General features: G+C 69.4%; 113 protein-coding genes and 1 tRNA gene (2 of these 114 running past the window's edge). 44 read left to right on the top strand and 70 right to left on the bottom strand.

Annotated features, from left to right (window positions below; all coding sequences use genetic code 11):
- The 10 genes in view from BM360_RS11650 to arsH are tightly spaced (at most 54 nt apart) and all read left to right on the top strand, a layout consistent with a single transcriptional unit that may run on beyond the window.
- Positions 1-507, top strand: the end of a protein-coding gene (locus BM360_RS11650; protein ID WP_093314813.1) for a TolC family protein. The gene continues 756 nt to the left of window position 1, outside the view; 507 of the gene's 1263 nt are visible here — the last part of the coding sequence; its start codon lies off the left edge, out of view; it ends in the stop codon at positions 505-507.
- On the top strand, positions 504-1667 hold the full coding sequence (locus BM360_RS11645; RefSeq protein ID WP_093314811.1) for an efflux RND transporter periplasmic adaptor subunit: 1164 nt from the start codon (positions 504-506) through the stop codon (positions 1665-1667). The genes BM360_RS11650 and BM360_RS11645 overlap by 4 nt, the downstream gene beginning before the upstream one ends.
- A 4-nt stretch (positions 1668-1671) precedes the next feature.
- The gene (locus BM360_RS11640) at positions 1672-4896 is read left to right on the top strand and encodes an efflux RND transporter permease subunit (RefSeq protein ID WP_093314809.1); all 3225 of its coding nucleotides are present in this window, start codon (positions 1672-1674) and stop codon (positions 4894-4896) included.
- Entirely contained in the window at positions 4893-5813 is a 921-nt protein-coding gene (locus BM360_RS11635; RefSeq protein WP_093314807.1) for a cation diffusion facilitator family transporter, read from the top strand. Before BM360_RS11640 ends, BM360_RS11635 begins: the two co-directional genes overlap by 4 nt.
- 54 nt (positions 5814-5867) lie before the next feature.
- A complete protein-coding gene (locus tag BM360_RS11630) occupies positions 5868-6200 on the top strand; it encodes an ArsR/SmtB family transcription factor (protein WP_093314805.1) in 333 nt (110 codons plus the stop codon).
- Positions 6201-6214: 14 nt separating this feature from the next.
- Entirely contained in the window at positions 6215-6643 is a 429-nt protein-coding gene (arsC, locus tag BM360_RS11625) for an arsenate reductase (glutaredoxin) (protein WP_093314803.1), read from the top strand.
- A complete protein-coding gene (gene arsB, locus BM360_RS11620; RefSeq protein WP_423228906.1) occupies positions 6643-7710 on the top strand; it encodes an ACR3 family arsenite efflux transporter in 1068 nt (355 codons plus the stop codon). Before arsC ends, arsB begins: the two co-directional genes overlap by 1 nt.
- Positions 7710-8036: a YnfA family protein gene (locus BM360_RS11615; protein WP_093314799.1), complete on the top strand. Its 327-nt coding sequence runs from the start codon at positions 7710-7712 to the stop codon at positions 8034-8036. The genes arsB and BM360_RS11615 overlap by 1 nt, the downstream gene beginning before the upstream one ends.
- Positions 8033-8470 carry an arsenic resistance N-acetyltransferase ArsN2 gene (gene arsN2, locus BM360_RS11610; RefSeq protein WP_423228905.1) on the top strand — a complete coding sequence of 146 codons (438 nt, stop codon included), beginning with the start codon at positions 8033-8035 and terminating at the stop codon, positions 8468-8470. The genes BM360_RS11615 and arsN2 overlap by 4 nt, the downstream gene beginning before the upstream one ends.
- Positions 8470-9210, top strand: a complete 741-nt coding sequence (gene arsH / locus BM360_RS11605) for an arsenical resistance protein ArsH (protein WP_093314795.1) — start codon at positions 8470-8472, stop codon at positions 9208-9210. The genes arsN2 and arsH overlap by 1 nt, the downstream gene beginning before the upstream one ends.
- 45 nt (positions 9211-9255) lie before the next feature.
- On the opposite strand, the gene BM360_RS11600 is transcribed toward arsH, so the two are convergent.
- On the bottom strand, positions 9256-10485 hold the full coding sequence (locus BM360_RS11600; RefSeq protein WP_093314793.1) for a tyrosine-type recombinase/integrase: 1230 nt from the start codon (positions 10483-10485) through the stop codon (positions 9256-9258).
- A gap of 333 nt (positions 10486-10818) precedes the next feature.
- Here BM360_RS11600 and BM360_RS11595 point away from each other — a divergent pair, with 333 nt between their 5' ends.
- From BM360_RS11595 to BM360_RS11585, 3 genes are all read left to right on the top strand, one after another.
- Positions 10819-11046: a hypothetical protein gene (locus tag BM360_RS11595; RefSeq protein ID WP_093314791.1), complete on the top strand. Its 228-nt coding sequence runs from the start codon at positions 10819-10821 to the stop codon at positions 11044-11046.
- 133 nt (positions 11047-11179) lie between these two features.
- Positions 11180-12142, top strand: coding sequence for a J domain-containing protein (locus BM360_RS11590; protein ID WP_165611295.1), 963 nt, complete (start codon positions 11180-11182; stop codon positions 12140-12142).
- 68 nt (positions 12143-12210) lie between these two features.
- Positions 12211-13125, top strand: coding sequence for a glycosyltransferase family 2 protein (locus BM360_RS11585; RefSeq protein ID WP_165611294.1), 915 nt, complete (start codon positions 12211-12213; stop codon positions 13123-13125).
- Positions 13126-13128: 3 nt separating this feature from the next.
- On the opposite strand, the gene BM360_RS11580 is transcribed toward BM360_RS11585, so the two are convergent.
- The 31 genes from BM360_RS11580 to BM360_RS11425 form a co-directional block, all read right to left on the bottom strand.
- Positions 13129-14397 carry a nucleotide sugar dehydrogenase gene (locus BM360_RS11580; protein WP_093314785.1) on the bottom strand — a complete coding sequence of 423 codons (1269 nt, stop codon included), beginning with the start codon at positions 14395-14397 and terminating at the stop codon, positions 13129-13131.
- An 8-nt stretch (positions 14398-14405) separates the two neighbouring features.
- Entirely contained in the window at positions 14406-15401 is a 996-nt protein-coding gene (locus BM360_RS11575) for a GDP-mannose 4,6-dehydratase (protein ID WP_093314783.1), read from the bottom strand.
- 35 nt (positions 15402-15436) lie between these two features.
- The gene (locus tag BM360_RS11570; RefSeq protein ID WP_093314781.1) at positions 15437-17035 is read right to left on the bottom strand and encodes a hypothetical protein; all 1599 of its coding nucleotides are present in this window, start codon (positions 17033-17035) and stop codon (positions 15437-15439) included.
- On the bottom strand, positions 17032-18999 hold the full coding sequence (locus BM360_RS11565; RefSeq protein WP_131819259.1) for an acyltransferase family protein: 1968 nt from the start codon (positions 18997-18999) through the stop codon (positions 17032-17034). The genes BM360_RS11570 and BM360_RS11565 overlap by 4 nt, the downstream gene beginning before the upstream one ends.
- On the bottom strand, positions 18996-20930 hold the full coding sequence (locus BM360_RS11560) for an acyltransferase family protein (RefSeq protein WP_165611293.1): 1935 nt from the start codon (positions 20928-20930) through the stop codon (positions 18996-18998). The genes BM360_RS11565 and BM360_RS11560 overlap by 4 nt, the downstream gene beginning before the upstream one ends.
- 52 nt (positions 20931-20982) lie before the next feature.
- Positions 20983-21681: an FkbM family methyltransferase gene (locus tag BM360_RS11555; RefSeq protein ID WP_165611292.1), complete on the bottom strand. Its 699-nt coding sequence runs from the start codon at positions 21679-21681 to the stop codon at positions 20983-20985.
- Positions 21678-22562: a sulfotransferase gene (locus tag BM360_RS11550; protein ID WP_093314773.1), complete on the bottom strand. Its 885-nt coding sequence runs from the start codon at positions 22560-22562 to the stop codon at positions 21678-21680. The genes BM360_RS11555 and BM360_RS11550 overlap by 4 nt, the downstream gene beginning before the upstream one ends.
- A complete protein-coding gene (locus BM360_RS11545; RefSeq protein WP_093314771.1) occupies positions 22559-23704 on the bottom strand; it encodes a glycosyltransferase in 1146 nt (381 codons plus the stop codon). Before BM360_RS11545 ends, BM360_RS11550 begins: the two co-directional genes overlap by 4 nt.
- A gap of 37 nt (positions 23705-23741) precedes the next feature.
- On the bottom strand, positions 23742-24866 hold the full coding sequence (locus BM360_RS11540) for a glycosyltransferase family 4 protein (protein ID WP_207544585.1): 1125 nt from the start codon (positions 24864-24866) through the stop codon (positions 23742-23744).
- Positions 24863-25942: a glycosyltransferase family 4 protein gene (locus tag BM360_RS11535; RefSeq protein ID WP_093314769.1), complete on the bottom strand. Its 1080-nt coding sequence runs from the start codon at positions 25940-25942 to the stop codon at positions 24863-24865. Before BM360_RS11535 ends, BM360_RS11540 begins: the two co-directional genes overlap by 4 nt.
- Positions 25939-26817 (bottom strand): glycosyltransferase family 2 protein, encoded by an 879-nt coding sequence (locus tag BM360_RS11530; RefSeq protein ID WP_093314767.1) that lies wholly within the window; start codon positions 26815-26817, stop codon positions 25939-25941. Before BM360_RS11530 ends, BM360_RS11535 begins: the two co-directional genes overlap by 4 nt.
- Positions 26814-28640, bottom strand: coding sequence for an ABC transporter ATP-binding protein (locus tag BM360_RS11525; protein WP_165611291.1), 1827 nt, complete (start codon positions 28638-28640; stop codon positions 26814-26816). The genes BM360_RS11530 and BM360_RS11525 overlap by 4 nt, the downstream gene beginning before the upstream one ends.
- 35 nt (positions 28641-28675) lie before the next feature.
- Entirely contained in the window at positions 28676-29776 is a 1101-nt protein-coding gene (locus BM360_RS11520; protein ID WP_131819258.1) for an EpsG family protein, read from the bottom strand.
- On the bottom strand, positions 29770-31722 hold the full coding sequence (gene asnB / locus BM360_RS11515; RefSeq protein ID WP_093314761.1) for an asparagine synthase (glutamine-hydrolyzing): 1953 nt from the start codon (positions 31720-31722) through the stop codon (positions 29770-29772). Before asnB ends, BM360_RS11520 begins: the two co-directional genes overlap by 7 nt.
- Positions 31722-32444, bottom strand: coding sequence for an NTP transferase domain-containing protein (locus BM360_RS11510; protein ID WP_093314759.1), 723 nt, complete (start codon positions 32442-32444; stop codon positions 31722-31724). The genes asnB and BM360_RS11510 overlap by 1 nt, the downstream gene beginning before the upstream one ends.
- Positions 32437-33339, bottom strand: a complete 903-nt coding sequence (locus tag BM360_RS11505) for a glycosyltransferase (protein ID WP_165611290.1) — start codon at positions 33337-33339, stop codon at positions 32437-32439. The genes BM360_RS11510 and BM360_RS11505 overlap by 8 nt, the downstream gene beginning before the upstream one ends.
- Positions 33336-33971 (bottom strand): HAD family hydrolase, encoded by a 636-nt coding sequence (locus tag BM360_RS11500; RefSeq protein WP_093314755.1) that lies wholly within the window; start codon positions 33969-33971, stop codon positions 33336-33338. The genes BM360_RS11505 and BM360_RS11500 overlap by 4 nt, the downstream gene beginning before the upstream one ends.
- A complete protein-coding gene (locus BM360_RS11495) occupies positions 33958-35187 on the bottom strand; it encodes a 2-phospho-L-lactate transferase CofD family protein (RefSeq protein WP_093314753.1) in 1230 nt (409 codons plus the stop codon). The genes BM360_RS11500 and BM360_RS11495 overlap by 14 nt, the downstream gene beginning before the upstream one ends.
- Positions 35188-35303: 116 nt before the next feature.
- On the bottom strand, positions 35304-36551 hold the full coding sequence (locus BM360_RS11490; protein WP_131819257.1) for a glycosyltransferase: 1248 nt from the start codon (positions 36549-36551) through the stop codon (positions 35304-35306).
- The gene (locus tag BM360_RS19355; RefSeq protein WP_131819256.1) at positions 36548-37690 is read right to left on the bottom strand and encodes a glycosyltransferase family 4 protein; all 1143 of its coding nucleotides are present in this window, start codon (positions 37688-37690) and stop codon (positions 36548-36550) included. The genes BM360_RS11490 and BM360_RS19355 overlap by 4 nt, the downstream gene beginning before the upstream one ends.
- Positions 37687-38757 carry a glycosyltransferase gene (locus BM360_RS11475; protein ID WP_093314750.1) on the bottom strand — a complete coding sequence of 357 codons (1071 nt, stop codon included), beginning with the start codon at positions 38755-38757 and terminating at the stop codon, positions 37687-37689. The genes BM360_RS19355 and BM360_RS11475 overlap by 4 nt, the downstream gene beginning before the upstream one ends.
- Before the next feature lie 23 nt (positions 38758-38780).
- Positions 38781-39383 (bottom strand): acyltransferase, encoded by a 603-nt coding sequence (locus BM360_RS11470; protein WP_165611289.1) that lies wholly within the window; start codon positions 39381-39383, stop codon positions 38781-38783.
- Positions 39384-39393: 10 nt separating this feature from the next.
- Positions 39394-40719: an oligosaccharide flippase family protein gene (locus BM360_RS11465; RefSeq protein ID WP_093314746.1), complete on the bottom strand. Its 1326-nt coding sequence runs from the start codon at positions 40717-40719 to the stop codon at positions 39394-39396.
- Positions 40720-40747: 28 nt separating this feature from the next.
- Positions 40748-41974 carry a tetratricopeptide repeat protein gene (locus tag BM360_RS11460; RefSeq protein ID WP_093314744.1) on the bottom strand — a complete coding sequence of 409 codons (1227 nt, stop codon included), beginning with the start codon at positions 41972-41974 and terminating at the stop codon, positions 40748-40750.
- Positions 41974-44235, bottom strand: a complete 2262-nt coding sequence (locus BM360_RS11455) for a GumC family protein (protein WP_093314742.1) — start codon at positions 44233-44235, stop codon at positions 41974-41976. The genes BM360_RS11460 and BM360_RS11455 overlap by 1 nt, the downstream gene beginning before the upstream one ends.
- A gap of 118 nt (positions 44236-44353) precedes the next feature.
- On the bottom strand, positions 44354-45760 hold the full coding sequence (locus BM360_RS11450) for an O-antigen ligase family protein (RefSeq protein WP_093314740.1): 1407 nt from the start codon (positions 45758-45760) through the stop codon (positions 44354-44356).
- Positions 45761-45884: 124 nt separating this feature from the next.
- Complete coding sequence (locus BM360_RS11445) at positions 45885-46136, bottom strand: hypothetical protein (protein WP_131819255.1); 252 nt, start codon at positions 46134-46136, stop codon at positions 45885-45887.
- Positions 46137-46303: 167 nt separating this feature from the next.
- Positions 46304-46999, bottom strand: a complete 696-nt coding sequence (locus tag BM360_RS11440) for a polysaccharide biosynthesis/export family protein (protein WP_165611288.1) — start codon at positions 46997-46999, stop codon at positions 46304-46306.
- Between the two features lie 98 nt (positions 47000-47097).
- Entirely contained in the window at positions 47098-47865 is a 768-nt protein-coding gene (locus BM360_RS11435) for a metallophosphoesterase (RefSeq protein WP_242653455.1), read from the bottom strand.
- A gap of 23 nt (positions 47866-47888) precedes the next feature.
- Positions 47889-49157, bottom strand: a complete 1269-nt coding sequence (locus BM360_RS11430; RefSeq protein WP_165611287.1) for a sugar transferase — start codon at positions 49155-49157, stop codon at positions 47889-47891.
- Between the two features lie 220 nt (positions 49158-49377).
- Complete coding sequence (locus BM360_RS11425; RefSeq protein WP_093314732.1) at positions 49378-50154, bottom strand: metallophosphoesterase family protein; 777 nt, start codon at positions 50152-50154, stop codon at positions 49378-49380.
- A 177-nt stretch (positions 50155-50331) separates the two neighbouring features.
- Between BM360_RS11425 and BM360_RS11420 the strand changes: the two genes are divergently transcribed.
- On the top strand, positions 50332-51306 hold the full coding sequence (locus BM360_RS11420; protein ID WP_093314730.1) for a UDP-glucuronic acid decarboxylase family protein: 975 nt from the start codon (positions 50332-50334) through the stop codon (positions 51304-51306).
- Between the two features lie 52 nt (positions 51307-51358).
- Positions 51359-51889 carry a superoxide dismutase family protein gene (locus tag BM360_RS11415; RefSeq protein WP_093314728.1) on the top strand — a complete coding sequence of 177 codons (531 nt, stop codon included), beginning with the start codon at positions 51359-51361 and terminating at the stop codon, positions 51887-51889.
- A 10-nt stretch (positions 51890-51899) separates the two neighbouring features.
- Here BM360_RS11415 and thpR read toward each other — a convergent pair whose 3' ends face one another.
- Positions 51900-52433, bottom strand: coding sequence for an RNA 2',3'-cyclic phosphodiesterase (gene thpR / locus BM360_RS11410; RefSeq protein ID WP_093314726.1), 534 nt, complete (start codon positions 52431-52433; stop codon positions 51900-51902).
- Between the two features lie 126 nt (positions 52434-52559).
- Between thpR and BM360_RS11405 the strand changes: the two genes are divergently transcribed.
- On the top strand, positions 52560-53282 hold the full coding sequence (locus BM360_RS11405) for a Bax inhibitor-1/YccA family protein (RefSeq protein WP_093316004.1): 723 nt from the start codon (positions 52560-52562) through the stop codon (positions 53280-53282).
- 92 nt (positions 53283-53374) lie between these two features.
- Here BM360_RS11405 and BM360_RS11400 read toward each other — a convergent pair whose 3' ends face one another.
- Positions 53375-54184, bottom strand: a complete 810-nt coding sequence (locus BM360_RS11400; protein ID WP_093314724.1) for a TrmH family RNA methyltransferase — start codon at positions 54182-54184, stop codon at positions 53375-53377.
- A gap of 84 nt (positions 54185-54268) precedes the next feature.
- On the opposite strand from BM360_RS11400, the gene BM360_RS11395 reads away from it, so the two are divergent.
- Positions 54269-54649 (top strand): YbaN family protein, encoded by a 381-nt coding sequence (locus BM360_RS11395; RefSeq protein ID WP_093314722.1) that lies wholly within the window; start codon positions 54269-54271, stop codon positions 54647-54649.
- Between the two features lie 3 nt (positions 54650-54652).
- Here BM360_RS11395 and BM360_RS11390 read toward each other — a convergent pair whose 3' ends face one another.
- Genes BM360_RS11390 through BM360_RS11365 form a run of 6 tightly spaced genes read right to left on the bottom strand, consistent with a single transcriptional unit; the run spans position 54653 to position 59003 of the window.
- Positions 54653-54931 (bottom strand): HPr family phosphocarrier protein, encoded by a 279-nt coding sequence (locus BM360_RS11390; protein ID WP_093314720.1) that lies wholly within the window; start codon positions 54929-54931, stop codon positions 54653-54655.
- Entirely contained in the window at positions 54928-55335 is a 408-nt protein-coding gene (locus BM360_RS11385; protein WP_093314718.1) for a PTS sugar transporter subunit IIA, read from the bottom strand. The genes BM360_RS11390 and BM360_RS11385 overlap by 4 nt, the downstream gene beginning before the upstream one ends.
- 19 nt (positions 55336-55354) lie before the next feature.
- Positions 55355-56278 (bottom strand): RNase adapter RapZ, encoded by a 924-nt coding sequence (gene rapZ, locus BM360_RS11380; RefSeq protein ID WP_093314716.1) that lies wholly within the window; start codon positions 56276-56278, stop codon positions 55355-55357.
- Entirely contained in the window at positions 56275-56712 is a 438-nt protein-coding gene (locus BM360_RS11375) for an HPr kinase/phosphorylase (protein WP_093314714.1), read from the bottom strand. Before BM360_RS11375 ends, rapZ begins: the two co-directional genes overlap by 4 nt.
- A complete protein-coding gene (locus tag BM360_RS11370) occupies positions 56709-58295 on the bottom strand; it encodes a sensor histidine kinase (protein ID WP_423228904.1) in 1587 nt (528 codons plus the stop codon). Before BM360_RS11370 ends, BM360_RS11375 begins: the two co-directional genes overlap by 4 nt.
- The gene (locus BM360_RS11365) at positions 58296-59003 is read right to left on the bottom strand and encodes a response regulator transcription factor (protein WP_093314710.1); all 708 of its coding nucleotides are present in this window, start codon (positions 59001-59003) and stop codon (positions 58296-58298) included.
- A gap of 176 nt (positions 59004-59179) precedes the next feature.
- Between BM360_RS11365 and BM360_RS11360 the strand changes: the two genes are divergently transcribed.
- Positions 59180-60787, top strand: a complete 1608-nt coding sequence (locus tag BM360_RS11360; RefSeq protein WP_093314708.1) for a phosphoenolpyruvate carboxykinase — start codon at positions 59180-59182, stop codon at positions 60785-60787.
- A gap of 3 nt (positions 60788-60790) precedes the next feature.
- Positions 60791-61192 (top strand): DUF4440 domain-containing protein, encoded by a 402-nt coding sequence (locus tag BM360_RS11355; RefSeq protein ID WP_093314706.1) that lies wholly within the window; start codon positions 60791-60793, stop codon positions 61190-61192.
- A gap of 63 nt (positions 61193-61255) precedes the next feature.
- Here the strand turns inward: BM360_RS11355 and BM360_RS11350 are convergent, their stop codons facing one another.
- Genes BM360_RS11350 through BM360_RS11340 form a run of 3 tightly spaced genes read right to left on the bottom strand, consistent with a single transcriptional unit; the run spans position 61256 to position 63005 of the window.
- The gene (locus BM360_RS11350; protein ID WP_093314704.1) at positions 61256-61585 is read right to left on the bottom strand and encodes a cupin domain-containing protein; all 330 of its coding nucleotides are present in this window, start codon (positions 61583-61585) and stop codon (positions 61256-61258) included.
- Positions 61582-62028 (bottom strand): NfeD family protein, encoded by a 447-nt coding sequence (locus BM360_RS11345; protein WP_093314702.1) that lies wholly within the window; start codon positions 62026-62028, stop codon positions 61582-61584. The genes BM360_RS11350 and BM360_RS11345 overlap by 4 nt, the downstream gene beginning before the upstream one ends.
- Positions 62025-63005, bottom strand: a complete 981-nt coding sequence (locus BM360_RS11340; RefSeq protein WP_093314700.1) for an SPFH domain-containing protein — start codon at positions 63003-63005, stop codon at positions 62025-62027. Before BM360_RS11340 ends, BM360_RS11345 begins: the two co-directional genes overlap by 4 nt.
- A 98-nt stretch (positions 63006-63103) precedes the next feature.
- Between BM360_RS11340 and guaB the strand changes: the two genes are divergently transcribed.
- The 3 genes from guaB to BM360_RS11325 all read left to right on the top strand — a co-directional run bounded on the left by guaB (position 63104) and on the right by BM360_RS11325 (position 66381).
- The gene (gene guaB, locus BM360_RS11335) at positions 63104-64564 is read left to right on the top strand and encodes an IMP dehydrogenase (protein WP_093314698.1); all 1461 of its coding nucleotides are present in this window, start codon (positions 63104-63106) and stop codon (positions 64562-64564) included.
- 81 nt (positions 64565-64645) lie between these two features.
- The gene (locus BM360_RS11330; protein ID WP_093314696.1) at positions 64646-65818 is read left to right on the top strand and encodes an RsmB/NOP family class I SAM-dependent RNA methyltransferase; all 1173 of its coding nucleotides are present in this window, start codon (positions 64646-64648) and stop codon (positions 65816-65818) included.
- Positions 65819-65850: 32 nt separating this feature from the next.
- Positions 65851-66381, top strand: a complete 531-nt coding sequence (locus tag BM360_RS11325) for a tetratricopeptide repeat protein (RefSeq protein ID WP_093316003.1) — start codon at positions 65851-65853, stop codon at positions 66379-66381.
- A gap of 36 nt (positions 66382-66417) precedes the next feature.
- On the opposite strand, the gene rsmA is transcribed toward BM360_RS11325, so the two are convergent.
- The 4 genes from rsmA to BM360_RS11305 form a co-directional block, all read right to left on the bottom strand.
- Entirely contained in the window at positions 66418-67239 is an 822-nt protein-coding gene (gene rsmA, locus BM360_RS11320) for a 16S rRNA (adenine(1518)-N(6)/adenine(1519)-N(6))-dimethyltransferase RsmA (RefSeq protein WP_093314694.1), read from the bottom strand.
- A 40-nt stretch (positions 67240-67279) separates the two neighbouring features.
- Positions 67280-68263, bottom strand: coding sequence for a 4-hydroxythreonine-4-phosphate dehydrogenase PdxA (pdxA, locus tag BM360_RS11315; RefSeq protein WP_165611266.1), 984 nt, complete (start codon positions 68261-68263; stop codon positions 67280-67282).
- Positions 68264-68294: 31 nt separating this feature from the next.
- The gene (locus tag BM360_RS11310) at positions 68295-69641 is read right to left on the bottom strand and encodes a peptidylprolyl isomerase (protein ID WP_093316001.1); all 1347 of its coding nucleotides are present in this window, start codon (positions 69639-69641) and stop codon (positions 68295-68297) included.
- Between the two features lie 128 nt (positions 69642-69769).
- On the bottom strand, positions 69770-72019 hold the full coding sequence (locus BM360_RS11305; RefSeq protein WP_242653454.1) for an LPS-assembly protein LptD: 2250 nt from the start codon (positions 72017-72019) through the stop codon (positions 69770-69772).
- A gap of 136 nt (positions 72020-72155) precedes the next feature.
- On the opposite strand from BM360_RS11305, the gene BM360_RS11300 reads away from it, so the two are divergent.
- From BM360_RS11300 to BM360_RS11285, 4 genes are all read left to right on the top strand, one after another.
- The gene (locus BM360_RS11300) at positions 72156-73634 is read left to right on the top strand and encodes a leucyl aminopeptidase (RefSeq protein ID WP_423228903.1); all 1479 of its coding nucleotides are present in this window, start codon (positions 72156-72158) and stop codon (positions 73632-73634) included.
- A 19-nt stretch (positions 73635-73653) separates the two neighbouring features.
- Positions 73654-74094 (top strand): DNA polymerase III subunit chi, encoded by a 441-nt coding sequence (locus BM360_RS11295; RefSeq protein ID WP_093314690.1) that lies wholly within the window; start codon positions 73654-73656, stop codon positions 74092-74094.
- Between the two features lie 103 nt (positions 74095-74197).
- Entirely contained in the window at positions 74198-74620 is a 423-nt protein-coding gene (ndk, locus tag BM360_RS11290) for a nucleoside-diphosphate kinase (protein ID WP_093314688.1), read from the top strand.
- Positions 74621-74624: 4 nt separating this feature from the next.
- A complete protein-coding gene (locus tag BM360_RS11285) occupies positions 74625-75128 on the top strand; it encodes a GNAT family N-acetyltransferase (protein WP_341350590.1) in 504 nt (167 codons plus the stop codon).
- A 41-nt stretch (positions 75129-75169) separates the two neighbouring features.
- On the opposite strand, the gene BM360_RS11280 is transcribed toward BM360_RS11285, so the two are convergent.
- Genes BM360_RS11280 through purM form a run of 4 tightly spaced genes read right to left on the bottom strand, consistent with a single transcriptional unit; the run spans position 75170 to position 77841 of the window.
- Positions 75170-75802, bottom strand: a complete 633-nt coding sequence (locus BM360_RS11280) for a hypothetical protein (RefSeq protein WP_093314684.1) — start codon at positions 75800-75802, stop codon at positions 75170-75172.
- The gene (locus BM360_RS20080; RefSeq protein ID WP_093314682.1) at positions 75799-76176 is read right to left on the bottom strand and encodes an MmcQ/YjbR family DNA-binding protein; all 378 of its coding nucleotides are present in this window, start codon (positions 76174-76176) and stop codon (positions 75799-75801) included. Before BM360_RS20080 ends, BM360_RS11280 begins: the two co-directional genes overlap by 4 nt.
- A complete protein-coding gene (gene purN / locus BM360_RS20075) occupies positions 76173-76754 on the bottom strand; it encodes a phosphoribosylglycinamide formyltransferase (protein WP_093314680.1) in 582 nt (193 codons plus the stop codon). The genes BM360_RS20080 and purN overlap by 4 nt, the downstream gene beginning before the upstream one ends.
- The gene (purM, locus tag BM360_RS11265; protein ID WP_093314678.1) at positions 76747-77841 is read right to left on the bottom strand and encodes a phosphoribosylformylglycinamidine cyclo-ligase; all 1095 of its coding nucleotides are present in this window, start codon (positions 77839-77841) and stop codon (positions 76747-76749) included. The genes purN and purM overlap by 8 nt, the downstream gene beginning before the upstream one ends.
- Positions 77842-77905: 64 nt before the next feature.
- On the opposite strand from purM, the gene BM360_RS11260 reads away from it, so the two are divergent.
- Positions 77906-79144 carry a hypothetical protein gene (locus tag BM360_RS11260; protein ID WP_093315999.1) on the top strand — a complete coding sequence of 413 codons (1239 nt, stop codon included), beginning with the start codon at positions 77906-77908 and terminating at the stop codon, positions 79142-79144.
- Complete coding sequence (locus BM360_RS11255; RefSeq protein ID WP_093314676.1) at positions 79141-79731, top strand: P-loop NTPase family protein; 591 nt, start codon at positions 79141-79143, stop codon at positions 79729-79731. The genes BM360_RS11260 and BM360_RS11255 overlap by 4 nt, the downstream gene beginning before the upstream one ends.
- Here the strand turns inward: BM360_RS11255 and BM360_RS11250 are convergent.
- Positions 79728-80417 carry an aspartate/glutamate racemase family protein gene (locus BM360_RS11250; protein WP_093314674.1) on the bottom strand — a complete coding sequence of 230 codons (690 nt, stop codon included), beginning with the start codon at positions 80415-80417 and terminating at the stop codon, positions 79728-79730. The genes BM360_RS11255 and BM360_RS11250 overlap by 4 nt on opposite strands.
- A 102-nt stretch (positions 80418-80519) precedes the next feature.
- On the opposite strand from BM360_RS11250, the gene BM360_RS11245 reads away from it, so the two are divergent.
- A complete protein-coding gene (locus BM360_RS11245) occupies positions 80520-81392 on the top strand; it encodes a hypothetical protein (RefSeq protein ID WP_131819252.1) in 873 nt (290 codons plus the stop codon).
- A gap of 12 nt (positions 81393-81404) precedes the next feature.
- Here BM360_RS11245 and BM360_RS11240 read toward each other — a convergent pair whose 3' ends face one another.
- Positions 81405-82241 carry an AIM24 family protein gene (locus BM360_RS11240; RefSeq protein WP_093314670.1) on the bottom strand — a complete coding sequence of 279 codons (837 nt, stop codon included), beginning with the start codon at positions 82239-82241 and terminating at the stop codon, positions 81405-81407.
- Between the two features lie 72 nt (positions 82242-82313).
- On the opposite strand from BM360_RS11240, the gene BM360_RS11235 reads away from it, so the two are divergent.
- On the top strand, positions 82314-84494 hold the full coding sequence (locus BM360_RS11235; RefSeq protein ID WP_093314668.1) for an RNA degradosome polyphosphate kinase: 2181 nt from the start codon (positions 82314-82316) through the stop codon (positions 84492-84494).
- A gap of 87 nt (positions 84495-84581) precedes the next feature.
- Positions 84582-86078 carry a Ppx/GppA family phosphatase gene (locus BM360_RS11230; protein WP_093314666.1) on the top strand — a complete coding sequence of 499 codons (1497 nt, stop codon included), beginning with the start codon at positions 84582-84584 and terminating at the stop codon, positions 86076-86078.
- Positions 86079-86107: 29 nt separating this feature from the next.
- On the opposite strand, the gene BM360_RS11225 is transcribed toward BM360_RS11230, so the two are convergent.
- The 5 genes from BM360_RS11225 to rnd are packed head-to-tail and all read right to left on the bottom strand — an operon-like array spanning position 86108 to position 88824.
- Complete coding sequence (locus tag BM360_RS11225; RefSeq protein WP_093314664.1) at positions 86108-86434, bottom strand: hypothetical protein; 327 nt, start codon at positions 86432-86434, stop codon at positions 86108-86110.
- Between the two features lie 5 nt (positions 86435-86439).
- A complete protein-coding gene (locus BM360_RS11220) occupies positions 86440-87090 on the bottom strand; it encodes a hypothetical protein (protein WP_093314662.1) in 651 nt (216 codons plus the stop codon).
- A 21-nt stretch (positions 87091-87111) separates the two neighbouring features.
- Positions 87112-87285: a hypothetical protein gene (locus tag BM360_RS19590; RefSeq protein ID WP_165611286.1), complete on the bottom strand. Its 174-nt coding sequence runs from the start codon at positions 87283-87285 to the stop codon at positions 87112-87114.
- The gene (locus BM360_RS19895) at positions 87276-87485 is read right to left on the bottom strand and encodes an I78 family peptidase inhibitor (protein ID WP_242653453.1); all 210 of its coding nucleotides are present in this window, start codon (positions 87483-87485) and stop codon (positions 87276-87278) included. The genes BM360_RS19590 and BM360_RS19895 overlap by 10 nt, the downstream gene beginning before the upstream one ends.
- Positions 87463-88824, bottom strand: a complete 1362-nt coding sequence (rnd, locus tag BM360_RS11210) for a ribonuclease D (RefSeq protein WP_242653452.1) — start codon at positions 88822-88824, stop codon at positions 87463-87465. Before rnd ends, BM360_RS19895 begins: the two co-directional genes overlap by 23 nt.
- Before the next feature lie 168 nt (positions 88825-88992).
- On the opposite strand from rnd, the gene aspS reads away from it, so the two are divergent.
- Positions 88993-90771: an aspartate--tRNA ligase gene (gene aspS / locus BM360_RS11205; RefSeq protein ID WP_093314658.1), complete on the top strand. Its 1779-nt coding sequence runs from the start codon at positions 88993-88995 to the stop codon at positions 90769-90771.
- A 115-nt stretch (positions 90772-90886) separates the two neighbouring features.
- Positions 90887-91663 (top strand): polyphosphate kinase 2 family protein, encoded by a 777-nt coding sequence (locus BM360_RS11200; protein WP_093314656.1) that lies wholly within the window; start codon positions 90887-90889, stop codon positions 91661-91663.
- 131 nt (positions 91664-91794) lie between these two features.
- On the opposite strand, the gene BM360_RS11195 is transcribed toward BM360_RS11200, so the two are convergent.
- Entirely contained in the window at positions 91795-92409 is a 615-nt protein-coding gene (locus tag BM360_RS11195; RefSeq protein WP_093314654.1) for a glutathione S-transferase family protein, read from the bottom strand.
- Between the two features lie 62 nt (positions 92410-92471).
- Positions 92472-95060 (bottom strand): aminopeptidase N, encoded by a 2589-nt coding sequence (pepN, locus tag BM360_RS11190; protein WP_093314652.1) that lies wholly within the window; start codon positions 95058-95060, stop codon positions 92472-92474.
- A gap of 114 nt (positions 95061-95174) precedes the next feature.
- On the opposite strand from pepN, the gene BM360_RS11185 reads away from it, so the two are divergent.
- Positions 95175-95948 (top strand): Rossmann-fold NAD(P)-binding domain-containing protein, encoded by a 774-nt coding sequence (locus BM360_RS11185; RefSeq protein WP_093314650.1) that lies wholly within the window; start codon positions 95175-95177, stop codon positions 95946-95948.
- A gap of 1 nt (position 95949) precedes the next feature.
- Here BM360_RS11185 and BM360_RS11180 read toward each other — a convergent pair whose 3' ends face one another.
- Both BM360_RS11180 and BM360_RS11175 read right to left on the bottom strand, forming a co-directional pair.
- Positions 95950-96870 (bottom strand): DMT family transporter, encoded by a 921-nt coding sequence (locus BM360_RS11180; protein WP_093314648.1) that lies wholly within the window; start codon positions 96868-96870, stop codon positions 95950-95952.
- A 7-nt stretch (positions 96871-96877) separates the two neighbouring features.
- Positions 96878-97879 carry a threonine aldolase family protein gene (locus BM360_RS11175; RefSeq protein ID WP_093315998.1) on the bottom strand — a complete coding sequence of 334 codons (1002 nt, stop codon included), beginning with the start codon at positions 97877-97879 and terminating at the stop codon, positions 96878-96880.
- A 90-nt stretch (positions 97880-97969) separates the two neighbouring features.
- Here BM360_RS11175 and nusB point away from each other — a divergent pair, with 90 nt between their 5' ends.
- The 5 genes from nusB (at position 97970) to BM360_RS11155 (ending at position 102214) form a co-directional block, all read left to right on the top strand.
- Positions 97970-98431 (top strand): transcription antitermination factor NusB, encoded by a 462-nt coding sequence (gene nusB / locus BM360_RS11170; protein ID WP_242653451.1) that lies wholly within the window; start codon positions 97970-97972, stop codon positions 98429-98431.
- Positions 98428-98805, top strand: a complete 378-nt coding sequence (locus BM360_RS11165) for a hypothetical protein (RefSeq protein WP_093314646.1) — start codon at positions 98428-98430, stop codon at positions 98803-98805. The genes nusB and BM360_RS11165 overlap by 4 nt, the downstream gene beginning before the upstream one ends.
- 2 nt (positions 98806-98807) lie before the next feature.
- Complete coding sequence (locus BM360_RS19585; RefSeq protein ID WP_165611285.1) at positions 98808-98945, top strand: hypothetical protein; 138 nt, start codon at positions 98808-98810, stop codon at positions 98943-98945.
- Positions 98946-98952: 7 nt separating this feature from the next.
- On the top strand, positions 98953-99840 hold the full coding sequence (thiL, locus tag BM360_RS11160; RefSeq protein WP_093314644.1) for a thiamine-phosphate kinase: 888 nt from the start codon (positions 98953-98955) through the stop codon (positions 99838-99840).
- Between the two features lie 202 nt (positions 99841-100042).
- A complete protein-coding gene (locus BM360_RS11155; RefSeq protein WP_093314642.1) occupies positions 100043-102214 on the top strand; it encodes a sodium-translocating pyrophosphatase in 2172 nt (723 codons plus the stop codon).
- A 42-nt stretch (positions 102215-102256) separates the two neighbouring features.
- Here the strand turns inward: BM360_RS11155 and BM360_RS11150 are convergent.
- Positions 102257-102332: transfer RNA gene (locus BM360_RS11150), tRNA-Lys, on the bottom strand.
- A gap of 50 nt (positions 102333-102382) precedes the next feature.
- Entirely contained in the window at positions 102383-102871 is a 489-nt protein-coding gene (folK, locus tag BM360_RS11145; RefSeq protein ID WP_093314640.1) for a 2-amino-4-hydroxy-6-hydroxymethyldihydropteridine diphosphokinase, read from the bottom strand.
- Between the two features lie 46 nt (positions 102872-102917).
- On the opposite strand from folK, the gene BM360_RS11140 reads away from it, so the two are divergent.
- Both BM360_RS11140 and BM360_RS19580 read left to right on the top strand, forming a co-directional pair.
- Positions 102918-103559 carry a uracil-DNA glycosylase gene (locus tag BM360_RS11140; RefSeq protein WP_093315996.1) on the top strand — a complete coding sequence of 214 codons (642 nt, stop codon included), beginning with the start codon at positions 102918-102920 and terminating at the stop codon, positions 103557-103559.
- Entirely contained in the window at positions 103559-103711 is a 153-nt protein-coding gene (locus BM360_RS19580) for a hypothetical protein (protein WP_165611284.1), read from the top strand. The genes BM360_RS11140 and BM360_RS19580 overlap by 1 nt, the downstream gene beginning before the upstream one ends.
- 18 nt (positions 103712-103729) lie before the next feature.
- Here BM360_RS19580 and aguB read toward each other — a convergent pair whose 3' ends face one another.
- Positions 103730-104578, bottom strand: coding sequence for an N-carbamoylputrescine amidase (gene aguB, locus BM360_RS11135; RefSeq protein WP_093314638.1), 849 nt, complete (start codon positions 104576-104578; stop codon positions 103730-103732).
- A 39-nt stretch (positions 104579-104617) separates the two neighbouring features.
- Complete coding sequence (locus BM360_RS11130) at positions 104618-105598, bottom strand: agmatine deiminase family protein (protein ID WP_093314636.1); 981 nt, start codon at positions 105596-105598, stop codon at positions 104618-104620.
- 163 nt (positions 105599-105761) lie between these two features.
- Between BM360_RS11130 and BM360_RS11125 the strand changes: the two genes are divergently transcribed.
- Positions 105762-106619, top strand: coding sequence for a hypothetical protein (locus BM360_RS11125; protein WP_131819251.1), 858 nt, complete (start codon positions 105762-105764; stop codon positions 106617-106619).
- A 140-nt stretch (positions 106620-106759) separates the two neighbouring features.
- A complete protein-coding gene (locus BM360_RS11120; RefSeq protein ID WP_165611283.1) occupies positions 106760-108742 on the top strand; it encodes an alpha/beta hydrolase family protein in 1983 nt (660 codons plus the stop codon).
- A 115-nt stretch (positions 108743-108857) separates the two neighbouring features.
- Here BM360_RS11120 and rpsD read toward each other — a convergent pair whose 3' ends face one another.
- Together rpsD and BM360_RS11110 are read right to left on the bottom strand one after the other, a co-directional pair.
- The gene (gene rpsD / locus BM360_RS11115; protein ID WP_093315994.1) at positions 108858-109472 is read right to left on the bottom strand and encodes a 30S ribosomal protein S4; all 615 of its coding nucleotides are present in this window, start codon (positions 109470-109472) and stop codon (positions 108858-108860) included.
- Between the two features lie 164 nt (positions 109473-109636).
- Positions 109637-109867, bottom strand: a complete 231-nt coding sequence (locus tag BM360_RS11110) for a hypothetical protein (protein ID WP_093314632.1) — start codon at positions 109865-109867, stop codon at positions 109637-109639.
- Positions 109868-109980: 113 nt separating this feature from the next.
- Between BM360_RS11110 and BM360_RS11105 the strand changes: the two genes are divergently transcribed.
- Positions 109981-110289, top strand: a complete 309-nt coding sequence (locus tag BM360_RS11105; RefSeq protein WP_093314630.1) for a chorismate mutase — start codon at positions 109981-109983, stop codon at positions 110287-110289.
- A gap of 7 nt (positions 110290-110296) precedes the next feature.
- Here BM360_RS11105 and BM360_RS11100 read toward each other — a convergent pair whose 3' ends face one another.
- Both BM360_RS11100 and nrdR read right to left on the bottom strand, forming a co-directional pair.
- Positions 110297-111010 carry an RNA methyltransferase gene (locus tag BM360_RS11100; RefSeq protein WP_093314628.1) on the bottom strand — a complete coding sequence of 238 codons (714 nt, stop codon included), beginning with the start codon at positions 111008-111010 and terminating at the stop codon, positions 110297-110299.
- Positions 111011-111089: 79 nt separating this feature from the next.
- Positions 111090-111103, bottom strand: partial view of a transcriptional regulator NrdR gene (gene nrdR / locus BM360_RS11095; protein ID WP_093314626.1) — the 3' portion only. Its footprint extends 439 nt past the window's final position; the window shows 14 of its 453 coding nt (coding positions 440-453); its start codon lies off the right edge, out of view; the stop codon is at positions 111090-111092.

Raw genomic sequence — 111103 nt, 5'->3', positions numbered from 1 at the left:
CTCACCACGGCGACAGCGCAGGTGCGGCTTGCCCGAAGCCAGCGGGTGCCGGATGTGACCGTCAGCGCCTCGGCCCGTCGGCTGGAAGCGACCAACGACATGGCGGCGGTATTCGGCGTTTCCGTACCGCTGCCCTTGTTCAACAATGGCCGTGCAGCCGTTGATCTTGCCTCGGCGCAGCGCAGCCAGGCGGACGCGCAGCGCCGCGTCGCGCTGCTGGATGCCGAACAGGCCGTCGCGTCGGCCGAAGCCGATGTCGCCAATGCCGCGACCACGGCCCGCAACGCGACCGGGCCGACGCTTGCCGCGGCGCAGGAAGCTGCCCGCATCGCCCGCATCGGCTATCGCGAGGGCAAGTTCGGGCAGTTGGATCTTCTCGAGGCGGAGCGCACGCTCGCCGACACCCGTGCGGCCGCGATCGACGCGCTGGCCGCCTACCATGACGCACAGGCCCGGCTGGAACGGCTCGCCGCCCCGGCGCCTACCGACGCGAAGGACGCACGATGAACACCAAGCACGCGCGGACGCTGCTGTCCGCTCTCCTTCCGCTCGCCCTCGTCGCGTGCGGCGAGGCTCAGAAGAAGACCGACGACATGGCCGGTATGGAGGGCATGGAGAAGGGAGAAGGCGCGGAAAAGAAGGCCGACAAGGACGCGGTGACGCTGTCGGCGAGGCAGATTTCCGATGCCGGCATCGAGGTCTCCCGTCCGGCGGTCGGGGGCATCGCTGGCGCGGTCGAGCTACCCGCTCTCGTGCAGGGCGATCCGCAAGGCGTCCAGGTCGTCTCCGCGACCATCGGCGGTCGTCTGGTCGCGCTGACCCGTAACCTCGGCCAATCGGTGCGGCGGGGTGATCCGATCGCGGTGATCGAAAGCCGCGAAGCGGCGTCGCTGAAAGCCGAAGTCGAGGCCGCTCGTGCGCGTGCGGGTTTGGCGCAGTCCAATCTTCGCCGCGAACAGCGGCTGTTCGCCGAACGCGTCTCCCCCGAACAGGACCTGGTTGCGGCGCGCACCGCAGCGGCAGAGGCGAACATCGCACTGCGTCTCGCGCAGCAGCAGCTTGGGGCCACGGGAGGCGGGGGCGGTGCCCTCAACCGCATCGCCATGCGCTCGCCGATCTCGGGCCAGGTGATCGCTCGACCGGCGGTTCTCGGCCAGACGGTCGATGCGAATGCCGAACTCTACCGGGTGGTGAACCTCTCTCGGGTTACGATTGCTGCCTCGGTATCGCCTGCCGACGCGGGCCGCATCCGTCCGGGCACGCGGGTCGAAGTAACGGCCGCAGGGCGCCGGCAGGAAGGCCACGTGTCGTTCGTGTCGCCCGCGCTCGACGAGAGCACGCGTCTGGTTCAGGTCATCGCCACGCTCGACAATGCCGGCAACACCTGGCGCGTCGGCGAGCCAGTCACGGCGAGCTTCCTGCTGCCTGCCAGCGGAGATCGCAGCGTCTCGGTACCATCGACAGCGGTGCAAAGCGTCGAGAACCGCACGGTCGTCTTCGTGCGCACTCCTACCGGCTTCCGCGCGGTGCCGGTTACGACGGGTCGCCGCAACGGCGATCAGGTCATCATCAGCTCGGGCCTGACCGGCCAGGAGCGCATCGCCACCACGAACTCGTTCACCCTGAAAGCCGAACTCGGCAAGGGTGGCGAGATGGACATGGACTGAGCCCATGATCTCCCGCCTCGTCACCTTCTCGGTCGAGCGGCGCTGGCTTGTCCTGCTGCTCACCCTCGTCGCCGCGCTTGGCGGTATCTTCGCCCTCCAGCGCCTTCCCATCGATGCCGTACCCGACATCACCAACAACCAGGTCCAGGTGAATGTCCTGGCGCCGTCGCTGTCGCCCGATCAGATCGAGCGACAGGTCTCCTTCACCATCGAAACCTCGCTCAAGGGCATTCCTGGGCTGGCTTATACCCGGTCGCTCAATCGCAACGGGTTCGCCCAGATCACGGCGGTCTTCACCGATGCGACCGACATCTATTTCGCCCGCCAACAGGTGGCGGAGCGGATGCGCATGGCCGAGGAGCGGCTACCGCAAGGCGTGATGCCGGAAATGGGTCCGATCGCCACCGGCCTCGGCGACATCTTCATGTGGACCGTCGAGTACCAGGAACTCAATCGGGTCAAACACCGCGACGGTGAACCGGGCCTCCAACGTGATGGCAGCTACATCACGCCCGAAGGCGAGCATCTTGTCAGCGAACGCGACAAGGCGACCTACCTTCACACGGTCCAGGAGTGGATGGTGGCGCCGCAGCTCCGCGGTACGGAGGGAGTCGCCGGCGTGGACTCGCTCGGCGGCTTCGACCGCGAATATCTGGTCATCCCGGATCTCCAGCGGCTCGCCTCGATGCGGCTCACCGTCCAGGATCTCGCCACCGCGCTCGAGCGCAGCAACACCAGCATCGGTGCGGGCACCGTCGATCGCAACGGTGAGGGCCTGTTCGTCCGCTCGGACGCCCGCGTTCGCACCGCCGACGAGCTGTCTCGCACCGTCGTTGCCACACGGGAGGGCGTGCCTGTCGTTCTCAGTCAGGTGGCGACCGTCAAGGCAGGGCAGGGCCTCCGCACCGGCTCCGCCTCCGAGAACGGCCATGAGGTCGTGGTCGGCACGGCGGTCATGCGGATCGGCGAAAACAGCCGCACCGTCGCGACCGATGTCGGCGAGCGCCTCAAAGCCATTAGCGGGTCGCTGCCGGCCGACGTCGTGGTCAAGCCGGTCCTCGACCGGACCGCGCTCGTGAACTCCACGATCGCCACGGTGGCCCGCAATCTCGCGGAAGGGGCGGTGCTGGTCATCGTCGTGCTGTTCGCTCTGCTCGGCAACTTCCGGGCGGCGCTGATCGCGGCTTTGGTCATCCCGATCACCATGCTGCTCACGGCCACGGGGATGCTTAAGGCCGGGGTGTCAGCCAACCTGATGAGCCTCGGCGCGCTCGACTTCGGTCTGATTGTCGATGGCGCGGTCATCATCGTCGAGAACGCGCTGCGTCACCTCGGCGCTCGCCAGCACGAGACCGGGGGCATCCTGCCGCTGAAGGAACGCTTGGCGATCGTGGCGGCCTCGGCGCGGGAGATGATCCGGCCCTCGGTCTACGGACAGGCCATTATCATTCTCGTCTACGCGCCGCTGCTGACCTTCGCGGGCGTGGAGGGCAAGATGTTCGAGCCGATGGCGCTCACCGTCATCATCGCGCTCATCTTCGCCTTTGTGCTGTCGCTGACCTTCGTGCCGGCTGCCATCGCCGCCTTCCTGGCCGGCAAGGTCGAGGAGAAGGAGAGCCGGATCGTTGCGTGGCTCAAGCGGCGCTACGAACCGGGTCTCGACGCGGCCATGCGGCGTCCGAGCATCACCATAAGCGGCGCGCTGGCCAGTGTGGTGCTGGCGGCGCTCGCCTTCACGACGCTGGGACAGGAGTTCCTGCCGCAACTCGATGAGGGTGACATTCTCGTCCAGGCCTGGCGCCCGCCCGGCACCTCGGTCGAGCAGAGCCAGCGCATGCAGTTCGCGGTGGAGAAGACGATCAGTCGCGAGCCCGAGGTGCAATATGCCTTCTCACGGACCGGCACCTCGGAGATCGCCAGCGATCCCATGCCGCCCAACGCAACCGATACGTTCGTGATGCTGAAGCCGCGCAAGGAATGGCCGGACCCAAGCTTGCCCAAGGAAGAGCTGGTCGAGCGCATCGAAAAGAAGGTCTCGACCATTCCGGGGAACGGCTACGAGATTACGCAGCCGATTCAGATGCGCTTCAACGAGCTGATCGCCGGCGTGCGCGGCGACATCGCGGTGAAGGTATTCGGCGACGACTTCGCGACCATGAACGCAACCGCGATGCAGATCGCCGACGTCATGCGGAAGGTGCCTGGGGCGGCGGATGTCCGGGTCGAACAGACTGAAGGGCTGCCGCTTCTCGACATCCGTCCCAACCGAGACGCGATGGCGCGGGTCGGCGTCTCGGCCGGCGACGTCCAGGACGTGGTTGCCGCGACCGTGGGCGGCAAACAGGCCGGCGTGATCTTCGAGGGCGATGCCCGCTTCCCGGTCGTGATCCGTCTCGGCGAGACGGCGCGCGCCGATCTGCAAACCTTGGGGCAGATCCCGGTGCCAACCGCGAGCGGATCGTTCGTGCCGCTGGCGAGTGTAGCGGACATCGGGCTCGGCGACGGCCCCAACCAGATCAGCCGCGAGAACGGCAAGCGCCGCGTCGTCGTCCAGGCCAATGTGCGTGGGAGAGACGTCGCCGGCGTCGTCGAGGAGGCACAGGCGAAGATAGCGCAGCAGGTCGCCTTGCCGGCCGGCACCTATCTCACCTGGGGTGGCCAGTTCGAGAATCTGGCGAGCGCTCGCGCCCGCCTGACGATCGTGGTGCCGGTGTGTTTCGCCGTCATCATGCTGCTGCTCTATGGTGCGCTCGGGTCGGTACGCGATGCGGCGTTGGTCTTCACCGGCGTACCGCTGGCCTTGGTTGGCGGCATCCTGGCGCTGCTGCTTCGCGGGCTACCCTTTTCGATCTCGGCCGCGGTGGGCTTCATCGCCCTGTCCGGCGTGGCAGTGCTCAACGGGCTCGTGATGGTATCTTCCATCCATGACCTGATGCGCGAGGGGATGGAGCGAGCGCGCGCCGCACGGGAAGGGGCACTGCTTCGGCTGCGCCCTGTCGCGATGACCGCGTTGGTGGCCAGCCTCGGCTTCGTGCCGATGGCCTTGGGTCATGGGGCCGGTGCCGAGGTCCAGAAGCCGCTCGCGACTGTCGTGATCGGCGGTCTGATCTCGGCGACGCTTTTGACGCTGTTCGTTCTGCCGACGCTTTACGCCCGCTTCGGCGGGTGGCGTCCGGCAGCGGATGATCCTGACGAAGCGGGCACCGTGCCGGCGGAGGTACACGCATGAGCCACGATCACGATCATGGGGGGCATGGCCATAGCCATGCCCCGACCTCCTTCGGGCGCGCCTTCGCCATCGGCACCGCGCTCAACATCGGGTTCGTCATCGTCGAGGCGGTTTACGGTATCTTGGCCGGCTCGATGGCGCTGCTTGCTGACGCGGGCCACAACCTGTCCGACGTGCTCGGGCTGGTGATTGCCTGGGGCGCGGCGTCGCTGGCGAAGCGGTCTCCCACTGCCCGCTACACCTATGGGCTGCGTAGCTCGTCCATTCTGGCGGCGTTTCTCAACGCGCTGCTGCTGCTCGTCGCGATCGCGGTGATCGCGGTTGAGGCGATCCGCCGCTTCAGCGAACCCGCGCCCGTCGCCGGCACGACCGTCATGGTCGTCGCCGGAATCGGTATCGTGGTCAACGGCGTCACGGCTTGGCTGTTTGCCAGCGGGCGCAAAGGCGACCTCAACGTGCGGGGTGCCTTCCTCCATATGGCGGCTGACGCCGCGGTATCGGCCGGCGTAGTGGTGGCGGGCTTCATCATCTCGCGGACCGGCTGGACCTGGCTGGACCCGGTGACGAGCCTCGTCATCGTCGCCGTGATCGCGTTCGGCACCTGGGGGTTGCTCCGGGACTCGGTCAACATGTCGCTGCAGGCGACCCCGCCCGGGCTTGACAGGGACGAAGTGGCCGACTTCCTCCGACAATGGCCCGGCGTGTCGGCCATCCACGACCTGCACGTTTGGCCGCTGAGCACGACCGAAACCGCGCTGACCGTTCACCTGCTAATCCCGGCGGGCTACCCCGGCGATGCCTACACGACCGACCTTGCGTCAGCCCTGCACGACCGGTTTGGGATCGATCATGCGACCGTGCAGATCGAAACGGACAAGGACACACCATGCAGGCTTGAGCCCGACATTGTCGTTTGACGCCGAGGCAGCATTCAGGCTGGCACCCTCCTATATATCTGCTAAGCTGGATATATGGAAAACGAGTCGGCGATCACAGCCTTGGGCGCCTTGGCGCAGGGGACGCGTCTCGACGGGTTCCGGCTGCTGGTCCGGCATGAACCGGACGGCCTCGCCGCTGGCGAGATAGCTCGTCAACTGGAGGTGCCGCAGAACACCATGTCGGCGCACCTCGGCATTCTCGCCCGCGCCGGCCTAGTCCGCGCGGAGCGGCATAGCCGCTCGATCATCTACCGCGCCGATCTCGACGGGTTGCGCGCCGTGATGCTGTTCCTGGTCAAGGACTGCTGCGAGGGGTCGGCTGAGCTGTGCGCGCCGCTCGTCGCCGAACTCGCTCCCTGCTGCTGAAAGGAAGCCGCGCCATGGCCGTCGACATAATCATCTACCACAACCCCGAGTGCGGCACGTCGCGCAACGTGCTGGGGCTGATCCGCAACGCCGGGATCGAGCCTCATGTGGTCGAGTATCTGCAAACCCCGCCCTCGCGCGCGCTGCTGGTCGAGTTGATCGACCGTGCCGGAACCACGCCGCGCGATCTGCTGCGGGAGAAGGGGACGCCCTATGCCGAGCTGGGGCTCGGCGAGACGTCGCTTTCCGACGACGCGCTGGTGGACGCGATGATGGCGCATCCGGTCCTCATCAACCGGCCGCTGGTCGTGTCGCCGCTCGGCGTGAAGCTCTGCCGGCCCTCGGAAGCGGTGCTCAATCTGCTGCCCGAAGCACAACGCGGCGCGTTCGCGAAGGAGGATGGTGAGCTGGTCGTGAATGCCTCGGGCGCGCGGGTCGCCTGATGGCGACGCTCGCCTCCGAACAGGTCCGCCCCGGTATGGGGGCGTTCGAGCGTTACCTGACGCTGTGGGTGGCGCTCTGCATCGTCACCGGCATCGCTCTCGGCTATGCCCTGCCGGGCCTGTTCGCCTCGATCGCCGCGGCCGAGGTCGCCCGCGTCAACCTGATCGTTGCCGTGCTGATCTGGCTGATGATCGTCCCCATGCTGCTCAAGATCGACTTTCGGGCGCTCGGGTCGGTGCGCCAGCACTGGAAAGGGGTGGGCGTCACCCTGTTCATCAATTGGGCGGTCAAGCCATTCTCGATGGCGGCGTTGGGAAGCATCTTCATCGGCGGGCTGTTCGCCCCGCTGCTGCCGGCCGGAGAAGGGCCGTCCTACATCGCCGGACTGATCCTGCTTGCCGCCGCGCCCTGCACGGCGATGGTGTTCGTCTGGTCGAACCTCTGCGATGGCGAGCCGACCTATACGCTCTCCCAAGTCGCCCTGAACGACGTGCTAATGGTGTTCCTGTTCGCGCCACTCGTTGCGCTGCTGCTCGGCGTTGCCTCGGTTACTGTGCCGTGGAACACCCTGTTGCTCTCGGTCGCGCTCTACATCGTCGTGCCGGTAATCGTCGCGCAAGCGATCCGGCGCGGGCTGTTGGCGGGTGGCGGACAACCCGCGCTGGATCGGCTGCTCGCCCGGCTCAGCCCGATGTCGCTGATGGCGCTGCTGGCGACGCTGGTGCTGCTGTTCGGCTTCCAGGGCGAACAGATCCTTTCGCAGCCGCTGGTCATCGCGCTGTTGGCTGTCCCCATTCTCATTCAGGTCTACCTCAACGCCGGCCTCGCCTACTGGCTGTCTCGCCGCTTCGGAGTGGCGTGGTGCGTCGCCGCGCCTGCCGCGCTGATCGGCGCGTCCAACTTCTTCGAGTTGGCGGTAGCAGCCGCCATATCGCTGTTTGGCCTAAACTCCGGCGCAGCGCTCGCGACGGTGGTGGGCGTGCTGGTCGAGGTTCCCGTGATGCTCTCGGTCGTCTCGATCGTGAAGCGCTCGCGCGGCTGGTATGAGCGAGGAGCCGTCGCCTGATGCTGACGGCGCTGGTTTATGCGGGAGCCGCGCTCGCCGAGATAGCCGGCTGCTTCGCCTTCTGGGCGTGGCTGCGGGTCGGCAAGTCGCCCGCTTGGCTGATGCCGGGCGTGTTGTCGCTGGTCCTTTTCGCCTGGCTGCTCACCCGCGTCGATGCCGCTGCGGCCGGACGCGCCTACGCCGCCTATGGCGGTATCTATATCTGTGCGTCGCTTTGCTGGCTGTGGGCGGTTGAGGGGGTGAGGCCCGATCGCTGGGATTTGGGCGGCGCGGCGCTCTGCCTTCTCGGCACCTGCGTCATCCTGCTCGGGCCGCGAGCTGCGTGACGGGATTGCGCGTACACCGGCTCGATGTCGGCGACTTCGGCGCGCTGCGCGACGCGCTCGCCGCCGCGGACCTACCCGTCGCCGATCTGGCCGAACCGGGCCGCGCATTCTTCCGGTTTGATGATGACGCGGGCTTGGTCGGCTATGGCGGTCTCGAAGGCGACAGGGCCAATCGGCTGCTCCGCTCGCTCCTGATCGTCGCCGATCGGCGCGGCGACGGGCTCGGTCGCGCCGTCCTCGCCCTGCTAGAGAACGTCGCGCGCGTCATGCGCGTCCAGCGGCTCCACCTCCTCACCACCACGGCAGCGCCGTTCTTCCGCGCCAACGGCTACGCCGACGCCGATCGCGTCGCGGCTCCTGCGGCGATCGCCGGCTCGCGCGAGTTCACCGCGCTTTGCCCGGCCTCGGCCGCCTATCTCGTGAAAGCCCTTTGATGCCGCTGCGCCAGCTTCCCGATCCCGACAGCCTGCCCGCGCTCGATCGCGACTATGTGCGCGAGCGGCCCGCGCTGGGGCTGGGCGCGGCCGATCCCGCACCGCGCATCCTGCTCCTCTATGGATCGTTGCGCGAACGGTCGTTCTCGCGCCTCGCCGTCGAGGAAGCCGCCCGCCTGCTGCGCCTATTCGGCGCGGAGACCCGGATTTTCGATCCGTCCACCCTGCCGCTGCCCGATCAGGTCCAAGGCGACGATCACCCGGCCGTGCGCGAGCTCCGCGAGCTGTCGATGTGGTCGGAAGGGCATGTATGGTGCTCGCCCGAACGCCACGGTCAGATTACCGGGCTGATGAAGGCTCAAATAGACCATCTGCCGCTGGAGATGGGCGGAATGCGGCCCACGCAGGGACGCACGCTCGCCGTCATGCAGGTGTCGGGCGGCTCGCAGTCGTTCAACGCGGTCAACACGCTACGCCTGCTCGGCCGATGGATGCGGATGTTCACGATCCCCAATCAAAGCTCGGTCGCGATGGCGTGGAAGGAGTTCGACGACGCCGGCCGCATGAAGCCGTCGAGCTGCTACGATCGCATCGTTGACGTGATGGAGGAGCTGGTGCGGTTCACAGTGCTAATGCGGCCGCATGCAGTTCAACTCGTCGACCGCTACTCAGAGCGTAGGGCGGATGGCTTGCCAGTCGTATCGGCTACCGATCTGGCGAGCCTGGCAACAGGCAATTAGTCCCAAAGCCTGTCGGCGCAGCCTTCAACGTTCAAAATGCAACAGTCACGTCGGTCCAATCACGCCCACAATCCGTTCGACCTCGGTGCTCCAGCTCTCCAGGGCCTCTCGTTTCTCCCGCTGGTAATCGTAGCGTTGGTAGACGCCGGCGATACCTGATCGGGAGCCGCTGATGTGGTTCAGCACGGCTTCGGTAACGGGCATAGGTACTCCGAGGCGCTGCATGCCTGTTGCGACCGTGCGTCGCAGATCATGCAGGATGAAGTGATCCACCGCGTCTACCTTCATGATCTTGGCCATCTCCCGGAGGAGGCGCGGATGCCCCTTGCTGAAGCCGTTGACCGAAGCGTCGGGATTACCTGCGACGGGAAAGAGCTTGCTCGAGCCATCCATCACCGGAAGGTCTTCGATCAATGCCTTGGCGGCTTTCGTAAGCGGCACGATGTGAGCTTTGCCGTTCTTTGCTCGAGCGGCTGGGATGACCCAGGTGTCGCCGTCAAACTCGGAACGGGCTGCGTCGAACACCTCTCCGCGACGTTGACCGGTTAAGAGGAGCAGCTTGAAGCCAGGGCCGAACGGCCAGCCCATGGCGTTGCACGCCTGCCAGAAAACGCGGATCTCAGCATCCGAAAGGAAGCGGTCCCGAGCCTTGGGGAGGGGAGGGCGTCCCGCATCACGACAGGGATTGGCTGGTAGCTTTTCCAGCTTCGGCATGGCCCAAGTGAAAAACGAGCTCAGCTGTTGATGCACTCCCAGCCCCGCTCTTGGCGTGGGGTTGTTCGTATCTCGGTAGGTGATGTCCTCTACCAGTGCGGTCACTTCCGACCGGGTGATCGTGTCGGCTAGCCGATCGCCGAAGCGTGGGAGGATGAACTTCTTGCCAATGCGCTCGATCTCGGAGGCGCTCTTCTTTTTGCCGCGTACAGCACGCTCGAGATACTGCCCCCAAAGCACGGAGAACGTGAGGCGTCCGACAGCACCACCGGTGCTACTGGCCGGCTGGGGCAACCCCTTCCCGGACTCGAGGTCGATCAGCAACGATCGAGCCTTCTTGCGGGCGTCGGCGAGTGTGAACGCATCCGAGAAGCGTCCGAGGGTAACGTTCCGAACAGAGCCTCCCACGCGCTTACGTAGGATGAAGGTCTTGCCGCCGGATGCGCCAACGCGGACGCGGAGCCCGCCAACGAGTTGATCGAGTAGTTCCACTTGGCCGGATGAAGGCGGGTTTAGGCCTCGGATCTTGGCATCCGTGAGACCTACAGCTTTGCTGCGCATAGCTATGATCCTGGTCTGTTCCGGCCGCCATGCTGTTACCTTAGGTAACAAATGGGCGCTGATACCCTAGAACATAAAGGGAACGTGCGGAACATGCAAGTTGTTGTTTTCGCGCCAGAAAGAGACATTCTGGGACGTTGCTGGAAGGCGCTTTATCGCCCTACGAATCTGAGGGTCGGACGTTCGAATCGTTCCGGGCGCGCCATTTTCTCCCGAGACGTTGTCGTAGCCGCTTTCGCCTCTTTGGCGGAGCCGTTGACAGCGATCTTGTCACGCGGCGGTCTGGCACGGACGAGCACTCGCCTTAGGCAGGGGAGACGCACGGCGAGATTGATGTCCGCGGGCGTGCAGGCGCTGGTGGTCCTTATCGGCGCCATGACTGATTGCAGCGACGGCAGCACCTTTCACATCACTAGGTTACTGGATCGGGGCCGACGCCGGCGGCCGGCGGACAGCAACGACGTGATCGCGCGGCTTGGCTGGCGTCCACTGGCCGAGCCCGTGCCGGTCCGCCTGTGCCCGATGCGGGTTGCGACAGAGACGCCGTCCGATCGTTCCTGACGCAAACACGCCCTGCACTTTCTGCGGGCATTGAACCGAAATGGTGGAGTCGCACGCCCCGCGCAGCTATGGCGACAGATGGCGAAGGCCCTGTTGATGCGTGCTGTACCGGGGATCGAGGGCGCGAGCACGAGTGCGGACCAGTTATTACGACGTGCTTGGCGTCGCTCCCTCGGCCGATGAGGACGCGATCAAGGCGCGCTATCTTCTCCTGATCCGTCGCTATCATCCGGATCGCAACAGCTCGCCGCTCGCCCATGCGCGCACGGCCGAGATCAACGCGGCGTTCCGCTGCCTGTCCGACCCCGCCGCGCGGTCGCTGCACGACGCCGATCTGGCCGAGCAGCGGCGGGCGGCGGTGTCCGCCCGCGCGCTCAGTCTGTCGCGGGGAGGCAGCACCGCGCTCGTCGTCCGCCGGCGCCGGCGCTCGCCGTTCAGACGCTATGCCGCACGCTTTGCGGTGCTGGCACTGTTGCTCGGCACCGCTGTCGCAGGGTGGCAGATCCAGCAGCGGATGCTGTCCGGCGGTGGCGCGGTGACGCATGTGGCCAGCGAGGATGATGGCGACAGCGAGGCGCGCGTCACTGTCGCCGAGCTGAACGCCGCCACCGCTCGCGAGGCACGGGCGATGCCGCCCGTGTCGCGCGCGGTGGTCGCCGATGGGGCGGGCTCGTTCCACCGGCTGGTCGCGGACGGGCAGGCCGCCCAGGCGCGCGCGTTCAGCGAGCGGTGCCACCGGACGGCGGCAGACGCGGGCACATGGAACGCGCTCGATTTCTGCGTCGCCTTCGATCAGGCCGCCTTTGTCGGCCGGCAGGCGGCGGAGGCGGCGGCCAATGCCGGCTATTTCGTCGACCGGCACGATCGCGCCGCCCACCTCTACGTCTCGCGCCTGTCGAGCATGGACACGATCGCGCTGCGACTGGATCAGATCCGCAGCCAGATCAGGCCGCCCAAGCCCGAGCGGAGCCCGACCGAGCGATTGCTTCATGGCCTGGCAAAACGCGGCTGGAAGCTGGCCGATGCGGTGGGCGACGCGCTCAGCCCGGGCAAGCTGGCGGAGACGGGCAGCGCGGGCAAGGCCGGCGATTTCTGAGCACCCACCGGGCGGCCGGCTTGGGCCCGGCGCCGCGCTCGGCTAACGCGGTCGCGAGAGGGGCGCGCATGCCGGTCGTCAGTGTCGTCATTCCAACCGCCCGCCGGCCCGCAGCGGTCTGCCGTGCGGTCGCCACGGTGCTGGCGCAGACGATGGCGGATCTCGAGGTGATCGTCGTCGTCGACGGGGACGATCCGGCGACCGACGAGGCGCTCGGCGCCGTTCCGGACCAGCGGCTGCGCGTGATCCACAATGGCAGGCGGCGCGGCGCGGGCGAGGCGCGCAACATCGGCGCGGATGCGGCGCGCGGGGCGTGGGTCGCCTTCCTCGACGATGATGACGAATGGCTGCCGACCAAGCTCGCCGCGCAGCTTGCCGCGGCGCCGGCGGAGCCCGCCATCGTCATGACGCAATATCAGGTGGTCGGCGCGGCGGGCACGTTCATCCGCCCGACGCAGGTCTATGACGAGGCGGTGCCGTTCGACGAATGGCTGTTCGACCGGCAAAGCTGGACCAGGTCCGGTGAGGGCTTCATCCAGAGCTCGTCGCTGATGGTGCCGAAGGCGCTGTTCAGCCGCCTGCGCTTCACCACCAAGCAGCATGAGGATTGGGAGTTCGTGCTGCGCGCGGTGAAGCAGCATGGCCACCGGCTGGTCACCGTGGCCGAGCCGCTGGTCGTCTATTATGCGCCGGATACGCTCGCCTCGCTCAGCGGCACGCATACGTGGCAACGCTCCATTGCGTGGGGCTGGCGGCTGCGACGGTTGATGAGCCCGCGCGGCTTCAGCGGCTATTGCCTGACGGTGGCGGCGCAGATGGCGGCGACGCGGGGCACGCGGCGGGCCTTCGGGCCGCTGCTGAAGACGGCGTTCGCGCACGGCGCGCCGACGGCCAAGCAGCTGTTCGCCTTCGTCTATTTCTGGCTGTCGCCGGTCCGCTTCCGGCACCGGCTGCGCGCCTGGATGCAGGCTGAGCGGGGCTGAGCCTCACAGCCCCCAGTAGTTGACGCCGTCTGGCAACGTCTGTCCGGCGAACAGGCCCTTCAGGTCCGCCAGCGTGCCGCCGGGCCGCAGGTGATGCGCCGCACCGGCCGCGCCGCGTGCGCGATATTCCGCGTGCGGCACCGCGACCAGCACCGCATCATAGGCCGCGGCGGCAGGCTCGGCGATCAGCGTCAGGCCATATTCGTGCGACGCCTCATCGGCACTCGCGCGCGGATCGGCGACATCGACGCGGTGCCCCCGCGCCTTCAGCCGGGCGATCACGTCCGCCACCTTGCTGTTGCGCAGGTCCGGCACGTCTTCCTTGAAGGTCAGGCCGAGCACCAGCACGTCGGACCCCGGCTCCAGCCGCGCCGCCAGCTGATCGGCCACCCAGTCACCCATGCCGTCGTTGATCGCGCGGCCCGACAGGATCACCGCCGGATCATGGCCCAGCGCGGTGGCGCAGTGGGCGAGATAATAAGGATCGACGCCGATGCAGTGGCCGCCGACCAGCCCTGGCTGGAAGGGCAGGAAGTTCCACTTCGTCCCCGCGGCCTTCAGCACGTCCCACACGGACACGCCCATGAGCGAGAAGATGCGGGCGATCTCGTTCATGAAGGCGATGTTGATGTCGCGCTGCGCATTCTCGATGACCTTTGCCGCCTCCGCCACGCGGATCGATGCCGCCTTGTAGGTGCCGCCGCTCGTCACCGCGCCGTAAAGTGCTGCCAGCCGGTCCGTCACGTCGGGGTTCTCACCGGCGACGACCTTGGTGATGCGGTCGATCGTATGTTCGCGGTCGCCCGGATTGATCCGCTCGGGCGAGTAGCCGAGGAAGAAATCCTCGCCGCGGACGAGCCCCGAAACTTCCGCCAGGATTGGCCCGCACACATCCTCGGTGACGCCGGGATAGACGGTGCTTTCGAAGCAGATGATCGGCTTGCGCCCGCCATCGAGCATCCCCGCGACCATGCGCGACGCGCTCTCGACGATGGACAGGTCGGGCTGGTTGTTCGCGTCCACCGGCGTCGGCACCGTGACGATGTAGACGTCGGCCGGGGCCACTGCCGCGGCATCGCCCGACAACGTCAGCGTCGATTGCGCCAGCCGTTCCGCGTCGATCTCGCCGGTGCGGTCATGGTGGCGGCGCAACTCCGCGATGCGCGAGGGATCGATGTCGAGGCCCGTCGTCTCGAACCGCGTCGCGAGGGCAACGGCCAGCGGCAGCCCGACATAGCCGAGCCCGACGACGACGATCCGCGGCTGGTCCATCGTCCGGGTCAGAGCTTGTGGTAGGCGCGGTACCAGTCGACGAAGGCGGGCACGCCCTTGTCGATCGGCGTCGTCGGCGCGAAACCGAGATCGCGCTGGATCGCCGAGATGTCGGCATAGGTGGCGCGCACGTCCCCCGGCTGCATCGGCAGATAGGTCTTCACCGCCTCGCGCCCGCACGCCTGCTCGATCAGGCCGATCATGCGGCTCAGCTGCTCGCTGTTGTTGTTGCCGATATTGTAGAGACGGTGGGGCGAGTGGCTGCCGCCCGCTTTCTCCTCGCCGTCGTCAGGCGGCGGATTGTCATGGCTGGCGACGACGCCCGTGACGATGTCGTCGATATAAGTGAAGTCCCGCTCCATCTGGCCCTCGCCATAGACGGGCAGCGTCTCGCCCGCGAGGATCGCCTTGGTGAAGATCCACATCGCCATGTCGGGCCGGCCCCACGGGCCGTAGACGGTGAAGAAGCGCAAGCCCGTCTGCGGCAGGCGGTAAAGGTGCGAATAGGTCTCGCTCATCAGCTCGTCCGCCTTCTTGGTGGCGGCATAGAGCGAGAGCGGATGATCGACGCGATCCTCGACCCGGAAGGGCAGGGTGGTGTTGCCGCCATAAACGGACGAGCTGGACGCGTAGACGAGGTGCTCGACCCGGCGGTGACGCGCCACCTCCAGCATGTTGAGATGCCCGACCAGGTTCGACTGGACGTAGGCGTGCGGATTCTCGATCGAGTAGCGCACGCCCGCCTGCGCCCCCAGGTGGATGATGCGCTCGAACGCGTGCGGCTTCAGCGCCTCGTCGAGCGCGGCCATGTCGGCGAAATCGACGCGCAGCAGGGTGAAGCGATCCCCGTGCCGCTGGAGGTGCGCGATGCGATCCTCCTTCAGCTGGGGCGAGTAATAATCGTTGACGACGTCGATGCCGATCACGGTGTCGCCGCGCGCCAGCATCCGCTCGGCGGTCTGCATGCCGATGAAGCCGGCAACCCCGGTGATAAGCGTCGTCATGGCTGTTGTGTCATCCGCTTTGCCCCGACGGCCGGTTAACCGGCCGGTGGGGGTGAGGGAAGCGCTTTCGCGCCCGGAACAGTCCCGGCTGGAGGCATCAGCCGGATGAGGAAGCCGTTCGCCCGTCCCGAGCGGCGGCCGAGCTGCGGCAGAAACGCGACGGTGCGCGGCGGGGCGAAGGATTGCACCACCACCTGATGGCCACGTGGCAGGCGCGGGCTGCGGCGCATCAAAGCGGCAATCTCCTCCACCTTGTCTCGCCGCAGCATGTGGACGGACCAGAGCAGCACCGGGCAGGCGCTCGCCCCATGGATGGCGAGCGCGCGGGCGGCGATCGTCTCCACCGGCGCGCGGCGGGAAAGCGGCACGAGCCGGTCGGTGCCCGGACTGTAATAGCCGTAGAACAAGGCGGCCTCGCTGCCGCGGACATAAGGCTGCTCCAGCCCGCCGACCGCGATCGGCGCGCTCGCGCAGGCCGGAATGGCGCGGATCGCCTGCGCACTCTCGCGGAACGGCTCGACCGCCTGCTGCCCCGCATCCACGACACGCAGCGCGCCGAGCAAGGCCGCCGCGAGCAAGGCGGCGGTGGCGAGCGGACGGGGCCGCGCCAGCGCGATCCGGAACACCTCCGCCGCCAGCAGCCAGAAGAAGGGGGCGAGCACGAGAAACAGCCGCCGGCTGAGGATCGGCAGGACGATCACCGAATAGGCGGCGGCGCCCGCGACGGTGAGCGCGATCGCGCAGCAGGCCAGCCCGGCCGGCGTGGCGAGTGCCGCACGCGGTATCGCGGCCTGCGCCGCCACCGCCCGCCACGGCACGCACAGTGCGGCGAGCAGCAGCACCACGAGGCCGAGCGGCGACAGCAGCGAGAGGATCAGCCCCTGCGCAACATAATCGGCAAGCGCCAGCGGCGAGGCGCTGAACCAGACGCCGTTCACGTCCACCACGACGTGCGGTGCCTGCCAGCGCGCCACCAGCTGCGCCGCCATGACGACCAGCAGCGCCACCACGCCCCAGCCGATCCGGCTACGCCATGTCGGCGCGATCACCGCCAGATAGAAAGCGAGCGCGAGCCCGAGCAGCGCAAGATAGCTGTGCACCAACCCACCGACGATCAGCAGCACCGCCAGCGGTGCGTGCGGGCGGGCGCGCCGTTTGAGCAAAGGCAGGATCAAAGCGATGTCGATCGTCACCAGCAAGGCGGCGAGCGCATAGGCGCGCGCCTCGGTGACGACCGACAGGAAGGGGCCGGACAGCGCCGCCGTCGCCAGCGTGGCGAGGAGCGCGAGCCCGCGCACCCGTCGCCGCACCGCATAGGCCAGCACGCCGAGCGTGGCGGCCGAGCAGGCGAGGGCGAGGCCCCGCGCCACGCTCGCCGCATCGCCGCCGGTCAGCAGGCGGAGCAGGCGGACCAGCATGGCATAGGTCGGCGGATGCACGTCCTCCGCGGCGCGCAGCAGCGCGGTGGTCCAGCTTCCGCGCGGATCGCTGAAATAGGCGGTGAACAGCTCGTCCGCCCACAGGCCGTTCGCGTGCAGGCGCAGCGCCGGGACGATCAGCGCCGCCGCGATGGCGAGGATGAGCAGCGGCGTCGCCACGCGCGTCACCAAGCTCGCGCCTCGGACATCGTTCATCGCCTGGCCTCCCGCGCCTGCCTGGCCGCAGCGAAAAGCGTCGCATAGATCGGTTCGATCGCCGCCACGCCCGCGGCAGTCAGGTGGTGCGTGTCCGAGTAGAGCGGACGGCCCGCCAGCGCGAAGCGGCAGCGCGCATCGGGGCAGAGCAGGGGTGTCGGATCAATGACGCGGATGCGCGGGTCGCGTGCCGCCCAGTCCGCCATCGCCGCAGTCACGTCCTGCGTGCGGCGCACATGTTCGGCCGTCGGATAGCGGCTGCGCTCGCCCCACGCGCCGGGCTGCGACAGATAGTGATCGGGCGCGAGGCGATCGGCGTGCGGGGTCGGTCGTTCAAGCGTCACCTGCGCACCGGTGGTCAGCAGGCGCACCACTGCGGCATCGAAGGCGGCGCGATCGAACGGCTCCGGCCACAATGCGATTGCCACGACATGCGCGATGCGGTGCCGGCGGATATCGCGTGCAACGCTTTTCCACACCGGCCAGCGGCAGTTCCGATCCACGCCGTAATCGACGATGCGGCAATTCTGCTTGGTGATGTAGACGGGCACGCCCGCCTGCCGGCCGAGCCGGGCGAGCGCGGCTTTCTGCATCTCGACATGCGAATCGCCGATGAACAGGATGCCACCCGGTCCGGTGACGTCGTTGACGAGGCAGGTCTGTCCGCGCCACTCACGCAGCCGGGAAGCGAAGGTGCAGCGCCCGTCCGGCCGGTCCATCTGCGCACGGAGCAGCGGCTGGACGTCGGCCGGGTAGCGCTGGAGCAACCCCTGGCTTGCCACGAGCGCAGAGCCGGCAAGGCCCGAGAAGAGCAGGAAGCCGAGCAGTAGCAGGGCCGCCCGCCGCCGGCGCGCAAGCCACGCCGCGTGCGATGCGCCGCGCTCGAACAGCCGCCACGACAACAGGCCAAGGCCGTAACCGAGCAGCGTCAGCGCCACCGCTTCCCACCCTGCCGCCGGCCGGCCGAACAGCAGGAAGGCGAAGGCGAGCGGCGGCCAGTGCCACAGATACCAGCTGTAGGAGATGCGTCCGAAATGCTGCGCCCCCGCATTGGTGAAGCAGGCCCGCACCGCGTCGGCCATTCGCTCCTGCACGAGGCACAAGATCGCGGTCGCAGTGACGGCGAGCAGGCCCTGCGTCAGGATGCTGGCAGTGTCGTCATCGAACAGCAGGGCGGCCGCGAACAGGCCGACGATCGCCAGCACGCCCCCGAGGCTCGCCACCGCTGCCGGCATCCGGGCTGCGACACCGCGGGTGTAGAGCTGTGCCACGGCGATCCCGGCGAGGAACTCCCACGTGCGGAACGGCAGCCAGTAGAAGCTGGTCTTGGGGCTGATCCGCTCGACATAGGCGCCAAGCCCAAGCGCCAGCAACCCGACGAGGATGCAGGCGAGCGCCGCCAGTCGCGGCCAACGCCGCAGCGCGATCACCAGCAGCGGGAAGCATAGGTAGAATTGCTCCTCCACGCCCAGCGACCAGGTGTGCAGCAGCGGCTTGCGGAGCGCAGCGTCGAAATAATCGCCCTGCACCCAGAAGACGATGTTCTGCGCATAGAGCGCCTGGCCGAGCAGGCTGGCGCCGTAATTGACCAGATCGCGCGGCGCCATCACCCATGCGGCGACCAGCGTGGCAGCCACCAGCATGGCGAAATAAGCCGGCACCAGCCGGCGGATGCGCCGCGCGAAGAAGGTGGCGAAGCCGATCTCCCCCGCCACCATCGGCTGGAGATAGCGGAGCGCGATGACGAAGCCGGAAATCACGAAGAAGACGTCGACGCCGATATAGCCACCGCGCACGATCCCCGGAAAGCCGTGGAACAGCACGACTGCGATCACCGCAAAGGCGCGCAGCCCGTCGATCACGGGCAGCCGCCGCGCCGCGCCCTCCATGCCCTTGTGCCCCCTCGAGCAGGCCCATCCGCCGGTCTGAGGCGCCTTGACCGCTCCCGCCGCCGCCTCGCTCAACGCGCCCGCTCCCACACCTGCCGGCCGAGATCGTTCGCGCGGCCTGCGAAGATCGAGCCCGGCACCGTCAGATGGCCGGCATCGCGATAGAGCGGGCGACCATCCAGCGTGCCGACGCAGGCGCCGCCGGGGCACATGCCACGTTCCAGGAACACGACCGGTGTGCCGGCGCGCTCGACCTGCGCCAGCATCGCGTTGGTGGGCGCTTCCAGCGGCGCGCGCAGGTCGGGGCGCAGGCGGCAATCCGCAAAGGGGCCAAGTGTCGGCTTGTTCTGGTGCCGCCGCTCCCAGCAGAGGCCCTGGTCGAAGCGCGACGTCGGCGGCGCGGCGATGACGATCACGCGCTTGCCGAGCGCGCGAAGCCGGGTGGCGGTGGTGAGGATCGCATCACGAACGGCGCTCGCCCGGCCATCCGCCGGCACGTCGAGCGCGCCCTTGGGAGACACGAGCGCCGCCTCCGGGTTGAGGAAGCGATCCCAGCGGGAGGCGAGCACCACCACCTGCACGCTCGGCCGCTGGCCGATCGCGGTCAGCGCCGCGTTGTTCCAGGTCAGGCAGCTGCGCGCCTTGCCGCGCTCCGCCAGGCCGCCCCGCTCGGTCACACCCGCCAGCGGCCCGCACATCGCGCGCGTCTGCTGCTCGATCGGGCGCGTCGTCGTCGCATCCAGCCCGGGGATGATGTGGCCGCCATAGGAATCGCCCCACACCAGGATTTCGGGCGCGGGAGACTGGGCGCAACCGGTGGCGAGGCCCGATCCGCGGCGCAGCAGGCACCCCTTGAACCCCTCCGTCTCGACCAGCAGCCGCGCATCGGCATTGCCGCGCACCGCGACAAGGCCGACCGGCACCGCCACCAGCACCGCCGCTGCCACGACAAGCCCGCCGGCCAGCCGCGGCGCGGCCGCGCGGGGCAGGGCGCGAAGCGGCGTCTCCACCAGCCGGAACAGCGCATAGCCGAGCCCGAGGGACGCCGCGACTGCCAGCGCGATCACGGGCGTCGGCAGCTCCCGCTCCATGAACATGATGCGGGCGAAGGCGAAGATCGGCCAATGGACGAGGTAGAGCGAGTAGGAGAAGTCGCCCACCTGAACCAACGGCTGCAGCAGCGGCGTGCGGTTCAGCGCGGCGGAATCGGCGAGGATGATGGCGAGCGTGGCGAGGCAGACGGCCAGCGCGGCGGGCCCCGGATGCGGCAGGCCCGAGCGGATGAGCGGCACCACCAGCAATGTCGCCAGCGCGGGCCACAGCAGCAGGCCCGCAAGCCGGCGCGCCTGCGGATGGCCCGCCGCGAACGCGCCGAGCGAGCCGATGCCCAGCTCCCACGCGCGGGTCGGCAGCAGGAAGAAGGTGGCGGCCGGATTGCGTTGCACCAGCAGCGCGCACAGCGCGAGCGATCCGAGTGTTGCCAGCGCGATGCCGATGATCCGCACGCGCCCGCGCAGCAGCGTCACGGCAAGCGGCAGCAGCAGATAATATTGCTCCTCGATCGCCAGCGACCAGAGGTGCAGCAGCGGCGTCTGCCACGCCTCGCGCGCGAAGTAGCCGGTCTGCTGCCACAGCGTCACGTTGGCGACGAACAGCACCGATCCGATCACCTGATCGCGGAACTCGACGAGCTGGCCGGTGGTGAGCAGGAAGGCCGCTGCGACGACGGTGAGCAGCAGCGTGGCGTAGGCGGCGGGCAGGATGCGCCGCGCACGGTGGAACCAGAAGCCGCGAAAGGTGAAGCGCCCGGCATCCACATCCCGGGCGACGATGCGGGTGATCAGGAAGCCCGAGACGACGAAGAACATGTCGACGCCGAGATAACCCTGCGGCGCCCAGCCCAGGCCGGTATGATAAAGAAGGACGAGCAGCACCGCGACGCCGCGCAGCGCCTGGATGTCCGCCCTGAACGCCGGTGTGGCCGCAGCCCCCGCAGCCATCGCCATCGTGCCTTCCCCCCGCCGGCAAAGCCTAGGATCGGCACGCCGCATCATCAACTCAGCGGGCCGCCGGCCGCGCGAACAGCTCGGGGCTGACGAACAGCGGATTGGCGCGGCGCAGATGCGGCTGGCGCGTCGGCCATTCGCTGGCCTGATCGTAGAAGCCGAACAGGCGATAGCCATGGCCCTCGAGATAGGCCTTCAGCGCCTCGAACGGCACGTGCAGCTTGTTCTCGGGGTTCATGCCCGCTTCCACCTGCACCGCGGCGATGCGGTGCGCGGCGAGCATCCCGGCCGCGCCCTTCAGCACCTCGAGATCATGGCCTTCCGTGTCGATCTTGACGAAATCGATCCGCTGGATGGATCGCGTGGCGCAGAAGGCATCGATCGTGTCGACGGCCACCGCCTCGTCGCCGCCGTCCGCGATGCGGAAAGTGGCCGGATCGGCGCCGAGCGTCAGCGTGGCGGTGCCCGCCTCGCTGCCCAGCGCCAGCGCGTGGACCTCGACCCCGCGCAGCTTCCGCTCGCGGATGCGCTGGGCGCTCGCCGCGGAGGGCTCGAAGCAGTGGATCGCGGCGGATGGAAAGCGGCGCGCGAACTTCTGTGAGGACTGGCCGATATTCGCGCCGACATCGAAGATCATCGCCGGCTTCACCAACCGCGACAGATCGACCAGCACGTCGTCGCCGCGCCGCGGCTCGGTCAACTTGCGCCAGCGCTTGCGCAGGGCATGGGCCAGCCGTTTGCGCGTGATCATCGCTCCACCTGTCCGGCGTGCCGCGCGCGCCATGCCGCCCCGTGCGCGCCGAACAGGTCGGCGCAGCGATCGAGCTCGTCGGCGAACCAGCCTGCGACCGCGCGCCGCACCTCGGGGGCGACGGTGAGGGGTGCTGCGTCCCGCTTGCGATTGTGCCCGGGGTCGAGGCCCGGCAGTCGCTTGCACCAGTCGGCCCCGATCTCCGCGACGATCCGGCGCAGCGATCCGGCGGGATCGGCGACGATGTCGTCGAAGAACAGGATGCCCAGCCGCTCGGCGCCGATGCCTTCGCGCCAGCGCGCGGTGATGTCGCTCAGCAGATGCTGGCGGCGGCGCGCCGGCTCATCGAAGAAGCTGCGCGCGACGGCGAGCGAGCCGTAATCCACCGCACCGAAGCTGCGCTTGCGCGCGTGCATCGCCAGTTCGGACCAGAAACGCTGCACCGGATCGCGCGCCAGCAGGAGCACGCGTGCCTGCGCCAGCACGGGGGCGGCGCGCTCGATCTCGGCCACCGTCATCGAGGCGTACATGGGCGAGATGTCGCCCGACAGGCGGCGACCGGCGGGCGCGAACAGCGCGGCATAGCCCTGCGCGTCGAAGCCCGGCGCCTCGACCAGTGCGCGGGCGGTGCGCAGGAAGGCGCGGTCGGCGCCTATGCCCGGCCCCTTGTTGCGGATGACGCGCTTGGCGATCTCCCACGGCGTCCACCGCATCGCCAGATACGCCTTGCCGCGGTGCTGCGCGAAGCCGCCGTCGAGGTAGCCGAGCTCCTGGATCGGCGGCAGCCAGATGTCGCGGTGCAGCTTCAGCTGGTCGGCCAGCCACGTCGTCGCCGAGCGTTTCGGGCCGATGCAGACGAAATCGGGGCCGAGCGCGCTCATGCTTCGACCCGCTCGCGCCCGGTCAGGCCGAGCAGGGCGAAGTGGCGCTCGATCACCGTGTCCTCGGCGAACCGGCGAACGCCCTCCTCCAGCAGCGCAGGATCGGTCGGGTGATCGAGCTGCGCCCCGATTGCATCGGCGATTGCCGGCACGTCGCCCACCGGCACCACCCGTCCATAGCGGCCGTGGCCCAGCGCCTCGGACGATCCGCTCGGGCAATCGGTGGCGACGAGGCTGCACCCGCACATCATCGCCTCGATCAGGACGTTGGGCAGCCCCTCGAAATGCGATGTCAGCGCGAACACATCGGCACGCGCGAAATAACGCAGCGGATTGGCCACCTTGCCGGGCATGGAGACGCGATCCCCGATGCCGAGCGCGGCGACCTGCGCCTCCAGCTCGGTGCGCGACGGGCCCTCGCCGAAGATGACGAGGCGGATGTCGCGCTTTTGCTCCACCAGCCGGGCGAAGGCGGCGATCAGGTCGCCATGTCCCTTGCGCGGCGACAGCGTGCCGGCGGTGACGACGATCGGCCGGTCCTTGGCGGTGAACCACGGATGCTCGACCGGCTCGCCGATCCGCGCGCGCGACGGTGCGTCGTCGATCAGATTGTGGACGGTGACGTGCGGCGGATCGCGGAAGAAGACGCGATATTCGTCGATCATCGCGGTCGACACGCAGGTCAGCGCGTCCGCCCGCCACATCACCGCGCGCATCGCCTGCCGGAACAGCCACTTCCGGGTGAACGGCCGGTTCGAATAGGTGTAGAAGGGGTTCACCCGGCAGGAGCCGCTGATCTTCGCCCTGGAGCGCGTCAGGATCGCGGCGAGCAGCATCGCGCCGTTCAGATGATCCTGCGAGGAGAAGACCACATCCGGCTGCGCCCGGCGCAGATAGGCGCACAGCGGCCCCACCATCTGCCGCACCGAAGCGCAGCCGAGGATCACCAGGCGGGCGCCGCCCATGTCGGGCAATCCGCTCTGCGGTGCCTCCCCGAACAGCAGCTCCACGTCGTGGCCGCGCGCCGCCAGCGCCCGGGCGAGACGGATCTGCGCCAGCGGCACGCCCGTGAACGAGAAGCGCGCGACCGCAACGCAGATCTTCAGCGGCGCGCTGCGATCTTCAGGATCGGGGGCTGTCATGGCAGGGCCGGGACCGTTACGGCCGCATCCGGCATTGTCAAGGATGCTGCCGGTTCACCGCCCGGGCCACCCGGTCGAGATAGATGTCGATCACGCGCTGCTCGGCATAGTCCCGCTCGGCCCGTGCGCGTGCGCGCCGGCCCATGGCGGTGCGCTCCGCCGCCGTCATGGCGATCATGCGGCGCATCGCTGCGGCCAGCCCGGCGGCATCCTTGGCCGGCACCAGCAGCCCCTCGACCCCGTCCGCCACCACGTCGCGGCACCCGGGCACGTCGGTGGTGATCATCGGCCGGGCGAGCGCGGAGGCCTCCAGCAGCACGCGCGACGTGCCCTCGCGGTACGATGGCAGCACGATCACGTCGGCCGCCGCCATCGGCGCGCGCACATCGTCGACCGGCGGATGATGTTCCACCACGCCCTCGCGCACCCAGGCGGCCACCGTCTCGGCAGGGATGGCGGTGCGGTTCTCCGCGCCGATGCCGCCGAGCAGCCCGAAGCGGACCTCCGGGTGATCCGCCTTCACCATGCGTGCGGCCTCGACATATTCGCCGACGCCCTTGTCCCACAGCATCCGCGCGACCAGCAGGAAGCGCAGCGGCGCGGCGGGATCGTTGGGCGGCGCGGCGGCGAAGCGGTCGAGATCGATGCCCGAGCCCGGCAGCAGCACCGTCCGCTCCGCCCGCACCAGCTTCAGCGCGGCGAACTGCGCGCGATCATCCTCGTTCTGGAAGAATACCGTGTGCGCACCGGCCAGCCCGACACGGTAGAGCCCGCGCACCACGCGGTTGAGCAGGCCCGGCCGCATGAAGCCGGTGCCGAGGCCTGAAATGTTGTTGAGCGTCGGAATGCCGAGCGCGCGCGCGGCAAGTGAGCCATAGACGTTCGGCTTGATCGTGTAGCCGAGCATCGCCGCCGGCCGCTCTCGCGCCAGAATGCGCATGTAGCCGGCAAGCAGCGCGAGATCGCGGCGCGGCGACACGCCCGCACTGTCCATCGCCAGCGGCACCAGCCGGATGCCGGCCCCCTCCAGGATCGCGCGGGAGGCGGTGTCCTCGGGCGTGATCGCCACGACTTCATAGCCGGCGTCGAGCAGTGCGCGCAGCACGCCCATGCGGAAGTTGACGAGGTTCCACGCCGCATTGACGGTGGCGACGATCTTCACGGTCGGGGCGACCCGAGCGCGCGCGCCAGCTCACCGCAGGCGGCGAGGAACTCGTCACGGTAAAGCGGGCGATCCGTCCACGTCCGCGCCGCCGCATCGCTGACCGCGCGGAACGCCGCCGGATCGGTCAGCAGCGCGTCGACCCGCGTGCAGGTGTCCGCCGGTGTGCTGAACCAGATGCCGTTCGCGCCATCCTCGACATAGCGGCCGATCTCGCCGACCGGCGTCACGATCGGCACGAGGCCGAATTGCATCGCCTCGATCACCGCCATGCCCATGCCTTCGGCCCGGCTGGTCTGGATGAAGAAGGCGGATCGCGCCGCATGGTCGGTGATCGCGCCCAGATCGGCCGGGCCGAGGAAGCGGACCGCGTCCTGCAGGTTCAAGGCCGCCACACGGCCTTCCAGCATGGCCTGCTCGCCCCGGTCGGGACCGATGATGTCGAAGCGCGCCTGCGGGTGGCGTGCGTGGATGCAGGCGAAGAACTCGATGGCGAGCTCGATCCGCTTGCGCGGGTGCAGGCGCCCCCAGGTGATGAAGGTCGGCGCTGGGGCGGGCTCCGCCACCCGCTCGATCCGCGTGGTGAGGAAGGAGATCGGGCGGGCACGGCCCTTGAAGGCCTCGCCGAGGCGCAGCGACGCGGTGGACGCGGAATCGGCCCAGATAGCCGCCGCCCGTCTCGCCGTCATCCGGGTCAGCGCGGCATCGATCCAATTGGAATTGTGGATGTTGTGCAGGAACAGCACCAGCCGCGTGCGCGGGCGAAGCACCTTCACGACGAGCCCGACGATGCAGGCACGCCACAGCGACAGGACCAGCACGTCCGGCCGCAGCCGCAGCAGGTGCCGGATCGTGCGCGCGAAGGCGATCGGATTGTTCTCCGGCCCGATGCCCGGCTCCCAGACATAGGCGCGCGGCGGGGCAGGGTGCTTGCTCGCCACATAGGCCTTGCGGAAGGTGAAACCGGCATGGGGTCCGGCAGACACGGTGGCGGCGGCGGTCTCCACGCCGCCGATCCCATCATAGGGAATGACGTGGACGATGCAGGGCGTCGTTTCTTCCGCTTTGTCGGTCATCGCCGGGCCGCCAGCAGGCGGTGGAGCGGCGTGGCGATGCCGAGCGTGCCCGCCAGCAGCAGCAGCAAGCTGCCCCACCGCTCACGCGCACTCGGCCGCTGTGCGAGCAAAGCGGCGCGGAAGCGGCGCGCGGCCGCCAGATCGTGCAGGCGCAGGCTGGTGCGCAGCCGGCCGAGCAGGAAGCGGCGGCGGTTCGCATCGGCGCGCAAGAGATCGCGCGCGAAGGCAAGGCTCGCCTCCACGTTGGAGCGCGCGCTCATCCGCGTGTCGCCGCCGGTCGAGATGACGACGCCGGGCACCGGATCGAAGCCGATCCGCTCGCCATTGCGCTGCGCGGCGAGCACGAAGCCCCAGTCCTGATGCTTGGCCAGTGTCTGGTCGAACGTCGTGCCCCGCAGCTTGTGAGGCGCGACGGACAGGGCGGAGGAGCGTGCATCGCCGCCCTGCGCGAAGATATAATCCTCGATCTCGCCACCGTCATAGCCTGCGATCGGCGGATCCCAGGTGCGGGCGCCGTCGTCCAGCCGGAACCGCCCGATCACCACGCTCGCGCCCGTCTCCGCGTGGAGCCTGCGGCGGCGGGCGGCGTGGCCGGAAAGGTGGTGATCGTCCGAATCGAGGAACAGGACGATCTCGCCGCGCGCCTCGGCAAGGCCGATGGCGCGGGAATGGGCGGCATTGGTGCGCGCCGGCTTCAGGATCAGCCGCGCGCGCGGATCGGCCGCGACGATCGCCGCGAGCGCCGCGGCATCGTCCGAGCGGTCGTCGACGATCAGCAGTTCCGCGTGCGGATCGTCAATCGAGGCAAGCGCGCGCGCGAGCGTCGCTTCGCTATTCCATGTCGGGATGACGACGCTGACGGCGGGCACGGTCATGCCATAGCTACCTGCGCACCGCCGGCAGTGTCGCCGATCACCGCTTCGTACGATCCCGTCGCGACGATCTGGCCGCCATCGAGGCGGATGATGGTGGAGCAGTGGCGCAGCGTGCTCAGCCGGTGCGCGACGATGATCACGGTGAGGTCGGCATCGAGCTGGCGGATCGACTCCATCACCGCCGCCTCCGTATCCGCATCCAGCGCGCTGGTCGCCTCGTCGAGCACCAGCACCGGGCGGCGGGCGTAGAGCGCGCGGGCGAGGCCGATGCGCTGCCGCTGGCCGCCCGACAGGCGCATGCCCTGTTCGCCGACGGTGCTGGCATAGCCATCGGGCAACGCCTCGATGAACTCGGCGGCATGCGCCGCCGCCGCCGCGGCGCGCACCCGCGTCATGTCGATCGCGGCCGCGTCATGCCCGATGGCGATGTTGGCGGCGAGCGTGTCGTCGGACAGGAACACCGCCTGCGGCACGTGATTGATGTTCGCCTGCCAGCGAAACCGGTCCTGCGCGGTGGCGAGCGGCGCGCCATCGACGAGCACGGCGCCCTGCTGCGGCTCGAGCAGGCCCATCAGCAGGTCGAGCACCGTGCTCTTGCCGCTGCCGGTACGGCCGACCAGCCCGACGCGCGCGCCCTTCGGGATGGTCAGCGAAACATCGCTCAGCACCGGCCCTGCCGCACCATAAGCGAAGGACACGCCGGACAGCCCGACCTCCTTGGCGAAGGGGAGCGGCGCCGCGGCACGATCCGGCCGCTCGACCGGCTGGTCGAGCACGTCGAGCACGTTGGTCAGGTTCACATAGTTGGTCATCATCTGCGACCAGCCGAAATAGACCTGCTGGAGGAGCGGCATCAGCCGCTGCGCCCCGACCGCCAGTGCGCCGAGCGCCGGCAGCGCCGCGACGAGCCCGCCCGGCTGGCGCGACATGAAGATGGCCAGCACCGCGATGAGCACGAGGCCCATGCCCTCGACGAGGTAGCGCGGTGCGTTGGCGAGCAGGGTGGTCAGCGACTGCGCGTCGCGAAACTGCCGGTCCAGCCGCGCGAACTTGGCGAGATAGAGCGGCTGTGCGCGTTCGATCAGCACGTCGCGAATGCCGCCCATGCCCTCCTGCACGGCCTGGATGCGCGTCGTTAGCAGCGACGAGAGCCGCCCGCTGTTGCGCTGGAGCACGCGCTTGATGGTCAGCGAGATGACCACGTACACGCCGCCGAACCCGCCCACCGCCAGCGCCGCCAGCAGCGGGTCCACCCAGGCGAGGGTGGCGACGATGAAGATCATCACGGTGAACGAGATCACGCCCTGCATCAGCGGCTGCAGGAACAGGTTGGTGATCGTGTTCACCTTCTGGATGCCGGCCTGCACCTCCGCGCTGTTGTGCAGCGTGTGGTAGATGTAGCTCTGGTGCAGCAGGTGATCGTAGAGCTGCACGCCGAGATCGTGGCCGACGCCGAACACGAATTTCTGCGTGCTGCGCAGCAGCAGCAGGCGGATGACGGTGCAGGCGATCGCAGCGACGACGAACAGCGCGGTGATCGCCGGCAGCAAGGTCGCCTCGGTCAGGCCGACCGCGCGGGTGATGCGCGTGAACAGGTCGAACCGCCGCATCTGCTCGGGTGCGGCGAGCAGGGTCAGCAGCGGCAGCGTCGCGCCGATGCTGACCATCTCGGCGAACGCGCCCAGCAGCATGAACAGCGACAGGCGCGTCGCCTGCCGCCGCCGGCGGTCGCTCAGGCGGGCGAACAGGCGCCGCACCGCCGCCATCATGTCGTTCGTGCTGGCGTCGTTGGGGTGAACCTTGGCGACGGGCGTCAGGGTCACCGGAGCCGCTTGCGGGGGTGGCATCGCACGCATCGTCAATAGGTCCGGTCGGAGCCGCTGCATTCGAGGCAGATCCCGTCCTCGAACAGGTAGAACCGGTAAGGAAACCACGAATAAGCGTGGTCGCCGTAGTTGATGAACGTGAAGAACACGACGAGGTAGAGAAGGATGCTGCCGACCGCGTAGAGCTGCCGCTGCTGCTGCGTCTTGGCAAAGGCGTCCGGCAGTCGCGCATAGACGAAGCATTGCACCGGCAGCAGATATAGGCCGAGCCGGTCCACCACGGTTGACGACTGGAACAGCAGCACCGCCGGGACGGCGGCGACCGCCGCCGCGCTCAACGCGGTCCAGGCGATCCGGTCGCTGCCCTGCAGGGCGAATTGCCTGCGGAAGATCAGATACAGTGCGCCGGGAACCGCACCCATGAACGCGCGGATCAGAGCGCCCGAGGATTCGGCCTCTGCCTCGACATAGGCGCTGACGAGCGTGTCCGTGCGGTCGGCGATCAGCGTGCGGAAGGCGAGGATGGTGACGCCTGCCACGATCGCCGCGACCACCAGCCGGTTTCGCCGGCTGGCGATGCCGCCGAGCGGGATCAGCGCCAGCGCCGTCGCGTGGAACAGCGCCCCGATGGCAACCCAGATCGTATAGCGCCCCACCTTCTCGCGGCTGAGCGCGAGCATCCCGATCATGATGAACGAGATGGCGATGCCCTGGCGGATATAGCCCATGCCGCAGACGACGACGAGGTAGGGGAAGGCCACCGTCATGCACAGCCACGGCCGCGGTTGCGACAGGCTGAACAGCATCAGCGCCACCGCCATGACGATGCCGCTGAACATGGTGATAACGACGATGCCGGTCGGGAACTGCGCGGCGAAAAGCGACAGCAGCGTATAGCCGATGTCCTTCGTCCCGCTGCTCGCCTGACCCACCGTCAGCCAGTAGAACGGCTGGAGGTTGGTGTAATAATTGCCCCAGTCGCCGCCGGTCTTCCAGCGGCCGCCGATGAACAGCGCCAGCGCGATGGTGAAGACGATCCAGAGGAAATTAATGCGCTGGTTGGCCTTCTCGTTGCCCTGTTCCAGCAGGGCCATCAGCGCCGCAAAGCCGAGGAAGATCCAGTAGATCAGCACCGGCCCTGCCACCCCATCAGCATCAGCACGGACCAGAGCGCGCCCGTCCAGTCGTGCGTGCCGCGCTGATGCTGTTCCCACCGGGTCCGCACCGCACGCGCGTCCAGCCCCTCGACCTGCGCGAGCGCGGCCGGCGCCAGCAGCGCTTCGGCCCAGGGCCGAAGAGGCCCGCGCAGCCAGCGGCCGAGCGGCACGCCGAAGCCCGCCTTGGGCCGCTCGATCAACGCGCGCGGTACATGGCGATAGAGCAACTGCCGCATCAGCCACTTGCTCTGCCCGTCGCGGATCTTGAGCGACAGCGGCGTCGCCCAGGCGCAGGCGATCACGTCGCGGTCGAGCATCGGCGCGCGCACTTCCAGGCTCACCGCCATCGATGCGCGATCCACCTTGGTCATGATGTCGTCCGGCAGGTAGGAGAGGATGTCCCAGTACATCATCTGCTCCTCCCGGCTCAGCCCATCGATCGGCTCTGCCGCCGGCAGCGCCAGCCGTGCAGGGTGCGCGATCGGCACGCCGGCGTGCCATTCCTCCGTGAACGCCGCGTAAATTTCGGCAAGCTCCCCGCCCGAGCGCATCGCACGCGCCACCTTGTGCACCTTGTTGCCGAGCATGGGCAATGCGGGCACGAAGGGCAGACCGCCCAGCCGGTCGAGCATATCGGCGGACACCGCGCCGAGCAACCGGCCGAGCCCGCGCCGCCCGCTTGCCGGCACCAGCGACAGGCGATCGAAGATCCGGCTCGTCATGGTGTAGCGGTTGTAGCCGCCGAACAGCTCGTCCCCGCCATCGCCGGACAGCGCGACGGTGACGTGGCGCCGCGTCACCCGGCTGAGGATGTGCGTCGCGATCTGCGAGGAATCGGCGAACGGCTCGTCATAGATGGACGGCATCGCCGCGATCACGTCGACGGACTCGTCGGCGGTTACGTAATGCTGGTGATGCTCGGTGCCGAGATGCCGGGCGATGGCGGCGGCGTGCGGCGCCTCGTCATGCTCGGGCTCGGCGAAGCCGATGGTGAAGGTGCGCACGCGCGAGCCGATGGCGCGCTGCATCAAGGCGACGATCAGCGACGAATCGACGCCGCCCGACAGGAAGGCGCCGATCGGCACGTCCGCCATGGTCTGCTGCGCGACGGCGGTGGAGAGCGTCCGCTCCAGCTCGGCCAGCGCGCGGTCGGGATCATGCTCGGGCGCGCGCTTCCCCGCGCGCACTACCTCGGCCAGCGACCAGTAGCGGCTGCACGCCAGCCCCGGCGCACGCGACGGAACGGCCGGGGGTAGTACCGGCGGTGCAGCGATGGTGCGCGCGTCCAGCGTCACGATCGTGCCCGGCATCACCTTGTAGATGCCGCGGTGGATGCTGAACGGCGCGGGCACGTAGTTGAACCGCAGGTAAAGCGCGGTGATGTCGGGATCGCTCTCCGCGACGAAGCCCGGCACCGCCCGGATCGACGCCAGGCTGGAGGCGAACAGCAATTTGTCGCCAGTCCAGCCGTAGAAGAGCGGCTTCTCGCCCACCCGATCGCGGGCGAGACTGAGCTGCCGCGTTTCGCGATCCCACAGGCCCAGCGCGAACATGCCGCTGCACCGCTGCAGGGCACCCTCAAGGCCCCAGCGCGCAATCGCCTCGATCAGCGTCTCCGTGTCCGAATGGCCGCGCCACTCGATCGCCTCCAGCGCCTCCAGCTCGCGGCGGAGCAGCGCGTGATTGTAGATCTCGCCGTTGAACGTCAGGACGTAGCGGCCGCAGCGCGAGTGAAAGGGCTGCTGCCCCGCCTCCGACAGATCGACGATCGACAGGCGGCGATGGCCGAAACCGATGCCGGCCGCCTCGTCGCGCCACACGCCGGAGCCGTCGGGTCCGCGGTGCGCCAGCGCGTCCGCCATGGCGCGGACGGTGGCTTCCTCGACGCGGCCCGTGGTCAGCAATCCCGCAATGCCGCACATCAGGCGTCGCCTTCCAGATCGGCCAGTGCGTTGAGCGAGATCAGTTCGCGAGGTGTCGCGATCGGCAGCGCCTCGATCCTGTGCCCGTCCTCCGCAAGGCGGCAGACGATCTGGAGGAAGCCATGCTCGCCCTGGGCGCGGTCATGCGCCGCGGCGGAGGCGCGCAGGGCCGCCAGCACGGGGGCCGCCTCGAACACGAACAGACCGATGTCGCGCTCGCCCGCGCCCGGTTCGACGCCGCGCCCGCGCGTCTCGTCCAGCGCCACGACCCGGCCGTCCGCATCGCGCGACACGACGGTATAGGCCCTGTCGACCCGAGCGGACGGAAAGGTCAGTGCGGCGCCGCTTTGCCGGTGGTGCGCCAGCGTCGCCGCGATCGTCTCCGCCGAGAGATAGGGGATGTCGCCCCACGCCAGCAGCACCGTCCGTGCACCTGCCGCTGCCGGCGAATCTTCGAAGCGCAGCACCGCATCGCCCATGCCCGTCGGCACCGCCTGCTCGACCAGCTGCCCGCTCATGCCCGCGCCGTTAAGGAAGGCGGCGATCGGATCGCGCCCGGCCGGCGAGACGATGATCGTCGGCGCAGGATCATAAGGTCCGAGCACGTCGAGCAACCGCCCGAGGATCGGGCGGCCTTCGGCGGGGTGGAGGGTCTTCGGATAGGGCAGGCCGGCGCGGGTGCCGGCACCGGCGGCGGCAATCAGCACACGCAGGTCAGCCATCAAAATCCGGCCCCACCTGCCCGCGCAGACCCCGCATCACCGCCAGCGGCACCAGCCGCCGCTGCCGCCCGAGGAGCACGCCCGCCAGCGTCCCCCAGCCGTTGCGCGTGCCATAGCGCGCCAGCCCAACGCCGAGCGTCAGCACGTTGCGCAGCGCAACCTTGTCGAAATAGCGCCGGTTCAGCACCAGCGTGTTCTTGAGGTAATAATAGAGCTTCGCCGGGGTCAGCCCGCGCTGCGCCACGTCCGGATGATAGTGCCGGGCGGCAAGCACGGAGCGGACCTCGCCCGCGCGGCGCAGGCGGAAGAAATAATCCACCTCGTCGCCGAACATGAAGAAGCGGGTATCCACCGTTCCCGCCGCCTCAATCGCGGCGCGGCTGACGAGCGCGCCGTTGAACAGGTGTGCGAACGGATAGCTGCCCTGCGGCGCCGCCTGCTCCAGCTCGGAGAGGGTCGGCAGCTTGCGCGGGCGTCCGGCGACGACCGGCAGGCCTGCACGGTCGAGCAGGGGAAAGGGGAAGACGAAGTGGCTCGGCTGGTCCTCGCGCAGCACGACGGACGACGCGCAGGCGATGCCCGGCCCGATCGCCGCCTCCAGCGCCGCGAGCGCGCGCGCGTCGGGATAGCCGTCATCGTCCATCAGCCACACCGCGTCGAACCCGCCGTCGCGGCACGCGGCGATGGCGCGGTTCCACCCGCCGGCCGAGCCGAGATTGGCCTGGTCGATATGCGCGACGCCGCGGGCGTCGAGCATCTCCACCGTGCCGTCGGTGCTGGCATTGTTGATGACGACGATGTCGTCCGGCACGCGCGTCTGCGCCCGGACGTGATCGACACAGCGCGCCAGGAGGTCGCGCCGATTGTGCGTCACGATCGCGGCGAGGATCTTCACGCGGCGACGCCCGCCAGTGCGGCGGAGAGCTGGCCCCATCCGGCATGCCCCGCACCGATGCGGATGGCGTCGATCCCCGCGGCCTGCGCGGCGGCGAGGCCGGCGGCGCTGTCCTCGAACACCAGCGCATCGCGCGCAGCGACGCCGGTCCGCGCCAAAGCGGCGAGGAAGCCGTCCGGCGCCGGCTTGGCGCGCGTCACGTCGTCGGCGGTGATGACGCACTCGAACCGGTCCGCCAGCCCGATCGAGGCCAGCGTCCGCTCCACCGTCTCGCGTGCGCCCGAGGTGCACAGCGCCAGCCGGTGCCCCGCCGCGGCCGCATGCGCGACGAACGCGCCTGCCCCCGCCACTTCGCGCACCGCCGCCAGCCCGTTTCGCGCCGCTGCGCGCTTGGCGGCGACCAGCGCCGCGACCGTCGCCGCCTCTGCCGGGCGCCCCGCGCCTGCCAGCAAGGTGCGCACCGCGGCATCGGTGGCAAAGCCCTCGATCGTCGCATAGTCCACCGCAATCCCATGCGGCGCGAAGGCGGCGGAGAAAGCGGCGGCGTGGATCGGCGACGTATCCGCCAGCGTGCCGTCGAGATCGAAGATGAACAGCCGGCGCCGCGCCAGCAACGCCTCAGGCGTGGCCATAGCGGCGCGCCCCAGGCAGACGCTCGAGCTGGGCGAGGATCAGCCGCACGATCGCCTCGCCGTCATGCTTGCCCGGCTCGGCCCGCGATTCGAGATCGGCGACGAGCCGCTCGATCGGCAAATCGGCAAATTGCTCGGCATCGTCGTCGACATAGGTCTCGTCGGGCTTGATGCGGCTGGAATTGATCAGCGCGACGTGGATCAGATCCTCCGTCGCCACGCGCCGCTCCTCGCCCATCCGCAGGAAGCGGAGCGCACCGACGACGAAGTCCGACGTGCGATAACGCGGCGTCTCGTAATCCGCGCCGATATTGGTCACGAACACCTTCAGCGCGCGCACATTGCCCGCAATCGCGCCCGCCAGCCCACGTGACATGTAGGTCGGGTAGAGCGAGCTGTGCTGCGTGCCGGCCGAATAGATGATCGCATCCGCCTGCTCGATCGCCAGCCGCGCCCCCGGCGACAGCCGCACCGGCGTGTGCCGCTGTGCGAGGAAGCGCGCGCGATCCGCCGGCTGCAGCCGCCCCAGCGCCGCCGGATCGACGGCATGTTCGAGCAGGAAGAGCCGGGCGATGCGATCGTTGGAGCGCAGCTCGACGATCTCCGCCTCGGTGCCGAGGATCGAACCGTCCTCGCGCTCCGCCGCCAGCCAGCGATCGTCGCAGCTGTTCGGCAGCACCAGCCCGCGCAGGCGGAACAGCCGGTCCACCGCCGCCACCGTCTCCTCCATGTCCCGCGCATGGGCGAGGAAGGCGCCGGCATAGAGGATGTTCATCAGCGCGCAGTCGTCAAAGGCGAAGGGCCGCCCCATCACCGCCTCCGCCAGCGGCAGCGCATCGAGGAACAGGTGGGTCCAGCCGCGCAGCACCTCGGCGATGCGCGGGGGCAGGGGGCCGATCCCCGCCAGATGCTCGTCCCCGTCGCGAAAGCGCGTCAGCGTGGCCAGCGCCTCGTCGCGGCCGGTCTGCGCGGGGAAGCGATGGTCGAATAGCGCGCGCGTCGCCGGCAGCGCCTCATCCTCGGGCAGCATCAGCGACTGCACCTTGCGCAGGTCGGATGGGCCCAGCATGCCGAAAAAGCGCCTGATTTCGCCGGTCGATTTGCCGTCGTCATACGCATTGACGATGGAGGTCAGCCGCAGGCCCGGCACGCCGAGCAATGCCGGCACCAGCGTCGCCGCACCGCGCCCGCCATTGAGAACGACGACATTCAGCATCGCCGCCCCCGCGCGCGCTTGATCCGAAGCATCTCGGCCCCTCCGAGTACCTCCTAAATGGAGGTAAGCTGCCTTACGTCGAAAACCGGCCTTAGAGCCAGCATTCCTTGTGCTATTTACGCAGTTTTCATGTCGGTCGGTGACGAAGCGGAAACCATGGGGCCACGATTTGGCAGCACGCCCAACGCGTTATATGCGGCGGCATAGGCGTCCACCCCAGGCTCAAGCTGGAAGCAGGCGGCAGCGTTCCGGATGGCATCGCGCGGCAAACGCGCGGTCAGCACTGTCTCCAGCGCGGCGCGCATCGTCGCAGGCGCGAAATCGGGGAGGGTCAGCGATCCGTTGATCTCCGGTGCGAGCAGACGATCCAGATCGCCGACGCCGCCATTGGCGATCACCGGCACGCCGCACGCCAGCATTTCGCCGATCTTGATGGGCGAGCAGCCGAGGTTCGACAGGTCCGCGCGCTTGAACGCGACGGCGACATCCGCCGCACCGATCAAGCCCGGCACCTCGTCCCGCGCGGCATGGACGATGCGCAGCGCCTCCCGCGGGATGCCGGCCGCGTCCGCCGCCGCTTCGATCTCCTCGACGCCGTTGTTGCAGACGAGCAGGAACACCGCGCCCGGTCGCAACCGCCGCAACTCGGCGAACAGGGCCATCATCTGCGGCACCAGATAGACCGCGCCGATGCTGCCGAGATACAGCATCACCGTCGCATCCGCCGCGATGCCCAGTTGCGCGCGGGCAGGCGTGCCGTCGACAGGACGGAAATGCGCGAAGTCGGCGCAGCACGGGATCACCGAATAGCGCGACTCGCCGCTCCCGTCGGGATTCGGATAGGTGGCGGCGAGATAATCCGCCGCCGCCTGCGTCAGCGTCACCATACGGTCGGACTGCTGCACCATCCCCCGCTCACGCCGCTTGATCCAGCGGAACAGCGGCTTGAACCGGCCGTGCGCAAGCCCCGAATCGGCCCAGAAATCACGGAAGTCGAACAGCACGCGCGCGCCCGTCAGCCGCTTCAGCAGCAACGCGACCGGCATGGGCGGGTGGCTGCGGCTATGCACCGCGACGATCTTCTCGCGCCGCGCGATCCTCCAGGCGGTCCACGTCATAACGATCAGGTCGAGCAGCTGGCCGAGCACCGGCGGCCGGTTGTGATAGCGGATCGTGGTCCAGCGCACGCCCGCCGCATCGAACCGCGCGCGATAATCGGCAGCGAGCGCCGAGCGATCGGCCTTCTCCGCCGTGAGCAGGTGGATGCGATAGCCTTGCGCCGCGAGACCGAGGACGTAGGGCGCGATCTGCGATTCGCCGATATGCTCGGTGATGCCGTTCTGGCTGAGATAGAGGATCGTCACGCCACCAGCTCCGCGATCAGCCCGTTCCACCGCGCGCCGACCGCCTCGGGGGTGTGCGCGGCGGCGAGCTGCCGTGCAGCCGCACCCATCCGCTCCAACCGGGCCCGATCGGTGAGCAGATCGTCGAGCGCGCCGGCCCAGACCCCGCAGCGCGCATCGTCGCGTGGGATCGGCAGGAGCAGGCCGGCGGGCACGGCCTCCCCCGCCATCCGCTCGGGATCGTGCGGCGTTCGTGCGCCGAGCGCGTGATGCACGCCCCCGCCGCCGGCATCTGCGGCGACCACCGGCGTCCCCAGCGCCAGCGCTTCCAGCAGCACCATCGGCAGGCCCTCGCTGTGCGACGGCAAGGCCAGAGCCGCCGCCTGCGCGATCAGCGGCAGCGGATCGGCGAGCATGCCATGGAAGCGGATGGCGCCCGGCTGAGCGGCGGCCGCGCGCTCGGCCGCGGCCCGGTCCGGCCCGTCACCGACCACGTCGAGCGAAATGGCGCGTCCGGCCGCGGCGAGCCGGGCAACGATGCCGACCAAAGCGGGCAGCGATTTCTCCGGCACCATCCGTCCGCACCAGACCAGTCGTCCCGCCTGCTTCGGCGCATAGGCGAGACCCGGCGGCACGCTGACGAAATTGGGGATGGCGCTCACCCGCTCGGGCCGGAGCCGGTAGAGCCGGGCCAGCTCCGCCGCCAGCGCCGCGCTGACGCCGACTACGCGGTCCAGCCGGCGATAGGCCGCAGCGACGATCGGTCGCAGGCGCAGCATCAGCCGGTTGGTCGGATTGCCGACGACATTGATGTGCGCCAGCGCGACACGCCGCACGTCACGCCCGGCCAACGCGCTGATCAGGTCCGCACGCCAAAGGTTGCTGATCGTCACATCGATGCGCAACCGCCGCTCGATCGCGCGCAGCCGCCGCACCTGGCCGGCATAGGTCAGGGCACGCAGCGGCAGCGGCCGGGCCGCGCCGCCGCCCAGCGCATGATAGGGCACCGACAGCGGCACGCCGGGCACCGTGCCGGGCGCGTCGAAGCTCGCGACATGCACCTCGTGCGTCACCGCCAGCAGGCGCGACAGGCCGGCCACCAGCCGCTCGACGCCACCGATGCCGTGCAGTTCCGGCGCGAGCAGGAGGATGCGGCTCATGCCGCCCCCAGCAGCAGCGCGCGATAGTCCGCGGCGATCCGCTCCGGCGCGAAGCGGGCGGCGCGCGCGCGCGCGGCGTCCGGCGCATCGGGCGAGGCGAGGGCCGCGCCCATCGCCGCGGCGAGCGCACCGGCATCCCCGACCGGCACCAGCCGGCCGTCGGCACCGAGGATTTCGGCGGGGCCGCTCGGGCAATCGGTCGAGACCGCAGTCAGGCCATGGCCCAGCGCTTCGATCAGCACGGTCGGCAGCCCCTCATAATCGGAGGAGAGGACGAACAGGTCGGCCGAGGCATACCAGCGGCCCGGATCGGGCGCGTTGCCCGGCAGCAGCACTTGCGCGGCAATGCCGAGCGCCGCGGCATGTCGCTCCAGCGCGCCACGCTCCTCGCCCTCTCCGACGATGGCGAGGCGATCCTCCGGCTGCGCCATCCGCGCAAAGGCGTCGAGCAGCAGGCGCTGGTTCTTCTGCGGCTTGAGCGTGCCCACCGTCAGGATCCGTCGCCCGCTGCCGCCCCAGTCCGGCGTGTCGTCGCGCGGTGCGGCGCTCGGCAAAGGGATCGGATTGCCGATCGCCTGCACCTGATCCTCCGGCAGGCCGCACAGGCGGGCCAGATCGGTGGCAGCGCCCTGCGACACGGCGATGCGGGCGGCCGCGCGGCGATGGCTCCAGCGCAGTGTCGGTCCCAGCAGCGCACGGGGAATGCTCCCCCACGTGCGGGCATAAGCCGACATGTTGTTGTGCTCGACGACGACCACGCGCGTGCTGCTCCGCCGCGCCGCCCAGACGGCGATGCTGCTGAGCGGCCACATCGCGGCAAGCAGCGCCGCCGGTCGCTCTTGTGCCAGATAGGCGGCCAGTGGCCGCGCGGCGGCGCGCAGCCGCGGCGCATCCAGCACGATCAGCCGCGCCCCCGCGGGCACGGCATCCAGCAAGCCGCCCTCGCGGCGCAGCAGCACGATGTCGACCCGGTCGCCCAGCTTCAGCAACTCGGCGGCGAGCGTGAGCGTGACGCGCTCGGCGCCGCCCACCACCAGGTTCGGCAGCAGCAAGGCGATGTGCGCCATCTAGGGACGGTCCTGCGTGCGGCTCACGACTGCGCGCGCCGGATCGGCCGCGCGGGAATGCCGACCGCGATCATGCCTTCGGGGATTTCGCCGGAGACGACCGCATTGGCACCGATCACCGCGCCATCGCCCAGCGTCGCGCCCTTCAGCACCGTCACCTTCGTTGCCAGCCACACGTTGCGGCCAATCCGCACCGGCGCCGTGACGAAGCCCTGCAGCCGGTAAGCGCGAGCGGGATCGGCCGTGGCATGATCGTGATCGCGGATCGCGACGTTGTCGGCGATCATCGTGTCGGCGCCGATGTCGATGCTCGCCTTGGCGTGGATGGTGCTCCCTGCCCCGACGAAGCAATCGCGCCCCAGTCGGATCGCACCGCCATCGCTGACGATGGTGGTGCGCGCGCCGATCTCGCAGCCTGCGCCGATCTCGATCGTGCCGCCGTCATGCGCCGCCAGCTTGGCGCTCGGATCGATGGAGACGCCGGGGCCGCAGCTTATCCCCGGATAGGACAACAGGATGACGCGCCGGCGCAGCCCCGCGCGCGCACGCCACCAGGCGAAGCGCGTCCGCCGCAGCCCTGCCGCGATCAGCCCCCGTGCGCTGCGCTTGTCCGCTTTGTCCCCCACCGGCACGCTTCTAGCGGGATTTATGATCGGCCCCAAGCAGCACCCCCGCGCCCAGCACGGATGGCTTGATGCCGAGCAGGGAGCGCGCACGCCGGTTCAGCATCAGGCCGCGCACAGCGGTCGCGACGAGGGTCGAGGCGGCGGCCCCCAGCGCGCCGAAAGCCGGCGTCAGCACCAGCGCCGCGGCGATCGCCGCCATGACCGACAGTGCGAAAGCGCGCGCCACCGCTCGCTCATGCCCGGTCATGCTGAGCAGCATCGCCCCCGGTCCGGTCGCGGCCGCCAGCAGCTGGTTGGCACTGAGCAGCAGCAACGGCCAGTAAGCGCCGGCAAAATCCGAGCCGAAGGCGAGCGGCAGCAGCCATCCGCCGAGCGCTGCCAGCGCCAGCGTCACCGCCGCCACCGATGTGGTCATGAACAGCGTCGATCCCGCGACGATGCGCGCCAGCTGCCGCCTGTCGCCCGCCTCGTGCGCGGCGGCCAGGAACGGGCCGACAACGATGTTCTGGATCGAGACCGGCAGCACCGCCACCACCACGCTCGCCAGCGCGACGCGCAGGATTCCCGCATCGGCGATGCTCGCGATGGCGCTGGTGACGAGCACCGCATAGGTTCCCTCCAGCGTCCGCATCGCCTCCATGAAGGTCATCGGCAGCGACGCGCCGATCCACGCGCGCACCCGCATGCGGTCGGTCGGAGCAGGGGAGGGCAGGCGGCGGAAGAACAGCACAAGGCCGACCAGCGCCGTCATCCCCGCTGCGATGCTCTGTGCGCCGATCGCGGAAGGGGCGTAGAGCGGAGCAGGCAGCGCGAGCAGCAGGGCGACGAACGCCAGTGGCCGGATCAGCACGTCGATCGTCTGGCTCGCGACGACCCGCCCGCGCCCGCGGAGCAGCCCCGCGACGAGCGCCGATAGCGTCAAAGCCGGCAGCAGCCCCGCCGAGGCGGCGAGTGCGGGGCGGAGCGTGGGCGAGACGGCGCGTGCGGCAAGCCACAGCAGCAACGAGAGGAGCAGCGACGCTACCAGCACCGCCGCGGTGAACCAGCGGCCGAGCGCCGCCACCTCATCCTGCCGCCCCCGCGCCGCCGCCGCGGAGACCTCCCGCGTCGCCAGCAGGGGCAGGCCAAGCTGCCCCGGCACGGCCAGCAAGGTCACCACGGCGACGGCGGTGCCATAAAGGCCGTAACCTGCCGGCCCCAGCCCGCGCGCCAGCACCAGCCCCACGGCAAAGGTGGCAAGCGTGCCCGCGACCCACACGGCACCGCTCGACAGCGTCGCCACCGCCAGTCGGCGGCCGAGCCCTGTCGCGGCAAGGCGATGCAGGCGCGTCAGCATCGCGCGGACGCCGGCCTGCCCGCGCGCGTCAGTTGGCGCGCACCAGCGCGACGCCCGTAACCTGCGCCTCGACTTCGCTGAACAGGTCGCCCGGCGTGCCGATCAGGCGCAGGCGGGCCATGTCGCAACCGGCCGGCACCGTCACCGGCAGGGTCAGCGTGCGCAGTTGCGGATCGAGCGGCTCGATCGGCAAGGTGGCGATCACGTCGCCGTTGACGCAGCGCAGTTCCATGCTCAGCCGCCCGCCTGTGGCGCCGGTCGTGCGGCGCCGTGCCGAGAGCTGGAGCTGGTAGGCGCCGGGCCGCACGGAGACATATTGCTCGGCCAGCGTCCCGCCGGTCGATCCGAAATAGCGCACGTCCAGCGCGGTGGATTGCGGCAGATCGGCGGCGCGCACCATGCGGGCCGTGCCGATGCTGCCGTCGCCCAGCGTCCAGTTGAACGGCTGCGCGCCCGGCCAGCCGCCGAAGCTGCCGTCATAGACGCCGTCGATCCGGTCCCGATATGCCGCGGGCAGCAGCCCACGCCACGTCGCATAGGCGCGCGCGCCCGCGCCGCTGTTGATCAGCGCGAAATAGACGGCGCGCTGTTCCTCGCCGGCATCGCGGCTCGCATCGGTCGGCAGGGCGGAGAGCAGCGCCAGCATCGTCTCCGGCTGCGTGTTGGTGCTCGCGGTCTTGAAGAAGCCGGCGCGCCAGAAGGGGTGCGTCGCCAGCTTCCGCGCCAGCGCGGTGCGCCCCTCCGGCGTATTGGCGATAAGCGACAGCACCGTCAGCAGCGCGGTGGAGGCGTCGGGCTGAAGCCGGATGGCGGGGCCGACCTCCGCCAGCGCGCGGGCATAATCGCTGCGGCGGACATAATGATCGAACAGGAAGAAGCGGGGCAGGGGGGCGCGCGGATCGCGGTTGCGGGCCGCCACCATCAGCCGCTCGGCCCGCGCGGGATCGCCCTTGGCGGCATCCAGCGCGGCGAGCGCCAGCGGATCGGACAGCAGCGGCTCGCGCGCCAGAGCCGCACGGAACAGCGCGCGCGACGGCTCGTCCACCTCGCCGCTCGCCAGCGCCACCCGCTGCCGCGCCTGCGCCGCAAGGCTGGGCCCGTCCGCCGGCCAGAATTGCGCCGCCAGCTGCGGCGCCGCGCCGCCGATGCCGTTCTGCGCCGCCGAGCGGATCGAGATCCAGCCGAGGATCGCCGCGCCGGCGAGCAGCGCGATCCGCACGCCCGACGACGGGATGTAGCGCCCGTTGTCGATCATCACGCCACCCGGTCGATGTCGAGCTGCCGCACCTCGGCATCTTCGCCGTAACGCTGCGGCCGGCGCATGCCGTAGCCATAGCCATAGCCATAGCCCGAACCATAGCCATAGCCGTAGCCGTAGCCGCCGTTCTTCGGGTTATACTTGGTCAGGATCGCGCCGGCGACATTCGCCTTGGCGGCAAGCAGGCGGCGCAGCGAGCTGAGCACCGCCGGGCGGCGCACCGACCCCGCCTCGACGACGAGGATCGTCGCTTCGCACAGCGCCGACAGCACGGGCACGTCGGCGAGGCCCAGCACCGGCGGCGAGTCGATCAGCACGATATCGAAATGGCTGCTCAGCTCGTTCAGGATGGCGCTGATCCGGTTGGTCGCCAGCAGCTCGGCCGGGTTGGGCGGGATCGGGCCGCTCGGCAGCAGCGACAGGTTGGGGATCGACGTGGAGGCGACATGCTCCATCGCGCTCCCGTTCGTCACCAGCAGGGTCGCGAGGCCGATCTCCTCCGGCTGGCTCGTCTTGAACGAGGGCTTGCGCATGTCGGCGTCGACGAGGACGATGTTGGCGCCCATGCGGGCGAGGTTCTGCGCCAGCGCCAGCGAACTGGAGGACTTGCCCTCGCTCGGCCGCGTGCTCGTCACCAGTGCGGTGCGCGGGAAGCTGCTGTTGGAGACGAACTGCACCGAGCTCATGATCGTGTAATAAGCTTCGCTGATCTCGGATCGCTGATCCTTCAGCTCGTCGACGAAGGACGTTCCCTTGACGCTCTTGGGCACCACGCCGAGCACGGGCACGCGCAGCTTGTTGGTGACGTCCTCGGGCGTCTTGATCGTGTCGTCGATGAACTCGATCGCGAAGGCGGCGCCCAGCCCCAGGATCAGGCCGATCAGCAGCCCGAACGCCAGATTCTTGTAGACGTTGGGCGTGAACGGCGCGTTCGGCACGGCACCGTTGTCGACGATCGAGGCCTGGCTCTCGCCGACGCCGCCGGCCGTGCCGATCTCCTTGTAGCGCTGCAGCAGCGCGTCGTAGATCGTGCGGTTGGTGTCGAGATCGCGTTGCAGGATGTTGTACTGGATGCCGCGATTGCGCAGGTCGAGCACGTTGGTGCGGTAATTGTTCACCTGCGCCAGCAGCTGCTGCTCGCGGCCGCGGGCGGCGGCATAGGCGGCGCGGAGCCCTTCGCGCTGCGACGTGCTGATGTTGCGCGTCTCGCTGGCGATGCTCTTGGAGATCGCATCCATCCGCTGCCGCAGCGCCACCATCTCGGGGAAGTCGGGACGATAGGTGCCGAGCTTCTGCTGGTAATCCGCCTGCAGCCCGGCCAGCTGGCTGCGCAGCTGCAGGATGGCGCCGTTGCTCTCGGCCGAGGCATCGGAGGAGAGCGGCGCCTGGCGATAGGCCTGTTCGGCGGCGATCCGGTCGCGCGTCGCGGCGGCCAGCGCCTCGTTATAGGAGACGAGCGACTGCGCCGAGAGCGAGTCCTGCGCCGAGCTGGACGCGCCGCCGGCATTGCCCGCCGTCACGCTGCCCGCGCCCAGCGACAGGATGTTCTGCGACCGCGCATAGGCGACCAGCGCCCGCTCGCTCGCCTCCAGCTTGGCGCGCGTCGCGTCCAGCCGGCTCTGGAGGAACTGCCGCGCGAAGGCGGTGGCGTTGTAGCGGCGCTCCAGCGTGGAATCGATGAAGCCCTGCGCATAGGCATTGATGATCCGCGCCGAGCGGGCGGGATCCGGATCGCGATAGCCGATGATGATGAGGTTGCTGCCACGCAGCGGCGTCACCTCGAAATTGGCGAGCAGCTTGCCCACCGCAGCCCCCTCGCGGTCGCGGCGGTTGCTGTAGCCTTTCACGAACGCCTCGTCGTCGGCCAGGCCGACTGCGCGCATCACCCGCTCGGCCAGCGTGCGGCTGCTCAACAGGCCGATCTGCGTCGCGAGGAACTGCGCCTCGTTGCGCGCGACGGGCGTCAGGTCGGTCTGCTGCTGCATGACCTGCATCGGCTGGGTGTTGATCTCCAGCGTCGCGGTGGAGCGATAGACCGGCGTCGTCGAGATGGTGATGATGATCGACACGGCGACGGCCGCGATCAGCATGCCGACGATCAGCCAGCGCCACTTCATCAGGACGCGCCACACCTCGTTGACGTCGAGGTGGCTGGGCGCCTTCTCCGTCGCGATCGCCTCGGACAGCGCGGGGCTGCCGCGCGTCACCAGCTGGCCGCGGGGCGCTTCCGGCGGAAGGGTGGGGGTGATGTCGCTCATGATCTTGCGTCCGTCCGGCAGAAAGGCGCGCGGCCGGCCGGCCCTTCGCCGCGCGCATAAGGCGTGACGGCGGAGCCGCCCGCTGCAGTATATGGAGGCCGGGCGCCGCGCTCAGCCATCAGTCGGCCAGCGCGATCTCGATGGTGCGTGCGCTGCTGCCCGACCGCCGCTTGCGCTTGCGGGCGGACTGCCAGCTCGGCATCTCGGCGGTCTCGGGGGCGACCATCAACGCCGCGCCCAGCGCCGCCACCGCAGCGATGGCAGCGGTGCGCAGCGGATAATCGACCAGGCTGTGCGCGATGACCAGCCCGACGGCGACGAAGCTCGCCCAAGCCAGCGCATCGCCTTCGCCCTTGCGCCACAGCCGGCGACCCTGCGAGACCCAGAAGGCGATCGCCAGCACGATCAGCGCCATGCCCGGCAGGCCATGTTCCAGCGCCACCTCGACATAGTCGTTATGCGCATGGTTGAGATATTCCAGCGAGGCCGCCTCGACGTCCTCATAGTTCGGGAACACCAGCTGGAAGGTGCCGCCCCCCGAGCCGAACGGCAGATAGTCGAGCGACGCACGCGCGGTCGTGCGGATCGACTGGTTGCGCATGTGCGGGTCGATGCCGCTCAGCCGATCGCCGAGATCATTCACCTTCAGTGGCGCGACCACCGCCGCGATCAGGCAGACCACGCCGACGACAACGCCCACCTGCCACAACGCGCGCGGCACTGCGCCCTTCTCGCCACGGACGTACACCGCGGCAGCGGCGAACAGCGCGGCCGGCAGCAGCATCCAGCCGGCGGCGGACTTCACGATGATGAGGCCGACCGTCAGCAGCAACGCCAGACAACCGGTGATCATCAGCCGCCCGACCTTGGAGTCGACCTGCATCTTGTTGCGCTTCGGGCTGATCGCCAGCGCGCCGACGAAGGGCAGCGCAGTCAGCAGCAAGGTGGCAAGGTGGTTGCGGTTGGCGAACATGCCGACGACGCCGCCGCGATTGGTGATCTCGTAGATGTAGTAGGGCGAGTCCGGCCCCTGCATGCGCTGGAAGACGCCGAGGAAGATGGAGCCGCCGGCCACTGCAACGAGGACGTACACCGCATAGAGCCGGCCGTACCCGGATGAGGCGAAGACCAGCAGCACCATCGCGAGCGGCGGCACGAGTGTGGCGAGAATCGCGATCGTGCCATCGGGCGAAAGCGAGATGGGCAGCCAGGGCGTGGCCATGTCCAGCAGCGCATAGCCATCCGCAGCCACGCCGCGGCCGGGCAGCAGCGACCAGAGTGCCGGCGGCAGGGGGATCAGCTCGAACAGCAGCAGCAGCGCGAGCAAGCCGAACAGGGCGAGCAGGCGACGCGCGTGGCGCGGCAGGTCAGGCAGCGAACCTGACAGCACCACGATGAGAATGCAGATCAGCCCGAGGAGCTGAAGCAGGCCGTTGGCGATATATCCTGCCGCGCTGGCGCCACCCAGCAGCAGGCAGAGCAGCAGATACGTCGGGGCGAGATAGCGGCTGATGACGCGCGACAACTACTAGGCCCCGAAAAGATGCTGGTCCGTCATCGCCGCCAAAACATGCGCACGCAAGCCCGATCTTGGCGGGTTCCGTCACGTATCGGCACAGCTTCCCGCCAGCGTGGCTGGCGGCAGGGGCTTAGGGGCTGACGGGCTGCCCGCCGTTGCCGTTCCCGTTGCCGCGGCCCTTCACCGCGGCGATGAAGCCGAGGATGAAAGTGGTAAGCGCGGCGAGCGAGATCGCAATCAGGCGCGGGTCGCTCAGCGGCAGGCCGCGGGCGACGGGATCGCCCTGACGCGACTCGATCCGCTGGGACACAGGGGCGTTCTGAGCCGGCTGGGCAACCGCCACACCCGCCTGCGCGCTGAACAGCGCAAGCGCTGCCATCATCGTCGCGATCCTGCGCATTTTCACGACCCCTTGATAGCGGCGAGCATCGCCCCATGAATTACGTATCTCCCGTGTAACATCCCGTTAGGAGAGTCGCAACCCTGATGCGCAGCGCGCACGCGCGTCTTCGCGCGCCGCAACGCGCGTCGCCAATCAAGCGGAAAAGGTCAGTAAACCCGGGCGAAAAGGCCGATAACGGGAACTGCCTGGAGCAGCGCCATCCATGTGGCGTTCGTCTCACGCCCGTCCACGACGACGACGTCGTTCGCGTAAATTACGGGATCCGGATCGATGCCGTCACGGATCGTGGTCAGGTCGAAGGCGGCCGCATTGCGCTGGCCGTTGATCTGGCGGAACACGACGACCTTCTTCGGATTGGCGCCCTGCGACGTGCCCCGCGCCATGGCGATCGTCTTCAGCAGCGTCGTCTTGTCGGGCACCGGATACAGGCCGGGCGCGCCGACCGAGCCATCCACCGTCACCGTCCGGGCGACCGCAGTCTTAATCGTGACGGTGACCTGCGGCTGCTGCAGATACCGGGCGCCCAGCCGGCTCGCGAGCTCGGTGCCAAGTTCCTGCGTCGACTTGCCCGCCGCCGGCACCGCGCCGATCAGCGGCATGGTCAGATTGCCCGCCGGATCGACCGCGCGATCGCCAGAGAGCGAATCGACACCGAACACCGACACGGTGACAACGTCGCCGGGACCAACCCGGTAAGTCGCCAGCATGTCCTGCACCGGCAATTCGTCCGGCGCGCTGAAGTTGGTCGGATTGTAGGACATGCGCTTGTCACGCACCGAGCCGCAGCCCGAAAGCAACGTGGCGACGGCCGCCACTCCGAACAGCATCTGGCGAAAGCGCAACCCAACCTCCATCGCGCAGACGGCCGGCCCGAAACACGGCCCGATCCACGCGCCTTACATGCCCCACGCCCGCGGGCGCGACAAGGCCGCGGGCGTGGTCAGCCCGCGGTTGCGAGATACCAGCGGGCGGTGCCCTCCAGCCCGATCGCGGTCAGGATGCCGCTGCGATAGGCGCCGGTGTCGATGCCGATGCGGTTGTCCTGCTCGTCCACCCCGTCGGTGATCGTGTGGCCATGCACGATCACCGCGCCGTGCCCCTCGCGGCTGTGGAGGAACTCGCGGCGGATCCAGCGCAGGTCGCTGCCCGCCTGCTCAGCGATCGGCACGCCGGGGCGGATGCCGGCATGGACGAACAGATAGTCGCCGAGCGCGATCTTGTCCTCGCCCGCATCGAGGAAGGAAACGATGTCGCGCGGGATGCGCGCCTTCAGCAGTGCGGCCAGATCGCCATAGTCGCCACGCTCCACCTCCGCCTGCTCCAGCCCGAAACTAGCCAGCGTGGCGGCGCCGCCATTGACCATCAGCGCACGCACCGACGCCCGGTCGCCCCGCGCGGCCTTGACGAACAGCTCCTCGTGATTGCCCTTGAGCAGCCGGCCGGTGCCCGATGCGACCAGCGCGCGCGCCTGCTCGATCGCGCCCGCCGCGTCCGGCCCGCGGTTCATCAGGTCGCCCAGCAGAATGATCGTCAACGTGGCGGGCCCGCGCGCCTCATGGTCGGCAGCGATCATGTCGAGCAGGCGGCGCAGCTCCTCGGCGCAGCCATGGACGTCGCCAATCGCATAGATGCGCGTGCCCGGCGGCACGGCCGGAGCCGGCCGCTCGGCCGCAGCGCGCTTGGCGGACGAGAAGAAGGGCAGTCGCACGATCGCTCCCGATGCCGCTGCCGTCAGCGCGCGCCGAAGCCGTTGGATATGGTGCGCACCGTCTTGAGCGCGATCAGAACGTCCAGCCACGCCGAGAAGTTCTTGATGTAGTAGAAATCGTAATTGAGCTTGGCCGTCACCGCGGCGATGTCCGTCACGTGGCCCTGGTTCACCTGCGCCCAGCCCGAAATGCCCGGGCGAACGATGTGGCGATAGAGATAGAAGGGAATCTCCCCTTCATACCAGCGCGACAGCGGGATCGCTTCCGGCCGCGGGCCGATCCAGCTCATCTCTCCGCGCAGCACGTTCCAGATCTGCGGCAGCTCGTCCATCCGGCTGCGGCGCAGCACATGGCCGATGCGGGTGATGCGCGGGTCGCGGCTGCGCGTCATCGCCTCGATGCGGGCGGCCTCGGTGGCGGCATCGTCGCGGACATACATGGTGCGGAACTTGACCATGCGGAACGGGATGCCGCGATAGCCCATCCGCTCCTGCACGAAGAAGACGGGGCCGGGAGAGCTCAGCTTCACCATCAGCGCGATCGCCAGCAGCGCCGGCAGCAGCAGCGGCGCCAGCGCGATCACGCCGATCACGTCCAGCATCCGCTTGGCATGGACATAAGCAAGGTTCGGCACCAGCGAGCCGAAGCTGTTCTCCGACAGATGATCCATCGCCACCCGGCCGGTGAGCGACTCCATCAGCACCTTGGTATGATAGACTTCGTGTCCCCGCACCGCGGCGACCGCCAGCATGCGCGCCCATGCATCGTCATGATCATGCTGCAGATCGGCGACGATCACCGCCTTGGGGTCCTGCGGCACGGTCGGCTCGGTCAGCACGATCCATTCGACGCTCGCGGCCTCGCGCAGCCGCTCGGTCCGGCCGAACGGCACGACGTAGAAGCGCTGGCGGCCGTTGCGCGTGACGTGCAGCGCGATGGCCAGCGCGATCATCAGCGACAGCGCGAACGAGACCGACAGGAACAGCCGATTATAGTCGAGCCGCGCGAGGAACAGCCCCGCCAGGATCAGCGAATAGGCGCTGGCGTAGGACGGCACGATATAGGTGAAGGCGCGCGTGCCGGGGAAGGACGACACGCGCCGGGCGACCAGGGTGGCGACGATGATCGCGGCGGTCGCGCCGACGATGCTGTAGGTGACGCCGCGACCGGCCCGGCTTTCCTCGCCCCAATAAGGAATGAGCAGGAGCGAGGGCAGCAGCACGCCGCACAGCAGCGTGAGCGCGAGCTGCACCCGCAGCCGCTCCACCACGGTCCCCATGTGGCGGGACACTTGGTCACGCATCATCAGCACGGGAAATTACCGCTCACTCATGTCCCCCGGCTCACCCGAAACCCGGCCGGCGACTCCGGCCGTGGAAAGGTCCGATTGGGACCATACCGCATTTTGCGAATTATCGGGCGACAATCCTTTGCTGTCTACCGCACAAAGCCGGCACGAAAGCCCGCCCTCCGTGCCGCAGCGGGGCAGGGGGCCGCCGGACGCGCCCCGCTCAGTCCGGATCGGTGACGAGGAAGCGGCGCCGATCGTCCTCGATCACCAGCGCGGTCAGCCGGCCCGAGCGGAAGGCGCCCGTGTCGATGGCGATGCGGTTGGCATGCTCCTCCGCGGCATCGACGATGGTATGGCCATGCACCACCATCATGCCGTGCGCGTGGCGAGCGCTCAGGAAAGGCTCACGGATCCACAGCAGGTCCGCCGGGATCTGCGCGTCCAGCCGGATGCCCGGGCGGATGCCGGCGTGGACGAACAGATAGTCGCCGAACACCCAGCGATCCCGCAAATTCCGCAGGAAACGGTGATGCGCCTCCGGGATCGCCTCGCCCAGCATGCGCGCGCCGACCAGCTCGCCCGCCGCCACCAGCCGGTCCTCGTCCACGCCATAGCTGCGCGCGCAGGCATCGCCGCCGAAGCGCAGCCAGTTGCGCAGCATGCCGGGCGCGCCCTGCAGCACCTGCAACAACGCATCCTCATGATTGCCGGCGAGGAACAGCGCCTCGGCATCCGCCGGCACGTACTTTGCCAGGCGGTCGATCACGCCGGCTGAGTGCGGGCCCCGATCGATATAGTCGCCGAGAAAGGCGATCAGCGTGCGGCGTTCGGGCTGCTCGGCACGGTCCCGGTCGATCATCGCCAGCAGCGCGTCCAGCCGGTCGAGCCGCCCGTGAACGTCCCCGACGACATAGGCGCGCGCGTCGGGCGGCCCCGCGGGCGTCCAGGGGGCCGGCTCCGTGCGCTTGGCGCCGATGATCTTCTTCCAGAACCCCATGCCGTCGCCGTCCGCACCTCACACCACTTGCCCGCGCCGCCATTCCGCCGGCCGCACCCATGCAGCAAGCACGATCGGCCTGAACGCGCCGTGACGCACGGCATAACGCGGCACTTGCGCCGCCGGTCCGCCGCCCACATGAGCAGGATCAACAACATGTACCGATGCGGAGGCGAGATGGCGGTCAGGAACGGGCAGGGGAAGCGGATCCTCGTGACGGGCGGCGCGGGGTTCGTCGGATCGCATCTGATCGACCGGCTGCTGGAGCGTGGCCACGACGTGCTCTGCGCCGACAACCTGTTCACCGGCGACAAGCGCAACATCGAGCACCATTTCGGCAATCCGCGGTTCGAGTTCGTGCGCCACGACGTCTGCTTCCCGCTCTATGTGGAGGTGGACGAGATCTACAATCTCGCCTGCCCGGCCTCGCCGATCCACTATCAGCACGATCCGGTGCAGACGACCAAGACGTCCGTCCTCGGCGCGATCAACATGCTCGGCCTCGCCAAGCGCCTGCGCGCGCGCATCCTCCAGGCCTCGACCAGCGAGGTCTATGGCGATCCGGAGGTGCATCCACAGCAGGAAGGCTATTGGGGCAACGTCAACCCGATCGGCCTGCGCTCCTGCTATGACGAGGGCAAGCGCTGCGCCGAGACCTTGTTCTTCGATTATCACCGCCAGCACGGGCTCGACATCAAGGTCGCGCGCATCTTCAACACCTATGGGCCGCGCATGCACCCGGCGGACGGGCGGGTGGTTTCCAACTTCATCGTCCAGGCGCTCGCCGGCAAGCCGATCACCATGTACGGCGATGGCACGCAGACGCGCTCCTTCTGCTATGTCGACGATCTGGTCGAAGGGCTGATCCGGCTGATGGAAAGCCCGTCGGACGTGACCGGGCCGGTCAATCTCGGCAACCCGGCCGAATTCACCATGCGCCAGCTGGCCGAGAAGGTGATCCGCCTGACCGGCTCCGCTTCCGGCATCGCCTTCGCGCCGCTGCCATCGGACGATCCCAAGCAGCGCCGCCCACATACCGAGCGGGCCGAGGCGCTGCTCGATTGGCGCGCCGCGGTGCCGCTGGAGGAAGGGCTGCCGCCCACCATCGCGCATTTCGCCCGCCTCCAGGCCGCCGCCGAGACGCAACCCTGAGCGCGGAGCGGCGTTCCGTCGCCGTATCGATCCGCACCCGGGAGCTTCAAACATGCGCGCACTCGCCCTTCTTCTGCTTGCCGGCGGCCTCGCCGGCTGCGCCGCGAACGGCGGGTCGTCCGCAGGGGCGTCGACGGCCGAGCGGCCGGTCGCGATGGCGGACCTTGCGGATGCAAGCGGGGCGGCACGCGGCACCGCGCGCCTGTTCCAGGCAGATGGCGGCCTGCGCCTCGTTTATGACGGCACCGGTCTGCCGGCCAGCGTCCACGGCATCCACATCCACACCACCGGTCGCTGCGACGCGCCCGATTTCACCACCGCGGGCGGCCACTGGAATCCGACCCAGCGCAAGCACGGCACCGAATCGCCCGAGGGTCCGCATGGCGGCGACATGCCGAACCTGACCGCGGCGGCGGACGGCACCACCAGCTTCACGTCGATGCTGACCGGCGCGACCGTTCCCGGGATGCTCGATGCCGATGGCGCGGCGCTGCTCGTCCACGCGACGGCGGACGATTATCGCACCGATCCCTCGGGCAATAGCGGCGCGCGCATCGCCTGCGGGGTCATCCGGGCAAGCTGAGCCACGCCGCTCAGCCGAGCGGATAGGTCTCGACGATCTCATAGGCCGCGCCCGTGCTGGCGAGTCGGCTTTCGTAGAGGTGGAAGCGCACATAGTGCTCGGCCGGCGCCGTCAGCCCGGCATGGCGGCTGAGGAACGGCTCGATCGGCCCGGCGCCGCGCGGCAGCCGGGCGAGCGTGATGTGCGGCAGGAAGGCGCGGCCCTCCGGGGCCAGTCCCACCCGGACGAGCGCCTGATCCACCTTGCGGTGGAGCGCCGCCACTTCGTCGCGCGGGCTGATCCCGGCCCACAGCGCATCCGCCCGGCCGCGCTTCTCGAACCGGCCGACGCCGACCGGCGCGATGTCGAGGGCAGGGTGGCGCACGCCGCCCAGCGCCGCCGCTATGTCATCGGCGACATGTCCGTCCACCTCGCCGATGAAGCGCAAAGTCAGGTGCAGCTGGTCGTCATCCTGCCAGCGCGCGCCCGGCACGCCTTCCATCAGGTCGAGCAGCCCTTCGCGCGTGGCGCGTGGCGGGCGAAGTGCGACGAACAGGCGATGCATGGCGGCCCTTTCGCTGGTATGTGTCGAAGCATTGCTAGCAGGCGCGCGGCTTGAACCCGCACGGGGGAGCAACGATATTGCATGGCGGACGGTTGAGCTTTCCCGTCCGAGAGGAGCTTGTTCAAGATGGCAAACTGGTCTGACCCCCGCGCTTCAGCCGTCCCCAGGACGGCCGGCGCCGCCGCGGCCGCCCGCGACGCGGGGCTGCGGTCCTACATGCTTTCGGTCTATAACTACATGGCCTCGGGCGTGCTGCTGAGCGGCATCGTCGCGCTTGGTTTCTCCATGTCGCCCTGGGCCGTGCCCGTGCTGACGTCGCCGCTGCGCTGGGTGTTCGCGCTCGCGCCGCTCGGCTTCGTGTTCGCGCTGAGCTTCGGCGTGCAGAAGATGCAGACCTCGACGGTGCGTGCGCTCTACTGGGCGTTCACGGTCGCGATGGGCCTGTCCATGTCGTCGATCTTCCTAGTCTATACCGGCCCGTCGATCGCGACGACCTTCTTCGCCACGGCGGCGGCGTTCGTCTCGCTCAGCCTGTGGGGCTACACCACGAAGAAGGATCTGTCGGGCTTCGGCACGTTCCTGATCATGGGCGTGGTCGGCCTGCTGGTGGCGATGCTGCTCAACCTGTTCTTCCAGTCGCCGGCCATGGCCTTCGCGATCTCGGCGATCGGCGTGCTGCTGTTCGCGGGCCTGACCGCCTACGACACGCAGAAGATCAAGAGCATGTATTTCCACGTCGCGGGCACCGACTTCGCGGGCAAGTCGGTCGTGATGAGCGCGCTGACGCTCTACCTCGACTTCGTCAACATGTTCACCTTCCTGCTCTCGTTCCTGGGCGACCGCCGCTAAGGCGTTCGCAACGGACGACCCGGGAGGCCCGGCGGAGCGATCCGCCGGGCCTTTTCGTATGTTCTTGGTGCGACCTTCGTGACCTTTGGGGGTCAGGCCGCGCCGGGGTTCAGCTGCCCGAGCACCTCGTAGGCCATCACGGCCGTTGCTACCGCGGCGTTGAGGCTGTCCGCCTTGCCCAGCATCGGAATGCGGACGCGCACATCACACGCCGCGGCATATGCCGGCGGCAGCCCCTGCGCCTCGTTGCCGACGAGGATGAAGGTCGGCGCGGTGAAGCGCGGCGCCCGGAAATCCTCCGATCCGTCGAGCGCGAGGCCCGCAAGCAGGCCGGGCCCGGCGCGCAGCCACGGCAGGAACTCCTCCCACCGCGCCTGCGCCAGCCTCTGCGTGAACAGCGCGCCCATGCTCGCGCGCACCGCCTCCACCCCGAACGGGTCGGCGCAATCGTCGATAAGGATCAGCCCGCCGGCGCCCACCGCGTCACCCGTCCGGAGGATGGTGCCGAGATTGCCCGGATCGCGCAGCCGCTCCGCCACCAGCCAGATCGGCGCGGCGCTGCGGTCGATCGCCTCGAGCGCGGTGTCGAACTCGGCAAACACGCCGACCACCGCCTGCGGATTGTCCTTGCCCGACAGCTTGTGGAGGATGTCGCGATCCGTCTCGATCGCCTCGCCGCCGGCCGCCTCCACCGCATCGACCAGCGTGGTGACGAGCGGGTGGGCGGCGCTGTCGGCCGCGAAGAAGATCGTCTCGGGCAGCCGTCCCGCCTCGCGTGCCTCGGTCAGGATGCGCAGGCCCTCCGCGAGGAAGCGGCGCTCCAGCCGGCGCCCCTTCTTCTCGCGCAGCGAACGCGCGGATTTGACCAGCGGGTTGGAGAAAGCGGTGATCCTGCGCGGCATGGGTCCGCTGTAGAAGCGCCGCCCGCATAGGGAAAGCGGCGCCGAGGGGGAGCCTTCGCCCGCGTCGCGGCTTATGGCGGGTTCATGGACGGCGAACGCGCGATCACCGGATGGAGGCGGCGGCTGTGGCACGCAGGCGGCCTGCTCGCCTTCACGCTCGGCACGATCGGCATCTTCCTGCCGCTCATGCCGACGGTCGTCTTCTACATCATCGCCGCCTGGTGCTTCGGCCGGAGCAATCCCGAGTGGGAGGCACGGCTGGTGCGCCACCCCCGCTTCGGCCCGCACATCATTGCCTGGCGCGAACGCGGCGCGATCGCGCGGCTGGGCAAGTGGGCGGCGACGGTGGCATTGACGGTGAGCGGGGCGCTGGGCCTGTGGCTGCTGGCCGAACCATGGCGCTATGCGCCGGCCGGCATCGGCTTGCTGGTCGTGCTGTGGATCTGGTCGCGCCCGGACGCCTGAGGCTCAATCCTCGCCGAACTTCGCCTCGACCAGCCCGCACAAGGCCGAGAGCGTCTCCGCGGCGCCCGCGCCCGAGCAGCGGATGGTGACATGGTCGCCCATCGCCGCGCCCAGCATCATCAGCCCCATGATCGACGTGCCCGCCACGGCCGAGCCGTCCTTCTCCACCTCGATCTTCGCCGGCTGCGAGGAGGCGAGGGTGACGAACTTGGCGGAGGCGCGCGCATGCAGCCCCCGCTTGTTGGAGATCAGCACCGTCCGTTGCAGCACGTCGTCGCTCACGCGGCCTGCTCTCCCAACACTTCGGAGGCGACGGAGATATATTTCCGCCCCGCATCGCGCGCCGCGGCGACGGCTGCCGTCACCTTCATCATCCGCCGTGCGCCTTCCAGGCGAATCAGCATCGGCAGGTTGACGCCGGCAATCACCTCGTAGCGGCCCGGTTCCATCAGCGAGATGGCCAGGTTGGAGGGCGTGCCCCCGAACAGATCCGTCAGCAGGATCACGCCGTTGCCCCGGTCCGCCCGCGCGATGGCGCTGCGGATGTCGGCGCGGCGCACCTCCATATCGTCGTCAGGGCCGATGCAGATCGCCTCCACCGCTTCCTGCCGTCCCACGACATGCTCCATCGCGACGACAAACTCCGCCGCGAGCCGTCCATGGGTTACCAACACCAATCCGATCATCGGCCTACCGTCTTTCGGTTCACCGCCCTTCGGTCCTCTCCCGCGCCGGCCCTGGTGGCTGGCCCTCGAACGAGTCGTGGGTGGCCGCGGCGAGGTCGCGATGGAAGACCGTGGGCGAAAATCCAGTGCTGCGCAACCGCGCTGCCACCCGTTCGGCTATATGCACGGAGCGATGTCTGCCGCCTGTACAGCCGAAGGCGAGCGTGATGTACGACTTTCCCTCGACGGCGTAGCGCGGCAGCAACAGCTCGATCAGCGATTCGATGCGCTCGACCGCCTCGTAGGCGGGGTCCGCCGCGACATAGTCCGCCACCGCCTGATCCAGTCCCGTTTTGGGACGGAGGATGCGATCCCAATGCGGATTGCGCAGGAAGCGCATGTCGAAGACGAGATCGGCCGAACGCGGCAGGCCGCGAGAATAGCCGAACGACATGACCGTCAGCGTCGGCGCGCCCTCCGCTTCGCCGAAGCGGGTGCGCAGCTCCGCTTGAAGCGCGTTGGTCGACAGGTCGGTCGTGTCGATCAGGTGGGTCGCGGCGCGGCGCATGGGGCCGAGCAGCTCGCGCTCGCGTGCAATGCCGTCGGCGGCCGGCCGGTCGAGCGCCAGCGGATGCCGCCGCCGCGTGCCCGAGAAACGCCGCACCAGCTCCGCGCCCGAGCAATCGAGAAACAGGGTCGCCGCATCGGTGCCCGTCTCGCGCAGCCGGCCGAGCCGCTCCAGCAGCGCATCCGGATCGAAGCCACGCGTGCGGGCGTCGATACCGAGAGCCAATGGCCGTTCCCCCTCGCTGGCGGGGGCGGGGGCGGTGGCCAGCAGCCGGTCGAGCAGGGCGAGGGGCAGATTGTCGACCGTCTCCCAGCCGAGATCCTCCAGTGTCTTCAACGCGGTCGTCTTGCCCGCGCCCGACAGGCCGGTGACGAGTAGCAGGCGCGGCAGCGTCATGCGGGCAGGCCGAAGCGGGCAAGGGCGAGCTCGACCTTGATCGGCGCGGACGCCTCGAGCGGCGCCAGCGCCACTGCCGGCAGGTCGACGCCGGCGAACTGGCGCACCGCCCGCTCGGGCATCCGGACGACAGGCTCGTCAAGCAGCACGATCAGCCGCACCTCCGCCTCGGCGAGATGAGGCATGTCGACAATGCCCAGGCCCCTGACTTCGATCCGCCCGGCGATGGTCGCCGGCGCGCTGCCGACCAGCCGGCCGCCGACGCGCCGCAACAGCGTATAATCGTCGCTGACCAGCTGCGCCCCCCGGTCGATCAATCGCAGCGCCAGATCGGACTTGCCTGCGCCGGAGCGGCCGGCGAGCAGCACGGCGCCCCCCGCCAGAGCGACGCAGGACGCATGGATCGTCTCCGACGAGAGCGTCGGCTTCCTCATGCCAGGTCCGCGGCGGGCAGGCGGATGACGAAGCGCGCGCCCGTCGGCGCATTGTCTCGCTCGACCACGCGGATATTGCCCTGATGCGCCTCGACGATCGCCTTGGCGATGGCGAGGCCGAGGCCGCTATGCCGCCCGAACGCCTCGCCCTCAGGCCGGATCGAGTGGAAGCGGCGAAAGATGTCCTCGCGCACCTCGGGCGGCACGCCGGGGCCCTCGTCGTCGACGATCACCACCACCTCGTCCTCGTCGCGTGTCGCCGCGATCTCCACCAGCCCGCCGGGCGGCGAGAAGGACACCGCATTGTCGACGAGGTTCTCGACCACGCGCGCCAGCCGCGATCCGTCGCCCAGCACCACCGCGCTGGCCTTGCGCGGGCGGGCGAAGGCGACGCGAACGCCGCTGTTGCGCCCGCGCGCCTCGCGCTCGGCAACGAGGCCCTCGATCAGCAGCCCGAGGTCGATCGCCTCGAAGCGCGCGCGCGCCAGCTCCGCATCGACGCGGCTCGCCTCGGAGATGTCGGTGATCAGCCGATCGAGCCGGCGCACGTCGTCGCTGACCACCTCGATCAGCTGCGCCTGCAATTCGGGATCGCTCACCCGCCCCATCGCCTCGACGGCGGAGCGGAGCGAGGCGAGCGGGTTCTTGAGCTCATGCGTCACGTCGGCGGCGAAGGCTTCGGTCGCGTCGATCCGCTGGCGCAGCGCATGGCTCATGTCCGACAGCGCGCGCGCCAGCGTGCCGATCTCGTCCCGCCGCGAGGGGAGCCGCGGCACCTGAACCTCGCGCGATCGGCCGAGGCGGACGCGGTGCGCCGCAATGGCCAGGCGCCGCAGCGGCCGCACGATGGTGCGCGCGAGAAACAGGGACAGCAGCACGGAGATCAGCACGACGCCCGCCAGCACGATGCCGAGGCGCAGCCGCTCGGCCCGCACGATCCGCGTGATGTCGCGCGCATTGGCGGTGGTCAGCAGCACGCCGCGGCCCGGTTGCACCGTCGGCACCGCGGCGGAGATCATCATCGTCCGGTCGGGCGCGGTGCGCAGCCGCGTGACCACGCCGTCCCGCCGCAGCGCCTCGCGCGCTTCCGGCCACGCGGCCAGCCGGTCGGCGGCGGGCTCGACGAACCGATCGGGCCGGAATGCGCCCACGATCCGGTCGGTCACCCGGTCGAGGAAGCGCGCGACGTGGCGGCGCCATGGCTCATCCGCCGGATCGCGCAGCGTGTAGGCGGGCGGCCCTGCGGCGAAGCTGTCGAGCAGCCGCTCGCCCCCGGGCGCATAAAGCCGGATCCGCTGGCGGGTCGAGGCGCCGAGCCGGTGGGCGATGCGATCGCGATTGGCCGGCGGCGCCGCGTCGATGGCTTCGGCGATCAGCTGCGCTCGGATCGCCGCCTCGTTCAGCCGCTGGTCGACCAGCCGGTCACGATACGTGTCGAGATAGAAGAAGCCGCCCGCCAGCAGCGCCAGCGCGATGATGTTGACCGCGAGGATGCGGTTGCCGAGCGACCAGTGCGCCGTCCAACCGAGCCGCAGCGACTGCTCGTCCGATGGCAATGTGGGGGCGGGCGCAGCCGATCCCACCTATTCCTCCGCAAACCGGTAACCGACACCGTAGAGCGTCTCGATCGCCTTGAACTCCGGGTCCACCGCGCGGAACTTGCGGCGCAGGCGCTTGATGTGGCTGTCGATCGTGCGATCGTCGACATAGACGTCGTCCTGATAGGCCGTGTCCATCAGCTGATCGCGCGTCTTCACGAAGCCGGGCCGCTGCGCCAGCACCTCCAGCAGCAGGAATTCGGTGACGGTCAGCACCACATCCTGCCCATTCCAGCTCACCCGGTGACGGGCGGGATCCATCGACAGGCGGCCGCGGACGATCGGCTCGGCCGCGGGCTGCGCCTCGTCGGGCGCCTCGGGCTCCGCGCGGGCCTCGGTCCGGCGCAGGATGGCGCGGATGCGCGCGATCAGCAGCCGCTGGCTGAACGGCTTGGTGATGTAATCGTCCGCTCCCATGGCCAGGCCGAGCGCCTCGTCCAGTTCATCGTCCTTGGAGGTGAGGAAGATCACCGGCACCGCCGTGCGTTCGCGCAGGCGGCGCAGCAGCTCCATCCCATCCATGCGCGGCATCTTGATGTCGAGCACCGCCAGATCCGGCGGGTTCTCCGCCAGCGCCTTTAGCGCGGTTTCCCCATCCGAATAGACGCGAACGGTGAACCCCTCGGACTTGAGGGCGATCGAGACCGACGTCAGGATGTTGCGGTCGTCGTCGACGAGCGCGATCGAAGCCATGGCGACCCGGGGCTGAACTGGCGGGTTGCCGGGTTAGCGAAACCCGCCGGGCCGTGCAACAAAGCGTGCAGTCCGGATGCACCTGTCTCCGGCACACGCTTTGACCTTTCACGCTGTCGTCATTATACCCGCGGGTAAGTCGGCGGACGCCGGCACCTGTTTCCGGGAGACCTAGATTGTCCGACCGCACGCCTGCCCACGGCCTTGCCCAGATGGGGATCGAATCGGGGGCTGCGCTCCACTGGAATCTCGGTACCGCGCCGCTGGTCGAGCAGGCCGTGCGGCGGCATGAGGGCGTGCTGGCCAAGGATGGCCCGCTGGTCGTCAAGACGGGCAAGCACACCGGCCGCTCCGCGCAGGACAAGTTCATCGTCCGCGATGCCGAGACGGAAGAGACGGTGTGGTGGGGCAAGACGAACAAGGGCATGACGCCCGAGCAGTTCGCCGTGCTCAAGGCGGATTTCCTCGCCCATCTCGCCACCAAGGACACGCTGTTCGTCCAGGACCTGTTCGGCGGATCTCAGCCCGAGCACCGCGTGAACGTGCGCGTCGTCAACGAATATGCCTGGCACAGCCTGTTCATCCGCACGCTGCTGGTGCGCCCGGACGCGGCGGACCTGCCCGGCTTCGTGCCCGAATTCACGATCATCGACCTGCCGAGCTTCCGTGCCGATCCGTCCAAGCACGGCACGCGTTCGGAAACGGTGATCGCGGTCAACTTCACCGAGAAGCTGATCCTGATTGGTGGCACCGAATATGCCGGCGAGATGAAGAAGAGCGTCTTCGGCATCCTCAACTACCGCCTGCCGACGTCGCGCGTGATGCCGATGCACTGCTCGGCCAACATGGCGCATGACGGCAGTAACACCGCCGTCTTCTTCGGCCTGTCGGGCACGGGCAAGACGACGCTGTCGGCCGATGCCAGCCGCACGCTGATCGGCGATGACGAGCATGGCTGGTCCGATACCGCCATCTTCAACTTCGAGGGCGGCTGCTACGCCAAGATGATCCGCCTCTCGGCCGAGGCCGAGCCGGAGATCTACGCCGTCACCAAGCGCTTCGGCACGGTGCTGGAAAACGTCGTCATCGATCCCGACACGCGCGAGATCGACCTCGACGACAATTCGCTGGCCGAGAACAGCCGCGGTTCCTACCCGATCGACTTCATCCCGAACACGTCGGAGAAGAATCTCGGGCCCGTGCCGAACAACATCATCTTCCTGACCGCGGACGCCTACGGCGTGCTGCCGCCGATCGCGAAGCTGACGCCGGACCAGGCCATGTATCACTTCCTCTCGGGCTACACCGCGCGCGTCGCGGGCACCGAGATCGGCGTGACCGAGCCGGAGGCGACCTTTTCCACCTGCTTCGGCGCCCCGTTCATGCCGCGCCATCCATCGGTCTACGGCAACCTGCTGAAGGAGCGGATCGCCAAGGGCGGCGTCGATTGCTGGCTGGTCAACACCGGCTGGTCGGGCGGCATGGCGACGATGGACGGCATCAAGCGCATGCCGATCAAGGCGACGCGCGCGCTGCTCAACGCCGCGCTCGACGGCAGCTTGAACGATGCCGAGTTCCGCACCGATCCCAACTTCGGCTTCAAGGTGCCGGTGGCGGTGCCGGGTGTCGATGCCAAGCTGCTCGATCCGCGCGGCGCGTGGGCGGATGGCGCTGCTTATGACGAGACGGCGCGCAAGCTCGTCGGCCTGTTCATCGAGAACTTTGCCCAGTTCGAGGAGCATGTCGACACGGGCGTGCGCGAGGCCGCGCCGAAGGCCGCCTGAGCCTTGCCGGCGGGTGACGCAGCGGGCGCGATCTGCCTGCTGCGCGCCCGCCACAATGCCGCGCTGACCGCGCGTGACCTGGCCGGCGCGGTGGCGCTGACCGTACCCGATTCGGTGCTGGTCACGGGCGACGGCAGTCTCGTCCGTGGCGCCAAGGCGATCCGCGCAGCCTGGGCCGCCAGTTTCGCGCAGCCCGGCTATGCCGGCTATCGCCGCTCGCCCGACCTGATCCAGACTAGTGAAGACGGCACCCGCGCTGCCGAGAGCGGCCGGTGGGAGGGCCTGCTCGGCCCGGTGCGCAGCGCCGGCACCTATCTCGCCCACTGGGAAGCGCGGGCGGAGGGCTGGCGGGTCGTCGCCGAACTCTATGTCACGCTGGAGGAGGCGCCGCGCGCACCGGCATAAGCAGCTCGACCGATCGCTTGGCAGCAACCTTCCCCCGGTGCGGCCTCGCTCACCAAGCGAGACCTATGGAGCGGGGCGGCGCGGTCCGTAGTATATCACCCAGGCGGCAAAGCCCGGATCGAAATGGTCGAAGCGGTGGGCGACGTGCGCCGGCACCTGCAGCATGTCGCCCGGTCCAACCTCGCGAGTCTCGTCGCCGCAGGTGAAGCGGCCACGGCCCGCGGCGATCAGGTAGAATTCGTCGCGGTCATGCGTACCCTGGCCGTCATAGCCGCGCGGCTGGAACAGCTCGACGGTGGCGTCGCCGCCATCCTCGAACAGGGTGACCTGCCGTCGCTCGGGGGCGAGCTGGGCGAGTGCTGCGTCCAGCGTCAGATGCACGCCGCCGCTCATGCGCGCACCGGCTCGACCGAGAGGCAGGTGCCGACTGCGCCGACGATCCGCACCTCGGCACCGACCGCCGCATCCGGGCCGCGCGCCGTCCACTCACTATCGCCCACACGCACGCGCCCCTCGCCGCGATCGATCGCGGCAACGACGGTGACGGTGCGGCCGAGCAACCTGCTCGCCCGGTCGTTCAGCAATGGATCCTCCGTTTCGATCGGGTGCCGCGTCACCCAACGCCGCCCCGCATAGACAGCCGCGATCGCCGCCACGGCAAAGATGGCGAACTGCACCGCCACGCCGAAGCCGAGCGCCAGCGTCAGCAGCCCGACCAGCGCCGCCGCCATACCCAGCCAGATCAGAAACACGCCCGGCACCAGGATCTCGGCGATGGCGAGCAGCGCCGCGGCGATCAGCCACAGCCAGTAATCGGGCAGGCCGTCCAGGCTCATGGCTGCACCCCCTCGGCCGGCGGCGCGGCGCGGCGGGCGCGCGGGACAGGCGGGGCGGCAGCGGGTATGCCGTCCGTGCCCAGCGCTTCCTTGGCCAGCGCGCCGATGCCGCCCAGCGTGCCGATCAGCTGCGTCGCCTCGACCGGGAACAGGATCGTCTTGCTGTTCGGCGAGGTAGCGAAGCGCGACACCGCCTCAACATATTTCTGCGCGACGAAATAGTTGATCGCCTGCGCGCTGCCGCTCTCGATCGCCTCCGAGACGAGCTGCGTTGCCTTGGCTTCCGCCTCGGCCGCCCGCTCGCGCGCCTCGGCATCACGGAACGCGGCCTCGCGCCGCCCCTCGGCCTCCAGGATCTTGCTCTGCTTCTGCCCTTCGGCGCGGAGGATCTCGGAGGCGCGCGTGCCCTCCGCTTCAAGGATCTGCGCGCGCTTCTCGCGCTCCGCCTTCATCTGTCGTCCCATCGCGTTGACGATGTCGGCAGGCGGGCGCACGTCCTTAACCTCGACGCGCGTGATCTTCACGCCCCACGCCTCGGTCGCCTGATCGACGACCGCGAGCAGGCGGGCGTTGATCTCGTCGCGCTTCGACAGCGTCTCGTCGAGGTCCATCGATCCCATAACGGTGCGCAGGTTGGTCGTCGTCAGCTGCATGATCGCCACGTAGATCTCGCTCACCTCATAGGCGGCGCGCGCGGCGTCGAGCACCTGGAAGAAGACCACGCCATCGACCGACACCATGGCATTGTCCTTGGTGATGATCTCCTGCCCGGGAATGTCGAGCACCTGCTCCATCATGTTGATCTTGCGACCGACGCGATCGACGATCGGCATGATCAGCGTCAGGCCGGGCTTGGCGACATAGGTGAAGCGGCCGAACCGCTCGATCGTATATCGATAGCCCTGCCGCACCACCGTCACACCGGTGACGACATAGGCGACGGCCAGCGCGGCGAGCACGATGAAGAAGATTGCCATGTCGCGCTCCCCCGGAACCGGGCGGGAACATGCCGTCCCTCGTGCGCTCGGGCAAGCGCGACGCTGGACTTTCATCGTCGTGCTGCATAACGACGGCCATGGAAATCGCCCTCGGCCTCACCTTCGACGACGTCCTGCTCCGCCCTGCCGAGTCGGACGTCCTGCCCAGCCTCGCGGATACCCGCACCCGCGTGACGCGCGAGATCGCGCTCAACATCCCGATCCTGTCCGCCGCCATGGATACGGTGACCGAAGCCGACATGGCGATCGTCATGGCGCAGCTCGGCGGCATCGGCGTGCTCCACCGCAACCTTTCGCTGGAGGAGCAGGCGGACGCCGTGCGCGCGGTGAAGCGGTTCGAAAGCGGCATGGTGGTCAATCCCATCACCATCGCGCCCGATGCGACACTCGCGGACGCACAGAGCCTGATGCGCCGCCACCGCATCAGCGGCATCCCAGTGGTCGAGGCGTCGGGCAAGCTCGTCGGCATCCTCACCAACCGCGACGTGCGCTTCGCCGAAAACCCCGGTCAGCCGGTGGCCGAGCTGATGACGCACCAGAATCTCGCCACGGTCCGCACCGGCGTCAGCTCGGACGAGGCGCGGCGCCTGCTGCACCAGCGCCGGATCGAGAAGTTGCTGGTGGTGGACGACGATTATCGCTGCGTCGGCCTGATCACGGTCAAGGATATCGAGAAAGCCGTCACCTACCCGGATGCCACCAAGGACGCCTCGGGCCGCCTGCGCGTGGCCGCGGCGACGACGGTCGGCGACAAGGGCTATGCGCGGACCGAGGCGCTGATCGACGCAGAGTGCGACCTGATCGTCATCGACACCGCGCACGGCCACAATCGCGACGTCGCGCGCGCGGTGGAACGGGTGCGCAAGCTTTCCAACCGCGTCCAGATCGTCGCCGGCAACGTCGCGACGGCGGAGGCAACGCGCGCGCTGATCGACGCGGGCGCGGATGCGGTGAAGGTGGGCATCGGCCCCGGCTCTATCTGCACCACGCGTGTCGTCGCCGGCGTCGGCGTGCCGCAGCTGACCGCGGTGATGGAGAGCGCGGAGGAGGCCGCCAAGTCCGACGTGCCGGTGATCGCCGACGGGGGCCTGCGCACCTCTGGCGATGTCGCCAAGGCGCTGGCGGCGGGCGCGTCCTGCGTCATGGTCGGCTCGCTGCTCGCGGGCACTGAGGAAGCGCCGGGCGAGACGTTCCTCTACCAGGGGCGCGCCTACAAGTCGTATCGCGGCATGGGCTCGGTCGGCGCGATGGGGCGTGGCTCGGCCGATCGCTACTTCCAGGGCGACATCAAGGACCAGATGAAGCTCGTGCCCGAGGGGATCGAGGGGCAGGTGGCGTTCAAGGGCCCGGCCAAGGACGTGATCCACCAGCTCGTCGGCGGGGTGAAGGCGGCGATGGGCTACACCGGCAGCGCCACGATCCGCGATCTGAAGGACCGCGCTCGCTTCGTCCGCATCACCAATGCGGGGCTGCGCGAAAGCCACGTCCACGATGTGACGATCACGCGTGAGGCGCCCAATTATCCGACGCGGGGGTGATCGGATGAAGCCATCGCCCCAGCGAAGGCTGGGGCCTCGCACGGCGAAGCGCCCGGCGCGGCCTCCACAGGAGTCTGGCGCATGACCCCGCAGGCGCGCGTTCAGGCGGCGATCGACATCCTCGACGCGGTGATCGCCGCCGCCACGCGCGGCGGCGCGGCGGCGGACACGCTGATCGCCGGCTACTTCAAGGCGCGGCGCTACGCCGGATCGAAGGACCGTCGTGCGGTGCGCGATCTCGCTTACCGCGCCATCCGCCGCGCGGGCGAGCGGCCGGTGAGCGGGCGGGCGGCGATGATCGGGCTGGCGGCCGACGATCCTGCGCTCGCCGCCTTGTTCGACGGCGCGCCCCATGGCCCCGCGCCCATCGCGGAGGGAGAGCCGGTCGCCCGAGCCGGCATCGTCCCCACATGGATCGCCGCGCGTTTGTCGCTGCCTCCTGACGAGCTGCCGGGCCTGCTCACCCGCGCCACGCTCGACGTGCGGCTGCGCGCGCGCGATCCGCTGGAACGCCTGCTCGCCGAGGTGCCGGGGGCGGAGCCGCTGCCTTTCGGCCTGCACGGCGCGCGCCTACCCGCCGACACGCAGGTCGAGCAACTACGGCTGTGGCAAGCGGGTGCGTTCGAGGTTCAGGATGCGGGCAGCCAGCTCGTCACGCGTGCCTGCGGGGCGGCGCCGGGGATGACGGTTGTCGATCTGTGTGCGGGCGCCGGCGGCAAGACGCTGGCGCTGGCCGACACAATGGCGGGCGAGGGGAGGCTGATCGCCTGCGACGTCGATCGGCCACGCCTGTCGCGCCTGCCTCCGCGTGCCGCCCGCGCGGGCGTGGAGGCGGAGATCCGCCTGCTCGACGGCAATCGCGAGGCCGATGCGCTGACCGATTTGCGCGGCGCCGTCGACCTTGTCGTGATCGATGCACCCTGCTCCGGCACGGGCACGTGGCGCCGTAATCCCGAGGCGCGCTGGCGGCTGACGCCCGAGCGGCTGGCGCGGCTCGTCGAGACGCAAGGGCGCCTGCTCGATCTCGCCGCGCCGCTGGTGCGCCCGGGCGGGGCGATCGGCTACATCGTCTGCTCGCTGCTGGATGAGGAGGGCAGGGCGCAGGTCAATGCCTTTCTCGCCCGCACGCCCGGCTGGGCCGCCGCCACGCCGCCGCTGCCGGCGGGCCGGGCACACGGTGCAGGCGTGCGCCTCACCCCGGCAAGCGACGGAACCGACGGGTTTTTCGTCGCCCGGCTCAAACGCGCATGTTAGACGTTGCCCAAGAGTCTGTTTCGGAGATGCTGATGCGCCTGTCCCCGCTTGCCGCCGCCTTGTCGCTGGCGCTGGCCGCCACCTCGTCGGCGGGGCTGTCGCAGAAACCGGACGATCAGATCAATCCGCGCTCCGTCGCCATGGTCCAGGCGGGCGAGGCGGCGCGCCGTGCCGGCAATCTCGACGCGGCCAACGACGCGCTGGAAACCGCGCTGGCGATCGATGCGCGCAATCGCGGCGCCTATGTCGCGCTCGCCCGCGTGGCGCAGGCGCAGGGCCTGCCTGGCAAGGCGATCCGCTTCTACCGCGAGGCGCTGTCGATCGAGCCGAACGATCCGGCGGCACTCGGCGGGCAGGGCGAGGCGATGGTGCAGAAGGGCGCCGTCGAGCGGGCCAAGGCCAATCTCGCCAAGGTCCGCACGCTTTGCAAGACGGAGTGCGCGCCCGCGACGCAGCTCGCCGCCGCCATCGCCAAGGGTCCGCCGCCCGCCGTTCAGACCGCGCAGGCGGCGACCAAGGTGCCGCCCAAGGGCCAGGAGACGAGCACGGTCAAGCCGCAGTAAGGCGATCGTCCGGTTCGGCGCGCGCGGAGGCGACGCTTAGTCGGACAATGCCCGCGCCAGCGCGACGAAATCGTCGACCGTCAGCGTCTCCGCGCGCCGCGCCGGATCGATCCCGAGCGCGGCCAGCGCCTCCACTGCGCCGGGCACTGCCTTCAGGCTCTGTCGCAGCATCTTGCGGCGCTGCCCGAAGGCGGCGGCGGTCAGCCGCTCCAGCATTGCCGGGGAGACGCCCGCCGGCGCCTCGCGCGGCACGATGTGGACGACCGCACTCATCACCTTGGGCGGCGGCACAAAGGCCGAGCGATGGACGCCCATCGCGATCCGCGCGGCGCCGCGCCACTGCGCCAGCACCGCCAGCCGGCCGTAGGCGTCCGTATCGGGCGCAGCGACGATCCGCTCCGCCACCTCCTTCTGGAACATGAGCGTGAGCGAGCGCCACCACGGCGGCCACGCCTCCAGCCCCAGCCAGCGCACCAGCAAAGCGGTCCCGACATTGTAGGGCAGGTTGGCGACGACGTGCGCCGCCCCCGTCGCCGCCTCGTCGATCTCCAGCGCATCCCCCTCGATCACCGTCAGCCGACCGCCGGAGGCCGCATCCAGCTCCGCCAGCGCGGGCAGGCAGCGGCGATCGCGCTCCACCGCGACGACGGTGGCGCCGGCGCGCAGCAGCGCGCGCGTCAGCCCGCCGGGGCCGGGGCCGACCTCATACACCGTCTCGCCGGCAAGCGGGCCGGGCACGCGCGCGATCCGGTCGAGCAGCTGCTCGTCCAGCAGGAAATTCTGCCCCAACGCCTTCGACGCGGCGAGGCCGTGCGTCGCGATCACCTCGCGCAAGGGGGGGAGGGGGGGGAGGGTCATGCCAGCGTGGATGCCGGAACATGCCCGGCCTGACGAGAGGTTAAGTGGCGAGCGCTGATGCCGCGCGGTGGCCCGCACACTCCGCCGCCAGCGCGATGGCGGCGATCATCGCGCCCGGGTTGGCCATGCCCTTGCCCGCAATGTCGAAGGCGGTGCCGTGGTCGGGCGCAGTGCGGACGATCGGCAGGCCGAGCGTTGTATTCACGCCCTCGTCGAAATGCAGCGTCTTGAGCGGGATCAGCGCCTGATCGTGATAGAGGCAGATGGCCGCATCATAGCCGGCCCGCGCGCGCGCATGGAACATCGTGTCGGCGGCCAGCGGCCCCTGCACCTCGATCCCGTCGGCACGCAGTTGCTCGACAGCGGGCAGGATCAGCTCGATCTCCTCCCGGCCCAGGGCGCCATTCTCGCCGGCATGCGGGTTCAGCCCGGCGACCACGATCCGCGGCCGGGCGATGCCGAAATTGCGCACCAGCCCGCGCTCGGTGGCGCGCACCTTGGCGACGATCAGGTCGACCGACAGGCGCTGCGCCACGTCCTTCAGCGCGACATGGGTGGTGATCGGCACGGTGCGAAGCGTCGGCCCCGCCAGCATCATCACCGCATTCTCGGCCGCGATGCCGCAGCGCTCGGCGATGAATTCGGTCTGCCCCGGATGGCTGAAGCCGATGGCGTAGAGTTGCGCCTTGCTGACAGGGCCCGTCACCAGTGCATCCGCCGCGCCGGAGCGGACGATGCCGACCGCCAGCTCCAGCGCATCAAGCGAGCAGCGCGCGCCCGGCATGTTCGGCTGGCCCGGCACGATCTCGCCGGCATCCTCGACGGAGAGCAGCGGCAGGCCCTCGGCAAAGGCCGCGCGCGCCTCGTCCGGGGAGGCGATGCGCCGCACCGGGCCGCCCCACACGGCCGTGATCGAGCGCTGATCGCCCACCGCGAAGAAGGGCGGCAGCCCCGCCTCGTTCCGCCTGTCCCACGCGCGTGCGACGATCTCCGGCCCGATCCCGGCCGGATCGCCGAGCGACACCGCGAGCGTTCCCGCGGCCGGGGCGGCTGCGCTAGCGATAGTCGACCACCGCGTCGCGCCGCAGATCGCGCAGGTAACGCTGCGCGCGGCGGTTGACCTTCTCTTCCTCCAGCTGGGAGTAGACCTGATCGAACGTGGGGCCGCTCGCCTGCTGCGCCTCGTCCTTGCCGCACAGGACAAGGCCGCGCACGCCTTCCTGGAGCGAGCCGAAGGCGGGCGAGGCCTGGCCGATCTGCAGCCGCAGCATGACCTCCTGGAGCTGCGGCGGCAGATCGCGGATGCGCACCTGATCATTGTCGATCACGTCGGCGCCGACCGATTTCGCAACCTGATCCGCGGTGCCGCAGCCGCTGATCTTCTGCAGCGCGGCGCCGAACGCGGCGACCTTCGGCTCGGCCTGCTTCTGCGTCAGGCCGGGCGGGAAGCTGATCGTCAGCTGCTTCAGGCTCAGCACCGCATCGCGCGGATCGGCGGTGAGGATCTGGCGCTTGTCGACCAGCGCGACGATCGAATAGCCGCCGGGCAGCTGGATCGGCGCGCTGACGGCACCCGCCGGCATCTGCCGTACGGTGGCGGCCAGCGGTTCGGGCAACAGCTCGGCCCGCACCCAGCCGAGATCGCCGCCGACCGCCGCGGTCGATGCCTCGGAGAATTGCCGGGCATAAGCGACAAAGGAGGCGCCGCCGCGCACCTGCTCGACGATGCGATCGGCATTGGCGCGCACCTGCGCGTCATTCTCCGGCGTGGCGGCCAGGAAGATTTCGCCCACGCGATATTCCTGCGTGCCCTTGGCGGCTTCCAGCCGGTTCAGGATGGCGCGCACCTCGTCCTCGCCGACGGCGACGAACGGCTCCACCCGGCGGCCGAGCAGCCGGCGCCACGCCAGCTCGCCCTCGATCTGCCGCTTGATCGAGTTCTCCGACGATCCCACCGTCTTCAGATAAGCGGCGAACTCGGCCGGCTGGCGCTTGAAGTTGGTCGAAACGCGCGCATAGGCCTGCTCGATCTCACCCGAGGTGATCTCGATCTTGTTGGCCTTGGCTTCCTGGATCTGCAGCGTCTCGTCGATCAGGTTGCGCAGCACCTGCAGGCGCACGCGCTCCCGCTCCTCGTCGGAAATCTTGTTGCCGTTGGCGAGCAGGATGAGCGCCAGCCGCTGATCGACGTCCGTGTCGGTGATGATCGTGCCGTTGACGATCGCGGTGGCCTTGCGCACCAGCGGATCGACCTTGCCGAACACCTGCAGCTCGGCGGGCAGGTTGAGCCCCGCGGCGCTGTTGGTCGGACCATCATCGACGGTCTGCGCGGCCACCGCCGCTCCCAGCGCGACCGCGCTCAGCAGCGCCACCGCACGCGCCGGCCCCCGCCGACCAAACATCACCATCCCGAAATCGCTCCAAACCGCACGTCCGCGCCCCGCCTCTGCGCCGGACAAACTGAACCGCTGCTTAGCGCGGGCCGCGCGCGGTTGGAAGGGGAGGCCTGATGTGGCTGCCGGGCGGCGGATCAGCGGCCCAGATTCTTGAACGCCAGCTGGAACAGGAAGCTGTTGCCCCGCCGCGCATCGCCGATCCGCGCATAATCGCGCCGCCACGTGACCCCAAGCTCGAGGCACTCGTCGTCGTAGAGCACGCCCAGACGGTGGCGCACCGGCTCGTAGCCGTCCGCGATCGACAGCGGATCTTCCGCCGCGGAGGTCAGATCCAGCGTGGTCGAGCCGAAGGCGGACAGCGTGCGCGTGATCTGCACCCGGCCGCCCAGCCGCACCTCCTCACGGTCGCGCAGATCCTCGATCGCCGTATCGATGTCGCGGTTGAGGCGGAGATAGCCGACCATGACGTAGGTGCGGCGCCCGCCCAGCGTCACGTCCAGCTCGTTGCGGCGCAGCTGCCAGCCATCCTTGTCTGCGCGGAAGCGGTGGGTGAGGCTGACGAAATCGCCATAACGCAGCGTCGTCCGCCCGACGACGTCGGAGAAGCGCGAGCCGAGACCCGTGCCGTCCGGCAGGATCGTCTCGCGCCGCGTCAGGCGGTAGCTCTGCCCGACGATGCTGCGCACCGAGAAGCGCGGCCGGTCATATTGCCATTCCAGGCCGTAGGTGACGCGGCTGCCATCCTCCCACCGGTCATAGCCGGGGAAGCGGTTGAGCGCGAACAGGTTGCTGTCCTCCAGCTCGATCGCGCGGGCATCCTCGTTCGGGATCGCCAGGTTGCGCGTGTGCGGGCTGGCGACGAACTGCACGCGCGGCGCCACGATCTGCGTGCCCCCGGCCAGCGCACCCGCAAACGGCCAGCGCACGTCGGCGGCCAATGCGCCGATCGCCCGCGGCGTCCAGCCCGGATCGCCGCGATAGCTGGCGGTCAGCGTGCTGGAGACGTTGGCGGTGTGGTAGATGTCGCCGCGGCCATAGGCCGTCAGCGTCACTTCCTGCCCCATCGTCGTGTAGCGGCGCAGATCCCAGCGCAGCCCGGCAAAGGCGCGCTGCGTGTCCTGTCCGCTGGTTCGCGTGATGAACAGGCTGTTGACCTGCGCCTCGACCACGCCGCCGGCGAAATCGAGGCGGCGGCGATAATCGATCGCGGGCAGGGCGATCGGCTGGTTGCGCTGGCTGACCGTGGGGCGGAGGTTCTGCACCGCATAGCCGCCGATGACGAGATAGCTGTCCGCATCGATCCGCTCGGCGGTGGCGATGGTGCGCAGCCGATCGTCCCGCGAGATGTCGTAGCGCCGCAGGAAGGTCTTGTCGGTCGCCAGCCGGGTCGATCCGGTCAGCGTCCAGTAGGGCCCCAGCTGGAACCGCCCGCTCGCATCGAGATAGCCGCGCACATTGCTCTTGCCATCGGCGCTGGGATCGATGCTCAGCTCGGCCGGCAGGCGCGAGCCGTAGGTGATCATGCCGCCGACCTGATAGGCACCTGTCGAGCTGAGCGAGCGCCACTGGGCCTCCAGCGCGGGCGCCACATCCGAATAAACGTGCGGCGTGATCGTCAGGTCGCGGTTCGGCCCGAACGGCATGTAATAGGGCGTCGCCACCTCGACGCCGTTGGTGCGGCTGATGCGGAAGGTCGGCACCAGCAGGCCGCTGCCGCCCTCGCCCGACCCGTCCGGATGCGACAGCGCCGGCAGCCACAGGATCGGCAGCCCGAACAGCGACAGCCGCGCATCGCGGTAGGAGATGCGGTGCTTCTTCGGATCGTGCACCACGCGCACCGCGGTGATCTGCCACGACGGCGTCTTGGGGCAGCCGGCATCGTCCGTCACGCGGCAGGGCGTGTAGGCGGCGTGTTCCAGCGTGGAGACATTGTCCACCCTGGTCCCCCGCTGCGCCGCCAGGCGGCCGCCATCCTCCAGCACCAGCAGCAGGTTGTCGATCACGCCGTCGCGCAGCGTGTCCTTCAGCTGCACCGAATCGCCATAAGCGATGTCGCCCTGCGGATTGGCGACGGCGACGCTGCCCTCGGCGATCACGTCGCCGGTCTTGCGGTCCCACGTCACCTTGTCCGCGCGCAGGCGATTGCCCGCGCGGATCATGCGCACCTCGCCCGTGGCGACGACCCGCTCGGTCTGATCGTCATAGTCCAGCTGGTCGGCGCTGAAGGTCACTTCCTCGTCGTTCGCCGGCACCGGCACGTCGGGCGTTGCCAGGGGGGGCGGGGTCGGCGGGGTCTGCAGATCCTGCGCGCGCGCGGGCCACGCCGCGGCGAGCGCGAGGGTGGAGAGGCCGAAAGATAGATGACGATGCAGAACGGCCCCCAACGAAGCGACGCCATCTTCACAACGGCTTTTCCGCTGAGCCTATCGCACCGCCATGGCGTGCGGGCAATCGCTTGGCGAAGCCGGGGCGGCGTGCCTACATGGGGAGGACACTTCCGGTCCCGAGGAAAACCTGACCTTGCTCACCATCCGCTTTGCCGATCAGGCCCCGTCCGCTGCCGAAGCGGTCGCCTATCCGATCCTGGGCGGCCAGCTGCCGGGCCGGCTGCTGGCGCTCGACGGCACGCAGGCGCTGCGCCACGCGGCCGAGGCGCAGCGATTCGATGCCGAGGCGGCGGCCATCGTCGAGGCGTTCGTGGCCGACGGCGGCAGCGTGCGGCGGCTGTTCGCGGTCGGCCTCGGCACCGGCGGCGCGGGTGAGGGTGCGGCGGCGGAGAAGGTCGGTGCGGCGCTGGTCGCGCGGCTGGAGACATCCGGCCTGAAGCGACTGACGGTCGATCTGACCGACGCGGGCCTGAGCGATCCGGCCGAGGCGGCGGCCCGCATCGCCTTCGGCGCCACGCTGCGCGCCTGGCGCTACGACGTCCACCGCACCAAGCAGGCATCGACGCAGAAGCCGACCCTGGCCGAGCTGGTGATCGTCGGCGGCGGCGCCGGGGCGGACACCGCATGGGCGCGCCACAGCGCGGTCGCCGAGGGCATGGCGCTGACCCGCGAGCTGGTGACCGAACCCGCCAACATCATCTACCCCGAAAGCTTCGTCGAGCGCGTGCGCGCCGCCATGCCCGAGGGTGTCGTGGTCGAGGTGCTGGACGATGCGGCGATGCGCGAACTCGGCATGGGCGCGCTGCTCGGCGTGTCGCAGGGCTCGGCGCGCGAGGCGCGGCTGCTGGCGCTCCGCTGGAACGGCGGCGCAGAGGGCGAGGCGCCGGTCGCTTTCGTCGGCAAGGGCGTGACGTTCGATACGGGCGGCATCTCGATCAAGCCCGCCGGCGGCATGGAGGACATGAAGTGGGACATGGGCGGCGCCGGCGCGGTCGCCGGGGCCATGCTCACGCTCGCCAGGCGCGGGGCCAGGGCGAACATCATCGGCGTCTGCGGCCTCGTCGAGAACATGCCCGACGGCCTTGCCCAGCGCCCCGGTGACGTGGTCACCAGCATGTCCGGCCAGACAATCGAGGTGATCAACACCGACGCCGAAGGCCGCCTCGTGCTCTGCGACGCGATCACCTGGGTGCAGCGGACGCACAAGCCGAAAACCATCGTCGATCTCGCCACGCTGACCGGCGCGATGATCATCACGCTCGGCCATGAATATGGCGGCATCTTCGCCAATGACGATGCGCTGGCCGACGGACTGCTCGCCGCCGCGCGCGACGCGGGGGAGCCGCTGTGGCGGCTGCCGATGGGCGATCCCTACGACAAGCTGATCGACAGCGCGATCGCCGACATGAAGAATGTCGGCCCGCGCGAGGCCGGCTCGATCTCGGCGGCGCAGTTCATCAAGCGCTTCGTCGACGAGGGCGTCGCCTGGGCGCATCTCGACATCGCCGGCATGGTCTGGTCGAGCAAGGGCAGCTCGCTGATGGCCAAGGGTGCCACCGGCTTCGGCGTGCGCCTGATCGACCGCTACGTGGCGGATACGCTGGAGGCCTGAAGCTCGGGCGGAAGGGCGGATGCAGGTCGATTTCTACCATGTCGGCGCGGGCGGCGTTGAGGCGGTGCTGCCCCGCATTGCCGAGCGGGTGCTGGATGGCGGCGGCCGCCTGCTCGTCGTGGCGGAGGACGAGGCGCTCGCCGCGCGGCTGGACGAGCGGCTGTGGGACTGGTCGCCCGAAAGCTTCCTCGCCCACGGCCGCGCGGGCCAGGGCGATGAGGCGCGCCAGCCGATCCTGATCGCCGAGGCGTGCGAGCCCGCCAACGGTGCCCGCGCCGTCGCGCTGGCGGACGGCGTGTGGCGGGACGCCGCGCTCGCGTTCGACCGCGCCTTCCTGCTGTTCGGCGACGACCGGCTGGAGGCGAGCCGCGCCGCGTGGCGGACGCTGGCCGCGCAGGACAGTGTCGAGCGGCGCTTCTGGAAGCAGGACGAGCGGGGCCGCTGGACGCAGGCAGGCTGATCGGCCACGCGGGCGTAGGCCCTCCTGTTGCACCCCGCCGCCCGCCCCGCTAGAGGGCCGCCACCTTCCAGACACCAGAACCAACAGGAGCTTGGCTTCCGCCATGGCGACGACCCGCACCTTTTCGATCATCAAGCCCGACGCCACCCGCCGCAACCTCACCGGCGCGGTCACCGCGAAGCTGGAGGAAGCGGGCCTGCGCGTCGTCGCGTCCAAGCGCATCCGCATGACCAAGGAGCAGGCCGAGGGCTTCTACGCCGTCCATAAGGAGCGGCCCTTCTTCAACGATCTGGTCAGCTTCATGATCTCCGGCCCGGTGGTCGTGCAGGTGCTGGAAGGCGAGGACGCCGTCGCCGCCAACCGCAAGATCATGGGCGCGACCAACCCGGCGCAGGCCGATGAGGGCACGATCCGCAAGGCGTTCGCCGAATCGATCGAGGCGAATTCGGTCCACGGCTCGGACAGCGCTGAGAATGCCGAGATCGAGATCGCCTACTTCTTCAAGCCGGAAGAAATTGTCGGCTGATCCGGTGATCCGGCGCGCGGGCGTGGAGGACGCGCCCGCGCTCGCGCTGGTCGGCGCGGCGACCTTCCTCGAAGGGTTCGCCACGCTGATCCCCGGCGCGGACATCGTCGCGCACACCGCGCGCAATCACTCGGCCGACGCCTATCGCGCCTATCTGGCGCAGCCCGTCGGCCGCGCCTGGCTGGCCGAGACGGAGACGGGCGCGCCCGTTGGCTACGCCCTGATGTGCGAGCCCGAACTGCCGCAGGCAGAGCCGGGCGACATCGAGATGAAGCGTTTCTACCTCTTCTCTCGCTGGCACGGTTCAGGTGCGGCGCGCAGCATGTCGAATGCGATGCTGGCGGAAGCGCGCGCGCTCGGCCGCCGCCGCCTGCTGATCGGCACCCATCACGACAATATGCGCGCCATCGGCTTTTACCGGAAGATCGGTGCCGAGCGGATCGGCGGCCGACGCTTCGAGGTCGGCGGCAGCGTGTTCGACGATCACGTCTACGCGATCACGCTCTGACGCGCGTCGCGAACCGCCGCGTCAGATGATCCGGTAAGCCCCTAGCGCCGCGCCGCCCACAATTTGTCGAGCCGCTCCGGGTCCGCCTTCTCGGGTGCCGCGCCGATCAGCGACAGGCCCTTCAGCCGCAGCTTGCGCCCGCCCAGCAGGCCGCCTTCCTCCAGCGTGTAGCCGAGATCGTAATAGGCCCGCGCCGTCCGCACCGCGCCGTCGGACCAGTAGCGCGTGACGATCAGCAGCGGCAGGCGCGCATCGCCGCGATCCTTCTCGCCCGTGGTCGCATCGCGCAACGCGTCCTGGATCCAATCCGCCTCGATACGCGGATCGCCCGTCGTCTCGACCGCGGCGACCTTGAGCGCAGGCGGGAACAGGATCGTCTGCCCCTGCACATTCTGGTCGGCGCGGAGCGACGCGAGCTTCAGGCGCCGTCCCTCATCCTCGCCCGCCGCGCCCAGCACGATGGTGGCGGCGGCGCTCTCCGCCTTCTTCTCGGCGCGGACTTCCTTGGCCTGCTCGTCCGACCGTTGCTGCCAGCTGTTCCACAGCGTCAGGCCGGAGATCAGCGCAGCCACCACCGCCAGCACTTCGCCCAGCGTCAGCCAGCGGCGACGCACGCGCGCCTTTTCCGCCTTCTCGGCGGGCGTCTCGGCCCGTGTCTCGGGAGCTCCGCTCATCGTCCGCCCGCCTCCAGCAGGCGGCGCGGCGCGACGAGCTCCCAGCTCATCGCCACGCGGTCGGCGATATAATCCCAGTCGGTGTCGGGCAGGTCGACCCGGATGGCGATCCACTGGTCGGCCCGGAAATAAGCCGGGCGGTGGAAACGCTCGGGCTCGCGCTCGACCAGCATCTCATGCTCGTCGAGGCCGGAGACCTTGACGATCACCGCGGTCACGCCGTTGCCGTGATGATCGTGGCTGAACCACGCATAGGTCTTGCCCTTGTCGATGTAGAAGACGGGGGCACCGTGGCTGACCTTCTCTGCCGCCTCGGGCAGCGCCATCGCAATCTCGCGCAGGCGGGCGAGGTCCGCTTCCGGATCGGGGCTCATCGCGTCACCAGCTCCGTCAACGCCTTCGGATAGAGGCGATGTTCCTCCACCAGCACGCGCGCGGCAAGCGTCTCGGGCGTGTCGCCGGGCAGCACGGGCACGCGCGCCTGTGCGATCACCGGCCCGTCGTCCAGCTCCGCCGTGACGATATGGACCGAGCAGCCTGCCTCCACGTCGCCCGCTTCGATCGCGCGGGCATGCGTGTCCAGCCCCTTGTGCAGCGGCAGCAGAGACGGGTGAATGTTGACGATCCGCCCCGCCCACGCGCTGACGAAACCGGGCGAGAGCAGCCGCATATAGCCCGCAAGCGCGATCCACTCCGCACCCGCGGCGCGCACCGCCGCATCCACCAGCGCATCATAGTCGGCGCGGTTAAGCCCCTTGTGGCTGTGCGCCCAGGTCGGCACCCCCGCCGCGCGCGCGGTCTCCAGCCCCGCCGCGTCCGGGTCGTTCGCGCCCACCAGAACCACCCGCCACGGGCAATCGGGCGCCTCCGCCGCGCGGAGCAGCGCCGCCATGTTGGATCCGCGGCCGGAGATCAGGATGGCGACGGGCGCGCGTCCGCCCGCCTCAGCCATTATGCGTCGCGCTCCAGGCTGCGCGAGCGGACCAGGCGTCGGCGCTGCCCGCGACGGTGCAGCCCTTTGCGCCCGCCTCGATCCGGCCGATGCGGTGGACGGTCTCGCCCGCTGCTTCCAGCGCGCGCGCCACTGCATCCACCTCCGTCTCGGCGACGACCACCGCCATGCCGATGCCGCAGTTGAACGTTCGCGCCATCTCCGCCGGCTCGATCGCGCCCTGCGCCTGGAGGAAGGCCATCAGCCGCGGCTGCGGCCACAGATCCGCATCGACATGCGCGTGCAGGCCGTCGGGCAGCACGCGCGGAATATTCTCCAGCAGCCCGCCGCCGGTGATGTGCGCCAGTGCGCGGATCTGCCCGCCGCGCACCAGCGGCAGCAGCGAGCGGACATAGATTCGCGTCGGCGCCAGCAGCGCGTCGATCAGCAGCACGTCCGCATCGAACAGGGCCGGGCGATTAAGCTTCCAGCCCCGGTCCGCCGCCAGCCGGCGGACGAGCGAATAGCCGTTGGAATGAACGCCCGACGAGGCGAGACCGAGGATCGCGTCTCCCGCCGCCACCTTGTCGCCGGTCAGCGCCTGTCCACGCTCCACCGCGCCGACGCAGAAGCCGGCAAGGTCATAGTCGCCCGGCGCATACATGCCGGGCATCTCCGCCGTCTCACCGCCGATCAGCGCGCAGCCGGCGATGCGGCAACCCTCCGCAATCGACGCGACAACCGCTTCGGCGACGCCGGTATCCAGCTTGCCGGTCGCGAAATAGTCGAGGAAGAACAAGGGCTCGGCGCCCTGCACGACCAGATCGTTGGCGCACATGGCGACCAGGTCGATGCCGACGCCCTCGTGCCGCCCCGCCTCGATCGCCAGCTTCAGCTTGGTGCCGACGCCGTCGTTGGCCGCCACCAGCAGCGGATCGGTGTAGCCCGCCGCCTTCAGATCGAAGAAGCCACCGAAGCCGCCGAGTTCCGCGCCGGCGCCGGGCCTTGCGGTGGCGCGGGCGAGCGGCGCGATCGCCTTCACCAGCGCGTTGCCCGCCGCGATCGAAACGCCGGCATCAGCGTAGGTATAGGGTGTCGGATCCGTCATGATCGTGCGCCTACCGACATCGCGCTTGGTTTTCCACGACCAACTCGCCAAAAGGCGCGCCATCGTGCGCGTTCGCCCCCTGATCCTCTCCAGCCTCGGGCTCGGCTGTGCGCTTGCCGCAGGGGCGCTGCTCGCCCAGATCGAACCGGGCGATCGCGGCATCGCGCCCGTGAACAGCGCTTCCTCCTACGAGGTGACCGGCATTACCGTCGATGTCGCCGCCAGGGATGCCGATGCCGCGCGCACCGCCGGCTGGCGTGAGGCGCAGCGCAAGGGCTGGAAGGCGCTCTACGGCCGGCTGCACGGCGTTCCCGCGAGTGCGGCACCCGGTTTGCCCGATTCGACGCTGGACAGCCTGGTCGGCGGCATCGTCATCGAGAATGAGCAGATCGGCCCGCAACGCTACATCGCGCGGCTGGGCGTGCTGTTCGATCGCGCCCGCGCCGGCTCCTTCCTCGGCGTGCGGGGCGGCCAGGCGGTGCGGTCCGCGCCCATGCTGGTCATCCCCGTCCTCTGGTCCGGCGGCGCGCTCACCGCGCTGGAGCTGCGCAATCCGTGGCAGGCGGCGTGGGCGCGATTCCGCACCGGCAGCAGCGCGATCGATTATGTCCGCCCGCGCGGCACCGGCGCCGATCCGCTACTGCTCAACGCCGCGCAGACACGCCGGCCGGGCCGGCGCTGGTGGCGGATGCTGGTGGAGCAATATGGCGCCGCCGACGTGGTCGTGCCCGAGGCCTCGCTCCACCGCCTCTACCCCGGTGGTCCGGTGATCGGCACCTTCACCGCACGGCACGGCCCGGATGGCGAGCTGCTCGGCCAGGTGCAGCTGCGCGCCGCCGATGCAGCGGGGCTGCCGGCCATGCTGGACGAGGGTGTGCGCCGGCTAGACGAGATCTACACGCAGGCGCTGCGGCAGGGCGGCCTTTCCCCTGATCCGACCCTGGTCGAGGCGGAGGTCGCACCCGATCCGGCGGAAGAAGCGCCGGCGGAGGGCGAAGGCGAGATCGCCGAGGGCGCGGCCGCGGTGGCGCAGGTGCTGACCATCCAGGTCGACACGCCCGACGTGGCTGCCGTCGGCGGTGCCGAGTCGGCGCTGCGCGGCGTGCCCGGCGTCCGCTCCGCTACGGTGCAGAGCCTGGCGGTCGGCGGCGTCTCGATCATGCGGGTCGTGTTCGACGGGGACAGCGATGCGCTCCGCCTCGCGCTCGCCGCGCGTGGTTGGGCGGCGGAAGGCGGCGCCGGTTCGCTCCGCGTCCGCCGTGCGGGTGCGGCCCCGGCAGGCGCGCCGCCGCCTACGCCATGAGCCAGATCGCGCTCCCGCTCGATTGGCCGCCGGCCGACGAGGAGCGCGACTTCGTTCTGGGGGAGCCCAACCGCCTCGCCGTCCGCCAGCTCGAGCATCGCGGATTGTGGCCGGTCTGCGCCTGCCTGCTGGTCGGCCCGCGCAAGTCGGGCCGCAGCCTGCTCGGCCGCCTGTTCGCCGCGCGCGCTTCCGCCACTCTGATCGACGATGCCGAAGGCCGTCCGGAGGAGGCGCTGTTCCACGCCTGGAATCGCGCGCAGGCACAGCGGCGTCCGCTGCTGCTGATCGCCGATGCGCCGCCGCCGCTCTGGCCGGTGGCGCTGCCGGATCTCCGCTCGCGCCTCGCCGCCACGCCCGTCGCGCGGATCGAGCCGCCGGACGAGCCGCTCGCCGCCGAGCTGATCGAGCGGCTGATGGCGCGGCGCGGCCTGCCCGTGCCGCCCACCGTCGCGCTCTATCTCGCCCGCCGGATCGAGCGGAGCTATGTCGCCATCCACCGTGCGGTCGACGCGCTCGACGCCGCCGCGCACCGCCGCCGCCGCATGCCGACGATCGGCACCGCGCGCGAGGCGCTGGAAAGCCTCTAGTCCAGCGCGAACGCCACCGCCGCCCCGGCGTGGATCGCGGTGGTATCGAAGCCGGGCAGGGGCAGCGCGTCCGGATCGAGGATCAGCGCCAGCTCGGTGCAGCCGAGGATCACCGAATCAGCGCCCTCCGCCTTCGCCGTGGCGATCAGCCCGGTCAGCACCGCGCGCGACTCGTCGGTGACGCGGCCTTGGCACAGCTCGTCGAAGATGATGCCGTGCGTCGCGGCACGACCCTCCTCGTCCGGCAGCATGAGCGCGATTTCGTGCCGCGCCATTCGTTCGGCGTAGAAGCCCTGCTCCATCGTGTAGCGCGTGGCGAGCAGCAGCGGCCGCGTGGCGCCTGCCGCATGCAGCCGCCGGGCGGTCTCGTCGACGATATGGATCACCGGCACGCCCACCGCCGCCTGCACCGCATCGGCGACGAGGTGCATCGTGTTGGCGCAGATGAGCAGGCACTCGGCCCCCGCACGCTCCAGCCCGCGCCCGGCCTCTCCCAGCAGCACGCCCGCATCGTCCCACCGCCCCGCCTGCTGGAGCGTGACGACGCGCGCGAAATCGACCGAGTACATCAGCAGCTCGGCCGAATGCAGCCCGCCGAGGCGTGCCCGCACACCCTCGTTGATCAGCCGGTAATAGATAGCGGTCGCCTCGAAGCTCATGCCGCCGATGAGGCCGATGGTGCGCATAATCTCCTTTCATGCCGGACGGCATACTGCCGCGCTGTGCCGCCGGGCATAGCCTGCTGCTCCGCCCCGCGCGATGCTGGCGCGAACGGGTGGGGAGGTCCGATGCGTAAAGTGGGACAGGCTTGCGCGGTCGCCGTCGCGCTGGCGGGCGCGGCAAGGGCGGATGCGCAGGTGCTGGTCCTGTCCGCGAGCGGGGCGGGGGCGGGCGTCTATCCGGCGGGCACGCTGCTCGCGGCCGGCGCGCGCATCGCGCCGGGTGATGTCGTCAAGGCGATCGACTGGCAGGGTCGCCGCACGCTGCATGGCCCCGCCACCGTGCCCACAACCGCGCCGCTCACGCGCCAGTCCGCGGCCGAGCGCCGCGTGTGGCAGGTCGCCGAACAGCGTGCCGCCCCCTCCGCCGATGCGCTCGTCTGTGCCGCGACGGGCGGTTGCGCGATTGAAACCGCCGGCCCCGGGCCGCTCCGTCCTGACGAGGCGCATGACGAGGATCCGCACCGCGCGGCATACTGGCTGGCCCGTTCGGTTCGCGGCGATGCGACCGCCATCCGCGCCGCGCTGTTCCGCCGCAGCCTGTGGACCGCGCCGCTCCGCGATGCCCGCATCGTCTGCGCCCCGTCAGGCGCGCCCGTCTGGCTGAGCCGCCTCGGCGGACGCTACACGCCTGCTTTGTTCCAGCAGGACGGTGCCGGAGCGCCGCTCAGGTCAGACTGGACGCCCGCCGCGCCCGAGCAGATCTGGTCCGCCGCACCGGCGACGACCGGCGATCTCGCCTTCGCACCCGCAACCACCGGGCGCACCCCGTGGCGGATGCGCCTCGTCCGCATTGCCATGTCCGATAGCCTCGCCGCGCTCGCCGCCACGCTGGCCGATCAGGGCTGCATGACGCAGTTCGACCGGCTGACGGACGCATTGCCAGGCCTGCCCCGGCGCGGCGCGACGGCAGGGCTGGAGGATCGGCCGGACGAGGGCTGACGCCGTCTCCGCTCAGTCGTTGCCGCCGATGAAGTCGCCGAGGCCGCCCAGCACCGATCCCTCGCCGCGATTCTGTCCCCCCTTCGATCCGGCGGCGGCCAGCATCCGGCCGGCGAGGCGCGAGAAGGGGAGGGACTGGACCCACACCTTGCCCGGCCCGCGCAGCCGCGCGAAGAACAGGCCTTCGCCGCCGAACAGCATCGATCGCACGCCCGTCACCCGCACGATGTCGTAATCGACGCTGTCGGTCAGCGCGGCGAGGCAGCCGGTGTCGACGTGGATCTCCTCGCCCGGGCCCAGCGTCCGCTCGACCACGGTGCCGCCCATCTGGACGAACACCCAGCCGTCACCCTCCAGCTTCTGCATGATGAAGCCTTCGCCGCCGAACAGGCCGGTCAGGATGCGCTGCTGGAAGTGGACGCCGATCGACACGCCCTTGGCGGCGGCGAGGAAGCTGTCCTTCTGGCAGATCAGCCGCCCGCCGACGTCGCTCAGCTTGATCGGCAGGATCGCGCCGGGAGTCGGCGAGGCGAAGGCGACGCGGGCCTTGCCGTGGCCCTGATGCGTGAAGACGGTGGTGAACAGGCTCTCCCCCGTCACCAGCCGCCGCCCGGCGCCGAGCAGCTTGCCCATGAAGCCGTCGCCGGCACCGCCCGATCCGTCGCCGAACACGGTCGTCATGTCGATCGCCGCATCCTTCCAGACGAGCGCGCCTGCCTCCGCGACCGCGCTCTCGCCCGGATCCAGCTCGATCTCGACGAACTGGAGCTCCTGCCCCTTGATCTCGAAGTCGATATCGTCGGCGATGCCTGCGGCGCGGTGGTGCGACCAGGGGCTCTGCGGGGGCATGATGCTGCTTCCTGCGGTTGGATGGACCCGCCTGTCATCGACGATTCACCGGCTTTGCGCTAGGCGGGAGCGATGACCGACGCACGCGCTCCGACGAACATCCTCGAGACGGAGCCGCCGCACGCGCCGATCGCGCCGCGCAACCGCTATTTCAACCGCGAGCTGTCGTGGCTCGCCTTCAACCAGCGCGTGCTGGACGAGGCGTGCAATCCCGCGCATCCGCTGCTGGAGCGGCTGCGCTTCCTGTCTATCTCGGGCAACAATCTCGACGAATTCTTCATGGTTCGCGTCGCCGGCCTGCGCGGCCAGCTGCTGCAGGATGTCGACAATCGCTCGCCCGACGGGCTGACGGTCGGCCAGCAGCTCGTCGCCATCGATGCGCGTGCCGATGCGCTGATGGCATCGCAGCAGGCGGTATGGGTGACGCTCAGGCGTGAGCTGGCGGCAGCGGGCATCGTCGTGCTGGAGGAGGCGGAGCTGGATGCTGACGCCGTCGCCTGGCTGGAGCCGCAATTCCGCAACCAGATCTTCCCCGTCCTCACGCCCCAGGCGCTCGATCCGGCGCATCCCTTCCCGTTCATCCCCAATAAGGGCTTCTCCATCCTGTTCGATCTGAAGCGCCTGTCGGATGGCGAGCCGATCCGCGAGCTGCTGATGATCCCGGCGACGCTGCCAGCTTTTCTCCGCCTGCCCGACGATGCCGGCGATCATCCCGCCGCCCGCTATGTCGCGATCGAGACGGTCGTGCGCCGCTTCACCGGCATTCTGTTCCCCGGCTATTCGGTGGAGCGCACCGGCGCCTTCCGCATCATCCGCGACAGCGACATCGAGCTGGAGGAGGAGGCGGAGGATCTCGTCCGCTACTTCCGCTCGGCGATCAAGCGGCGGCGCAAGGGGCGCGTCATCCGGCTGGAGATGGAAGGCGGCATGCCGGACGAGCTGGAAAAGCTCGTCAAGGACGAGATTGGCGGCGGCGGCACCATCGTCACCGACCGGGCCGACTATCTCGGCATTACCGAGCTTTCCGCGCTGGTCGAGGAGGAGCGACCGGACCTCAAATTCCCCGCTTTCTCCGCCCGCTTTCCCGAGCGGATCCGCGAGCATGGCGGCGATTGCTTCGCCGCGATCCGCGACAAGGACATCGTCGTCCACCACCCCTACGAATCGTTCGATGTCGTGCTCGCCTTCCTCAAGCAGGCGGCGCAGGATCCGGACGTCGTCGCGATCAAGCAGACTCTCTACCGCGCGGGCAAGCAATCGGCGGTGATCCGCGCGCTGGTCGATGCGGCGGAGGCGGGCAAGTCGGTGACCGCCGTCGTCGAGCTCAAGGCCCGCTTCGACGAGGAGCAGAACCTGATGTGGGCCGCGCAGCTGGAGCGCGCGGGCGTGCAGGTGGTCTATGGCTTCATCGATTGGAAGACGCACGCCAAGGTGTCGATGGTCGTCCGTCGTGAGGGCAACGGCTATCGCACCTACTGCCATTTCGGCACGGGCAATTATCACCCGGTCACCGCGCGCATCTATACCGACTTGAGCTTCTTCACCGCCGATCCGCGCGCGGGCCGCGATGCGGCGCAGCTGTTCAACTACATTACCGGCTATGTCGAGCCGGTGCAGCTGGAGATGCTGACCATCTCCCCCCACGGCCTGCGCGAGCAATTGTCCGCGCTGATCGATGCGGAGATCGACCATGCGCGCGAAGGGCGCCCGGCGCAGATCTGGGCGAAGATGAACAGCCTCGTCGATCCCGCGATCATCGAGAAATTGTACCGCGCGAGTGCGGCGGGCGTGGAGATCGACCTCATCATCCGCGGCATCTGCTGCCTGCGCCCCGGTATCGAAGGCTTGAGCGACAATATCCGCGTCAAGTCGATCGTCGGCCGCTTCCTCGAGCATAGCCGCATCATGTGCTTCGGCAACGGCGCGGCGCTGCCCAACCCGAATGCGCGCGTCTACATCTCCTCGGCCGACTGGATGCCGCGCAATTTCGACCGGCGGGTCGAATATATGCTGCCGGTCGAGAACCCGACCGTCCACGCGCAGGTGCTCGATCAGGTGATGGTCGCCAACCTCAACGATACCGAGCAGAGCTGGCTGCTGCTCCCGGACGGCGAATATGAGCGGATGAGCCCCGGTGCGCGCCCGTTCAATCTCCACCGCTATTTCATGACCAACCCGTCGCTGTCCGGGCGCGGCGCCGCGCTCGACCGGGCGGGCGCCGTGCCCAAGCTGAGTCTCCGTCGCGGGGCGTGACACCACAGGCAGGACCCTCTGACGCAGGAGAGGGTTACATCTATGTCAAGTCTCGCGCCTGTCGCATCGCCCCGCTAGGAGCGGCTCATGCCTGCCACGATGTTCCGCCGCCGAGAAACGGCCGCGCCACCGCAGGGCCGTATCGGCATCATCGACATCGGCTCCAACTCGATCCGCCTCGTCGTCTATGAAGGCCCGGCGCGCGTTCCCGCCATCCTGTTCAACGAAAAGGTGCTGGCGGGGCTCGGCAAGGGGCTGGCCAAGTCGGGCACGATCGAGCCCGAGGCGATGGAGCGCGCCGATGCCGCGCTCGCCCGCTTCGTCGGCCTTGCCCGCGCGATGGAGGTGGGGCGGCTGCGCACCGTCGCCACCGCCGCGGTCCGCGATGCTAGCAATGGTGCGCTGTTCCTCCAGCGGCTGAAGCGCCTGGGCATCGAGCCCGAGCTTCTCTCCGGGGACGAGGAGGCGGCGACCGCCGGCTATGGCGTGCTCGCCGGCATCCCCCATGCGGACGGCGTGGTGGGCGATCTCGGCGGCGGCAGCCTGGAGCTGATCCGCGTGGCCGGCGGCGCCATCCACGAGCGGCTGTCGCTGCCGCTCGGCGTGCTGCGGCTCGGCGCGATCCGCGAACAGGGGCGGGGCGCGCTCGACAAGGCGGTGGGCCACGCGCTCGAGGCGGCGGGCTGGTCGGCAGGGGAGGGCAAGCCCTTCTACCTCGTCGGCGGGTCGTGGCGCGCGCTCGCCCGGCTCGACATGCATTTGACCGAGTGGCCGCTGCCGATCATGCACCATTATCGCATGCCGGTGGACGAGGCGGCGCGGCTGGTGCGCGTGCTGGCGCACATGGACAAGAAGCGCCTGCGCGAGGTGCCCGGCCTGTCCGCCGGCCGCCTCTCGACCCTGCCCGAGGCGGCGGCCATGCTCAGCGTGGTCGTGCGCCGGCTGCGCTCCAGCGGCATGATCGTCTCCGCCTACGGCCTGCGCGAAGGATTGCTCCACCGCAGCCTGCCGCCTGCCGTGCAGGCGGAGGATCCGCTGCTCGCCGCCATGCGCGACGAGGGCGCGCGCGCCGGCCGCTTTCCCGAGCATGGCGACCTGCTGGCCGACTGGATCGCGCCCCTGTTCGGCGACGAGGGGGCGGAGGAGACGCGGCTGCGCCACGCCGCCTGCCTGCTGTCCGACGTCGCGTGGCGCGCGCATCCCGAGTTCCGCGCCATCCGCGGCATGGAAACCGCGCTCCACGGCAATTGGGTCGGCATCGATGCGCGTGGCCGCGCGATGGTGGCGCGCGCGCTCTGGACCCATTTCGGCAATGGCGGCTCGGTGCCCCTGCTCGACCGGCTGGCCACGCCCGAGGATCTCGCCCGCGCCGACCGCTGGGGCCTCGCCATGCGGCTGGGGCAACGCCTGTCCGGTGGCGTCGCCAGCGGGCTGGAGGCCTCCGCCATCGCGCTCACGCCCCAGGCGGTCACGCTGACGCTCGGCGGAGATGAGGGGCTGTGGGGCGAAGCGGTGGAACGCCGCCTGAAGGCTTTGGCGACGGCGTTCGGCCGGAAGGGCGAGGTGGCGGGAGGCCGTGGCTGACGCGCACCGTGCGTGTCACGGACGGTCGATCAGGGACGATCCTCGCAGATGGCGCGTGCCTGCGTCACCTTGGCGATCTCTGCGCGCATCGCCGCCACGAAGGATGCCTGACCGGCACAGCTGCCGCGAAAGCTGATGCTGTAGCGCGTCGCCGTCTCATGCCCTTCGGACAGCAAGGCCGTGCGCAGCGCAGGTTCGCGAGCGAGCCGGGCCAGGACGCGCTCGGAGATGCGGTCAACCGTCGCAGCGTCGGTGGCATCGACCAGGAGGGCAGCGCCAGGCGTCGGCCGGCTATATTCGTCAGTGGGCTGCGCCGACGAGCATCCCGCCAGCATCGCCATGACCAGGAACGCCACGCCCCTCATCGCCCCTGCACCCAGTTGACGAAGCGCCGGTAGAGCGTCGGGCTCTCGCCGATCATGTCCATCGTGCCGAAGCCGCCGGGCAGCAGTTCGGTCCGCTCGAAGTCGCGCGCGGGGATCCACAGCATCAGATAGTTGAAGCCGCTCTGCATGTTCTGCGCAGCGGCGGTGCGTGCAGCGGAGGCGGAGACGTTGGCGTTCGGACGCGCTATCGCCAGACCCATGCCGATCCGCCCCTGCGTGTTGAGATGATAGTGGCGGACGAAATTGACCGACCAGGCGACTCGCTCGCTATCGACACGCGAACGATAGAGCTGCGGCGCGACCTCACCATAGGTCATTTGCACCTCCGGCAGGCGATTGCCGTCCGAATCACCGATGCTCAGCGGGATCGGCATCCGCCCGATCGCGCGGCCCTCCATGAACTCGCGGGCAAGCGCATCCCGCGTCGTCGCGATCGCCTCCGGTCGGCCGTTGGCGCCGGTGCGCCGGGAGTTCACCTCATAGTCGAATTCGTGCTGGCCGACCTCGTAAGCCCAATGCTCGATCGCGATGTCACGCCCGCTGACGAAGAAGAGGCGGCTGCCGGGAAACACCGTGCGGAACTGGCGATAGGTGGTCCCGCGGATCGTGCGATAGGGGCTGGTCATCCACGTCTCCCGACGAAACGGTCACGATTTTGTTGGGGGCGCAACGATCGGCGTGACGCTCGGCTCCTTGGCGCGGGCGGCACGCCGACGCGGGCCGAGCCGCCGCGCGATCGCGCCAGCGGGCAGCACCGCCTCGCCGAACACCATGGCGGCCAGGAAGGCGGCCACCATGCCCAGGCGCCGCTTCAGCCGCATGCCGCCTTCACCAGCCGCCCGCTGCCGTCCACCGTCAGGTTCAGCCGGTCCTCGCGATAATCCTGCGTCACCATCTGGCCGGGCCGCACCACCCGCACCGTCGCCGCGCCCGAGCGCCGGCGTGCGCCCTCGATGCTGCCGGCGTCGACGACGCCGCCGATCAGACCGGCGAGCGGCTCAACCTTGCACGTCGCCGGCACTGGCGCCGTCTCCGGCCGGCTTGCGGCGGCGTCGGCGGGGCTTGGCGGCGGGCTCGGCCTCGGCGCGGGGCTGCACGCCCCCGTCAGCAGCGGCGTCAGTCCCGATGCCAGCATCGCCAGCATCAGCAGCATCCTCCGGCCCGACCGTGCTGCCTCGTTCATGTCCCGTCTCCTCAGCCGTCCGCGTCATGCGCAGCTTGCCGTTCTTCACCGCAAAGGCCAGCCGCCCCTCGACCAGGTCGAGCGCGTCGCGGCCGAACTGCTCGAACCGCCAGCCCTCCAGCATAGCCAGCCCCTCGCGCCGCCCGGCGGCGAGCAGCTCCAGCTCGTCCGATCGCGCGATCAGCTTGGCCGCGACGTCCGAGTCGCGCGCGCGGATCTTGAGCAGCAGCTTCAGCAGGTCGGCGACCAGCGCGCCTTCCTTGCCGAGGCCCGGCTTCTTGTCCTCACGCGCGGGCATTTCCGCGTCGCTCAGCGGCTTGGCTTCCGCCAGCGCGGTCATCATCCGCCCGCCGATATCGTTGCCCGCCCAGCTCGGCGAAAGGCCGCGCACCTTGGCGAGATCGGCCTGCACCTTGGGCGGGTGCGCGGCGATGTCGGCCAGCGTCTCGTCCTTGGCGATGCGCCCGCGCGGCAGGTTCTTGTGCTGCGCCTCGCGCTCGCGCCACGCCGCCAGCGCCTTCAGCCGGCCGAGCGTGTCGGGATTGCGCCCGGGGATGCGGATGCGCGTCCATGCCAGATCGGGGACATTCTCGTAGCTCGCCGGATTGCCCAGCCGCTCCATTTCATTGTCCAGCCACGCGCCGCGATCGCGCTTGCGCAGCCGCTCCAGCATCTTGGGGAAGATCTTGGCGAGGTGCGTCACGTCGCCGATCGCATAATCGATCTGCCGCTTGTCCAGCGGACGGCGCGACCAGTCGGTGAAGCGCGCGCCCTTGTCGAGGCTGATGCCCAGCCAGCTGTCGACGAGGTTGGAATAGCCGACCTGCTCGCCCATCCCCAGCGCCATTGCCGCCACCTGCGTGTCGAACAGCGGATAGGGGGTCTTGCCGGTCAGGTTGTAGACGATCTCCAGATCCTGCCCGCCCGCGTGGAAGACCTTCAGCACCTCCTCATTGTCGACCATCAGGTCGAGCAGGGGCTTCAGGTCCAGCCCCTTGGCCAGCGGATCGATCGCCGCGGCTTCCTGCGGGCTGGCGATCTGGATCAGGCACAGCTCCGGCCAATAGCTGTTCTCGCGCATGAACTCGGTATCGACCGTGACGAACGGCGCGTCCGCCAGCCGGGTGCACAGGTCGGCCAGCGCCTCGGTCGTCGTGATGAGCGGGTGTATCTTCATGGGACGGGCGCCATAGACCGGGAACGCCGGGTTGACAAAACAAGCCGTGCCGGGGAAGCGCCGCGCCTATCCCGCGGCCGTCATCCCAGCGAAAGCTGGGATCTCTCACGGCGCGCTTATGCCTAACGAGACCCCGGCTTGGCGCCGGAGTGACGGATGAGAGAAACCATGCACGCCTATCGCACGCACACCTGCGCCGCCCTCCGCGCCTCGGACGTGGGGTCGACCGTCCGCCTGTCGGGCTGGGTCCATCGCAAGCGCGATCATGGCGGCGTGCTGTTCATCGATCTGCGAGATCATTACGGCCTGACGCAGGTCGTCGCCGACACGGATTCGCCTGCCTTTGCCACCCTGGACGGCCTCCGCGCGGAAAGCGTCATCACCATCACCGGCGAGGTCAAGGCGCGCGCCGCCGGCACCACCAACGCCAATCTCGCGACGGGTGAGATCGAGCTGTTCGCGCGGAGCGTCGAGATCCAGTCGCCCGCGCAGGAGCTGCCGCTGCCCGTAGCCGGCGAGGCAGATTATCCCGAGGACATCCGCCTCCGCTACCGCTTCCTCGATCTGCGGCGAGAGCGGATCCACGCCAACATCCTGCTGCGCTCCAACGTCATCGCCTCGATCCGCCGCCGCATGATCGAGCAGGGTTTCACCGAGTATCAGACGCCGATCCTGACCGCCTCCAGCCCCGAGGGCGCGCGCGACTATCTTGTCCCCAGCCGCGTCCATCCGGGCAAGTTCTACGCGCTCCCGCAGGCGCCGCAGATGTTCAAGCAGCTGCTGATGGTGGCCGGCTTCGACCGCTATTTCCAGATCGCCCCCTGCTTCCGCGACGAGGATGCCCGCGCGGACCGCTCGCCCGGCGAATTCTACCAGCTCGATTTCGAGATGAGCTTCGTTACGCAGGAGGACGTGTTCGCCGCGATCGAGCCCGTCCTGCACGGCGTGTTCGAGGAGTTCGCCCGCGACAAGGCGGTGACGCCCGCACCCTTCCCGCGCATCGCCTATCGCGACGCCATGCTGCGCTACGGCTCGGACAAGCCCGATCTGCGCAACCCGCTCGAGATCACCGACGTGTCCGAACACTTCAAGGGCTCGGGCTTCGGCATCTTCGCGCGGATCGTCGAGGGTGGCGGCGTCGTCCGCGCGATCCCGGCGCCGGGTGCCGGCACCAGGAGCCGCAAGTTCTTCGACGACATGAACGATTGGGCGCGCGGCCAGGGCTATACCGGCCTCGGCTACATCAACATCAAGGGTGGCGAGGCAGGCGGCCCCATCGCCAAGAATCACGGTGCGGAAAAGACGGCGGAGCTGATCGCCGCGCTCGGCCTCGGCCCCGATGACGGCGTGTTCTTCGCCGCCGGCAAGGAGGGTGACGCCGCCAAGCTCGCCGGCCTCGCCCGCACCCGCGTCGGCGAGGATCTCGGCCTGATCGAGCAGGGCGTGTTCAAATTCTGCTGGGTCGTCGATTTCCCGATGTTCGAGTGGGACGAGGACAACAAGAAGGTCGATTTCAGCCACAACCCCTTCTCCATGCCGCAGGGCGAGCTGCACGCGCTGGAGACGATGAACCCGCTCGATATCCTCGCCTATCAGTATGACATCGTCTGCAACGGCGTTGAGCTGTCGTCCGGCGCGATCCGCAATCACAAGCTCGACGTCATGTTCAAGGCGTTCGAGATTGCCGGCTATTCCGAGGCCGAGGTCGAGGCGAACTTCCCCGGCATGGTCGGCGCGTTCAAATATGGCGCACCCCCGCACGGCGGCTCCGCGCCCGGCATCGACCGCATCGTCATGCTGCTGGCGGACGAGCCCAACATCCGCGAGGTCGTCGCCTTCCCGATGACGCAGAAGGCGGAGGATCTGATGATGAACGCCCCCGCGCCCGCGACGCCCAAGCAGCTGCGCGAACTGAACATCCGCGTGGTCGAGCAGGCGAAGGGTTAACGCACCCGCAAACCCCTTCGTCATGCCGGCGAAAGCTGGCATCTCTGGCGGTGGTGCCCGGCCGCCAGAGGCCCCAGCGTCCGCTGGGGCGACGGCGAAGGGGTGGAGGGATGCCGTGGCGATCAACCTTTCGGACTTCGAGACCGGCGGCAAATATCCCGGCGACTATTCCGCCGATCTGGCCGCGCTGCAGAAGCGGCTGGCGCGCATCCAGGTAGCGCACATCGTCCATGGCAGGCGCGCCGTCATCCTGTTCGAGGGGTGGGACGCGGCAGGGAAGGGCGGGGCGATCCAGCGGCTGACCGCCGAATGGGATCCTCGCCACTTCGAGGTGTGGCCGATCGCCGCGCCGACGCCGGAGGAAAACAGCCGCCACTTCCTCTGGCGCTTCTGGACGAAGCTGCCGGCGGGCGGCCAGATCGCCGTGTTCGATCGCAGCTGGTATGGCCGTGTGCTGGTCGAGCGGGTCGAGGGCTATGCCAAGCCGTCCGAATGGCAGCGCGGCTATGACGAGATCAACGAATTCGAGGCGCGCCAGAAGGATGACGGCACGATCATCCTCAAGCTCTTCCTCCACATCAGCCAGCAGGAGCAGGACGAGCGGCTGAAGGCGCGGATTGAGCATCCGTGGAAGCGCTGGAAGACGGGCGCCGACGATTTCCGCAACCGCGCCCGCCGCACCGACTATCTCGCCGCGATGCACGACATGTTCCAGCACACCGACACGCGCTGGGCACCTTGGAAGGTGATCGACGGCAACAACAAGAAGGCCGCCCGCATCGCCGCGCTGAAGTGGATCGCCGACCGCCTGGAAAAGCACGTCCCCATGCAGCCGCCCCCCGCCGATCCCGCGGTTCTCGCGCTGGCGAAACAGGCGTTCGGCGAAGGCTGACTTCTACACCCATTCCCCGTCATGCTGAACTTGTTTCAGCATCCACCGGGCGGTTGCGCCGGCAAGCCGAATTGCTTGACACCCCGGTGGACCCCGGACCGAGTCTGGGGTGACGACGTCCTCGCCGTGCCTCACCCCTGCTTCGGCATCAGCCCGTCGTCGATCTCCGCCGCGCGCACCGCCGCCGGCCGCGCCGCCATCCGCTCGCCATAGGCGACGAATGCCGGACGCTTCGGGATCAGCCCGAACTGCATGTAGAAGTTGAGATAGGCCGCGACGACGAGGTCCGCTGCGCTGAAGCGCTCGCCCGCCAGATAGCCTGCGCCCTCCACCGCGCGCTCAATCATGTAAAGCGTGCGGTCCATGTCGCCATAGCCGACGAAGCCTTCCTTGCCCGCCGTGCTCTCGATACCCAGCGCCTTGTCCGTGATCGCCGCCTCGAACGGGCCGGCGACGAAGAACAGCCAGCGATAATAAGCCGCGCGGTCGGTCAGCGCCGGTGCCAGCCCGGCGTCCGGAAAGGCGTCCGCCAGATAGGTGCAGATCGCCGCCACCTCGCTCACCACGCGGGTGCCGTGGCGGATCACCGGCACCTTGCCCATCGGGTTGATGTCGAGCAGCTCGGCCGGCTTGTTCGCCCAGTCGACCAGCACCGTGTCATAGGTGCAGCCGGTCTCCTCGAGCATCCAGCGCACGGTGCGCCCGCGCGACATCGGGTTGGTGAAGAAGGTGAGCGTGTCGGCCATCGGTTCCTCCCTGTCGATTCGGAACCGGAACGTAGCAGGAACGTGTGACGATGGCAGCCCCGTCAGCCGAGCGACTTGCTCGCCTGCTCGAAAACGTCCTTGCTCAGGACCGGCGTCGCCACGATCCGCTCCAGCTGCCCGCGCATCAGCGCGGCGCGGCCCTCGTCGAAGCGGCGCCAGCGGCCGAGCGGCGGCACCAGCTTGGCCGCGGTCTGCGGGTTCAGCCGGTCGACCTCGAGGATCATGTCGGCGAGGAAGCGATAGCCTGCGCCCGACGCCGCATGGAAGGGCCGCTGGTTGAGCGAGAAGGCGCCGACCACCGCGCGCAGCCGGTTCGGGTTGGACAGGGTGAAATCGGGGTGCCGCACCAGCGCCTTGGCCACGTCCAGCGTGTCCTCGCGCGTGGACAGCGCCTGCGTGGTGAACCACTTGTCCAGCACCAGCGGATTGTCGCGGTAGCGCGCGTAGAAGGCGGCGAGCGCCTCCTCCCGCTCGGGGGAGTAGCCGTTGGCGAGCACGCCGAGCGCGCCCTGCCGGTCGGTCATGTTGTCCGCCCGGGCGAACTGGTCGAGCGCGATCTGCGGCACGTCCTTGGCGCCGCTCGCCGCCATGAAGCCGAGCGCCACCGTGCGCAGCCGGCGCGCGCCCTTGGCGGTCGGGTTGTAGTCATAGCCGTTGGCCGCATGCCGTTCGTAGACGGTGCGCCAGTCATCCTCCAGCTCGCGGCCGAGCGCCGCGCGCAGCCCCTCGCGCACCAGCGCGATCCGCTCGGGATCGACCACGAGCATCTGGTCGCCGATGAACGCTTCGGACGGCAGCAGCACCGCCTCCGCGACAAAGGCGGCGTCCAGCGCGGGATCGGTCAGCGTGCGGCGCACCGCCTCGATCACCGGTGCGATGTCGGCATCGCCCGCGGCGATCCCCGTCACCAGCGTGTCGATCATCAGCTGCTGCATCGCCTCATAGCGGGCGAAGGGATCGTCATCATGCGCCGACAGGAAGGCGAGGTCGGCGGCCGAACGGTCGCTCTCGACGATCACGGGCGCGGAGAAGCCGCGGTTAATCGAGAGCGCTGGCTGCTCGGGCACCGCATCGAACAGGATCTCGGCATGGCTCTCGTCCAGCACGACAAGCTGCTCGGCGATCTTGGTGCCGCTCGCCTGCCCGAACAGAGCGATGCGCAGCGGGATCGGCATCGGCTGCTTGTCCGGCTGGCCCGGCGTCGCCGGCACCGCCTGATCGAGCCGCAGCCGTGCGCGGCCGCCCGGCGCATCCTGCGTCAGCGTGGCGCGCACGCGCGGCGTGCCGGCCTGCGAATACCACAGCCGGAACTTCGCCAGATCCTCGCCGGTCGCATCCTCCATCGCCTGGATGAACTGCTCGCACGTCGCCGCCTCGCCGTCGTGGCGGGTGAAGTAGAGGTCTGATCCCGCCCGGAAGCGCTCCGGCCCGAGCAGGACGAGCAGCATGCGGATCACCTCCGCACCCTTGTTGTAGACGGTCGGCGTGTAGAAGTTGCTGATCTCGATATACTGGTCCGGCCGGATCGGGTGGGCGAGCGGACCGCTATCCTCCGGGAACTGCGCCGCCCTCAGCGCGCGCACATCCTCGATCCGCTTCACTGCGGGCGATCCCTGGTCGGCGGAGAATTGCTGGTCGCGCAGCACGGTGAAGCCCTCTTTCAGCGAGAGCTGGAACCAGTCGCGGCAGGTGACGCGGTTGCCCGACCAGTTGTGGAAATATTCATGCGCGACGACCGCCGCGATGGCGTCGTAATCCGCATCCGTGGCGGTGTCCGGGTCCGCCAGGATATAGCGCGAATTGAAGATGTTGAGGCCCTTATTCTCCATCGCCCCAAAGTTGAAATCGGCCACCGCGACGATGTTGAAGATCGACAGGTCATATTCGCGGCCATAGGCCTGCTCGTCCCACGCCATCGATGTCTTGAGCGCGCGCATGGCGTGATGCGTCCGCTCGACGTCGCCCGCCGCCACCCAGATGCCGAGCTGCACCTCCCGCCCCGAGCGCGTCGTGAAGGTGTCGGCATTGCAGGCGAGGTCGCCCGCCACCAGCGCGAACAGGTAAGCGGGTTTCGGAAAGGGATCGCGCCACTCCGCCCAGTGCCGCCCGCCGGGCAGCTCGCCCCCGCCGACATGGTCGCCATTGGCCAGCAGCACGGGAAAGCGCCTGGCGTCCGCCTCCAGCCGGACGGTGTAGCGCGCCAGCACGTCGGGCCGGTCGGGGAAGAAGGTGATGCGGCGGAAGCCCTCCGGCTCGCACTGCGTGCACAGCAGCCCGGCCGAGGCGTAGAGGCCCATCAGCTGCGTGTTGGCCGCGGGCGCGATCTCCACCTCGGTCTCGACGACATGCGCGTCGCCGGTAAGGTCGAGCAGCAGCGCCGGCCCGTCCATCCGCCAGTCCGCGTCCGCGCCGTCCACCCGCACGGCGCGCGGCGTCAGCCCGTCGCCGTCCAGCCTCAGCACGCGCTCATGCGCGCCGTTCCGATGGACGGAGAGCCGCGCCTTCACACGCGTCGCCTCCGGATCGAGCGCGAAGTCGAGCGCCACCTCGTCCACCAGCCAGTCGGGCGGGCGATAATCGCCGCGGTGGATCACATGGGGCAGCGCGGGGGCGGTGACGGCATCCAGCATGAGGTCGGATGTAGCGGCTCGCTGCGGCGGGAACACCCCTTCTTCCGTCATGCTGAACTTGTTTCAGCATCCACCGCGCGGCACATGCCAGCGGCTGCATGACGGGGAGTGTTGATGCCGCACCTGCTGATCTTCGGCCTCGGCTTCTCCGCCACGCGCATCGCCGCCCGCGCCCGCGCCGCCGGCTGGAGCGTCACCGCCACGCGCCGCTCCGCCGATGCCGACACGCTCGCCTTCGACGACGAGGGCAGCGTCCGTCCCGCTATCGCCGCAGCGACGCACATCCTCTCCTCCGTGCCGCCGGAGGGCGACGCAGACCCGGTGCTCGCCCGCTACGGCGACGCGCTCGCCGGCCGCACGCTCGTCTATCTCTCCTCCACCGGCGTCTATGGCGATACGGGCGGCGCGTGGGTGGACGAGAGCGCACCCACCGGCTCCGGCCGCCGCTCCGCCCGTGCCGCCGCCGACGCGGCGTGGTTGGCGCTCGGAGCGCGCGTCTTCCGTCTGCCCGGCATCTACGGCGCCGGCCGCTCGCCGCTCGACCGGGTCCGCGCAGGCAGCGCCGTCCGCGTCGATGCGCCCGCCCAGATCTTCAGCCGCATCCATGTCGACGACCTCGCCGCCGGCGTGATGGCCGGCCTCGATGCGCCCCCCGGCGCCTACAACCTCGCCGACGATCTGCCCGCGCCCCAGAATGACGTGATCGCGGCGGCCGCCCGCCTGCTCGGGATGCCGCTGCCGCCGCTGGTCGCGGTGGAGACGCTCAGCCCCGCCGCACGCGGCTTCTATGCGGAAAATCGCCGCATCGCGAACGGCCGGGCGAAGCGCCTGCTCGGCTGGCGCCCACTCTATCCCGATTACCGCGCGGGTCTGCGCGCCTTGCTCTAGCTCACCCCCGCGCGCGCAGCGCCAGCGCCAGCCCCGCCAAGGTCAGCAGCCCGCCCGCCGCCGCCTCCACCGACCAGCGATAGCCCTCGAACAAAGTCGACAGCGCCATCGCGAGCACGGGGATCAGCACGCTCGAATAGGCCGCCCGCGCCGGCCCGATCGTGCGGATGACGTGCAGGTAGAGCGGAAACGTCACTGCCGATCCGATCACGCCGAGATAGAGGACGCCGCCGATATAGCCGGCCGACCAGTCGATCCGCGGCGGCCCGGCCACCATCCAGGCAAACGCCGCATCCGCCACCGCGCCATAGGTCATCGCCCAGAACAGCAGGCTCGCGCCGGCCACGCGCCGCGCCCGCTCCGTCGCCTGGAGGATGTTGGCCACCGACGCGCACAGCACCGCGATCAGCGTCAGCCCCACGCCCGCCAGCGTCGTCCCCGTGCCGCTCGGATCGCGCGCCGCCTCATGCGCGAACAGCAGGGCGATGCCCGCCATCGCCACGCCCGATCCGATCAGGAAGGGGCGCGACAGCCGCTGCCCCAGCACCAGCCGCCCCAACAGCGCATTGGGCACCAGCAGCAGCGCGAACAGCACCGCCACCAGCCCCGATGCGATCAGCCCCTCGGCGCGGTAGACGAACTGGAAGTTGGCGGCGAAGTGGAACAGCCCGACGCCGAGCGCCACGGCATGGCCGGCGGCAGGCAGCTGGAACGGCGCCCGCGTCGCCGCGACGATCGCCGCCATCGCCACCGCGCCCACGACGAAGCGCCACGCGACCGACCATTCCGCGGGCACGTCGCCCAGCTGGTGCCGGATGACGAGCCACGTCGAGCTCCAGATCAGCGTGACGATGGTGAAGGGCGCGGCGGCCCGCAGCCGCGCGCGCGCGCTCAGCGGCGGTGCGCCGGCCAGCCCGCTCATGGCCGGGTCACAGCGCGGCGAGCGCGCTGGCGAGCGCGGCGATCTCCGCCTCCGGCTGGTCCCACGATACGACCAGCCGGATCTCGCCCTCCGCCCAGTCGTAGAAGTCGAAGCCCTGCGCGCGCAAAGTCGCGGCCTCGTCGGGCGTCATCCGCAGGAACAGCTCGTTCGCTTCCACCGCGTGGATCAGCCGCCCCGTCGCCGCCTCCGCCAGCCGCCGCGCGCCATCATTCGCCGCGCGGCCATTGGCGATCCAGCGATCCTCCTCGATCAGCGCCAGGATCTGCGCCGCGGCGAAGCGGCCCTTGGACAGCAGATGCCCCGCGCGCTTGCGGCGGATGCGCGTCGCCTCGGCCAGCCCCTCGTGGAAGAAGATCAGCGCCTCGGCGGACATGCCGCCATTCTTGACGAAACCGAACGACAGCACGTCGACCCCCGCCTGCCAGGTCAGCTCGGCCGGCGTGCAGCCGAGATGCGCAATGGCGTTGGCGAAGCGTGCGCCATCCATGTGGACGCCAAAACCCCGCCCTTTGGCCCAGTCAGCCAGCGCCGCCACCTCGTCCGGCGCATAGACGCGGCCATATTCGGTGGCGTTGGTCAGCGACAGCGCATGCGGCTGCACGCGGTGGACGTCGCGCGCGATGGCGTCGGCGGTCGCCGTCACGCTATCCACCGTCAGCTTGGCGCCGTCGCCTTGCGCGAGCAGCAGCTTGGCGCCGTGCGTGTAGAATTCGGGTGCGCCCGCCTCGTCATTCTGGATGTGCGCGTCATGATGGCACAGCACGCCGCCATAAGGCGGGCACAGCGCGGCGAGCGCGAGGCTGTTCGCCGCGGTACCCGTCGCGATCCACAGCGACTCGACCGGGCGGCCGAACAGGTCGGAAAAGGCGCCGTCCAGCCGCTTGCTGATCGCATCGCCATCATAGGCGGTGTCCACCGCATTGGCGGCGACGATCGCGTCGAGCACGGCCGGGTGGGCGGAGGCGGCATTGTCGGAGAAGAAGCGCATGAAATCGCCCATGCGTCGCGTGCAGGCGCGAGGCAACGGGCTTTCAGCGCCCCCTTTCCGCCGCACGCTGATCGGCGTAAGGGCAGCGCCATGCCACAGCCCAGGATCAACGAACGTGCGCGCTCGCGCTCGGCGGCGCGCCTCGCCGCGGTGCAGGCGCTTTACCAGCAGGAAATGGAGGGCACCGCGCTGCCCCGCCTGCTGGACGAGTTCCACCGCCACCGCCTCGGTGCCACCATCGAGGATGTCGATTATGCCGATGCCGAGGTCGATTTCTTCGACGATCTGGTGAAGGGCGTCGATGCCCGCCGCGACGAGATCGACGCCGCGATCACCGCGCGCCTCGCCTCTGGCTGGAGCCTCGACCGGCTCGACCGGCCGATGCGCCAGATCCTGCGCGCCGGCTGCTACGAGCTGCTCGCCCGCCCCGACGTGCCGACCGGCACCGTCATCAGCGAATATGTCGACGTCGCCGACGCCTTCTACGACAAGCGCGAAAAGGGCTTCGCCAACGGCCTGCTCGATGCGGTGGCGAAAGCCGTGCGGGGGTGAAGCCGCCGACGGTCGGATCGTTGGCGGAGCGGGCCGAAGAGCTCGCCGCGATCACCGATCCGGCGGGTCGCCGCGCCGCGAGGATCGGCCTGAAGGACGAGGCGCTGGTGTTCCGCCGGTCCGCCCGGCGCTTCCAGACCAACGCCAAGCTGGCCGATGCCTTCGCCAAGTTCGGCGGCGGATCGCTGCTCACGGCAACTCTGCTGCTGATCGTCGGCGGTCAGGCGAGTGCGGCGATCCTCGGCATCGCGGCCCTGACCTTGCTGATGTTCGTCGCAGGGACTATGTATTGGATGCGCATGGATATGCGGGCGGCACAGCAGGAGTTCGAGGCCGAACGGCTCGAGGCGCTGCTGAAGGAAACGGAGCGTTGAGCATGGACCTGACCGAGGCCGTGATGATCTTCGCCGGTGTCGTCACCGTCATCTGCGTGAGCGGCTTCGCATGGCTCGAGGTCCAGCTGCGCCGTCCCACCAAGCGCGGCTATTGGGGCAGTCAGCTCGCCGACGACTGAGCTTGCCCTGAGCGAATCCTCGTTCATCGCCGCACTGCGCGGCCTTGCCACAGATCCCGCTGCACGCGGGCTGCTCGACGATGCCGCCGTCCTTCCTTTTTCCGGCGATCTCGTCCTGACCAAGGACCTGCTGGTCGAGGGCGTCCATTATCTGCCCGACGACCCGCCTGCCGACGTGGCGTGGAAGCTGGTCGCGACCAACCTGTCCGATCTCGCCGCCAAGGGCGCGACGCCGCTTGGGCTGCTGCTCGGCTATCCCTTGGGCGATCCCGCGTGGGATAGGGCGTTCATCGCAGGCTTGGGCGAGGTGCTGGCGCGCTTCGCCGTGCCGCTGCTCGGCGGCGACACGGTGCAGGGCAGGGGGCCGCGCACGCTGTCGCTGACCGCACTCGGCCGCGCACCGGCGGGCGGCGCTCCCGACCGGCGCGGCGCCCGCGCGGGAGACACGCTGTGGGTGACGGGGACCATCGGCGAGGCGGGGCTCGGCCTTGTCTCGGCGACGGCAGGGCTGAACGATGCCTATGCCCATCGCTACCGCCGTCCCGAGCCGCGGCTGGCGGCAGGCCGGGCGCTCGGCCCGCTCGTCACCGCCATGTGCGACGTGTCGGATGGATTGCTGATCGACGCCGCCCGCATCGCCGCCGCCAGCAACCTGGCTGTCACGATCGACCTCGACGCCGCACCGCTCGTCGGCGAAGGCCGCGCTGCCCGGCTCGCCGCGGCCACCGCGGGCGACGATTACGAACTGCTCTTCGCGCTGCCGCCCGGCACGGCGCTGCCCGTGCTGGATGTACCGGCGACGCGCATCGGCGCCTTCGCGCCCGGCACCGGCCTGACGCTCAGCGATGCCGCCGGCCCTGTCCCGCTGCCCGCTGCACTCGGGTGGCAGCATTGATCCATGTGATTGATCTCGCAGGCTAATAGGTTGCTGCCGGGCCTATTCCGCCGGTGTCGGAAAACGGTCTCTGAGTGTCAACTTCGTCAACTTAAGCCCCGCTGGACAGGCCGGTAAACCGCGCTCATACCTTGATGCCTGACGCGGATACGGACAGATCGCGTGAACAGCGACGGCCGCCCGCATAATCAGGGGAGACCGGATGCCAATCGTCACCTTCGCTATCCTGTGCGGCATCATCGCCGTGCTCTACGGATTGATCACCGCCCGCCAGGTCATCGCCGCACCCGCCGGCAATGAACGCATGCAGGACATCGCCGCCGCCATCCAGGAAGGCGCGCGCGCCTATCTCGGCCGGCAATATACCGCCATCGCCATCGTCGGCGCAGCCGTGGCCGTCGTCCTGTTCCTGACGCTGGGCACGCTCTCCACCGTCAGCTTCCTGATCGGTGCGATCCTGTCGGGCGTCGCCGGCTATGTCGGCATGACCATTTCGGTCCGCGCCAACGTGCGCACCGCCGAGGCGGCGCGCGGCTCGCTCCAGGGTGGTCTCACGCTCGCTTTCCGCTCGGGCGCGATCACCGGCATGCTGGTGGCAGGCCTCGGCCTCCTCTCCATCGCCGGCCTGTTCTGGTATCTGACCGGCCCTGCCGGCCATGCGCCCGCCGACCGCGCCATCATCGACGCGCTGACCGCGCTTGCCTTCGGCGCCTCGCTCATCTCCATCTTCGCGCGGCTGGGCGGCGGCATCTTCACCAAGGCGGCGGATGTCGGCGCCGACCTCGTCGGCAAGGTCGAGGCGGGCATTCCGGAGGACGATCCCCGCAACCCCGCGGTGATCGCCGACAATGTGGGCGACAATGTCGGCGACTGCGCCGGCATGGCCGCCGACCTGTTCGAGACCTATGTCGTGACGCTCGGCCTGACGATGGTCTCCATCGCGCTGCTCGTGCCCGATGCGCCGCAGCTCGCCGCGCTCATGGTCCTTCCGCTGCTGGTCGGCGGCGTGTGCATCATCACCTCGATAATCGGCACCTACTTCGTCCGGCTCGGCTCCAAGGGCTCGATCATGGGCGCGCTCTACAAGGGCTTCTGGACGACGGTGATCCTCGCGGTCCCCGCCATCCTCGGCGTCACCTGGTATGCGCTGGGCGGCGATCTCTCGACCGTGGTCAGCCGGGCGGGCGATGCGGCCGCCGCAGGTGTCACCCCGGCGCTCGGCGGGGAAACGGCGGCCGGCACCGTCGGGGGTCTCAGCTTCTCCGGCTGGGATCTGTTCTGGTGCATGATGATCGGGCTCGGCGTCACCGGCCTGCTCGTCTGGATCACCGAATATTATACCGGCACCAACTTCCGCCCGGTGAAGTCGATCGCCAAGGCCAGCGTGACCGGCCACGGCACCAACGTGATCCAGGGCCTTGCGATCAGCCTCGAATCGACCGCGCTGCCGACGCTCGTCATCGTCGTCGCGGTGGTCGCCACCTATCAGCTGGCGGGCATCATCGGCGTGGCCTTCGCCGCTACCTCGCTGCTGGCGCTCGCAGGCATGGTCGTCGCGCTCGACGCTTATGGCCCCGTCACCGACAATGCCGGCGGCATCGCCGAGATGGCGGGCCTTGAGGATGAGGTGCGGCACAAGACCGACGCGCTGGATGCGGTCGGCAACACCACCAAGGCGGTGACCAAGGGCTATGCCATCGGCTCCGCCGCGCTGGCCGCTTTGGTGCTGTTCGGCGCCTATACGACCGATCTCGACCGCTACCACGACGCTCTCGGGCTGACGGGCACGGTCAACTTCTCGCTCTCCAACCCGTACATCATCGTCGGCCTGCTGCTCGGCGCGCTGCTGCCCTATCTGTTCGGCGCCTTCGGCATGACCGCGGTCGGCCGGGCCGCGGGATCGGTGGTGGAGGATGTCCGCGCGCAGTTCCGCGACAATGCGGGCATCATGGCGGGCACCAGCCGACCAAACTACGCCCGCACGGTCGACATCGTCACGCGAGCGGCGATCAAGGAGATGATCGTCCCCTCGCTGCTGCCGGTGCTGTCGCCGGTCGCGGTCTACTTCATCGTCGCGGCGGTCGCGGGCAAAGAGCAGGGCTTCGCCGCGCTCGGCGCCATGCTGCTCGGCGTGATCGTCTCGGGCCTGTTCGTCGCCATCTCGATGACGAGCGGCGGCGGCGCGTGGGACAATGCCAAGAAGTATATCGAAGACGGCAATTACGGCGGCAAGGGGTCCGACGCGCACAAGGCGGCGGTGACCGGCGATACGGTCGGCGATCCCTACAAGGACACGGCCGGTCCGGCGGTGAACCCGATGATCAAGATCACCAACATCGTGGCGCTGCTGCTGTTGGCCGCGCTCGCTGCCTGATCTCGCGTTCGGGCCTGCTGCTGGGGCGGACTTCCGCCCCGGTGGTGGGTCCGCCGGGGCTCGAACCCGGGACCTCTCGATTAAAAGTCGCTTGCTCTACCGACTGAGCTACGGACCCTCACCAACCGCGCGCGCGGGCCGCTCCGTTAGGCTGCCCGCCGCGGCGGGTCAATTCAGAAGCCCGCTCAAGCGATGCCGGAGCGCACGGGGATGCATGCCGCCGAAGCGCTGCGGGAACAGGTCGCTCAAGGGATCCAGTACGAAGCTCCGCTCAGCCAGGGCCGCATGCGGCACGCTCAGCCGCCCCGGCGCGGCCCGCCCGCGCTGCGGCCAACGGCCGCCGGACCAGAGCGCGATATCGATGTCGAGCACCCGCGGCCCCCAGCGCCGACCGGGCCGTCGCCCGAAATCCCGCTCGATGCGCTTCAGCACCGCCAGCAGGGCAGGCGGATCGAGCGGCGTTTCCACCAGCAGGGCGGCATTGGCAAAGCCGCGGCCGGCAGGCCCGAGCGCAGGTGTGGCGCGGATGCGCGAGCGGGCGATCACGCGGACCCCGTGTGCCGCCAGCGCCTCCGTCGCCGCCGCCAGCACGCCCGCGGGGCCGCCATGGCGATGGTGGCGGCGATTGGAGCCGAGCGCGAGGGCGTAAAGCTGCATCGCCTCGCCGTAGTGCGGTGGAGCTGCAGACGCTATGCCGTGCGCCATGACGCTTGCTCCTCCCCTCGATTGTCCGCTCTGCCCACGCCTCGCCGCCTTCCGCGATGTGCAGCGTGCCGCCCATCCCGATTGGTATAACGCGCCCGTTCCCGTGTTCGGCGATTCCGACGCCTGGCTCGCCATCGTCGGCCTCGCCCCCGGCCTGCAAGGCGCGAACCGCACCGGGCGACCCTTCACCGGCGATTTCGCGGGCGTGCTGCTCTACGAGACGTTGCTGGAGTATGGCCTCGCCCGCGGCAGCTACGGCGCGACGCCCGACGACGGGCTGACGCTGGACGGCGCGGTCATCGTCAATGCGGTGCGTTGCGTGCCGCCGCAGAACAAGCCGACGCCGGAGGAGATCCGCACGTGCCGGCCCTTCCTCGCCTCGCCGCTGGAGGATCTGCCGAACCTGCGCGTCGTGGTGGCGCTCGGCCAGATCGCGCACCAGTCCGCGGTAAAGGCGCTGGGCGGGCGGCTGCCTAAGGCGCGCTTCGGCCATGGGGCGGAGCATGACATGCCCTCGGGCGTGCTGCTGCTCGATAGCTATCACTGCTCGCGCTACAACCAGAACACCCGCGTGCTCAGCCCCGACATGTTCCGCGCGATCTTTGCCCGCGCGGTCGAGATCCGTGCTATGGCTGGCTGATGCTGCAAGTGACGGTCGCCATCGCCGACTTCATGTGGATCCTCGCGTCCAGCGCGCTGACTGCCGGTGCCGGCGTGGCGGTCGGCGTCGGTGGCGCGGCGGCGGGCGGCTATGTCGTCTACCGCAAGGTGAAGCGGCGGCAGAAGGGCTGAGCCGCCGCCGCCTGCTGGTCAGATATCCTGCACCAGCCGCCCGTAAAGCTCCGGCCGGCGATCGCGGAAGAAGCCGAAGGCGGCGCGGTGCCGCTTCACCCGATCGAGATCGAGCGTGGCGGTGATGACGCCCTCTTCCTCGCGGTCGAGTTCGGCCAGGATGTCGCCGCGCTCGTCGGTGATGAAGCTGGTGCCGTAGAAGGTCTGCCCATGTTCAGTGCCGACGCGGTTTGCGGCGACGACGGGCACGACGTTCGACACGGCATGGCCGACCATCGCGCGGCGCCACAGGCGTGCGGTGTCGAGGCTGGTATCGTGCGGTTCGCTGCCGATGGCCGTCGGGTAGAACAGCACTTCCGCGCCCATCAGCATCATCGCGCGCGCGGTCTCGGGATACCATTGATCCCAGCAGACGCCGACGCCCAGCTTCGCACCGGGACCCGGCCACACCTTGAAGCCGGTGTTGCCGGGGCGAAAATAGAATTTCTCCTCATAGCCCGGCCCGTCGGGAATGTGGCTCTTGCGGTAGACGCCCTGAATGGCGCCGTCCGGGCCGATCATCGCAAGGCTGTTATAATGGTGCGGACCGTCCGCCTCGAAGAAGCTGGTGGGGATCGTCACCTTCAGCTCGGCCGCCAGCGCCTGCATCGCGAGGACGGACGGATGCTGGTCGGTCGGCCTGGCGGTGGCGAACAGGCCCTCATCCTCGATCCGGCAGAAATACGGGCCTTCGAACAGCTCGGGCGGCAGGATCACCTGCGCGCCGCGCCCCGCCGCCTCGCGCACCAGGGTCGAGACGTTGCGGATGTTGGCGGCGGTGTCCTCGCCGAAAGCGAGCTGGAGGGCGGCGACGGTGATCTCGGTCATGGGCAGCCAGATAGGGGGTGCGTGTGACGGATGCGAGTGTCAGCTGGCGGGCATCTGCTGGCTGATGCAGTGGAAGCTGCCGCCGCCGGTCAGCACATGGTCGGCGCGGAAGCCGGCGACGGTGCGATCCGGGAAGATGCGGCGCAGCGCCTCCAGCGCGGCATCGTCGTTCGGTGCGCCGTAGAGCGGTGCCACGACGGCCGAATTGCCGATGTAGAAGTTCATGTAGGAGGCGGGCACGATCTCGCCGTCGCGGAGCACCGCGCCGGGGGACGGCATCTCGACCACCTCCAGGCCGAAGGCGCGGGCGCGGGCGGCAGCGTCGCGGTAGACCGCCTCGTTCGGATCGTCGGTGGTGGGGACGGGGACGGCAATGCGGCCGGGCCCAACGAAGCGGGCGAGATTATCGACATGGCCATCGGTATGGTCGTTGAGCAGCCCGTTGCCGAGCCACAGCACCCGATCGATCCCGAGCGTCGCGCGCAGCCGCTCCTCGATCTGCTCACGCGAGAGGAATGGGTTGCGATTGGGGTTGAGCAGGCATTGCTCGGTCGTCACCAGCAGGCCGGCGCCGTCCATGTCGATCGCGCCGCCCTCCAGAATCCAGTCCTGCGCGCGGACGGGCAGGCGCCGCCGCTCGGCCAGATCGCGGCCGATCGTGTCATCGCCGGGCAGGTCATATTTGCCGCCCCAGCCATTGAAGCGGAAATCGAGCGCAATCGGACGCGCCTCGCCGGTGACGACCAGAGGCGCGGTATCGCGCAGCCAGATGTCACCGAAGCGGGCGAGTTCGACGGAGATGCCGGGGCCCGCCATCGCCTCTGCCGCAACCGCGGCTTCGGCGTCTGCGGCGACCAGCACGACTTCCTCGCCCTTGCCGCCGGCATGGACCGCGCGGGCGAAGTCGACCACCTCCGCGCGAGCTTCATCGAGGTCTTCCTGCCAGAGCTCGGCATGGCTGGGAAAGCCGATCCACACCCAGGCGTGCGGTTCCCATTCGGCGGGGAAGCGGATGGACATGGGGCTTGCTCCTCGGACGTGCGGCCGCGCCTATAGCGGCGGGAGGCGTGCGGGGGGAGGGGGCTGTGCCGTGCTTCACTGATCGGCCCGCCCATGCTTGGATAGGAACGGGGACGTACCGCCGGCCACCGAGTCGGCGGCTTCGATGGGGGTGGATGACGAGATGCCGAGCTGGACCCTGCTGAGCGACAACAGCTTCGATTGGCCGAGCGAACTGCGCGCCGCATCCTACAAGAAGGCGGAGAAAGCGGGCAAGATCGGGCCGGTGATCGATGCGCTGGAAAAGTCCGAGAAGCACTTCAAGGGCATCGACTTTCCCTATCAGTGGGTGACGAGCAACCCGACGACCCACCTGAACTGGCAGAAACATGCGCTCAGCTTCATGAACGGCGATGCTAAGAAGCTGGCCAGCAACCTCGCCGAGATCCGCACCCGCGCCAAGACGAAGGCGGGGGACAAGGACGTGGCCGCCTGCAAGGACAGCAAGGCCGCACTCGCCGCGATCATCAAGGCGGCCGACACGCACGTGAAGCTGGTGCAGGCAGCGGTGATCAAGAAGCAGGTGGACGAGTTGAACGAACTGTTCGGCGAACGGCGGGCCGAGGCGGTCGCCAAGAAGCTGGGCAGCCTGATCGACGAGGTGAAGGGCGTCGCCGGCAAGAAGCATCCGGAGCTACCCGCGGCGAAGAAGCTGTTGCTGGGGGCGGGCAAGGCCGAGACGCCCGAGGAGGCGAAGCCCGACCTGGAGGAAGCCGCCGAGCTCCTGACGGAGGCCAGCGCCGACATGACCGGCGCGCTGAGCGACCTGATCAAGGCCAAGAAGGAGGGGATGCCCGCCAACGGTCTGGCCGACGGCGACTATAACACGCTCGCCCGCATCGCCAGCACGCTGGCCCCCTTCGCGAAATCGGGCAATGCGTGGACCAAGAAGTTCGACCTGCGCACCATGCTGGATGCGTTCAAGACGATTTCGGTGCAGGCCGCCTCGTTCGACGCGGTGGCGAAGAAGATGAAGGGGTAAGCGCGCGATCCGGCCCGCTTGCCAGGAAAGCGGTCCACTTCGGATAGATCCTTCCGATCCCGCCATCACGCCCGCAAGCCGATGTGCTTGAGCTGCGCAGGACCGGCGCTAAGCTGGTGCGGGGATCAAGGGGGGCTTTGATGTTGCGTAAGTTTAAGGGCGTGGCGCTTGCGGGCGCCGCGCTGGCCGGCGTTGCGGCGGTGGCCGCGCCGCCGACGGATCTTGCGGAGGCGTTCGGCCAGCGCCCGTCGGCGAGCCACGTGCGCCTGTCACCCAGTGGTGGCAAGGTCGCCTATATCATTCCGGCGACGGGCCAGGGAACGGCATTGGTGACGGTGGATCTTGCGGGGGACAGGATTGCCCGCGTGGCTTTGTCGTCGAGCGGACGGCCTGAACGCCTGACCGGATGCGACTGGGTGACGGACGCGCGCCTCGTCTGCCGGATCTATGCCATCACCAACGTCGACGGCACGAAGGCCAGCATATCGCGTATGATCGCGGTGAATGCAGAGGGCGGCGACGTGAAGATGCTGTCCCTGCGGCAGAACGAGCGATCCTTAGGCGTCGCCTTCGGCGGCGGCGAGGTGCTCGATTACTTGCCGGGGGGCGACGGATCGGTGCTGATGGGGCGCATCTACGTTCCCGAGAATGAGACCGGTACTCACATCGTCAACCGGCGCAGAGGCTATGGCGTGGATCGTATCGACACGCTGACGCTGCGGTCGAACGCGGTGGAATCGCCGAGGGACAATGCGATCGAGTATCTCAGCGACGGGCGTGGTACCGTGCGCATGATGGGCATGAACAAGCCCTCTACTTATCGTGGCTATGCCACTCCGCTGATCGATTATCTCTACCGCGCCAAGGGCTCGCGCGACTGGAAGCCGTTCGGCACCTGGAATTTCGATGCGCAGGAGGGGTTCAACCCTTATGCCGTCGATGACAGCTGCAATTGCGTCTACGGCTTTGCCAAGCAGGATGGTCGCATGGCGCTGATGCGGGTGCGGCTGGACGACAGCAAGGCGCAGGAGCCGCTGGTCACGCGTGGTGACGTCGATGTCGACGACCTGATCCGGCTGGGCCGGGCGCAGCGCGTGATCGGCGCCTCTTATGCGACGGAGCGCCGCGAAGCGGTCTATTTCGATGCCGAGCTGGAAGGGATTGCGGCCAAGCTGTCCAAGGCGCTGCCGGGACTGCCGCTGATCAATTTCGAGGATGCCAGCCTCGATGAAAGCCGCCTGCTGATCTGGGCCGGCTCCGACACCGATCCCGGCCGCTACTTCATCTACGACAAGAAGAGCCGCAAGCTGGACGAGGTAATCCTAACGCGGCCCGAGCTGGAGGGCATTGCGCCTGCTCCGGTGAAGCCGGTCGGCTTCAAGGCGGCGGACGGGACGACCATCCCGGCCTATCTCACGCTGCCGCCGGGCAAGGCGGATGCCAAGGGGCTGCCCGCCATCGTCATGCCGCATGGCGGACCCAGCGCGCGGGACGAATGGGGTTTCGACTGGCTGGCGCAATATTATGCGCATCGCGGGTTCGCCGTGCTGCAGCCCAACTTCCGCGGCTCGTCCGGCTATGGCGACGCGTGGTTTCGCGACAAGGGCTTCAAGTCGTGGCGCATTGCCATCGGCGATGTGCTGGACGGCGGCCGCTGGCTGGTGGCGAGCGGTCTGGCCGATCCGGCGAAGCTGGCGATCGTCGGCTGGTCCTATGGCGGCTATGCGGCATTGCAGGCGGCGGTGACCGACCCGGCGCTGTTCAAGGCGGTGGTGGCGATCGCGCCGGTGACCGACCTTGCCGCGCTGAAGGAGTCGCGGCGCGAGTATAGCGATTTCAACCTGGTCAGCAGCTTCGTGGGCAGCGGCCCGCATGTCGTTCAGGGTTCACCCGCACAGCAGGCGGCGGCGCTGCGCGCGCCGGTGTTGCTGGTCCATGGCGATCAGGATCTGAACGTGCCGATCAGCCAATCGCGGCTGATGGAGGGCAAGCTGCGCGGTGCGGGCAAGCCAGGCGAGCTGATCGTGTTTCCCGGCCTCGACCACCAGCTCGACGATTCCGTCGCGCGTAAGACGCTGCTGGGGCGGAGCGACGCATTCCTGCGCAAGGCGCTCGCCATGTGACGACATGAGGCGCGCCTCGCTGGCGGGGCACGCCATCAGCGCGATGATGCTCAAACGAAAAGGACGCCCCCGTTGCCGGAGACGTCCTTTTCGTGACCCATAGGTCGAAGCGGGATCAGCGCGAGTAGAACTCGACGACCAGGTTCGGCTCCATCTTCACCGGATAGGGCACCTCGTCCAGCGTCGGCACGCGGACATAGGTCACCTTGGCGGCACCGTCGGTTGCGAGATAATCGGGGATGTCGCGCTCCGACAGACCCTGCGCCTCGAGCACCAGCGCCATCTCCTGCGCCTTGCTGCCCAGCGTGATCTCGTCACCCGGCGCGATGCGGCGCGAGGCGATGTTGCACTTCTCGCCGTTCACCAGGACGTGACCGTGGCTGACGAGCTGGCGCGCGGACCAGATGGTCGGCGTGAACTTGGCGCGATAGACGACCATGTCGAGGCGGCGCTCGAGCAGGCCGATCAGGTTCTGCGAGGTATCGCCCTTCATCGACACGGCGTCGGTGTAGGAGCGCTTGAACTGCTTCTCGGTGATCTCGCCGTAATAGCCCTTCAGCTTCTGCTTCGCCTTGAGCTGCAGGCCGTAGTCGGACACCTTGCCCTTGCGGCGCTGACCGTGCTGGCCGGGGCCATATTCACGCTTGTTCACCGGGGACTTCGGGCGACCCCAGATGTTCTCGCCCATCCGGCGATCGAGCTTGTGCTTGGCGCTATGGCGCTTCGACATGAAAACGTCCTTCAATTGCGTATGGCCCCGTCGAGACAGGGCCGGATGATCCCGGAACCGCGCCACCTTCCAGAGGGTAAGGCAGGGCCACCGCTTCACCGGGGTGCAGGGCCAATTGCGAAGCGCGGCGCTTGGCCGAAGCGTGCGCCAGAGTCAAGCCGGGGTCAGTTCTGCCGCAGCGAAGTCGCGCCGTTGAGGCCGCTCGCGCCAGCACCCGCCTGTGCGTCAATCGCCTTCCACTCCCCGACGCTGCGGCAGGTCCGTTTGCTCAGACGCGTGCCGGTGATCGCTTCGCGGCGGCAGATCTGCCGCTCCTCTGCGGCGGGCTGCGCGGCCACAGGCGGCGTAGGGCTGCTGGCGACTTGAGCGGCGGCGAGGATGATGAAAAAGCTCATGACGGATTTCCTTGGACGATCCCGCGCATCCAAGCGCGTTCCACCGAGCGGAATCAAGTCTCGTGAAGCGGTTGGCCGTTGCCGGTCCGGTTCGGCCGGGGCATGGCGCTGGCATGACCGAACCGCTCTCCCCAGACGACTGCACCACCATGGCGGAGGTCCGCGCCGGCGTGGATGCGACGGACCGGGCGCTGGTGGCGCTGCTCGCCCGCCGTTTCGGCTATATGCGCGCAGCCGCCCGCATCAAGCCGGAGCGCGGCGCGGTGCGCGACGAGGCGCGCAAGCGTCAGGTGATCGTGCAGGCGCATGACGAGGCCGCACGGCTGGGCGCACCGGCAGATGCGATCGCCGACCTGTGGGAGGCGCTGGTCGAGGCGTCGATCGCCTATGAGATGGTGGAGTGGGAGCGGTTGCGCGCCTGAACGCGGCTCAGCGCGCCCGCGGGCGGCCGAGCGTCGAGAGAACGCCGCGGAGCGTCCGCACCTCCTGCGAGGTCCAGGCGGGCTTCGTCAGCAGGGTGCGAAGTGTCCGTTTGGTCGCGGGGATGCGATCGGGCGGGTAATAATAGCCGGCGCCCTCGAGCAGATCGTTCAGCTGGTCGATCATGCCGTCCAGCTCGGCCTGCGGGGCGGGAGGATCGAGCTCGGTGTCAGTCGGTTGGACCAGGGCGACGCCCTTCGACCATTCATAGGCGCACAGGATCACCGCCTGGGCGAGGTTTAGGCTGCCGAACTCCGGATTGATCGGCACGGTGATGATCGCGCGCGCGATGGCGACGTCGTCTGTCTCCAACCCGGACCGCTCGGCGCCGAACAGGATCGCGCTCGCACCCGCCTGCACGCGGATCTCGCCCGCCGCCTGCTCGGGGGTGAGGACGGGCTTGGTGACGCCGCGCTTGCGTACGGTGGTGGCGTAGACATGCGCGCAATCGGCGACGGCGGACGCCACATCGGGGAAGACGCGGGCGCGCTCCAGCACGATGTCTGCACCCGATGCGGCCGGGCCGGCGGACGGATTGGGCCAGCCGTCGCGCGGACTGACGAGGCGGAGATCGGTGAGCCCGAAGTTCAGCATGGCGCGGGCAGCCTTGCCGATATTCTCGCCAAGCTGAGGGCGGACGAGGACGATGGCGGGTGCGTGCATGGGGGTGAGGGTCTCGGCAGGCTCGGACTGAACGGACGGGCGGCAACATCCAGCGCGGCAAGCGCCGGCCCGATGGGGGTTATTCCCCTACAA

Source organism: Sphingomonas jatrophae (assembly GCF_900113315.1).
In the GTDB taxonomy this organism is placed as follows: domain Bacteria; phylum Pseudomonadota; class Alphaproteobacteria; order Sphingomonadales; family Sphingomonadaceae; genus Sphingomonas_P; species Sphingomonas_P jatrophae.
Note: the sequence above shows the minus strand (reverse complement) of the source record. Positions and strands in the feature narration are given on the sequence as shown.

What these genes read in the sequence shown, in the direction of transcription:
- BM360_RS11645 (WP_093314811.1), top strand. Translation starts at nt 504, where the DNA reads ATGAACACCAAGCACGCGCGGACGCTGCTGTCCGCTCTCCTTCCGCTC.
- BM360_RS11640 (WP_093314809.1), top strand. Translation starts at nt 1,672, where the DNA reads ATGATCTCCCGCCTCGTCACCTTCTCGGTCGAGCGGCGCTGGCTTGTC.
- BM360_RS11635 (WP_093314807.1), top strand. Translation starts at nt 4,893, where the DNA reads ATGAGCCACGATCACGATCATGGGGGGCATGGCCATAGCCATGCCCCG.
- BM360_RS11630 (WP_093314805.1), top strand. Translation starts at nt 5,868, where the DNA reads ATGGAAAACGAGTCGGCGATCACAGCCTTGGGCGCCTTGGCGCAGGGG.
- arsC (WP_093314803.1), top strand. Translation starts at nt 6,215, where the DNA reads ATGGCCGTCGACATAATCATCTACCACAACCCCGAGTGCGGCACGTCG.
- arsB (WP_423228906.1), top strand. Translation starts at nt 6,643, where the DNA reads ATGGCGACGCTCGCCTCCGAACAGGTCCGCCCCGGTATGGGGGCGTTC.
- BM360_RS11615 (WP_093314799.1), top strand. Translation starts at nt 7,710, where the DNA reads ATGCTGACGGCGCTGGTTTATGCGGGAGCCGCGCTCGCCGAGATAGCC.
- arsH (WP_093314795.1), top strand. Translation starts at nt 8,470, where the DNA reads ATGCCGCTGCGCCAGCTTCCCGATCCCGACAGCCTGCCCGCGCTCGAT.
- BM360_RS11600 (WP_093314793.1), bottom strand. Translation starts at nt 10,485, where the DNA reads ATGCGCAGCAAAGCTGTAGGTCTCACGGATGCCAAGATCCGAGGCCTA.
- BM360_RS11595 (WP_093314791.1), top strand. Translation starts at nt 10,819, where the DNA reads ATGTCCGCGGGCGTGCAGGCGCTGGTGGTCCTTATCGGCGCCATGACT.
- BM360_RS11585 (WP_165611294.1), top strand. Translation starts at nt 12,211, where the DNA reads ATGCCGGTCGTCAGTGTCGTCATTCCAACCGCCCGCCGGCCCGCAGCG.
- BM360_RS11580 (WP_093314785.1), bottom strand. Translation starts at nt 14,397, where the DNA reads ATGGACCAGCCGCGGATCGTCGTCGTCGGGCTCGGCTATGTCGGGCTG.
- BM360_RS11575 (WP_093314783.1), bottom strand. Translation starts at nt 15,401, where the DNA reads ATGACGACGCTTATCACCGGGGTTGCCGGCTTCATCGGCATGCAGACC.
- BM360_RS11570 (WP_093314781.1), bottom strand. Translation starts at nt 17,035, where the DNA reads ATGAACGATGTCCGAGGCGCGAGCTTGGTGACGCGCGTGGCGACGCCG.
- BM360_RS11560 (WP_165611293.1), bottom strand. Translation starts at nt 20,930, where the DNA reads ATGGCGATGGCTGCGGGGGCTGCGGCCACACCGGCGTTCAGGGCGGAC.
- BM360_RS11555 (WP_165611292.1), bottom strand. Translation starts at nt 21,681, where the DNA reads ATGATCACGCGCAAACGGCTGGCCCATGCCCTGCGCAAGCGCTGGCGC.
- BM360_RS11550 (WP_093314773.1), bottom strand. Translation starts at nt 22,562, where the DNA reads ATGAGCGCGCTCGGCCCCGATTTCGTCTGCATCGGCCCGAAACGCTCG.
- BM360_RS11545 (WP_093314771.1), bottom strand. Translation starts at nt 23,704, where the DNA reads ATGACAGCCCCCGATCCTGAAGATCGCAGCGCGCCGCTGAAGATCTGC.
- BM360_RS11535 (WP_093314769.1), bottom strand. Translation starts at nt 25,942, where the DNA reads ATGACCGACAAAGCGGAAGAAACGACGCCCTGCATCGTCCACGTCATT.
- BM360_RS11530 (WP_093314767.1), bottom strand. Translation starts at nt 26,817, where the DNA reads ATGACCGTGCCCGCCGTCAGCGTCGTCATCCCGACATGGAATAGCGAA.
- asnB (WP_093314761.1), bottom strand. Translation starts at nt 31,722, where the DNA reads ATGTGCGGCATTGCGGGATTGCTGACCACGGGCCGCGTCGAGGAAGCC.
- BM360_RS11510 (WP_093314759.1), bottom strand. Translation starts at nt 32,444, where the DNA reads ATGGCTGACCTGCGTGTGCTGATTGCCGCCGCCGGTGCCGGCACCCGC.
- BM360_RS11500 (WP_093314755.1), bottom strand. Translation starts at nt 33,971, where the DNA reads ATGGCCACGCCTGAGGCGTTGCTGGCGCGGCGCCGGCTGTTCATCTTC.
- BM360_RS11495 (WP_093314753.1), bottom strand. Translation starts at nt 35,187, where the DNA reads ATGCTGAATGTCGTCGTTCTCAATGGCGGGCGCGGTGCGGCGACGCTG.
- BM360_RS19355 (WP_131819256.1), bottom strand. Translation starts at nt 37,690, where the DNA reads ATGAGCCGCATCCTCCTGCTCGCGCCGGAACTGCACGGCATCGGTGGC.
- BM360_RS11475 (WP_093314750.1), bottom strand. Translation starts at nt 38,757, where the DNA reads ATGGCGCACATCGCCTTGCTGCTGCCGAACCTGGTGGTGGGCGGCGCC.
- BM360_RS11465 (WP_093314746.1), bottom strand. Translation starts at nt 40,719, where the DNA reads ATGCTGACGCGCCTGCATCGCCTTGCCGCGACAGGGCTCGGCCGCCGA.
- BM360_RS11460 (WP_093314744.1), bottom strand. Translation starts at nt 41,974, where the DNA reads ATGATCGACAACGGGCGCTACATCCCGTCGTCGGGCGTGCGGATCGCG.
- BM360_RS11455 (WP_093314742.1), bottom strand. Translation starts at nt 44,235, where the DNA reads ATGAGCGACATCACCCCCACCCTTCCGCCGGAAGCGCCCCGCGGCCAG.
- BM360_RS11445 (WP_131819255.1), bottom strand. Translation starts at nt 46,136, where the DNA reads ATGATGGCAGCGCTTGCGCTGTTCAGCGCGCAGGCGGGTGTGGCGGTT.
- BM360_RS11425 (WP_093314732.1), bottom strand. Translation starts at nt 50,154, where the DNA reads ATGGGGTTCTGGAAGAAGATCATCGGCGCCAAGCGCACGGAGCCGGCC.
- BM360_RS11420 (WP_093314730.1), top strand. Translation starts at nt 50,332, where the DNA reads ATGGCGGTCAGGAACGGGCAGGGGAAGCGGATCCTCGTGACGGGCGGC.
- BM360_RS11415 (WP_093314728.1), top strand. Translation starts at nt 51,359, where the DNA reads ATGCGCGCACTCGCCCTTCTTCTGCTTGCCGGCGGCCTCGCCGGCTGC.
- thpR (WP_093314726.1), bottom strand. Translation starts at nt 52,433, where the DNA reads ATGCATCGCCTGTTCGTCGCACTTCGCCCGCCACGCGCCACGCGCGAA.
- BM360_RS11405 (WP_093316004.1), top strand. Translation starts at nt 52,560, where the DNA reads ATGGCAAACTGGTCTGACCCCCGCGCTTCAGCCGTCCCCAGGACGGCC.
- BM360_RS11400 (WP_093314724.1), bottom strand. Translation starts at nt 54,184, where the DNA reads ATGCCGCGCAGGATCACCGCTTTCTCCAACCCGCTGGTCAAATCCGCG.
- BM360_RS11395 (WP_093314722.1), top strand. Translation starts at nt 54,269, where the DNA reads ATGGACGGCGAACGCGCGATCACCGGATGGAGGCGGCGGCTGTGGCAC.
- BM360_RS11385 (WP_093314718.1), bottom strand. Translation starts at nt 55,335, where the DNA reads ATGATCGGATTGGTGTTGGTAACCCATGGACGGCTCGCGGCGGAGTTT.
- rapZ (WP_093314716.1), bottom strand. Translation starts at nt 56,278, where the DNA reads ATGACGCTGCCGCGCCTGCTACTCGTCACCGGCCTGTCGGGCGCGGGC.
- BM360_RS11375 (WP_093314714.1), bottom strand. Translation starts at nt 56,712, where the DNA reads ATGAGGAAGCCGACGCTCTCGTCGGAGACGATCCATGCGTCCTGCGTC.
- BM360_RS11365 (WP_093314710.1), bottom strand. Translation starts at nt 59,003, where the DNA reads ATGGCTTCGATCGCGCTCGTCGACGACGACCGCAACATCCTGACGTCG.
- BM360_RS11350 (WP_093314704.1), bottom strand. Translation starts at nt 61,585, where the DNA reads ATGAGCGGCGGCGTGCATCTGACGCTGGACGCAGCACTCGCCCAGCTC.
- BM360_RS11345 (WP_093314702.1), bottom strand. Translation starts at nt 62,028, where the DNA reads ATGAGCCTGGACGGCCTGCCCGATTACTGGCTGTGGCTGATCGCCGCG.
- BM360_RS11340 (WP_093314700.1), bottom strand. Translation starts at nt 63,005, where the DNA reads ATGGCAATCTTCTTCATCGTGCTCGCCGCGCTGGCCGTCGCCTATGTC.
- guaB (WP_093314698.1), top strand. Translation starts at nt 63,104, where the DNA reads ATGGAAATCGCCCTCGGCCTCACCTTCGACGACGTCCTGCTCCGCCCT.
- BM360_RS11330 (WP_093314696.1), top strand. Translation starts at nt 64,646, where the DNA reads ATGACCCCGCAGGCGCGCGTTCAGGCGGCGATCGACATCCTCGACGCG.
- BM360_RS11325 (WP_093316003.1), top strand. Translation starts at nt 65,851, where the DNA reads ATGCGCCTGTCCCCGCTTGCCGCCGCCTTGTCGCTGGCGCTGGCCGCC.
- rsmA (WP_093314694.1), bottom strand. Translation starts at nt 67,239, where the DNA reads ATGACCCTCCCCCCCCTCCCCCCCTTGCGCGAGGTGATCGCGACGCAC.
- BM360_RS11310 (WP_093316001.1), bottom strand. Translation starts at nt 69,641, where the DNA reads ATGTTTGGTCGGCGGGGGCCGGCGCGTGCGGTGGCGCTGCTGAGCGCG.
- BM360_RS11295 (WP_093314690.1), top strand. Translation starts at nt 73,654, where the DNA reads ATGCAGGTCGATTTCTACCATGTCGGCGCGGGCGGCGTTGAGGCGGTG.
- ndk (WP_093314688.1), top strand. Translation starts at nt 74,198, where the DNA reads ATGGCGACGACCCGCACCTTTTCGATCATCAAGCCCGACGCCACCCGC.
- BM360_RS11280 (WP_093314684.1), bottom strand. Translation starts at nt 75,802, where the DNA reads ATGAGCGGAGCTCCCGAGACACGGGCCGAGACGCCCGCCGAGAAGGCG.
- BM360_RS20080 (WP_093314682.1), bottom strand. Translation starts at nt 76,176, where the DNA reads ATGAGCCCCGATCCGGAAGCGGACCTCGCCCGCCTGCGCGAGATTGCG.
- purN (WP_093314680.1), bottom strand. Translation starts at nt 76,754, where the DNA reads ATGGCTGAGGCGGGCGGACGCGCGCCCGTCGCCATCCTGATCTCCGGC.
- purM (WP_093314678.1), bottom strand. Translation starts at nt 77,841, where the DNA reads ATGACGGATCCGACACCCTATACCTACGCTGATGCCGGCGTTTCGATC.
- BM360_RS11255 (WP_093314676.1), top strand. Translation starts at nt 79,141, where the DNA reads ATGAGCCAGATCGCGCTCCCGCTCGATTGGCCGCCGGCCGACGAGGAG.
- BM360_RS11250 (WP_093314674.1), bottom strand. Translation starts at nt 80,417, where the DNA reads ATGCGCACCATCGGCCTCATCGGCGGCATGAGCTTCGAGGCGACCGCT.
- BM360_RS11245 (WP_131819252.1), top strand. Translation starts at nt 80,520, where the DNA reads ATGCGTAAAGTGGGACAGGCTTGCGCGGTCGCCGTCGCGCTGGCGGGC.
- BM360_RS11240 (WP_093314670.1), bottom strand. Translation starts at nt 82,241, where the DNA reads ATGCCCCCGCAGAGCCCCTGGTCGCACCACCGCGCCGCAGGCATCGCC.
- BM360_RS11235 (WP_093314668.1), top strand. Translation starts at nt 82,314, where the DNA reads ATGACCGACGCACGCGCTCCGACGAACATCCTCGAGACGGAGCCGCCG.
- BM360_RS11230 (WP_093314666.1), top strand. Translation starts at nt 84,582, where the DNA reads ATGCCTGCCACGATGTTCCGCCGCCGAGAAACGGCCGCGCCACCGCAG.
- BM360_RS11220 (WP_093314662.1), bottom strand. Translation starts at nt 87,090, where the DNA reads ATGACCAGCCCCTATCGCACGATCCGCGGGACCACCTATCGCCAGTTC.
- BM360_RS19590 (WP_165611286.1), bottom strand. Translation starts at nt 87,285, where the DNA reads ATGCGGCTGAAGCGGCGCCTGGGCATGGTGGCCGCCTTCCTGGCCGCC.
- rnd (WP_242653452.1), bottom strand. Translation starts at nt 88,824, where the DNA reads ATGAAGATACACCCGCTCATCACGACGACCGAGGCGCTGGCCGACCTG.
- aspS (WP_093314658.1), top strand. Translation starts at nt 88,993, where the DNA reads ATGCACGCCTATCGCACGCACACCTGCGCCGCCCTCCGCGCCTCGGAC.
- BM360_RS11195 (WP_093314654.1), bottom strand. Translation starts at nt 92,409, where the DNA reads ATGGCCGACACGCTCACCTTCTTCACCAACCCGATGTCGCGCGGGCGC.
- pepN (WP_093314652.1), bottom strand. Translation starts at nt 95,060, where the DNA reads ATGCTGGATGCCGTCACCGCCCCCGCGCTGCCCCATGTGATCCACCGC.
- BM360_RS11185 (WP_093314650.1), top strand. Translation starts at nt 95,175, where the DNA reads ATGCCGCACCTGCTGATCTTCGGCCTCGGCTTCTCCGCCACGCGCATC.
- BM360_RS11180 (WP_093314648.1), bottom strand. Translation starts at nt 96,870, where the DNA reads ATGAGCGGGCTGGCCGGCGCACCGCCGCTGAGCGCGCGCGCGCGGCTG.
- BM360_RS11175 (WP_093315998.1), bottom strand. Translation starts at nt 97,879, where the DNA reads ATGCGCTTCTTCTCCGACAATGCCGCCTCCGCCCACCCGGCCGTGCTC.
- nusB (WP_242653451.1), top strand. Translation starts at nt 97,970, where the DNA reads ATGCCACAGCCCAGGATCAACGAACGTGCGCGCTCGCGCTCGGCGGCG.
- BM360_RS19585 (WP_165611285.1), top strand. Translation starts at nt 98,808, where the DNA reads ATGGACCTGACCGAGGCCGTGATGATCTTCGCCGGTGTCGTCACCGTC.
- BM360_RS11155 (WP_093314642.1), top strand. Translation starts at nt 100,043, where the DNA reads ATGCCAATCGTCACCTTCGCTATCCTGTGCGGCATCATCGCCGTGCTC.
- folK (WP_093314640.1), bottom strand. Translation starts at nt 102,871, where the DNA reads ATGCAGCTTTACGCCCTCGCGCTCGGCTCCAATCGCCGCCACCATCGC.
- BM360_RS11140 (WP_093315996.1), top strand. Translation starts at nt 102,918, where the DNA reads ATGACGCTTGCTCCTCCCCTCGATTGTCCGCTCTGCCCACGCCTCGCC.
- BM360_RS19580 (WP_165611284.1), top strand. Translation starts at nt 103,559, where the DNA reads ATGCTGCAAGTGACGGTCGCCATCGCCGACTTCATGTGGATCCTCGCG.
- aguB (WP_093314638.1), bottom strand. Translation starts at nt 104,578, where the DNA reads ATGACCGAGATCACCGTCGCCGCCCTCCAGCTCGCTTTCGGCGAGGAC.
- BM360_RS11130 (WP_093314636.1), bottom strand. Translation starts at nt 105,598, where the DNA reads ATGTCCATCCGCTTCCCCGCCGAATGGGAACCGCACGCCTGGGTGTGG.
- BM360_RS11125 (WP_131819251.1), top strand. Translation starts at nt 105,762, where the DNA reads ATGCCGAGCTGGACCCTGCTGAGCGACAACAGCTTCGATTGGCCGAGC.
- BM360_RS11120 (WP_165611283.1), top strand. Translation starts at nt 106,760, where the DNA reads ATGTTGCGTAAGTTTAAGGGCGTGGCGCTTGCGGGCGCCGCGCTGGCC.
- rpsD (WP_093315994.1), bottom strand. Translation starts at nt 109,472, where the DNA reads ATGTCGAAGCGCCATAGCGCCAAGCACAAGCTCGATCGCCGGATGGGC.
- BM360_RS11110 (WP_093314632.1), bottom strand. Translation starts at nt 109,867, where the DNA reads ATGAGCTTTTTCATCATCCTCGCCGCCGCTCAAGTCGCCAGCAGCCCT.
- BM360_RS11105 (WP_093314630.1), top strand. Translation starts at nt 109,981, where the DNA reads ATGACCGAACCGCTCTCCCCAGACGACTGCACCACCATGGCGGAGGTC.
- BM360_RS11100 (WP_093314628.1), bottom strand. Translation starts at nt 111,010, where the DNA reads ATGCACGCACCCGCCATCGTCCTCGTCCGCCCTCAGCTTGGCGAGAAT.